Below are 115343 nucleotides of genomic sequence, written 5' to 3'. Positions count from 1 at the left end.
TGTCCCATACTTCCTCATAGTCTGTTGTATGAGTCAAGCTAAGAATATATGCCCCAGCATTACAAAAAAAGGTATCCCGAAACACAGTCGTGTTCGGAATACCCTTGAATAAATGTAATTCATTGGCGTAACAGCTCTTTTTTATACGTATTACACTTGCTGTCCGCGAAGATGGCGCGCTAACGCGTCACCTGCTTTCCAAATATCTCCCGCTCCCATCGTCAGCACAAGATCACCCGGCTGTAATCGATCCTTCAACTCCTCGATCACGGCTTCTTTGGTCGGCAAATAGATTGCATTAGCATTGCTGTTTTGGACGATTAAATCCACGAGCTTGGAAGAATGCACGCCTTCAATCTGTTTTTCTCCCGCTGGTGAATAAATATCGGTAATGATGACTTCACTAGCCTCGCTAAACGCACGGCTAAACGCATCGAGCAGGAAAAAGGTGCGGCTATAGCGTTGCGGCTGGAATACAGCAATAATACGCTTGCCAGTCGCTCTCGCTGCGCTAATCGTAGCCTCAATCTCTGTTGGGTGATGCGCATAGTCATCAATAATCAGTATGTCATTGCTTTCACCTAGTACTTGAAAACGACGCTTCGCTCCGTGAAATTCTACAATAGTAGCAGCGATTTGATCGAATGGAATCCCTGCTTCCAAACAGGAAATCACAGTAGCCATCGCATTATACATGTTATGTTTACCTGGTACAGATAGTTCGATCGTTCCGAGTGCTGTTCCCTTACGGCTCATAGTGAAGCTTAATCGACGGTCACCTAATTGGATATCTGTCGCCATATAATCCGCTTCATGCTCCACTCCATAAGTAATGACCCGAGTCTGGAGCTGAGGAAGCATTTCCCGGATGTTCTGATCATCTGCACATACAATAGCCGCCCCATCCGGTCGAATTTGACTCAAAAACTGTACATAGGCACTTTTCAGACGATTAAAGTCGCCATCGTAATTTTCCAAATGATCCGCTTCAATATTGGTTACAATGCCTTGCCAAGGATGATATTGCAGGAAAGAACCATCACTCTCATCCGCCTCAGCAACGACAAACTCGCTTTTACCTGCTTTGGCATTCGTCCCCAAATTCGTGATTTCGCCGCCAATAATATACGTTGGATCAACGTTACATCTTTCCATAACCAGAGCGATCATGGAAGAGGTTGTCGTTTTACCGTGCGCACCCGCAACAGCTATTCCCTTCCGTTCGTTAAGCAAGCGAGCCAGCATTTGCGAACGATGCAGAGTTGGAATATTCAATTCCTCCGCTGCCACCCGCTCCACATTGTCACGTGACAATGCTGTTGAATAGACGACGATATCCGCGCCTGCAATATGCTCAGGTGTGTGTCCAATATATATTTTTGCGCCTTTTGCCGCCAGTTTTTCTGTCAGCTCCTGTGATGCCACATCTGAGCCAGTCACAGTATAACCCATCTCCAGCATGACCCGAGCAATCGCGCTCATCCCGTAGCCGCCGATACCGATAAAATGAACATGTTCCGAAGTAATCAACAAATTTCACCAACCTTTTTCCGAATCGGTTTGATACATAAGGGTAGCCCGTACATCCGCAATAAGGTACAGCGTGCCGGACACCACCCCCAGATCTTCCGCTTCCGTATGTGACTGAAGCAGGCCTAGAGCCTTTTTCCAGTCACCTTCTACAATTATTTTTAAATCCGTTTTGGCATAAGACGGCCGCAGCTTCTCCACGAGATGAGCCAATTCAGCGGCATTCATTTTGCGGCGAAAATCGGGCTCGGTCAGGATAAGCGTATCCACTAGTGGCAGTATATGCTGCAAGTATGCTTCATGATGCTTGTTTGACAGCATTCCCATCATTAAAACCAATTTTTTGTACGAATACACTTGAGGAAGACTCTTGGCCAGCGTCTGTGCTCCTTCTGGATTATGAGCTCCATCAAGGACAATCCTCGGCGAGGTACTGACTTGTTCGAGACGCCCTGCCCAGGCAGTTTGCCTAAAACCCTCCAGCAATTCTGCATCATCCAACACAAAAGCCATATACTGACGTAGGACCTCAAGTGCCATCATAGCTCCTGCCGCATTAGAACATTGGTGCTCGCCTAACAACGTGATGTCAATTTCCATATGTCGGAAGGGCCCCGCGAATGAAAAGGTTTGAGCTGTTTCATCCCCTTTTAGCCGTTCATACGTAAACTGTTCTCCTGCCAGGTACAAGGTAGCTCCTTGCTTTGTCGCCGTTTCACGTATGACCTGAATAGCCTCGGGTTGGGAAACACAACTGACGACAGGTACACCCGGTTTGATGATACCGGCCTTTTCCCTTGCAATCTGTTCGAGCGTATCTCCCAAGATATCCGTATGGTCATAGCCGACATTCGTAATAACCGAGACGATTGGATTCACGATATTAGTTACATCCATCCTTCCCCCGAGACCTGTCTCCCATACCACAACATCTGGGAAAGATACCGTAGCATAGTATAAAATAGCCAATGCTGTCGATACCTCAAACATCGTAGGTGATCCCAATTCACTATCTGCGATTTCTTTCACCAACGGATACAAGCGATTGGCAAGCAAAACCAGCGTTTCATCGGGAATATCGATCCCATTGAATTGAAAGCGGTTCGTAAATCGGGTGATGTACGGAGACGTAAAAGTCCCGACATCGTACCCACATTTCAGTAGCACAGAGGTCAGAAAGGCACAAGTCGAGCCTTTACCGTTGGTTCCCGCAATATGCACAAATTTCAGATGTCGTTGCGGATCACCCAATTTACTCATTAGTTGTTCAATTCGTTCCAGTCCAGGTCTGATACCAAACGGAATCAAGCCGTTAATCCATTCCACTGCCTCATCATAGCTTTGTAAAGGAGCCGTATCTCCGCCCCTGATCGTATCTGACATCCTCTTCACCTTCAGGTCATTTTATTGTGAGTGAAATTATCCCTTGAGTTCTTCAATACGTGCGATAACTTTAGCGCGCTTATCTGAGTAATCGGCTTGCTTGGCCTTCTCTTCCTCGATGACTTTAGCTGGTGCCTTCGCCACAAAGCCTTGGTTAGATAACTTTTTCTCCACGCGCTCCACTTCACTGTTCAAATGCTGAAGTTCTTTTTCCAGTCTGCTAATTTCCTGGGCAATATCAAGCAGTCCGGCCAGCGGCAGGTACAGCTCTGCGCCGCTAACTATAGATGTCATCGCTTTATCTGGAACGGTGAACTCTAATCCCGCGTCGAATTCAGACGTATTACAGAATCTACGCACATATTCCCCATTGCGGTTAATGATATCGAGAACGGCTTGATCGCCGGGTTTTATGAGCAACTCAATTTTTTTACTCATCGGCACATTGACTTCAGCACGGATATTGCGCACAGCGCGAATTACGTCGATCAGCAAATTCATTTCTGCAACTGCATCCTTATCCTCAAAAGAAGGATCATAAACAGGCCAAGCGGCCAGTGTAATCGTCTCTCCCTCATGCGGAAGATGCTGCCATATTTCCTCAGAGATAAACGGCATGAACGGATGAATCATGCGCAGTGTCCGATCCAATACATATGCAAGTACGGACTGCGTTTTCTTTTTCGCCTCTGCATTTTCGCCATATAGGGAAAGCTTCGCAAACTCGATGTACCAGTCGCACAAATCATCCCAAATAAAGTTATACAGAAGGCGGCCTGTCTCGCCAAATTCATAAGCATCTATTAGACGCGTGATGTCGCGTGAAGTTTCGTTTAGACGATGCAAAATCCAACGATCAGCAGTGCTTAAGTCACCAGTAATGTCTATATCTGCCGAAGTGACGCCTTCCAGGTTCATCAGCGCAAAGCGTGACGCGTTCCAGATTTTATTGGCAAAGTTACGGGCCTGCTCCACCCGCTCCCAGCGGAAACGAAGGTCTTGCCCAGGCGTGCTACTGGTGGAAATCATATAACGCATGGCATCGGTACCATATTGGTCAATCACGTCAAGCGGATCAACACCGTTGCCGAGGGATTTGGACATTTTTCTACCGTCCGCATCACGAACCAACCCGTGCATAAGTACGTCCTTGAACGGAATCTCTTCCGTAAACTCCAACGCGGTAAAAATCATACGCGATACCCAGAAATAAATAATGTCATAGCCTGTAACCAAGACATTAGTCGGATAGTATCGTTTGAGGTCCTCTGTCTGCTCAGGCCAGCCCAGTGTCGAAAACGGCCATAAAGCCGAGCTGAACCAAGTATCCAGCACATCCTCATCCTGTTTTAGCTTTCTGCCAGCATACTCAGGCAAAGTTGTAGGGTCCTCTGCCGATACAATAACTTCTCCGGTTTCTTCATCGTACCAAGCTGGAATACGGTGTCCCCACCATAATTGACGGGAAATACACCAGTCACGCACATTTTCAATCCAATGCAGATAAGTACGTTCAAAGCGATCCGGTACAAAGTTTACGCCGTTGCCAGCCTTCTGCACTTCAATCGCTTTAGCTGCCAGAGGCTTCATTTCCACAAACCATTGTGTGGACAGATAAGGTTCTACAACTACACCTGTACGTTCGCTGTGGCCTACTTGATGTACGTGCTCTTCAATACGAATCAGTACACCCTGCTCTTTCAGATCAGCGACGATTTGCTTACGGCAATCGCTACGATCAAGGCCCTGATATTTGCCTGCTTCGGCATTCATCGTTCCCGTTTCGTCCATCACCGTAATTTGTGGCAGCTGGTGACGTTGTCCCATTTCAAAGTCATTCGGGTCGTGAGCCGGTGTAATTTTAACCGCGCCGCTACCGAAATCTTTATCAACGTAGTCATCCGCAATGACCGGAATTTCCCGTCCGATGATTGGGAGCACAAGCGTTTTGCCGATCATTTGCTTGTAGCGTTCATCTTCCGGGTGTACAGCTACAGCTGTATCGCCCAGCATCGTTTCAGGACGTGTAGTGGCTACCGTAATAAATCCGCTACCGTCTTTCAGTGGATATTGCAGGTGATACAGATTTCCGTTCACCTCTTTGTATTCCACCTCAATGTCCGATAATGCAGTACGTGCAGCAGGGTCCCAGTTAATGATGCGTTTACCGCGATAAATCAGACCTTTCTTGTACAGTTTAACGAATACCTCACGTACCGCTTGGGACAGTCCCTCATCCAGCGTAAAACGCTCACGAGAATAATCGAGAGAAAAGCCCATCTTTTCCCATTGGTTATGGATATTATCTAGATAAAGATCCTTCCACTCCCACACTTTCTCCAAGAACTTCTCGCGGCCCAAATCATAACGTGTCAGGCCTTCTTCACGCAGCTTTTGCTCTACCTTTGTTTGGGTAGCAATACCCGCATGGTCTGCCCCTGGCAGCCACAAGGCATCATACCCCTGCATCCGCTTGGCGCGAATAATAATATCCTGCAAAGTAAAGTCAAGAGCATGTCCAATATGCAACATACCTGTAACATTCGGTGGTGGAATAACGATTGTAAAAGGCTCTGCCTCTGGATGTTGCCCAGCGCGGAAATAGCCCTTCTCCATCCACGTTTTGTACCATTTTTGTTCTGCTGATTTTGGATCGTACGTTGTTGGCATTTCCAAGGTTGTCTTGTTGTCTTCTTCTGACATATCAGGATACCTCCATGATTTTTCAATTGGCAAATAAAAAAAGCCTTTCATCCTCAAAGGACGAAAGGCTGTTCTCTCGCGGTACCACCTTTGTTTCACCCCTTGTGTATGTATCCACTGATCCATTACACATGGTGTGACACTTTATGCAGATAACGGTTGCGGACCGGCCTTATTCTACCGTGAGCCTCTTATCTTCCGTAGGAATTAAATGAGGAACCGTTCAAACAGGCGACTCCCGGGTGACTTCGGCCAGTAGCTTCCTGCGGAACCTCACAGCGCTGCAATTCCACTCTCTGAAGGGCTTGCTGCCTACTCTTCCCGATCTCAGTCTTTCAATAACTATACCACATCATACATTTCCCATTGACTATAGTCAACACCCGCCGTGCATTTTTCAGCAACCGGATCAAGGGATATACAATACCTGTCCTTCTTCCACATGATGCTCCGCCAATCTGTTATACAGTTGAAGCTCACGTGTGCTGAGCTGATAACGGTCAGCTATGGTTTCCAGTGTATCCTCGCGCTGTACAATGCATAACCGCACCTTACGAAAAGGTGTTTCATCTTGTGTATGAAAAAAAAGGTTCTTCCACTTGGCATTCTCTCGCTCTTCTTCGGCTTTATGATCCTGATCCTGCGGCTCCTGCTCCAACTGCTGCTGGTATTCGGCTTCCTTCACCGAACGGCTGGATTGGAGCAATGATGAGTAGACAACCGGGTCTGGCTCGTCTGCCCCTTCATCCTTTTTACTGTTGAGCGCTACACGCATCTCTGGCTTATCCTCAGTAAAGGTATCATGGGCCTCGTGGTTAACCTGTTCTGACGCTTCAGGCCTGAAGTCGAAGTTATCTACTTGACTCGCTTCCAACTGTGTCTCCAGATAGACCTCGGACTCCGTGGCATGATGCGGTTCAGACAGCAAAGGTTCATATACTATATTAGGAGATGCGGAAGATACTTTAGGCTCATTTCCCCCTGCCCATGCTTCCTCTTGCTGAAATCCCCACACTTCCGGAGACCCATGCTCATGCTTGACCTCGGGAGAGCTGTCTTCAACTGCTTTGCCCGTCCAAGGCTCATAGAATCGGTTAGGATCTACTGCCGACTCATAAGCTTGCTGTTCCGACAATGACTTCTGTTCCTCATGGTCCTTAGACGGCTGTTCCCAAGAAACGGACTCCTGTTGTGCTGGCACTCTGTAGGAAGTTTCAGGATCTGTAACGTAATCGGAGGACGAGTCATTGGTAGAATAGGCCTCTGCATGATGCTCTCCATCGGCGGAAAGGGATTGAACCGGATGCTCAGGTGCATGCACTACGGTAAATTCCTCATCCAGCCAAACCGCCGTCTCCTCCGCGTGCGAGCTTTCCACGCCATGCAAAGAAAGAACGCCTGTAATATTTAGACTACGTAAAGAAAGCAGGTCCACATCAAAATTTTCAATCTCGACAGAGATATCTTCCAATCTCCCTACGCGGTTTAGCGGAATGGTAATTTCCACAGGGATCAAATGATGAAGCTCGCTCGTGATCTGTTCAGGTGTGCGGTACACGCCCTCCAGCAGCAAATGCCCTCGCAAAGCGGCATGGTCGCCGTGGGTTACAACCTGAATGCGTGGCAGAAGCTCAATTTCCTCCAACTCAGCAATCCCGGCAGCTTCCTCCGTCAAATGAATGCGTTCATAAATATCAAAACGCAAGCCTTGCGGCTGATCATTCTGTTGTTTATTCAAGGATGGCATCCTCCTTTGGGCAGTCTCCGCACATCCTCTGACTTCTGGTCAGGCGCACGGAAACTCCATATTGCAAACCGTTTCTAGGTTCAAGTATATGCGCCAAAATAGAAGGCATGCCATCTTTTATAGCTGTTTGTGTAGCTTTTGAAAATCATCCGGCCAAGCATCCTCCACGGTAATCGTTTCGCCACTCAGCGGATGACAGAAGGTAAGACTCTCTCCGTGCAGCGCCTGCCTGCCAAAATCAGTAGCCCGCCCCCCGTATAATACATCCCCGAGCAACGGGTAGCCAGCATGACTAAGATGTACGCGAATCTGGTGCGTCCGGCCTGTCTCCAGCGTCAGATATACGAGACTCACTGCACTTGGACCGCTTCCCCATACTTCCCCGAGTTCAATATGGGTAACCGCCTTTTGCCCAGTTGGAGATACACGACGGCGCTGCTTATGATGCCTGTCCTTGCCAATCGGCCAATCCAACGTTCGCAGCGATGGGGGTACTTTCCCTCGTACCAAAGCTACATACCTGCGGCCTATATCCTTAGCTCGCATTTGCTCGTCCAGCTTGAGCAACGCAAATTCATTTTTGGCATATAGCACTGGGCCCGTCGTATCCACATCCAGACGATGTACATGCCGTACCGCCGCATGAATGCCATTCATCTCATAGTAGGATGCGACAGCATGATCCAACGTCAGCGGACCATCCTGCACAGCGCCGTCCGGATGTACTGCCATACCTGCCGGTTTATGCACTACCAGGCAAAAATCATCTTCATACAGTACCTTCAAATCATACCAACGAGGGGTGATTCCAAGGTTTATTACAGGAAAAAGGGCCAGCCGCAGCCGGTCCCCTGTAAGTTCAATCTCTTTTGCATGACGCAGTCTGCGCCACAGCTTTTCCGGTAATTCCAAACGATTCAGCAACCACTGATCTACAGCATCAGCATTGTTTTTTTCCCCGTCTGTGATTTCCCGTCCTGGCGTGACTTCCAGCCACGGTCCTCTTCTTTTCCAGCCACCTTGCCAGCTCATAGACGTTTGAGCGCGCGATAGTTCGCCTCAATGGTGGCATCAATATCCTCTACCGTATGCACGCCCGACACAAACATACCCTCAAATTGAGATGGTGCCACACTGACTCCCTCATTCACCATTTCAGTAAAGTAACGGCGGAAGTGGTCCTGATTACTCGTTTTAGCTGTGTCAAAATTGACAACCTTTTCTTCTGTAAAAAATGGACAAACCATGGAACCCACGCGATTGATCGTGACAGGGATACCCAGCTCGCTCGCATTACGTTCGAATCCGGCTTGAAGTCTTGCTGCCCGCTCTTCCAGGCGATCGTATACTTCTGGCGTCAGCAATTTAAGTGTCGAATAACCTGCTGCCATAGCCAGCGGATTTCCGCTAAGCGTACCCGCTTGATAAATTGGCCCCGATGGAGCAATCTGCTCCAGAATATCCCGACGTCCGCCGTAAGCACCTACAGGGAGTCCACCACCAATCACTTTACCCAGACAGGTAAGATCCGGCGTCACACCAAAGCGACCTTGAGCCGAATGAAGTCCAACCCGGAATCCAGTCATCACTTCATCAAAAATCAGCAGACTTCCGTACTGCTGGGTTACCTCACGCAAACCTTCCAAAAATCCAGGCTGTGGCGGTACAACTCCCATATTGCCTGCTACAGGCTCGACAATAATTGCGGCAATCTCTTCGCCAAATTTCTCAAAAGCTAGCTTCACCGAAGCCAAATCATTATAAGGGACGGTGATGGTATGGGTAGCTACGACTTCAGGTACACCCGGACTATCGGGCAAGCCTAATGTCGCAACACCAGAGCCTGCTTTAATCAGCAAACTGTCCGCATGACCGTGATATGATCCCTCAAATTTAAGGATTTTACTACGGCTCGTAAATCCACGTGCGAGTCGAATCGCACTCATAGTCGCCTCAGTTCCGGAGTTAACCATACGTACAATGTCCATAGAAGGAACACGCTCACATACGAGCTTGGCCATTTCGGTTTCTGCCAACGTTGGTGCGCCGAAGCTGGTTCCTTTTACAACAGCAGCCTGTAAAGCTTTAACCACTTCGGGATGTGCATGGCCCATAATAAGCGGTCCCCATGAACATACATAGTCTAAATAGGATTGACCATCAATATCATATACACGCGATCCTTCGCCATGGTCGATATATACAGGTGTAATCCCAACAGATTTAAAAGCCCGTACCGGGCTGTTAACGCCGCCCGGAATGTATTGTTTTGCCTCATCAAAGGCTACTTTGGAGTTCGTATCCTTGCGCACTTTCCGTTGTTCGTCGATCAATCTGACCACTCCTATCTTCTGAAAATAGACTTATTGCTTCAACCATCTTGCCGCATCCTTGGCCGAATAGGTAATAATCATATCTGCACCCGCACGCTTCATGCTTGTCAGAATCTCCAGCACCATTGCTTTTTCATCAATCCAGCCTTGAAGAGCGGCTGCCTTGACCATGGCATATTCACCACTAACGTTGTAAGCCACCATAGGCAGATCAAATTGATCCTTAATCGTGCGCATCACGTCCAGGTAAGAAAGAGAAGGCTTCACCATCAGCATATCCGCACCCTCTAGCACATCAGACTCCGCTTCTCGCAATGCTTCACGTGCATTGGCAGGGTCCATCTGATAGGATTTGCGGTCACCAAACTGCGGCGCAGAATCTGCGGCTTCCCGGAAAGGACCATAAAAAGCAGACGCATATTTGACGGAATACGACATAATCGGAATATGTGAAAAGCCTTCCAGATCCAGCCCCTGCCGAATCGCTTGTACAAAACCGTCCATCATATTAGATGGCGCGATAATATCCGCACCAGCTCTGGCCTGAGAAACTGCTGTACGTACCAGCACCTCCAGAGATTCATCATTCAATACTTCACCGCATACCTCACCATCATGCTCATGCATGTGTACCATACCGCAGTGTCCATGGTCCGTAAACTCACACAAACAAGTGTCAGCCACAACCAGCAGTTCGGGATAACGAGACTTGATCAAACGAGTAGCTTCCTGAACAATACCATCGTCCACAAAAGCCGAAGTCCCTACACTGTCTTTTGTTTCCGGTATGCCAAACAGGAGCACGGCGGGAATGCCAAGCTCACTAATCTCTTTCAGTTCTTCCTCCAGCCGATCTAGAGAAAAACGGTATACACCTGGCATAGAGCTAATTTCCTGTTTCACCCCAGTGCCAAATGTTACGTAGATCGGTTGGATAAAATCAGCGGAATTCAATACCGTCTCACGCACCATACTGCGAATTGCAGCCGACTGACGCAAACGACGATGTCTAGTAAAAGGAACACTCATGAATACAAACCTCCATTTTTTATACATTCATTAGCAAAAACAAAAAATTATAATGTCATAAGAGTACTTGATCGTTTCCAGTCACATAACGATTGGATCAGACTTTCAATGGTTGCCTTCTCTGACATAAAACTCACAGTCAAACCGGCTTGGGTAGCTGTCTCACCGGTCAAAGGACCTATTACAGCAATCGTAACTCCCTCCAGCAGCGACAATGGATCATGGATCCCCATTTGCCTGAGCGCTTCCAGAAAAAAGGTGACGGTTGAGGAACTCGTAAACGTAATCGCATGAATGGCACGTTCCTCAAGCAGCTTGAGGAGCTCGTCATCCTGTGTGTTGGCTGCCAGCACAGTTTGATACAAATCAGCCTCGGTCACATGAAGCCCCATCTCCCTCAGCTTTTCTGGCAGCCACGGCCGTGCTAGATCACCTCTAGGTAGAAATACGTTCTGCCCTGCCTGCAAATCCTGCTCAAACCCTTCGAGCAAGCCTTCTGCCTGAAAAGGGCCTTCGATCTGTTCTGCCACAATTCCGTGTGTCCGAAGCGCAGCTGCTGTAGCTGGTCCGACTGCGGCAATACGAGCTTTGAACAGCATGCGTACGTCCTTGCCCTGTTCCTTTAAGTGCGTGAAAAAGTATTCAACTCCATTAACGCTAGTGAAAAACACCCAATCATATTCAGGTAGTCGCGCAAATGCCTCTTTAATTTCCTGTTTGGTTGACTCGTCCGAAGGGGCGACAGTCTGAATAACTGGAAATTCATAAGGCTCGCCGCCAAGCTCCTCAATCCGGTGAACCAGACTGCTGGCCTGCGCACGCGCGCGAGTAACCAAAATCCGCTTGCCAAACAAAGGCATGTCCTCAGCCCATTTTAACTGTTCACGTTGATTGACCACTTCTCCGACAACGATGACGGCGGGAGGTTGAAAATTCGCAGCCTTCACCTTAGCTTCAATATCCGCCAGCGTACCCACCAGCGTATCCTGCTCGGCGCGGGTCCCCCAACGGATCAAGGCAACAGGAGTATTTGACGGCTTGCCGTGTTTTATCAGCTGTTCACTGATATAGCCGATCTTGGCTACACCCATCATAAAGATCAGTGTGCCCGTTGCGTTCGTCACTTTATCCCAATGAATACTTTTGTCGAGTTTATCGGGACTTTCATGACCTGTAATGATAGACAGCGATGAGGCCATATCCCGGTGTGTGACTGGAATGCCCGCATAGGCGGGCACACTGATTGCTGATGTGATGCCGGGTATAATTTCATAAGAAATACCATGTTTACGCAGTAGCCCGGCTTCCTCGCCGACTCGTCCAAATATAGTGGGGTCTCCCCCTTTAAGACGAACAACTGTTTTTCCTTCCAAGGCCAAATCCACCAGCAGCTGATTAATTTCCTCTTGCTTCATGGTGTGACGATCTGGCAACTTGCCGACATAGATTTTTTGGGCACCTGGCTTCATCAATCCCAAGAGGCGCGGGCTTGCCAGTCTGTCGTATACAATGACATCGCCCAATTGAATGCATTCCCAACCCTTGACCGTAATTAATCTTGCGTCTCCGGGTCCTGCACCTACCAAATATACTTTTCCTGCCATGCTATCATCCCCTCACCTGCGCAAGAATCTGTTCCGCTCCTTTGGCTATCAAACTGGCCGCCACCGCTTCTCCCAGCTTTTGCGGATCATTTCCCTGGAGCGTTTCCTTCAAAATAACCTCGCCATCTGGCGAGCCTACCATGCCCGTGAGGCTGATTTCTTGACCAGCCCAGACCGCATGAGCCCCGATCGGCACTTGGCATCCCCCATTTAACACGCCCAGAAAGGTTCGTTCTGCCGCAACGGTAGCCGAGGTATCCCGGTCGTTGTAAAGGTGCAGCAAGGCCAGTAGCTCTTCATCGCTCGCACGACATTCAATACCTAGCGCTCCCTGCCCGACTGCCGGCAAACAGTCTTCTTCCGGTATATAGGACGTAATTCGCTCTTTCCAGCCCATCCGATGCAAGCCTGCTGCCGCCAAAATGATAGCGTCAAAACCTTCCGTCTCCAGCTTTTTCAGACGGGAATCAATATTACCACGCACAGGCTCCAATTGTAGATCAGGTCGCATGGACTTGATTTGACTGGCTCTGCGCAGACTGCTCGTGCCCACCTTTGCCCCTTGAGGCAAATCCTCCAGGCTCTTGGCGCCCAATGTGATCAGGCAATCACGCGGGTCCTCACGGCGCGGCACAGCGCCGTTAACAAGCCCTTCCGGCAATTCGGAAGGCATATCCTTCATACTATGTACTGCCATATCAATCTCACCAGCCAGCATGGCCTGTTCAATTTCTTTGACAAAAAGCCCTTTGCCACCCACTTTGGACAAGGTTACATCCAATATTCGATCACCCTTGGTCAGGATTTTCTTCACGACAAATTGCAAATCCATTCCATGCTTTGCGCACAGCGCGTTCAAATCTTCAATGACATGCCCGGTCTGAGTTAACGCCAGCGCACTCTGTCTGCTGCCTACCACAATTGTTCGCATGTTATTCCTCCTGATTTTGCGCAATCCATAGGTCTATTTCTTTTTCGGTCCAAGCCATAAATTCATGACGCCGTATTTGATCCAAAATTCCGCTACTCGCCAAGCGCCTCAGTAGTTTGGTCCTTTGCTGTGGGGAACTTATCTTACGTTTGATGATCTGTCGCATATCGTGCATGAAATCCAGATATGGCTCGTATTCGCTACCAAACAACGTATTCAAAGCTGATGTAATATCAGTGGTCACAGCAGGGCCAGCCCCTTCTGTGGAAATACTAATCGTCAGTCTTCCTCGTCGAATGATACCCGGCGTTATAAAGTCTCCCTCTTCCGATCGATCCGCCACATTTACCAGTATACCCCTTTGTCTGGCCTCATGCGCAACCTCATAATTCACTTCTCTCTGGTTCGTCGCCGCATATACAAGAAAGGCTCCCTGGAGGTCACCCTCGCGATATACGCGATTTACCCAGTGGAGCTGCTTGTGATCCGCCAGAACCTGTAAATCCGGCGTTATATTCGGGCTAATGACGGTAATGAATGCCCCACTTTCCATCATCCCCTTTACCTTTCGTTCCGCAATCCTACCGCCACCTACAACACAACAGATCTTATTCTTACAATTCAACGAAATCGGGACAAAATGCTGCAAAAGGCTTTCACTCTCCCGTCCACTGATGAAATACAGACCAGGAATTCAGCAAAAAATTAAGAATCAATAGCGTGTAGCCCACCAATGCCCACTTTGCCATGACAAGCCCTGAACGCTGATTCAATCTTTTGCTCACTAAAAATATAATATACACGCACAAGGCAATCGCTGTCATCAGCACCTTGGTATCTAGCAAGAGACGCCAGCGTTCCTCGGCAATAATTGAAATAACGGCAACTACAATTGAGACCCCCAACAAAGGAGTACCAATCAACAGCGCCATATGCGTATACCGGTCCATCATTTCTAGACTCGGCAGGCGTCTGATCGTGTCATTCCATTTCTTTACTTTCAATTTACGATGCAAAAACAGATATAACCCCGAAAATACAGCTGCTACCGTCATTGCTACAAAACCAAGATTAGCCAGCGCAATATGAATCAGGAGCAGACCATGAACTGTATGCCAATTTCCAAGTGGGTTGTCGAGAGGCTCCATCCATATATTGTTGAGCACTAGCACTGCAAAACTAATAATATTAAGCAACAATACCGCAAATTCGGATCGCTGATAACGTGTCAGAATCAAAGAAATCAGTACCAAAATAACTGAGAACAGAAATAGAAAATCGTAGGTCACAAAAATAGGAAGATGCCCTTCATTCCAGGTTCTTATCCCCATATAAGCAAGCTGGAGCACCAGAACGACAACAAGAAGCCCTGTACCTGTCCGTTTAGCATTCGCATTGCGACGAATCCCATCCGAGAATACAAACAGAAGGCTCAGGGCAAAAACATAAATCATTGAATCATATATAAGCATGCCTGAAGCCACTTCTGTTCACCCACCTTTACAGGCTGGCCGGCGCAAACGACGCTGGCAAAGCCTGAGCCTGAACGGTTTTTTCATGAACACCGGCTTCCGGTTTCATTAACGCAGACGCATCGCTTTTATCTACTTTCTGAGCGGCGTCATCCAAACGATCCTCTAGAGCAAAAATATGGCTAAACATGTCTAGGGCCTCATTTCCCTGCTTTTGAACAGCCAGTTCCTTTACCCGATTGATCGGATCATGCATCATCTGATTCAGCATACTTTTCGTCAAGCGGCTAATCACTTTGCGTTGCCGTTCATCCAGCTCGGGAAGCTTATTGAACAAGCTTTCCAACGTATCCTGATGTACAGACTCCGCTTTTTCTTGTAATGCACGAATCACCGGACGCACTCCCATCGTTTTCAACCATTGATAAAACTCGCTAAGCTCATCTTCGATCATATGCTCGATTTTTGTAGCTTCGGTACGGCGCATTTCCAAATTGCTCTCCACGATCCCTTCCAGATCATCAATATCGTACAGGAAAACATTCTGTAATTCACCAATAGCCGGGTCGAGATCACGTGGAACCGCAATATCAATCATAAACAAAGGACGGGACTGTCGACGTTTCATACTTGCTTCAACCCGAGTCCGATCCAGAATATAACCCTGGGCACCTGTCGAGCTAATGACAATATCCACATCCGCCAACCGATTCATACCTTCCTCCATCGTAACCGGCGTTCCATGGAACTTGGAGGCAAGGTCTTCCGCACGGGACAAGGTTCGGTTTGCTACAATAACCTCGGCTGCTCCACCGCTGTACAAATGCTTAACGGTAAGCTCGCTCATTTTACCAGCACCGAGAATCAGTACCTTTTTATCGGTAAACATCCCGAAAATCCGTTTGCCCAGCTCAACTGCTGCATAGCTGACAGATACGGCACTTTCTCCAATAGACGTCTCCGAATGGGCACGCTTGCCCAATGTGACGGCCTGCTTAAACAACATATTAAACCACGTTGCCGTAATTTTCTGGGATTGAGCCTGAAGAAAAGCGTTCTTTACCTGTCCCAAAATTTGTGTTTCTCCGATTACCATAGAATCAAGGCCACAAGTCACACGGAACAAATGCCGAATCGCCTGCTCGTCCTCATATATATATAAATGTTGTGTAAATTGATCACGCGGAATACCAAACCATTGCTCCATAAAACTGCGTATAAAATAACCGCACATGTGAAGGCGGTCCACCACAACATATATTTCAGTCCGATTGCAGGTTGCGACAACTACGCCCTCCAACACACTTTTGGTAAGTTTGAGTTGTTCCAGCGCTTTTGGCAAATCTTCTTCTGCAAATGTAAAACGCTCTCTGACTTCCACAGGCGCCGTACGATAATTCAACCCAACAACGACGATGTGCATTGCAAATTCACCTGCCTAAACTGTAATAAGAATAACCACTGTTATCATAAACTATGTTAATTATATCACAGAAGTCCGAATCTCCTCCGGCTGTTTTATGAATTGTTTATGAAAATTGGATGACGTTCATGAACATCTAGCATGTTCTGTAAGATTTGATTTAGTGTAGACCACTTTTAAAACAAATAACCATGGAAATGTTCCATGGTTATAATATAGGACGCACAAATGGCTCCATAAAAGAACGATTTACACCAACTCAGCCAACTTGCACTCCGGTGATTCCACCTGAAGTTCTCCCAAGCCGCGAATCAGCTTCTTCGCATATGTTTTTTTCGGTTTTAGAACGGATACCAGGTAATCAATAGCCAGCTGCGGATCGACAGTCTCACCGCAAGTATAACAATCAATAGCGGCAAATCCTCTCTCAGGATACGTATGAATAGAGAGATGACTCTCCGACAACAGTACAAGCACGGTAGCTCCCTGTGGTTCGAATTGCTTGGATTGAACAGACATCACCGTTGCTCCGCAAGCTTCAGCTGCTTCAACTAATTGAGCCTCCAAAAACTGCGCATCATTCAGTAATTCAAACTCAACACCCCAAGTATCTACGGCAACGTGTCTTCCGAAAGTTGAGTACTCCAATTCCATCTTTCGGTTCCCCCTTCCTAGGAATAAAATGTTTGAAAAAATTTCATCCGCTAGGACCTACGTCATTCACTTCCCGAGGGAATAACCTCTCGCAACATTCAATGTCCTGAGTGAATCCTGGTTCCTATATTCATTTTCAACGAGATTAAAAATAACATCTATGTGCAGCAAATGCAATCATTTTTTTGGAATAAAAAAGCCCCTTTCGGTAAAGAAAGGGACTACACTGCATAACGATTCATTCCATGTATTCATGCCTTATTAAGCTTCCAGTGCAAATAATTTCGAGCAACTCATTCGAAGCTTGTGGTCAATCTGTTCCAACTCCGAGAAAGTACGCGCCAAATTCCGCTGGTCAAGCAACGAATTAATGAGATGATATACGTCTGATATTTCATTTTCGACGTTCTGATGCTGAAAAAGCTGTTGCAGTTCCTGAACCGTATTTTTATATTCAAATACCAGCCTGGAGCCTACGGCATTCTTCTCCATAATTTTACGAACCGTACCTTCATTATAAAAATACACCATAGTGAATCCTTGATACATTCGGTAAACGATGCCTTCGCCCTTAAAACGAACAAAAAGTTTGCGTATAAACAGGGTTAGTTGCGGATGAATTAAGCGGCAAGTCAATTCACACACAAACGCTCCCTCTTGGGCTTCAAAAAACAAATGAACTTCCTCACCCGCACTATGCTCCAGAACGATTTCCTGTCTTCCGTTATCTAGAACTTTAATATAGTAATGCACCTGGGGATCATCCACTGCCCGCAAAAATTCGTCCATTTGAGTTTCCGACAAGGTCAAAGTGGTTTTAACATACTCTGTGGCTAACCGCTGAGCCATACCAATCTCCTCAATTCTTTCCTGAACCTATAAGTTTAAGCTTTATGCTTTATTATACATCAGACCTACAACGCTTTTCTTGCACATCAAATCATAAATTTCCGCCATACATCGGAAATAAACGGAAAATGATAGGGTTGAGACTGCATTATACCCCATATCCTCACTCTTCTACTTAAATTCCACGAGTTCCTTTAGTTATTATATATTATTCCCACCATTTTAGTGAGTTTAATATTTTGTGAAGCCCGAATCATGAAAAAAGGACGCCCTCAAGGACGTCCCTAACCTTACAATTCCGTCTGCTCTTCGTCGTCATTCTCTATATAGCTGGAGATGACAGACCACAGCTCTTCCTTGCCCATACCTTCTTCGGATGAAAAGGGGATAAACAATCCCCCGGGAAGTATTCCGAGTTCCTGCTTGATTACCTTATAATGCTTTTCTCGCCGCGTTTTAGGGATTTTATCTGCCTTAGTGCCTACAACGCAGACTGGAAGCCCGTGATGGCGCAGCCAATCGTGCATCATGATATCGTCCTTGGACGGCGGATGACGCAAATCCACCATTTGAAGCACCAGCTTAAGTGGCTCACGCTCCAGCAAATAAGACTCAATCATCTGCCCCCAAGCCTTGCGAGACGTTTTGGATACCTTGGCATAACCATAACCGGGAAAATCGACAAAATAGAGGTCATCATTAATCCGGTAATAATTGAGTTGCTGGGTTTTACCTGGCGTAGAACTGGTACGCGCCAAATTTTTACGGTTAATCAACCGATTAATCAGTGAAGACTTTCCTACATTGGAGCGCCCCGCCAGAGCAATCTCTGGCAAAGCGTCCACAGGAAACTGATCGGGGCCAACCGCACTTATTATAAATTCTGCTTTTGTTACTTTCATTGTGTTCTTAATTCCTCTCTAATGTACCCTTGCCTGCTCAACCAAAGCATGCTTTAGCACCTGATCCATATGGGCAACGGGGACAAATTCAACATCCTGCCGGATACTGTCGGGAATATCCTTCAAATCCCGTTCATTATCTTTGGGAAGCAGAATTTTTTTGTAGCCTGCCCGATGGGCAGCCAGCGACTTCTCTTTCAAACCACCAATCGGCAATACTCGGCCGCGCAAAGTAATTTCGCCTGTCATAGCTACATCCTTGGATACATGACGGTTGGTCAAAGCTGAAATTAATGCGGTAGCAATAGTAATTCCCGCAGATGGGCCATCCTTCGGAATCGCACCCTCAGGAATATGAATGTGGATATCATTTTTCTCATAAAAGTCCAGTTCAATGCCCAGATCAACTGCTTTGGAACGAGTGTAGCTGAATGCCGCCTGGGCAGATTCCTTCATAACGTCTCCCAGTTTACCCGTAAGAATCAGTTTACCACTACCGGGTACGACCGTCACTTCAATCATCAGTGTTTCACCACCGACCTCTGTCCATGCCAAGCCTGTAACCGTACCGATCTGATCCTCCAGTTCTGCAACACCGTAACGGAATTTAGCGATACCCAAATAATCCTTCAGATTATCCGGTGTGATTTGAATCGGCCCTTCGCCACCAGATACAACGGACTTCGCCGCCTTGCGGCACAGAGAAGCCATTTGCTGTTCCAGATTCCGCACACCGGATTCACGGGTATATTCACGAATGACACGCAGGAGCGTATCCTCCCCGATGACCAACTGTTCCTCGTTCAAGCCATGCTCTCTCTTCTGCTTGGGCAATAGGTACCGATTGGCGATTTCCAGCTTTTCCAGTTCGGTGTAGCCTGGAATATAGAGTGTCTCCATACGGTCCATTAGCGGACGCGGGATGTTGTGTGCAGCATTGGCTGTCGTTACAAACATTACATTGGACAGATCAAACGGCAGCTCGACAAAATGGTCGCTGAACGTATTGTTTTGTTCAGGATCAAGCACTTCGAGCAATGCCGCCGATGGATCCCCCCGAAAATCGGAAGCCATTTTATCAATCTCATCCAGCAAAAATACCGGATTAGACGTTCCTGCGGTCTTCATCCCTTGAATGATCCGCCCCGGCATCGCGCCAACATAAGTCCGGCGGTGACCACGGATTTCCGCTTCATCCCGCACACCTCCGAGAGAAATGCGGACAAATTCCCGACCCATGGATTTGGCAATCGAACGGGCCAACGAGGTCTTGCCGACCCCTGGCGGGCCTACGAGACACAGAATCGGTCCCTTAATGGTCTTCACCAGCTTGCGCACAGCCAAATACTCCAATACACGTTCCTTCGGTTTATCGAGTCCGTAGTGGTCGTTATTGAGTACCTCTTCAGCTTTGACGATATCCAGATCATCATCGGTAAACTTGTTCCACGGCAAGCTTAACAACCAATCAACATAATTACGGATGACGCCACCCTCGGCAGAGCTTGCCGGCATTTTTTCCAGACGATCGATTTCCTTTTCGACCTTCTCCTTCACCGGAACAGGTAACTCCAGTTCACTTAGCTGGTTGCGCAGTTCTTCAACTTCTCCTGCGCGGCCTTCCTTCTCGCCAAGTTCCTTTTGAATCGCCTTCATTTGTTCACGCAGATAATACTCCTTCTGCGTCTTCTCCATTTGCTTCTTCACACGCTGGTTGATTTTACGTTCCAGCTCCAGTACTTCACGCTCATTGTTCAAAATATCCAGAAGCTTCTCCAGACGCTGAGTAACGTCGACCGTCTCCAGTATATCCTGCTTTTCCTTAATTTTAAGCGTCAGATGACTTGTAATCACGTCTGCAAGCCGCCCCGGCTCTTCAATATCGGATACCGCAGCGAGAGTCTCCGGTGTTACCTTTTTGGACAAGTTGATATAATGCTCGAACTGAGTTAATACAGTGCGCATAAGCGCATCCGTCTCAGGCTGTACGTTTTCTGCCTCGTGCAGCTCCTTCGCCATTACCTCGTAATATTCTTCATTGTCCGTATATTGAATAATCTCGGCGCGTTCCAGCCCTTCCACCAATACTCGAATAGTTCCATTAGGAAGCTTGAGCATCTGGCGTACCTTGGCTACCGTGCCGACTCGAAAGATGTCCTCTTGTGTGGGTTCTTCAATATTTACTTCTGATTGAGAACACAGGAGAATCAAATTGTCTTCAACCATCGCTTTTTCCAAAGCCTTGACCGATTTTTCCCGGCCCACATCGAGATGCAGAACCATGCTCGGGTAGACCAGAAGTCCTCTTAAAGGCAGCAAAGGAAAACGACGACCTTTTGTCTTGGTGGGTCCCATCGCTTTCGCACCTCCAGTGATTCTCAGGTTCCGGATTTTACAATCCTCACGTTGTTATCTTTCATATTTTATCAAATGTTTTATGAAAAAACCAATGAAAGGGTGGTTCATCAGCAAGATCCTGTATCTGATATCGTCCCGTTATGCGTTCCATCAGCCTGTAACAAGGAAGATTGGGATGGGCGAAAAGTCTCAATTGGCGCATGCACAGGCAAATCTGACGTCATTTCTTCCCCAAACACATGTCGGAACACCTCGGTAACCGACTGTACGGGGATGACTTTTAAACCCTCAATGCTGTCAAAAAGAGCTTGCCAGTTGTCCTGCGGAATGATCACCTTTTTGGCTCCAGCCTGAAAAGCGGCTTCAACCTTGGCTAATACACCACCAATCGGTTTGACACGACCATGGATGCTAACTTCGCCAGTCATAGCAATTTCATGATCCACCGGAATTCCCCGCATCGCGGAAGCAATGGCTGTTGCCATCGCAATTCCTGCGGACGGGCCATCTACTGGCGTACCCCCAGGGAAATTGATATGCAAATCGTAATTCGATGGAGACAATCCGAGCGTACGCAAAACGGTTAGAACATTTTCCACAGAACCTTTAGCCATGCTCTTACGGCGCAGCGTGCGGGACCCACCTCCAATTTCTTCCTCATCCACGACCCCCGTAATATTATAAATTCCCTTTCCCTCAGGAACCGGAACTGCTGTAACTTCAATTTCCAGCAGCATCCCCATGTTCGGGCCATATACAGCTAATCCGTTAACGAATCCGATTTGCGGCAAGCCCGGTATTTTTCGGTCAGGACGTGGTTGAATTTGACTGCTGCCCGCTACCCATTCCACGTCGGAAGCATTGAGACGCTCCCTTTTCTCGGTAAGTGCCAAACCAGCAGCCAGCTGGATCATATTGACCGCTTCCCGACCGTTCGTTGCGTAACGCTGTACAACTTCTACCGCCTCAGGGCAAGGGCCAAAGCCTAGCTTGTGGACAGCATCCTCTGCAATACGAGCAATCTCTTGTGGCTGCAAGGCACGGAAATAAATCTCCATGCACCGGGAGCGAATCGCAGGTGGCAGTTCATGCGGCGAACGGGTCGTCGCACCTACCAAACGAAAATCGGCTGGCAAACCGTTTTGGAAAATATCGTGGATATAAGCAGGAGTGTTCGAATCTTCCGAGTTGTAATACGCACTCTCCAAAAATACCTTGCGATCCTCCAGTACTTTCAACAGTTTATTCATCTGCGTTGGATGCAGCTCACCAATCTCATCAATGAACAGCATTCCCCCATGCGCCTTCGTCACAGCTCCGGGCTTAGGCTGCGGGATTCCCGCCACCCCCATCGCTCCTGCCCCTTGATAGATTGGATCATGCACTGAACCTATCAGCGGGTCCGCAATACCGCGCTCGTCAAAGCGGGCCGTCGTAGCATCAATCTCCGTGAATTTGGCATCTCCCTTGAACGGGGAGGACAGATTCTTCTTAGCCTCTTCCAGCACCACGCGTGCAGCAGCCGTCTTCCCTACACCCGGCGGGCCATAAATAATGACATGCTGCGGATTCGCACTACATAACGCTGCCTTGAGTGCGCGCAGTCCGTCCTTCTGACCCACGATATCCTGTAATGTGGCAGGACGTGTGCGTTCAGCCAATGGCTTAGTAAGTGAAATAGAACGCAATTTGCGCAGCTTATCCAATTCCTTGCGGGATTCCCGATCCACCGCACTACGGTTCGTTTTCTGGCTCCGCAGGAGGTTCCAGAAATACAGACCAATAACAATCCCGAAAAACATTTGCACCAATAACAAAATCATAGTCAAGTCCATCGTATTTCCTCCGTTTCTCATCTCAGCAATTTGAAAAATGCCGCTCTATGAAAAACAGTATTTCCTTTTCCGCGATAGCTAAACGGCGGTCTTTCAAAAGATCAGAGAGAAATACAAAAACGCCGTGGAGAACAGTTCTGTAGCAGAGCTGCTCTCCACGGCGTTTAAATGATGACAATAGATTATGACTATGCCTCTTTATATAACTGCTTTGCCTACACCTTCTCGGCGGTATGACGTTCTTCACGTCCAGGGATTTTCCCTGTTTCCTCATATGCCTTGACGATGATATCAATTTCTTTTTTCAATTCGTCCACCATATCAGCCTCTGGTACTTTGCGAATCATTTTTCCATAACGGAACAAAAGGCCTTCACCGCGTGCCCCAGCAATTCCGATATCAGCTTCCTTCGCTTCACCCGGGCCATTTACTGCACAACCCAGTACTGATACTTTAATCGGTACCTTGAGTTTTGCAATGTAGTCCTCCACCTCGTTGGCAATAGAGAACAGATCTATATCCAGACGTCCACAAGTCGGACAAGAAATCAGTGTAGCTGCGTTTGTGATCAATCCAAATGTCTTGAGCAACTCACGTGCTACCTTCACTTCTTCCACCGGATCGGCACTGAGCGAAATACGCATTGTAGAGCCGATGCCTGAGGCCAGCAAAGCGCCCATACCTGCCGCGCTTTTAACCGTACCAGTAAAGAGCGTACCCGCTTCGGTAATACCCAGATGGAGCGGGTACTTAATAATTTCAGCGGCCTTCGTATAAGCTGCAATCGCCATAGGAACATCAGACGCCTTCAGTGACACGATAATGTCATGGAAATCAAGTTCTTCCAGTATCCCGATATGATACAGTGCACTTTCTACCATCGCTTCTGGCGTAGGGTAGCCATACTTATCCAGTAAATGCTGTTCCAGTGACCCGGCGTTCACACCAATCCGAATCGGAATCCCTTTTTCCTTACATGCCTTCACGACAGCTTCCACTTTTTCACGTCGTCCAATGTTACCTGGATTAATGCGAACCTTATCAATTCCATTTTCAATTGCCAGTAGAGCCAGCTTGTGATTAAAGTGAATATCTGCAACCAACGGAATATGAATCCGTTTTTTTATTTCCTTAATGGCTGCGGCAGCTTCCTCATTGTTGACGGTAACCCGCACTAGTTGACATCCAGCTTCTTCCAAGCGAAGAATCTCGGCTACAGTTGCTTCTACATCTGCTGTTTTGGTTGTACACATACTTTGGATGATGACTTCATTGCTGCCGCCAATCGTCAGATTCCCGACTTTAACGGGACGTGTGTCTTGTCTTAAGAACATGTACTTTTCTCTCCCATTAACACCAAACCTCCACCCCTTAAAACCTCATACAGGTTTAGTGAAGTGGAGATCCGGCTTCTCATGTTTTAGAGATCGCGAAGTATCAATCCTTAGGCGCTCTCTTCTTGTTTTTTATCCTTATCTGTACCACCGAGTTCCGGTGCGATTTTGTCTTTTACAACCTGCTCATTGATGACGCAAGTAGTCACATCCTCACGGGAAGGAACCTCATACATTACGTCCAGCATAATACCTTCGATGATCGCGCGAAGACCACGGGCACCCGTGTTACGCTTGATCGCTTCTCGAGCAATGGCTTCCAGAGCATCTTGCTTAAACTCCAGTTGCACATTATCCAGTTCAAGCAGCTTCTGGTATTGCTTGGTTAACGCATTTTTCGGTTCGGACAGAATACGAACCAATGTGTTCTCATCAAGCGGCTCCAGCGTAGAAATTACTGGCAAGCGTCCTACAAATTCCGGAATCAGGCCGAATTTCAAAAGATCCTCAGGCAATACCATTGAAGTATATTCGCCTGGTTTCAGATCTTTTTGTTCGCTAGTAGCGTTGAAGCCGATAACCTTTTTACCGATACGGCGTTTGATCATTTGCTCCAGACCATCAAAGGCACCACCGCAAATGAACAGGATATTCGTGGTGTCAATTTGAATGAACTCTTGATGTGGATGCTTGCGACCGCCTTGCGGAGGTACAGAAGCAACTGTGCCTTCCAAAATCTTAAGCAACGCCTGCTGCACACCTTCACCCGATACGTCACGCGTAATGGACGGGTTTTCGGATTTGCGGGCTACTTTATCAATTTCGTCAATGTAGATAATGCCGCGTTCGGCTTTTTCCACATCATAATCGGCAGCTTGAATCAGTTTCAACAAAATATTTTCAACGTCTTCACCCACATAACCTGCTTCCGTAAGGGAAGTGGCATCTGCGATAGCAAAAGGAACGTTCAAAATTTTAGCCATGGTTTGCGCAAGCAACGTTTTACCCGAACCTGTAGGTCCAAGCATCAAAATGTTACTTTTTTGCAGTTCTACATCATCAATTTTGTTTTGAGTATTAATACGTTTGTAGTGATTATATACCGCTACAGACAACGATTTTTTCGCTTGATCCTGACCAATGACATATTGGTCCAGAATGTCACGGATTTGCATTGGTTTCGGAATGTCTTTCAGATCTACTTCTTCTTCATGACCCAATTCCTCTTCTACAATCTCCGTGCACAACTCAATGCATTCGTCACATATATATACGCCCGGTCCAGCAACAAGCTTGCGAACCTGATCCTGAGATTTACCGCAGAAAGAACATTTCAATTGTCCTTTTTCATCATTAAATTTAAACATAGAGCCACCCCTTTACAGATTAATCGGTTTAGACAGCACCTGGTCAATGATACCGTATGCTTTTGCCTCTTCCGCTTCCATGAAGAAATCCCGGTCAGTATCACGTTCGATTTTTTCGAGGGGCTGACCCGTACGCTCTACATAGATTTGATTCAGCTTAGCACGTGTTTTGATAATCCAGTCCGCATGAATCAGCATATCGGAGGCTTGCCCTTGAATGCCACCGAGCGGCTGATGGATCATGACTTCACTGTTGGTAAGCGCGTATCTCTTGCCTGGCGCACCCGCTGTGAGAAGCAACGAACCCATACTTGCAGCCATGCCTACACAGATCGTCGATACGTCCGGCTTAATGAATTGCATTGTATCATATATACCCATGCCCGCAGTTACAGAACCGCCTGGCGAGTTAATGTACAAATTAATATCCTTCTCTGGATCTTCCGCAGAAAGGAACAATAACTGTGCAATGACGAGATTGGCGACATCGTCATCAATCGGGCCACTTAGGAAAATAATACGATCCTTAAGCAACCGCGAGTAAATATCGTAAGATCGTTCTCCTCGATTCGTTTGTTCCACAACCATAGGGACGAGACTCATCACGACCAACCTCTTTTCTTTATTAAAATGAACACCTGTATTCATCCGCTTCCTTATGTCCCATTAAAACGGAAGCAGCAAGCATGAAACGTGAACACCTTACAAAATATTTTAACATGTTCAGAGTCTCGTGTCATATTTGCATGCGCTCATATATGCAGTGCAGGCTGTTTAAAGTACACTCTGCCGAGACCTTCTCATATTTAACCATGTTTCGTATGTATGTGCAAATATACGGTAGTGACTTATGTAAAACAAAAAACACGACTCACAGCACTTTCCATAAACGACTAAAATTTGGGTTACCAAAGGTAAAAATAAGGCACGTAACTTTCACTACGTGCCTTATCCCTATCTAATTGCTACGTTGCAGCTTGTTACAGCATACTCCGTATATTTTATCGTCTGAATTATTCAGCAGCTTCAACTGGCGCTTCTACTTCTTTGCTGTTTTCCACCAACAAAGCAATCGTTTTGCGCAGTGAAATTTCTTCTTTCAGGTTAGCGAACGAGCCGTTACCTTCCAGAATGCTGCGGATTTCCTCAACTGAACGTTTGTAAGCTTCAGCCATGTTTTTCAGTTCTTCATCAATTTCCGCTTCGGAAACTTCGATGTTTTCTGCTTTAGCCACTTGCTCCAGCACGAGGTTGTTACGTACGCGCTTCTCAGCATCAGCTTTCATTTGCTCTTCCAGGTCTTCCTTGCTTTGACCAGAGAATCCGAGGAACATTTCAAGGTTCATACCTTGGCTACGCAAACGGTTGTCGAAATCGCGAACCATGTTTTGCACTTCGCTCTTCACCATTGCTTCAGGAATGTCGATTGTTGCATTCTCAGCAACTTTCTCCACTACAGCACCCTCGCGGGCTGCTTTAGCTTCGTTTTCCTTACGATCCAACAATTGCTTTTTCAAGTCTTCCTTGAATTCAGCCAGTGTGTCAAATTCGCTTACATCTTTAGCGAATTCATCGTCCAGTTCAGGAAGAACTTTGCGTTTCAGTTCGTGAACTTTCACTTTGAATACCGCTTGTTTGCCAGCGAGGTCAGCAGAATGGTAGTTCTCAGGGAACGTTACTTCAACGTCCTTGGAATCGCCAGTGTGCAAACCAACCACTTGCTCTTCAAAGCCAGGGATAAATGTGTTAGAGCCCAGTTCCAAAGAATACTTCTCAGCTTGTCCGCCTTCGAATGGTACACCATCCACGGAACCATCGAAGTCAATAATAGCTGTATCACCGGATTGAGCAGCATCTTCATCAACGACAACCAATTCAGCATGACGTTGTTGCAGGCGCTCCAGTTCTTGAGCCAGTTCTTCGTCGCTTACTTCGAGTTTGCTTACAGGCACTTCTACGCCTTTGTAATCGCCCAAAGTCACTTCAGGTTTAACAGTAACCTTTGCTTTGAATTTGAAAGATTCGCCTTTAGCAAATTGGTCAATTTCAACGTCAGGGCTGTCAACCGGGAAGATGTCTGTTTGCTCTACAGCTTGGCTGTAAGCTTCTGGCAACAGGATGTCAATTGCATCCTGGTACAGACTTTCAATACCATAGCGTTTTTCAAAGATAGGACGTGGTACTTTACCTTTACGGAATCCTGGTACACTTACTTGTTTTGCCACTTTATTAAAAGCTTTGTCGAGTGCAGCGGCTACACGATCCGCGTCAACCTCAACTTCAAGAACCCCAAGGTTCTTCTCTATTTTCTCCCAAGTTGCTTTCATTTTATGCTTTCCCCTCCAACAAAATCTTCACTTAGTTTTCATTACAATCAACGTACACAAAATAACCACTATAGTATATCTAACATTACTGTCTTTTTCAAGAGCAGCCCTTTGAATGCTTCACAGGTAAACGTTTCCGGTCATTAAGGAGTGTTCATTCCCGCCACTACGAATAGTCGCATCGACCGATACGCCTGCTCAAAACGGAAGCGCAGCGCATCTGTAATGCCATATATAGCACGGGTTTCTTCCTCATTATTATTTCCGTTCAAACTTTCCGAAACTGTCTGATGGAGTGCTGCAGCCCAAATATCCGGCATTCCGTCCTCTTCCACCAACATTGATCTATAATCTTTTGTACCGTATACTGCCATCACAAACTGTGACCACAACTCCTGTGCAAAATAGAATAGTGTAGGCTCGTGCACCTCAGTTTGATCGGCCACCCGTTCCAAAATACGCATAATAGACTCTGGAAAATCACCTGGCTGTAACGGAACCGTTTCAATGTCGATTTCCGCTTGTTCATCACCCCGTCTGATTTCTATCGTCCCTTCCATTCCGCGTCGTCGCATTGTCTGTAGAACACGGAATTGAAGTAAGGGATGGATTTCCCGTTCCGTAATCCAGCGAAGCAAGGCATCGTCGATTTCTGGCAGTTCCAGATAGGACAACTGCTCCAACGCTAAAATCGTCTGTTCGGATAAGGGTTCATCCATAGCCATCCGCAACAGCTTGTTGCCGTAGCCTGCATCCTGCTCCTGCTTAAAGCGTGCATGACGGCGAGCTAACTCTACTTCACTGACCTCTTCTTCCACAGCGTCCGTTACCGCCCCGCTGTCAGCGTACTGTGGAAATGCAGCCTCCAGCCATTGTAATAGAGCGTTCCATTCATCGTATTGCTTCTGCTCCTGTCCCTGACACTGCATTAAAAAACGCAGCATCGCCATCGCCTCTCCGTAACGTTCGTTTTCAAGCATCACAGTAAGTTGAATTTGATAATAGTCCAGTGTCTTCGGAAACAATACAATATTATTTTCTTTTGTCGTCACCTTGGAGTCCTTTATTCAAGGCACCCCCTCTCCTTCGCAAGCTCAAGTATTTGTAGATTATATGAGAAACAGTAGCCGAAGTCCAACCACTCGTCTTACACATATTCACCTGTATTCTAACATACCCTTTTATAAGGCAAAAAAAACTACGCCTACTCAGAATTTATGCTGTATAAAGCCTAAACAAGCGATATATGCAAAATAAGACTTGAATTTCTTTTATCCATATGATATATTAATATTCGCTTGAATTTTATGTCCCAGTAGCTCAGCTGGATAGAGCAACGGCCTTCTAAGCCGTCGGTCGGGGGTTCGAATCCCTCCTGGGACGTCATAACAAGAAGCCTCCATAATGGAGGCTTTTTTTGTTGTCATGAGATAAACCACGGGGGAACGTCGGGTCAACGGTATCGTTAGCCTATACTTCGCAGCCGACCATAGGGAGAGTATCTCTCTTGATAAATCACACCAAAAAAAGCTTCCATAAGGGAGCTTTTTTTCATTATAAATAATGTAGAAAGATTAGTCTGCCCATCACTACTTTAGGCGCTGGTTTCAAGTCTCTACTCTTTCAAAAAAGGGCAGAAATTGCTATCATCTATCATGTTGCACCATTTCAGGACCATTTTAATGAAAAACCTATGAAGTCCAGATAGAAGACATTTATAAGCTTATGTCAACAAAGGATATACAAATCACATCGCTTACCGCGTGAATTAGCAAGGAGATTAATCAAATGAAATTAATATCTTGGAATGTAAACGGCTTAAGGGCCTGTGTGACCAAAGGGTTTTATACTTATCTAAAAGAAACAAATGCCGATATTTTTTGCGTACAGGAAACGAAGCTTCAAGAAGGTCAAATCCTCATGGAGAACATGGAGGAATACACACAATACTGGAATTACGCTGAGAAAAAAGGATATTCCGGCACGGCTATTTTCACCAAAATCAAGCCGCTCTCTGTGCATTATGGACTTGAGGAAAACGAAGAACCAGAGGGCCGAACCATTACTCTGGAATTCGAAAAATTTTATCTCGTCAATGTGTACACACCGAATACCAAACGGGACTTATCCCGACTACCCTACAGACTGGAATGGGAAGACCGTTTTCGCAGCTACCTGCAACAACTGGATGCTTTGAAGCCTGTCATCGTTTGTGGAGACTTGAACGTAGCTCATCAGGAGATCGACCTCAAAAATGCCAAAGCTAACTACGGAAATGCCGGATTCACGCCTGAGGAACGGGAACGCATGTCACAGCTGCTAGACGCCGGATTTATAGATACTTTCAGATCCTTTTATCCTGACCGGACGGATGTTTATTCCTGGTGGTCCTACATGCCGAAGGTGAGAGAACGGAATATCGGCTGGCGGATTGATTACTTCCTCGTCTCGGAGAGACTTCGTCCGCTTTTGATGGATGCGAGCATTGATTGTCATATTACAGGCAGTGACCACTGCCCTGTGATATTGGATTTACAAGATATTTCAGCATAGTCCCCCCTGCCCTGACACAAGGATTTATGAAATCTTAAAAAGCCGTTATGCTCTGTTATGGCAGCATGACGGCTTTAATTAATGGAGCTATGTCCCCAAATATACCTCGATACGAGAAATCAACCGATCTCTCACATCTTGCGCTTCTTTTTGATCTAATACAGCCTGGCATATCGTCTTCTTTTCGCCACTGACGTAATGCAGTACATATTGGGTCACTCTGCATTCCGGTGCATAAGTATCCTTACGATCCGTATTAAAATAAGTCACCTGGCAGCTTCCGAGAAAACAGAAAGATAGCTCACCTGTAGCTGTGAACAGCCAGCCTGGCAGCTTAGGCTCCAGTCCCAAGGATAGTCCCCTATGATCATACCCAAACGGCTGCCCGCCCGTCATCATCCATAACCACATATGAATAAATTCTGCCGTAGATCCGCTCAGCCTCGCAATATATCCCGTTCCATGCAAACTTGCATCAGGATTAGCAATACTAGCAATAAAGGAGCTGTTCTCCAGCGTGCTTCTCCCGTAGACCTCTGGGTCCATAAAAGGCGGAAACGCTTTTTTAATGTCTGAAAAAAACTCAGTGTATAGACCCGCCCTTAAACACTCAAGTAAATATTTATATTCCATATGCATAAATATAGATTCATTTTCCAGCCAACCCGGCGTAAAAGCTCTGGAACGACCGAGTTCAAATGGCTGCCCCGCCAGACTTTCATTCACCTTATACATACCCAGCTTCCTGTCGTAAAGCCCGCTCTGCCTGATTTGCCGATATAGCTCCTGCCCATTTACAATGTCGCCAACCACTTTCATAGCCCGGGTCGGTCCCTCTAGAAAATATGGTGTATCCCTACGTTCGAAGGAATGTATGTTTACGAGCTTGCCCCCGCAGTCATCCTCCTGTACCTCGAATTCTCTGGCTTCATAATAAAAGAAGGTTGGGTATATCCCCTCACCGATAAGCAGAGCCTTATCCATCCCCTGTTGGAGTTTACGTTCAGCTTGGCGCAAAAACACCAGTACATTTTCAAACGCTAGTGGTGTTTCTGTTCCTTCAAATCCAAAACGAATCGATTCGCGGTACGCTTCTCTAGCATCCGAAATTCGTGACCAGAAGCTGTAATCCTTGCTTTCATCCCTGCAATCAGCCTCATCCGAATCATGGTAGTATTCCTCCATTGCGAGCCTCAGCTGTTGGATCAACTTAGCAACTTCTCGCGGCAACCGTAGCACAGAATCGCCCGAAAGCTTCACCTGTGCATGTATTAAAAATCTTACAAGTCGCTGTAATTCACACAGTTCACTGAATCCAGAAGCAAACAGCCCCGGAAGTCCGTTCATGGAATCATTCCATCCCGGCTTGCCCGCCTCCATCTCAATTCCCAAGCCCTCTGGGTCCAGCGTGGACAGCTTGATGGCTGCTAATGACAGCAGCTTTTCATATAAATTTGACTTATAAATCTCTCCGCTTCCATGTTCGGTTCGAACCCAATGAGCATCGCGATCCCGGGCGTGCAGTTGAGCTTCTTTCTCCTTGCTCTCTACGACCGCCCCGTACTGACGGATACGTCCGTCCTTCATCTGCACGTATTTGTTTCGACGTGGCTGTACCCATGCCGGACTGTCGTAATACATGTACTTTCGGGTCGCGAGCAAGAGTTCCTCTTGTTTGTCTGGATAGATACTTAGATAACTTTCGATTAAATCCATGTTATATGTCCAATGGTCGATCCAGAAACCTTCACCAAAATCAGCCTCATAGCATTGTTCGGAATGCTTGAGAGCTTCGGTTACAAACGTCTCAACCGTTTGCTTTAGCGCGATGTTGTCATGAATGATATGTTGAATTAGCTCACCCGGGGTGAACGACGATTGAAAAAAAGCACGCAAAGACGAATGATCTGCCACCTCCACCTGTCCCAGCAAAGGTTCCAGCTCTCGTATTTGAAAGCTACACCCCTTTACAACAAGCGGATTATAGCCGTCCGGCTGAATCAGGCTCATAAACAAACGGATATTGAAATCTCCTATGCCGGGGTTAAACCACACATCATTTCTCCGGTTCTGGTTTGCATCGCGAAAATTACCATTTCCTTGAGAATAATATCCCGCCTGGAGCTTAAAGAAATTATAGTCCCGTTCCAGATCCCCATGCTTGCGTGAAAATACATGATATACAAATGGTTGCTCCGTGCCGTTGTCCAGCAGCAATGGATAACCACCACGTAACAGGTTATCCAGATAGTTCTGACGGCAGTATTCGTCAAATAACGGAATGGATGTCCGCGTTGCCATTTCATCCGTCAACTCTTCGATCAACGCTTTGGCTTCCTCCGCCTTCCGCTCGATATAAGGCATGGTTGCGATTTCCGTAATCCGTTCATTGATAGAGTGAATATCATTCACATGCCCGATGATCGTACAGTGATTGACGGCAGTACCTGCCGCCAGTCGTGCTGTGTAGCCGCTAAACCCACAAGGCACTTTATTCGTCGTCACAGGCTGCTGTGAAACCAAGTCTTCGACGCGTGTTTGGATAAAGCGATCCGGGAAGGTCAGTGCCGTATTTTCACCAAATATTACGGACGGATCGACAATTGGACTCAATAGCCTGGTCTTGCCCTCCTCTCCACAAAGCTGTACATAAAATGTCCCGCTTCAATTTGATGAATCTCACTTGTATCCGCTGTACTTCCACGTACCTTATAGTAAGGAATGCTATTGTTAAGATTATACACATCCATCCAGCTTTTCAGTGTATGTCCAAGCTCCTTGTATGCCGCATTATCAATACCGAAGGGCAGCACGGCAGGCATGCCGTCCAGCACCTCCAGTTCAAGCTCTTGAGCGGAATGATTGACAATCTCCACCTTGCGCACCAAAGCAGCGTAACTTTCATGAGGAAGTGTGAAATATTGCACACGCACCTCAAGCCCTGTGTCTGGATTAGAGCTGTGTATTTCCAGCATATGGCGGGATATCAGCATTTTTTGCTGTTCACGCTCCACAGGATGCACAGCCGAAAATGGCTCCACATAGCTCCACTCCCCCTGCATCTTCACCTTTAAAAACGTTCGAAAGCCATGTATCGGCACGAGACTATAGCTGCGGTTGGCCGGAAAAAACTCCATGATTGCTCCATTCTTATCCTCCACACCAAAGCTTGCAATTCCTTGTCCACGATTAACATAATACGCCCACAGAGGAATTCCCTGAACACCAGCAATACCGGGTAGAAAACTGGAAAAGGGCTTGGCCTGCGCATAATTCTCAATCACAAAACGTCCTTGATCGTCAAAATAATACTGCTGCATCGTGCACCCCATTTCTATTTAAAACCCGTTATTCGCCATCACTTGCTTGAACCACAGCGCACTTTGTTTGGGTGTCCGTTCCTGCGTGTCGTAATTGATGTGTATAATACCAAAACGTTTGCTGTATCCCCAGGCCCATTCAAAGTTATCGAGGAATGACCAGACAAAATAGCCCTTAAGCTGACCTCCCTCCCCAATAAAGCGATGGCATGCCTTTAAATGTTCCTCAATGTAATACTGACGTCCAGTGTCCTCAATCTTTCCATTCACCAGTTCGTCCTTCATCGCTGCTCCGTTTTCCGTAATCAGGATGGGTAATCCCTTGGAAAAATCCTTCTCAATGCGCGTTAGCAGCTTATAAAAGGATTCAGGGTGAATCTCCCATCCCATATCCGTTACCGGTTCCTCTATGGAAACCTGCTCGACCTGAAGCAACGAAGCGTCTGTAGTCGCTCGAATGATGCTGCGGGCGTAGTAGTTGATGCCCAAAAAATCCCCTGGCTGCTGAATCAGCTCCATATCACCAGGCTGTACAAAATCCAATCCGTTCAAGTGCACCCCGTACCATTCCACCATATCCTCAGGGTATTTCCCGTTAAACAATGGCTCGGCAAACCAACGATTAATAAAACCATCCCGCCGGATAGCAGCGGCTACATCTTCAGGGTGTTCAGAGGCTGCATCGACATGCTCCATGTTCAGCGTAATACCGATGTTGCCCGCCAGGCCCTTTTCCTTGTGTAAATTCATGGCTATCCCGTGACACATCAGAATATGATGAGCGGCAGTAAAGGCTTCCCTCCAGTTCTCGTGGCCGGGGGCATGCTCGCCTGTGCCATAGCCCAAAATAGAGGCGCAGTAGGGCTCATTTATCGTATTCCACCAGCTTATACGCTGTCCAAATCGATCCATGATTACAGAGGCATACGTTTTAAAATGTTGGATAATCTCTCGCTGCGTCCAACCGCCCTCGTCCTCAATCCACTGCGGTAGATCCCAATGATACAGCGTCAGCATTGGAATTAGCCCGGCCGACTCAATCTCATCCAGCAGACGCTCATAGAAAAGTAGCCCCTGTTCGTTAACCACGCCGGGTGCGGGAATAATGCGCGGCCAGGCCACGGAAAAACGGTAATGTAAAAAGCCAAGTTGCTTCATTAATTGCACGTCTTCCTTAAAGCGGTGAAAATGGTCACAAGCCACATCTCCGCAGTCCCCTCCTATCACCTTCCCGGGTGCTCGACAGAAAGTATCCCAAATAGAAGGCGTTCTCCCTTCCTCATCCACGCCACCTTCAATTTGATAAGAAGAGGTCGAAGTTCCCCACATAAACGTGGTGGGGAATGTATAGGTATTCTCACTCATACTCGGTATCATCCTTTCAGGAATCAAGACTTCACAGCTCCGGCCATTGCACCGCCGACAATAAAGCGCTGGAGGAAAATATACAAAATAACGAGCGGTAGTGTAACAATCAGAATGCCGCAAGCGAGCAGCGGCCAGTTGTTCATGTATTGTCCGTAGAAGGAGAACAATCCCTTGGTCACTGGCTGATAAGCAGGATCAGACAAATAAATAGTAGGACCTATAATGTCATTCCACGCCCCAATAGCTGTCAAAATAATGCCTGTCGCCAACACCGGCTTCATCAGCGGGACAAGAATTGTAAACAAATATCGTGAATATCCGCACCCGTCCATTGCAGCCGCTTCATCCAGCTCTCGGGAGACAGACTTGATATACCCCACAAACATCAGGAAAGCGATGCCAGTACCTGTTGTTTTCAGCAAAATGAAACCAAGCTGGGAATTGTAAAGTCCCAGACTATTAATGAGAGCAAATTGCGGAATCAGCGGATTCGGGAGATACATGGATATCAGGAAAAACACATAAAAGTAGGTGCTGAACTTAACGTATCCCCGCGCCAGCGGAAAAGCCGCAAACACGGATATAATCAGCGTTAATAACGTAGATACACCTGTATACAAAATGCTGTTCCACATGTATTGAGAGAAGTTTCCTTTTTCCCAAGCATCCATAAAATTCTCCAAGCGTATACTCTTGGCTAGAGCTACAGGGTCCATCAGATACTCACTTTGAGTCTTCATCGATACATTAAAAAGGTAGAAAAGCGGGAACACATACAACGAAAGCATGAGCAGTACGATAATGTAGCTCAGAATTTTGGCTCCTTTGGTACTGCTCATTACATTTCCACCTCTCTTCTACGTAAGTAATACAGGGCAATCATAGATACCGTAAACACGAACACGAACTGGATCATAGCAACTGCGGAAGCAAGTCCGTAATCTGACGTCCCAGTACCAAAGGCAGTTGCATATACATCAAACGCAAGTGTCGTCGTGTTGAATTTACCACCTGTCAGCACATAAATAATGTCAAAGGTCTGCAATGCGCCGATAATGGACAGCAGCATATTGACGGTAAAGGACGGCGCAATCATCGGAAAAGTAATATTTTTGAACGCTTTCCATCCAGAGGCACCGTCCATATACCCAGCTTCATATAAGTCACTGGGGATGGATTGGAGTCCGGCTAAGAAAATAGTCATCGAGTAACCCATGTACATCCAAATTTGTACAAAAATAATCAATTCAAATGCAATATCGTAATCCCCGAAGAAGTTGGAGCTGGTTCCAAAAAAGTTCATCAAGGCTTGCGCAGGACCCCCAAGCGGATTGGCAAGCAGCTGCCAGATCAGGCCGGATACCGTTACCCCGAGCACAACAGGCAGGAAAAATACAGAGCGATATAACATATCCCCTTTGAGCTTCTTATTAATAAGGACGGCCATGAACAGCCCCACTGCATTTTGAATCACAACCACTGCTACGGCAAAATATAAGGAACGGCCAATGGAAGCAATGCGATCTCCAGAATCGGAGGAGGTGAAAAAGGTCGTGTAATTCTCAAATCCGATAAAATTCCACGTCTGTCCCGGAACCCCGGTAGCATCTGTAAAGGAAAAAAGCACGGTTACCATAGAGGGTCCAAAACCAAGAAGCAAATAGAGCAGCACCGGAATACTCAGCAAAAGATAGGGCATTATCCGGGCCGCACCCTTTCCGAAGGGATACATGGGTCTCACACCTTTTTACATTATTATGGGAGCTTTGCAGTTGCCCATTTGTTTTCCTGTAAAATCTATAGATTTATTTAGGGGCTGCCGCATCCCAGTCTGCCTGAGATTTCTGGGCAAGCTCCAAAGGCGTCTTTAACGGACCAGCAGGCGCCAAAAATTCCGCATGAACGCTGGCTTCCTTAATGTACTGTCCAACATTCTTACGATTGATAAACAGCTGATCCCAAGAGAGCTTGAAGTTTTCCAGTGAAGGCTGGATTTCATTAACAAAGTCGCTGCTTATCTTCACATCAGACTGTGTTGGCAAAAATCCAGCAGCGTTCACAAAATCCGTGTAGTTCTGCTTCTCGGAGAGCATTTCAAGCCATTTGATCGCATAATCCTTATTCGGTGATTTTTCCAGGACCATCCATGTCATATCGTATTTTCCTGCTAGATTTTTATTTTTGGCAGGATCATTACTACCTGGAATTGGGAAATATCCAAATTTCATCTCTGGATTGGCTGTCTGAATCGTAGTTGCATCCCACGTACCATCCGCAATCATGGCCACACGACCTGAAGCAAACAAGCTTGGCAAGGTTCCATAGTCAATCCCCATAAATCCACTAATGGCGTTGTTCATCAAAATTTGTGATTTTTCCAAAACCTCGAGCTGGACGGGGTCTGTCAGCTTCGTCTTACCTGTCCACAGCCCTTTGATATATTCCAGCTGATCATCATGGATAGAGGCTTGAAGCCCTTGGACAGCAAGGTTAATAGGCCATACATCCTTACCGCCAAAACCAAGCGGTTCTACGCCATTATCCTTGAGCACCTTCATCACATTCACTAGGTCGTCCCATGTCGTCGGCACAGCAAGATTATATTTTTCAAAAATATCTTTGTTGTAAAACAGACCTGTCAGGGCCACCTTTCCCATGTTTACACCGTATACTTTGTCGTTGTAGGTCATGGCATTTTTGACATCTGTAGGATTATAGTTTTTGATAAAAGCTTGATCCGACAGATCTGCAATGAGTCCCCCCTCAATCCACTGCTTCCACATCGGATCAGCTGCTCCCTTAGACCATTCCTGCGGTGCGCCTACGAAGCTGAATTTCAAAGGAATAATGTCTGCATCACCGGTTGAACCAGCATTCATACGCGTTTGCATCAGTTGATCATACGTTGAATCAGCAGGAACCGTCGTATACTCCACCTGAACATCGGGATACTTCTCTTCAAACTTTTTATTAAATTCCTTTATATAGTTATTAATATTTTCTTGCTGCCAATGAATAATCTTTAACGTGACCTTTTTATTCCCGTTCTGTCCAGCTTCACCACCTTTGCCGCAAGCAGCCAATACCACTATTAAAGCGGTTACAATAAGTAAAGAAAAACACTTTTTCAGCATTGCAAAATTCCCCCCTGTAATCTTAGAATAAATGCATTCACTTTACGAAAGCGGTTTAGTTAATTACAGCTACTATTATGTATCGGATAGCCTGTATTTGTAAATAGAGATTTGTAAATTATCAAAAAAAACACAAATTATCGTTATTACTCTTTAAAATATTAGGCAACATCCTTTATTAGCACGGTTGACTCACTTCTATGAGGTAGCATAGAATACGAGTAATCATTAAGTTTGAAAAACAAAGTCAATTTAACTAAATCAGTTTAGTTGCGGAGGATTCCATGAATATAAAAACAATAGCTAGCATGGCAGGCGTTTCAGTAGCAACGGTTTCGAAAATCATTAACAATTACACAGACATCAGTGAGGAAACCCGGCAGCGGGTACTTAAAATCATGGAGGAAACAGGCTATAGACCCTCCTCCTCGGCTAAAACGCTTGCTACCAAAAAATCTAATCTGGTAGGCGTTATATTTGCTGGCAAGCTGAATGTTGATTTTAGTCATCCTTTTTTTGTAGATATCATTAATGTCTTCAAAAAACAGATTGGCTTGCTCGGTTACGATCTGCTGTTTTTTTCAAATGAGAAATTTCTGGATAATGGAGAGGACTATTTGGCACGCTCAAAATATTTTTCTGTGGACGGATGCATTATTATTGCTGGAGATGAAGTGGAGAAGAGTGTTTTTGATCTCGATGCCAGCCCTATCCCCTGTATCGGTGTCGATATTGAACTAACCGGAGCCAGTTCTTGCTACATTATGTCCGACAATCAGAAGATTTCAATGAAGGTTGTTGAGCACTTTTACATGAATGGATACCGCGACATGGGTTTTATAGGCATTGAACGCCCCTCCTTGGTTATTAAAGAGAGAGAGGAAGCCTTTATCGCCTCACTAAAACGGTTTAGTCTTGACGTTAGACCTGAATGGGTCGTGTATGGTAAGGACTACGCGGCAGAAGATGGATACCAGGTCGCGAAGGCGTGGATACAGCAAGGAAATTTACCAAAAGCTATTTTTGCGGCGACCGACCTGCTTGCTTTTGGTGCCATACGTGCTTTCAAGGAAAGCGGCTTGAGGGTACCCGAGGATATTGCTGTAGTGGGATGTGATGATATAGAAGCCTGTCGTTATACCGAACCTCCACTGACGACTGTAAAACAAGACAAGCAAAAAATAGGCCGTCTAGCCGCTATGGTGCTGTTTGACCTGATGAATAAACAAATGGATACAAAATGTATTAAAGTAGAGCCGGAACTAGTCATTCGTAGCTCCTGCGGAGCCCGGCAACATTGGAACCATACGAAGGTCAAGAGTTAGCATATGCCTTAAAAAAGATGACTCCTGATAAATTCAGAAGTCATCTTTTTGCAGTTTAATATTCAGAGACCCATCGCTTAATCTATTACTTATAGGCCATCGTCGCATTCACAGCCTTTTTCCAGCCTTTATACAAGCTTTCACGTGTTGCTTCATCCATATTCGGGGCAAAAGAGGTTTCCACCCTCACCCGCTTGCGAAGTTCATCCGTACTCTTCCAATATCCAATAGCCAAACCTGCCAGACATGCAGCCCCCAGTGCCGTCGTCTCATGGATAACTGGCCGCTCCACTGTTGCATCCAAAATATCGCTCTGGAATTGCATCAGAAAATTGTTCAATACAGCTCCTCCATCCACCCGCAGCAATTTCACTGCAATACCTGAATCAATCTCCATGGCTGTAAGCACATCCTTGGTCTGATAAGCGAGTGACTCCAATGTGGCGCGGATAAAATGCTCCTTCGTGGTCCCGCGTGTCAAACCGAACATCGCTCCGCGCACCTCGCTATCCCAGTAGGGGCTGCCCAGTCCGACAAAAGCGGGTACAAGATACACTCCTTCCGTAGACGAAACACGGGCGGCATAAGGTTCACTGTCCTTCGCTTCACGGAACATGCGTAGCCCGTCTCGCAGCCACTGGATCGCCGACCCCGCTACAAACACACTTCCCTCGAGTGCGTATTGCACTTTGCCTTCCTCCAGTCCCCAAGCGATGGTCGTAATCAGGCCGTGCTTGGATTCCACTGGTTGATCCCCCGTATTCATCAGCATGAAGCAGCCTGTGCCGTAAGTGTTTTTGATCATCCCTTTTTCGTAACATGCCTGACCAAACAAGGCTGCCTGCTGGTCACCTGCTGCACCGGCGATGGGTACATTCTGACCAAAGAAATGATAATCCACGGTGTGCGCATATACCTCGGAAGAAGGTCTTACCTCAGGTAGCATGATTTTCGGAACACCCAGAATGTCCAGCAGCTCTTCGTCCCACTTTAGCTCATAAATGTTGTACATCAGCGTCCTGGCTGCATTGGAGTAGTCCGTTACATGTGCCGTTCCGCCGGATAGTTTCCAGATCAGCCACGAGTCAATCGTACCGAATAACAGGTCACCTCGTTCTGCCTTTTCCCGTGCACCCTCCACATGGTCCAGTATCCACTTTACTTTAGTGCCTGAAAAATACGGGTCGATCAACAGGCCTGTTTTGCTGTGAAAAAGCTCCTCGTGCCCTTGCCGCTTCAATTCTTCACAGATGTCCGAGGTTTGGCGTGATTGCCATACGAGTACGTTATACACGGGCACTCCTGTATTTTTGTCCCATACAGCCACCGATTCTCGCTGATTGGTAATGCCGATGGCAGCCACTTGATTTGCTTTTACACCGGATTCGGAAAGACAGGAGGCAATGACCCCGAGAATAGAGCTCCAGATTTCATTCGCATTCTGCTCTACCCAGCCGGGATGAGGAAAATACTGCGGAAATTCTCGCTGAGCCGAGTACACTACATCTCCTTCGCTATTGAACAAAATTGCTCTTGAGCTTGTCGTTCCCTGATCTAGTGACAAAATATATTTTCCCATTGTTCATCTCTCCCCGTGTAAATCCATCGTTTTTACGCTGTAAGTTTGTGATCCATTTTATGATTTTTATAAGTTCGACTCATACGGAAGGTAATCAAGAGTACAACCACGATAACCCCTAATAAAATCCAGAAAGCCGGAGTCACACTCCCCTTAAAAACGGCCTGATAAAATGGCCCTGCGAAAGATCCCCCCAATAGCGGTCCTATAATGGGCACCCATGCATATTTCCAGTTGGACGCCCCCTTACCGGGAATCGGTAGTAAATAATGCATCAGACGCGGCCCAAAATCCCTCGCTGGATTGATGGCATAGCCCGTTGTGCCTCCAAGGGATAAACCGATACTGACAACTAAAAAACCAACAATCAGCGGTTTCAGGCCGTCTGTAAATGAATTGGTGCCAAACGACAGTAAAGCAAGAACAAAGATGAAAGTACCTATCATTTCACTAAGCACGTTGCCAAACGGATGATCAATAGCTGGTCCTGTCGCGAATACACTGAGTTTGGCTGCTGTGTCCTCCGTCTCTTTCCAGTGGGGCCAATAATGCAAAACGACGATGATCGCACCCGCCATGGCCCCGAGAAGCTGAGCCACAATATAGCCGGGAACATCTTGCCATGGAAAACTACCCTGAAATGCCAACGCGAGTGTAACTGCCGGATTCAAATGCGCTCCGCTGATTTGACCCACTGCATACACCGCAATAGCTACCGCAAGCCCCCAGCCCATTCCGACCACAATCCAGCCGGAAGCGTGGGCAAATGACTTTTTCAGGGACACCCCTGCGCACACTCCGCCACCTAGGGCAATAAGAATCATTGTCCCTATGAATTCGGCTGCGTATGGCGACATACAACCTACCTCCTCAATAGATCATCCGATTTTGATCGCTTTCATCGCACAAAAAAAGAAAAGCCATCACAAATCAACCCTGTGCTGTACCATGGGATGTCTGCGTGGCTCTCTTGTCTCCGTCACGATTATTAACTTAAATTTGATACTATATAAGCATGTAAGCGATGTCAACTGCGGATTTACGTCTTTTCATAGCTTAAAATAATCGTTGACCATGTTAGATTCTCCGATCTATGATGTAAAAAAATGGTTTAATATAAGGATTTCAGAATGAATACGACACTCCCAAACTCGATGAAGAAGGGAAGAATGTTATGCTGAAATTTCTGCAAAAAATCGGCAAGTCGTTAATGCTTCCAGTAGCCACTCTACCCGCTGCAGGGATTTTGCAAGGATTAGCCCTGATTAATTATGAAACGGATATACCGCTTGGTCCTGGAGTTGGCGGATTTCTGAATCATTATGTCACACCTTTTCTGAACGAGGGGGCGGGGGCTATCTTCGGTAACCTTGCGCTCATTTTCTCCATTGGTGTTGCCATTGGTCTGGCAGGCGACGCAGTAGCCGCATTATCGGCAGTCATTGCCTATATGGTGCTGACCCGTATTTTGGCGGCAGTGCCGGGTATATTTGCATATATTCCAGACGACGTCAAGCTGGATATGGGCGTATTGGGTGGTATTTTTATCGGTGGATGGTCTGCTTTTCTGTTTAAAAAATATCATAATATTCAGCTCCCGGATTGGCTTGGCTTCTTCTCAGGCAAACGTTTTGTCCCCATGATTACCGCCTTCACGACCATGATTCTGGCCATTCTGCTCGGAATGATCTGGAGTCCGGTACAAGATGGGATTGCAGCCTTCGGCAATTGGATTGTCGGGTTTGGCGGAATCGGATCAATGGTATTCATGATTGCCAATCGGCTGCTGATCCCGCTCGGTTTGCATCATGTACTAAACTCAATCGCGTGGTTTCAGATTGGTAACTATACGAATGCAGCTGGCGAAGTTGTTCATGGTGACCTGACCCGTTTCTTTGCAGGCGATAAATCAGCTGGTCTATTCATGTCCGGTTTCTTCCCTATTATGATGTTCGCTCTCCCGGCAGCCGCTCTCGCATTCATCCATACGGCTAAACCGGAAAAACGTAAAGCCGTCGCTTCCATTTTCATCGGTTCTGCGCTGGCATCGTTCCTGACCGGAATTACCGAGCCCCTCGAATTTTCGTTTATGTTCATTGCACCATTACTTTACGGCGTTCATGCTCTGCTGACAGGCCTGAGTGGCCTAGTCGTATACCTACTGGATGTCAAACTCGGCTTTTCTTTTTCAGCAGGACTCATTGACTATCTGGTCAATATGAAACTCTCCACCCACCCATTGCGAATGATCCCGGTCGGGCTTGTCTTCGCCCTCATTTATTACTTTCTGTTCCGATTTATCATTCTCAAATTCAACCTAAAAACTCCTGGGCGTGAAGACGATGTAGAAGACAGTCTCCTGTCTGAGGCTAACGAATCTGTACCCAATGGAAAGGCAAGCACCACATCCAACACTCAGTCCAGTCAGGCAGGCAGAATACTAACCTATCTCGGCGGTTCAGACAATATCCAAAGCATTGATGCCTGCATCACGCGGCTGCGTCTTGTCGTCAAAGACGACAAAGCGGTTAACGATCAAGCTCTCAAGCAGCTCGGAGCGTCGGGAATCATCAGGCTTGGTAATGGTACCCTGCAGGTTATTTTCGGGACTCGGTCCGAAATTCTGAAAGATGAAATACAGCGCTTGATGTCATAGGCTGAATCCCTAACTTAAACACGTGCGTTCTTCATATAACAGACGCGCGTGCTTTTTTTTAGTAATAAACGTTTCAAATTTTTTGTTTTTGGTTAAGGCAATGCACATAAATGGGTAACAGCTTCATATGATGGAGCTAAACCATTTACAACTTGTTTAGCAGGCAGATTATCTCAGACAGCAAGGAGGGAAATGATGTGAAGACAGTACAATGGCTGGTACTATGTCTTGCTTTTCTCACGATGTTCAGTGCTTGTAGTGAACCCTCGTCCTCTGAAAGTCAATCATCTGAAACTAATTTGTCAAACGAAAAAAAGATAACGCTTACATTGTGGTACTGGAACCGTTCAATTGACGATGAACTACTCGCCCAGGCGGAAAAACAATTTCCCAACATTGAATTAAAAACTCAAAAAATAGGCGGTGACTTCAAAGCCAAACTGAAGACAACGCTCGCAGCTCGTTCCGGTGAACCAGACATCGTAGCTCTGAACGATTGGATGGTGGAACTGTTCCCCAGTGCGGATCGTTTTTATGACTTAAGGGAACTCGGAGCAGACCGCTTGAAGGATCAATATTTGGAATGGAAATGGAATCAAGGGATCACTCCTGATGGTAAAATGATTGCATTTCCCATGGATACTGGGCCTACCGCTCTCTTCTATCGAAGTGATCTGTTTGCACAAGCAGGCTTGCCTAGTGATCCTGAAAAGGTTAGTGCCTCCATCCGCACATGGGATGATTACATGGCAGCCGGAGAACAACTTCAGCAGAAATTCGGAAGCCGTTCGTTTTTGGCTGATAATATTGTAAACGTTTACAATCAGGTACTCGCTCAGCACACAAACCTTTACTTCAAGCCGGATGGCAGCTACATCGGCAATCAATCTCCTGACATCCGTCTGGGCTGGAAAACCGCTGTCGATTTCCACAAGAAGCATCTGCTCGCCAATGCGGATGGCTGGACTCCCGAATGGAACGCTTCGGTCAATAACGGCAAAATTGCCTCTTTTGTAGGGGCTATCTGGATGAAGCAAGTTCTCACAGAGGCCGCGCCGGATACAGCGGGCAAATGGAGAGTCGCCCGTGCTCCTGGAGGAGACGGCAACTTGGGTGGTTCTTTCATTTCTATCCTCAAGTCCAGCAAACATCCCAAAGAAGCCTTTGAAGTCCTGACCTGGCTGCAAAACCCGGAACACCAGCTGGAAGCCTACCACAAAATCGGACTGTTCCCGTCCACTCCCGGCGTCTATAACGATCCTATCATGGGGACACCCGAGCCTTTCTTTGGTGGTCAGGCCACCGGACTCATCTTTGCCACCTCCGCACGTCATGTGAAAAGCAGCTATTTCGGCGAGCGCTATCCTGTCATCCACGGCATTGTGACCCGTCGCCTTGCTAATGTCGCCAAGCAGGATGCTAATCCTGATGCATTATGTACGGAAACCATGGATCGAATCGAACGAGAATTACAGCGGTAAAAAACAAAATTCAAAAAAGGCGTGTGGACATTATGCTGAGAGAAATCTGGAAGCACCGTGCCGTTTATGCTGCGATCTCGCCGTTTTATCTGCTGTTTGGCATCTTTGGACTGTTTCCGATTGGCTTTTCATTATATCTAGCGTTTCACAAATGGGACGGGATCGGGGACATGACCTACAACGGCTGGGGCAACTTTCGCTACCTTGTGACAGACAATGAATTTTGGCAGGCTGTAGGCAACACCTTTGTGATCTGGGTGTATGCAACGATTCCGATGCTATTCTTCGCACTGATTATTGCCTTTCTGCTTTATGCCCCTTTTGTGAAAATGCGCACCTTATGGCGAGTTGGATTCTTCCTACCCAATGTGACGTCTATTGTGGCTGTTGCCATCATATTTGGTGCCTTATTTGCCAACAATTTTGGATTTCTCAACTACCTTCTGCAACTCTTGGGACTACCCATGGTTCAATGGTTGAATGTGCCATGGGGTATCCAAATTGCCATTTCTTCTATGGTCGTATGGAGATGGATGGGCTATAACGCAATCATCTATTTGGCCGGACTCCAGAGTATTCCGCATGTGCTGTATGAGGCCGCCAAAATAGACGGGGCAACCGGAGCGCAAGCTTTTTTCCGCATCACTATCCCCATGCTGCGCCCAGTCATTCTGTTTACAGTCATTACGTCCACCATCGGCGGTATGCAGCTCTTCACCGAGCCACAGGTCCTGGTCGGTAATGACGGCGGTTCCGGGGCAAGTGGCATGACCATCGTTTTATACCTGTACCGCGAGTCGTTCATTAACAACTATTTTGGATATGGTGCAGCCGTCGGATGGGGCATGTTCCTCATCATTGCTCTATTCTCCATCATAAACTGGAAACTCGTTCAAGGTAAAAAATAACGATGGGAAGGAGCTTCACAACATGATGCAGACACGCGCAAAATCCTTTGTTTTATATGCCGGATTGTTGGTGGGAATCATCCTGTCGATGTTTCCATTTTACTGGCTGATCGTCATGGCAACTCGTACCACTTCAGACATCTACCGTTTTCCACCGCAATTGTGGTTTGGCAGCCACTTCTTGGATAACATAACGAGAGTATTACAGCAGATTAATTTTGCCGGAGCCTTTTTTAATACCCTTTTTGTAGCCAGTTCTGTTACCCTATTGGTTCTGTTTTTCGATTCACTGGCAGGTTTTGCATTCGCCAAGTTTGATTTTCCGGGCAAAAAAGTGCTATTTATCGTTCTGCTAGCTACGATGATGGTCCCTTCACAACTTTCGCTTGTCCCCTCCTTTGTCATGATGGCCTCCTTTGGATGGGTAGGTACGTTCAAAGCGCTTATCATCCCGGGGATGGTAAATGCCTTCGGCATTTTCTGGATTCGTCAATATGCGGAAGAATCCATCCCAAAGGAGCTGCTGGATGCGGGCCGGATGGACGGATGCAGCTTTTTTCGACTGTACTTGAATGTAGCACTGCCTATTCTACGTCCTGCGTTCGCTTTTCTCGGCGCCTTTACCTTTATAGGAGCCTGGAATGATTATTTATGGCCGCTAATTGTCTTAACGGATGAGCGTAAATTCACGCTCCAGATTGCACTGTCACAATTGAACGGGATTTACAATACGGATTATGCGATGGTCATTGCGGGCACCCTGCTGGCTGTACTGCCACTTATTATTTTGTTTCTTTTCATTAGTCGCCAGTTTATTTCCGATCTTGCCGCTGGAGCGGTCAAAGATTAGATTTACTTGAATTCCCTTATTCATTTCATGTATAATGGTTAATCGTCATTTCAAATAGCTTACATGATGAAGTTAGGTATCCAACAGGCAATTAGGTTAAGCGATTTACGATTTGAACATGAACTATGAACTGAGGGGAACTTTCCAGATGAACAAATTCACATATTATAACCCCACCAAATTAATATTTGGAGACAATCAAATTGAAGAACTGCAGCAGGAGCTGCTGAATTACGGCAAAAATATTTTACTGATATACGGAGGCGGAAGTGTCAAGCGAAATGGTCTGTATGACCAGGTATTAAACGCGTTAGAGCCGCTACATCTTAACATTCATGAATTGTCCGGCGTAGAGCCGAATCCGCGCTTGTCCACCGTTAAGAAGGGCATCGACATTTGCCGAAATGAAAACATCGACTTCTTACTTGCAGTAGGCGGCGGAAGCGTTATTGATTGCACCAAAGCCATCGCAGCAGGGGCTAAATATGACGGCGATGTGTGGGATATTATCAACAAAAAGCACATGCCGACCGAGGCTCTACCATTCGGCACCATCCTCACACTCGCCGCCACCGGTTCAGAAATGAATCCGGATTCTGTCATCACCAACTGGGAAACGAACGAAAAATACGTATGGGGCAGCGCGGTGACGCATCCGAAATTTTCGATTCTGGACCCCAAAAACACCTTCTCTGTGCCACGTGATCAGACGGTATATGGCATGGTGGATATGATGAGCCATGTGTTTGAACAGTATTTTCACAATGTTAAAAATACACCGTTGCAAGATCGTATGTGCTTTTCCGTGCTGCAAACCGTGATCGAAACTGCACCTAAACTGCTGGAGGATTTGCACAACTACGAGCATCGTGAAACGATTTTATATGCTGGAACGATCGCCCTTAACGGAACACTGCAAATGGGCTACTTCGGGGACTGGGCTTCGCATACGATTGAACATGCATTATCCGCTGTATATGATATTCCTCATGCTGGCGGTCTGGCGATTCTGTTTCCCAACTGGATGAGACATACAGTGGATCAGGATGCTGCACGCATGAAGCGGCTGATGCTCAGCATGTTTGACTTAGACACCGTAGGTAAAACAGATAGAGAAATCGCCTTGGAAGGTATTGACCGTCTTAGTGCATTCTGGACAAGTCTCGGTGCCCCTTCCACCCTGGCCGATTACAATATTAATGATGAGCAATTGGAAAAAGTCGCAAACATTGCAGCCCGTGAAATGGAATACGGAGGCTTTGGTAATTATAAAAAGCTGAATCAAGAAGATATTTTAGCTATTTTGCGTGCATCGTTATAACATTTAAAAGGGAGTGTCCTCAAGCCTGTGATGGCTGAGGGCACTCCCTTTTGGAATTTATGAATTAACCGTTTGTCCCTTTTCTTCTACTTGAATAGCTGCCCCTACACTGGCACCTGCAAGAATGCCCTTTTTCTTACTAGAATTCAGAGAATCCATATAGGTTCGGGTTTCTGCAACTACAATTCCTGATAAGCCGAGCAGTGCAATCAGGTTCGGGAAAGCCATCATTGCGTTAAAGATATCTGCCAGCAACCAAATCGCATCCAGTTTAATGAACGCGCCCCCGGCAACCAGTACGATGAACAGATAACGGTATGGTTTAATCCACTTGACCCCAAGCAAATATTCAACACAGCGTTCCCCGTAATAGTTCCAGCCGAGCATGGTGGTGAACGCGAACATAATCAGAATAATTGTGAGCAGTTCTGCCCCCAGCGGGAATGCGCTGGAAAATGCTTGCTGAGTCATCAGGCCCGCATCGGTAGGCCCGCTCCACACACCGCTAACCAGTAGCGTCAACCCAGTCATCACACAAATAACCATCGTATCAATAAACACGCCTGTCATGGAAATTAGCCCTTGCTCCGCAGGCCATTTGGTTTTGGCAGCTGCGGCTGCAATCGGTGCGCTCCCCAATCCGGCCTCATTGGCAAAAATACCTCTGGCTACCCCACTACGCATGGCCAGCATAATCGTAGCTCCGGCAAATCCGCCCGTTGCAGATGTAGTTGAAAATGCCGAATGGAGCACCAGCGCAATTGCGGCAGGAAGTTGGTCAGCAAACCGAATCAGTACGATGAGACAGATCAGTACGTACAAACCTGTTTTAAAAGGAACGACCTTCGTCGATACCTTGGCAATGCTTTTGAGTCCTCCAATAGTAACCAGTCCTGTAAGGATAGCAATAATCAGTGCCGTTACAATGGGCGGAACGCCAAAACTGTTTTCAGTGGAAGATACAATCGCTTTGACCTGCGGAAACGTTCCAATCCCGAACAACGCTACCAGCATGCCCGAAAAAGCAAACAGCATCGCCAGTGGTTTAAAACGGCGTCCAAGACCTTTCTCAATATAATACATCGGGCCGCCGGAAAATTGTCCATTCCGATCTTTCACCCGGTATTTTACCGCAAGTACACCTTCCGCATATTTCGTCGCCATCCCAAAAAAGGCTGCAACGACCATCCAGAACAAGGCACCCGGCCCGCCCAGCTTAATGGCTGTCGCTACGCCGACAATACTTCCTGTGCCAACTGTAGCCGCCAACGCTGTACTCAAAGCCGCAAAACTACTTACATCCCCGCTGCCTTCATTCGGGGCCTTACCGATCAGCTTGATCGCCAGGGGCAGGCGGAATACCTGCAGCATCTTCAAACGTATGGTCAGCCACAACCCCGTTCCCATGACAAGAATGATGAGAGGCGCCCCCCATATCCAACTGCTAATCGCTTCTAACACATGTACCAAATTCATTTCAACCCGCTCCTCCAGCATATTAGAAAACAAAAAAGAGTCAAATCCGCTGATTCGACTCCTGGAGAGGTTAAAGGCACGAAAAAATACAACCATCTTGTGCAGGTTTCTGCCACTAATAGCTCATAAAAAAGCCTAGGGCATTCCCTGTCACAGGTTATTCGCGTCTCTGTCCTTTTGCCTGAGAGTTTAAGCAGATGTTCTCTGCGGTGCACCTTCGGCGCCCAATTAAGGGTCTCTCCAGAGTTCTGTCCGTTTACGGTCCCCGCTTGTTGCTGTAATCAGCCTAAGCACCTGAGAGTTTTGCCCCTTCGGTCGGAACTTTCGTTCCATCTCCCGCAAACATCAACCAGACATATGAAATTTTTATTCATTATACAGAAAACTTTCAGCTTATTACAAGTGAAAAGTTTGTGAAGCCCTCTGAAATATTATTATTGTGTCTATCAAAAAAGCGGGTACAGCAGATTGCATCCTTAGAATGTCCTCTGCTATACCCGCCCGAGACGATATGGAATTACAATTCTTCACCATTGGTTGCTATCACATTTTTATACCAGTTAAATGAGTCCTTTTTGGAGCGTTTGAGCGTTCCGTTACCGTCATCATCCAGATCAACGTAAATAAATCCGTAGCGCTTGGACATTTCGGAAGTAGACATGCTCACAAGGTCGATAGGGCCCCAGCTGGTGTAGCCAAGCAGATCAACACCGTCGGCAATCGCTTCCTTCATTTGAACAATATGCTGACGCAAGTAATCAATACGATATGTGTCATGCACAGAACCGTCTTCTTCTACCTTATCATACGCACCCAAGCCATTTTCCACGATGAACAGCGGCTTTTGGTAGCGGTCATATAACGTGTTCAGCGTAACACGCAGACCGATCGGATCAATTTGCCATCCCCAGTCAGAGGACTGTAAATATGGATTTTTCACGCCGCCAATCAGGTTTCCTGCTGCTTTCTCACCTTCTGGACCTGCAGATACGGTCAAGGTCATATAGTAGCTAAATGAGATAAAATCAACCGTGTTATTTTTCAATATTTCAGCATCGCCTGGTTCTGTGTGTATTACAACATTATTTTCTTCAAAATAACGATTCATGTAATTGGAATATTCCCCACGGGCATGCACATCCGTAAAGAAAAGGTTCATCTGATTTTCATGCTGGGCTTTCAGTATATCCTCTGGGTTACACGTATGTGGATAGCTTTCAATACGTGCCAGCATACAGCCGATCTGAGCGCCCGGGATGATCTCATGTCCCCGTTTGGTCGCCAGTGCACTAGCTACAAATTGATGATGCAATGCTTGATATATCGCTTGTTGTTTGTTTTCTACACGGTCAATAACCACACCGCCACCGGTGAACGGACTCATGGTCATTACATTGATTTCATTAAAGGTCAGCCAGTATTTTACTTTATCCTTATAGCGTGTAAACACCGTTTCGGCATAATTTACGTAATGCTGTATGACTTCGCGTCCCAGCCAGCCATTATACTTCTGCGTCAGACCTAGCGGTGTTTCATAATGTGACAATGTTACCAGCGGCTCAATATTATACTTGCGCAGCTCATCAAATACATTGTCGTAGAATTGCAATCCTGCTTCATTCGGCTCGGCATCATAGCCATTCGGGAAAATCCGCGACCAGTGGATGGACATACGAAATACTTTAAAGCCCATTTCAGCGAATAATGCAATATCTTCTTTGTAATGGTGGTAAAAGTCTACACCTTCACGCTTTGGAAAACGTGCATTGACTTTGCCTGCCAAAATGTCTTCGAGTCGTTCGGACGAAATCTCTATAGCGTGATCGTTCTTGCGCTCTGCTTTGGGTACATAGGCAACCATGTCTGCGCTGGACAATCCTTTTCCATCTACGTCAAAAGCGCCTTCCAATTGGTTGGCTGCGGTTGCCCCGCCCCACAAGAAGTTTTTCGGAAACCCTTTTAGCGTCTTCGTCATAGTATAAAAACCTCTTTCCGTATTTAAGATTTTTACTTTGGTCAAGTCATCCCATCAAGTACTGCAAATATGAATCAATACCTAACGATAACCGTTCTCCTTTGAAATGCATTGACAGATACTTTAAAATAAACGTAATGCCTTCATAAGCATCCTAATCGTTGTAACGCGTTTCATGTCAAGAATTTATTTTTTTCTTATGTGAGGAGAAGCACCATGTCGAATCTTGATCAAATTGCAAAACTGGCGGGCTTTTCCAAAGCTACGGTATCCAGAGTATTAAATCAGTCCCCCCATGTTAGTCACGAAACAAGAGCTAAAATTTTGAAAATCATGCAGGAATTAGATTATGTTCCTAATCGAAATGCCATTTCTCTATCCAAGGGTCAGACGCTTCAGATCGGTATCATTACTTCAACTATTAATGAAATTGTTCTCGCTTTTCTGGACAGCTTTGTGGAAGTAGCGGGCCAATATGAATTTCAAACCATTATTTATACTTCGGGAGAAGACAAAAAGAAAGAGCTTCAAGCCTTTGAGGACTTAAAAAGAAAAAGAGTCGATGCGCTGGTCATCATTTCCTGCGTGAATGACACTGATTTTTTGAGCACCTATTGCAAATATGGCCCGATCGTGTCGTGGCAACGAATGGAGCATACCGATATTCGCTCCGTCGCTATGGATCAGTATGAAGGATATATGTTAGCGCTCAAACATTTGATACAAAAAGGCTATACTCGTATAGCCAATGCTTTTGGCCGTCCGAGCAGCATCAATACCCATAGTAGACAACGAGCCTACGAACAGATCATGAGTGAGCACAATCTGCCAGTGTTGCAACACTGGAATCACTCTTCTATTTATAATATCCGTGATGGCGAACAGGTCGTACGGAATTTGTTACAGCATCGGGACGAATTCCCAGAGGCTATTTTATGTGCTAATGATTATGTAGCAGTGGGCATTCTCTGCGAAGCACGCAGACAAAAACTGAACGTACCGGAAGATCTGGCAATTGTTGGATTCGATAACACGGAGCTGGCGCATACACTGGGGATTACAACGATTCAAAATCCTATCATGGCTCAAGCACAAAATGCCTTTTTCATGCTTTCCCCTCAGCTGATTGGACGCCAAATGAAGCTTCATTCGCTAGAGTACAGCCTCATTGAACGTACGACTACATAAGGTAACGATTTACTTGCAAATTAGGCAAAAGGGCCTTGATATGAAATATTTTTTGTCGAAAGAGAATAAAATATGTTGAAATCGCTTTTTTTTGTGCTACAATAGCACTATATCGAAGGATTGTGACCGGTGATGCGGGCAATGCCTGAGTTCAATTGAGTGCTATTGCTAACAATAGTATTGAATTGTGCTTAGGCATTTTTTATTGGTAAAGGATGGGAGGGGGAACTTCAATGATTATTGAGAAGGTGCTCAATAACAACGTCCTATTGACTAAAAACGATAAAGGTAAAGAGGTCATCGTGATGGGAAGAGGTATTTCCTTCAAAAAGGTGGCTGGCGATCAAGTCGATGATGATAAAATAGATAAGATTTTCATGTTAAATGAAAACGAGTTCACGGCTAAATTAACTGAGCTGCTGAACGATATTCCAGTGTCTCATCTGGAGGTCGTGAATGAAATCGTAACCCATGCAACGGAAGTGCTGGATACGGAGTTAAGCGATAATATTTATTTAACGTTGACCGACCATATTCATTTTGCCATACAACGGCAAGAAAAAGGACTGGCACTCCAAAACGCGATGCTGTATGAAATTAAACGCTTTTACAAAAAAGAATTTGCAGTTGGACTGGATGCTCTCCAAAAAATTGAAAATACGCTCGGAGTAAAATTGGGCGAAGATGAAGCGGGATTTATTGCATTGCATATGGTGAATGCACGAATCGACGGTAACGAAATGAAAGCTACGCTGAAAATGACTGAGATCGTCCAACATATCTTGAACATTATTACGTACCATTACGGGATTGTGCTGGATGAGTCTTCTTTTAGCTATTCAAGATTTTTGACACATTTGCAATATTTTGCGATGCGAGTGATTCGCAAAGAAGTCATTCACAGTGGCGAAGAATTTTTGTACAACCAGGTGAAGCAGACGTATACCGAAGCTTTTGCTTGTGCTCAAAAGATCAATGAGTATCTGGAAAAAACATACGATCAATATTTAAGCAAGGATGAATACGTATATCTAACTATCCATATTCATCGGGTAACTGAGCGTAATAACATATAAGACTAACAACTTCATACTTTCATCGTTCATGGATTGTGACTGGTAAGGCAGGCAAAACCTAAACTGATGGTGAAATCGACGTTCCTCTATAGGAGAGTGCGTAGTTTTCACCACGAGTTTAGGTTTTTCTTGTTTACGAGTTTAAAAAGATGCACGCCGGCGCATCTTAGCAACAGATGTAAACAGTAAACCCTATCAGTAGCAAGAATAACCCATAAGGAGTTCTGAATATGAGTGATAAAGAACTATCTAAAAAAATAGTGACCCTCGTTGGTGGCGAAGAGAATGTCAATTCGGTATTCCATTGCGCTACACGCTTGAGATTTAAATTAAATGATCGTACAAAAGCAGACAAAGCCGCACTGGAAGCAACCCCTGGTGTCATTACAGTAGTGGAAAACAGCGGCCAGTTTCAAGTGGTCATCGGCAACAATGTAGGTCAAGTGTTTGAGCATATGATGGCAGAAACAAATTTACAGGATGCAGATAATCCAAATGCGAAAAAGGAAGATTCTTCCGAAAAAACGAATTTTCTTGGCAAAGCGGTCGATATCATTTCCAGCATTTTTTCTCCCATTCTCGGTGCTCTTGCCGGGGCGGGTTTGCTTAAAGGACTACTGGCGTTAATTTTATCTTTTCAATGGATTAATGATAAAAGCGGTACGTACCTGATCCTAAGTGCAGCTTCCGACAGTGTTTTCTATTTTCTACCTGTGTTTTTGGCTATTACATCGTCCCGTAAATTTAAGACAAACACCTTTGTATCGGTGGCAATCGCCGGAGCTCTGGTCTATCCAGCAGTTATAGCGGCGGTAAGCAATCCAGAAAGATTGGCGTTTCTAGGTATTCCGATCATTCTGATTAATTACAGTTCCAGTGTCATTCCAATTATTCTTGCGGTCTGGGTTCAGTCCTATGTGGAGCGCTGGTTCAATTCCTTTATCCATCAATCGGTTAAAAACATTATCGTGCCGATGCTTTCGCTCTTGGTCGTTATTCCGTTAACATTTCTGGCCTTTGGTCCAGTAGGTAACCTGATCAGTCAGGGCTTGGCAAACGGTTTTACATGGGTATACAACTTAAGTCCATTGATCGCTGGGGCTGTTGCCGGAGCATTTTGGCAAGTATTTGTTATTTTCGGCGTACACTGGGGCTTCGTTCCGGTCATGCTGTCGAATATTGCAACATTGGGCTATGACACGATGCTTCCGATGCTTACAGCAGCCGTACTTTCTCAGGCTGGTGCAACATTGGGGGTATTCCTGAAATCCCGGAACACTCAGATGAAGGCTTTGGCAGGTTCCTCTACACTGGCGGCTATTTTCGGGATTACAGAACCAACAATTTATGGCATAACTTTAAAATTGAAAAAACCGTTCATTTATGCTTGTATTTCCGGGGCAATCGGCGGGGCGATTATCGCTTCTGGCGGAGCGCACGCACAATCCTTTGCATTACCGGGTCTACTGGCGTTGCCGACTTATTTCGGACCTGGATTCTTGTGGGTAGTCATCGGTTTGCTCGTTGCCTTTGTACTCGCAGTTGTGTTGGTTATGATTTTGGGCTTTGAAGATCCAAAAGAAGAAACTGCAAAAACAGAAGCTGCACCCGTAAAGAAAGAAGTGGCAATCGAAAAGGAAATTCTCGTAAGCCCACTGCAAGGTAAAGTATTGCCTTTGGAACAATCTTCTGATGTTGCTTTTGCTTCAGGTGCTATGGGGAAAGGAATCCTCATTGATCCTACAGAGGGTGTGCTGACATCTCCTGTCAATGGAACGATTACGACAGTATTCCCGACCGGACATGCAATCGGTATTACTTCCAATGACGGAGCAGAAATTCTGATTCACGTGGGTGTGAATACAGTGAAGCTGAAAGGGCAATTCTTTGACAAGCGCGTCAAGGAAGGCGATGTGGTTAAGCAAGGACAATTGTTGCTTGAATTTGATATCGAGCAAATTAAGGCGGCAGGCTATACTACAGCTACACCAATTATCGTAACAAATTCCGCTCAATACCTGGATGTGTTGAACACAATGGAAACTGAAGTGAAGCGTGAGGATTACTTGTTGACTGTTGTGGTCTAACGTTTTAACTATCAGACTAAAGAAGCTTTCCCAACAATGGAAAGCTTCTTTTTTTATACATAATGAGACAAGTGTTACAGCTAGAAATGGAAATATCATTTACTGTAAGTGTAAGATTGTAAAAAAAGGAGGATTTCTGTGAAAAAAGGATATATCGCCGGGTTAAGTGTCATTGTATTACTTATCATTGGTATCGCTATTTCAGCTGTAGCTAAATTTCAAGACCTAGAGCAGGTTGTTCAACAAAAAGACAAAGAAATCCAAGCGAGCAAAAGCAATTACCCAGAGATATATGACTACTTGAATGCGGTTACATTTGATGGTTTTAAGAGTTTGATTCAACAGGATCAAAGTGTGTTTGTCTATGTCGGCAGACCCAGTTGTGGCGACTGCAACCGGTTTGAGCCTAACTTTAACAAGATGATTGAGCAGTATAATCTAGGCTCTAAAATTACTTTTTTGAACGTTCACAAAATCCATAAGGACAAGTCCCAATGGAATAAATTCAAAGAGGATTACAACATAAAATACACCCCCACCATTGCAGAATTCAGAAACGGCAAATTGGTTGATAAAATAGAATGGACACCTAAAAGAGACCTCAGTACGGACGCCGTAAAAGAGTGGCTGACTTCCAAGAAAATTATTTTATAAGTCTCTTTTCTATTCATCTTATTACAAACACAAAGAACTGTTTATGCAAAAAAAGGTATTCATGTCTATAATGCATGAATACCTTTTCTTAGGAATGCACAGGTCATCTAAGCTCTAATAAAAAATAGTTCCTCCTACTCTTCACTGCCTTCTGATAAACCTCGTTCGTATCTATCAGTCCCTATAATGGTAGACACTTATAGAGTATGGTCGTCAATCGAATCAGGAAATTCATATCGGATAATATCTGTTTCGGATACGATATGTCCGATTTGTGACTCAATGAATTCTAAATCTCCCTCTACTGCCCCTATAAAATGCTTTGTACCGGGTTCTACGACAATAACCTCACCTGGGCTGACTATCTGTGTCACACCATTGATAGAGACACTTCCGGTTCCAGAAACTATGGTCCATACTTCTTTACGGTACTGGTGCTCATGATAGCTGATAAATCTTCCGTTCGATATGACCACGCGTTTGGTCACTGTCTGCAATCCACTTGCCGCCTGCTGATGGGACAATACAGTTTGCTTTCCCCAGAAGCGCTCCTCAAAACGCGGGCCGATTTCAATTTCCGCCACCATATCCTTAATTCCTGTTGACGACTGTCGATCCGTAACCAGCACGCCATCTGGACCAGCAACGACAATAATGTCCGGGACATTCCAGATGCTAACCGGAATCTCCAGTTCATTGATGATATGCGAGTCATGTGAAGCTTCTGAAATATATCCTGGGCCACTTAGCTTCGAACTTACTTCCCGCACCAACGAATCCCATGTGCCCAAGTCTCTCCACTCTCCATGGTATGGAAGCACGGAGAGCTTATGAGTATGCTCTACTACTGCAATATCGAAGCTAGTTTTAGGCAAGTCTGCATAATTTGTCGAAAGAGAATTGTAGTCGGCTGGTAAACCCATTTGTTCCAGAATATCCAACAAAAAGCCCAGTCTAAAAGCAAACACCCCGCAATTCCATAAGGCCCCTTCACGGATCAATGCTTCTGAACGGATCAGATCCGGCTTTTCTACAAATGAACTAACTCTATAATATGGCTGGTCAAGTGAAGAAGAGGCTGAAGGCACAATATATCCGTATTTATCAGAAGGCTCCGTTGGAGCAGCCCCCATTAATGCGATATGGCTTCCTGATTGCTCTAATATTGAAGGAAGCCTGCGCAGATGCTCGAAAAATTCATCTCCCGCATACCCGTCCACAGGCATGACCCCTACGATCTCGTCGCGTGATGCGCCTGCAACGTCATGCAAGTAGGCCGTAGCCAGGGAAATGGCCGGGAAGGTATCCCGCTGAGTCGGCTCCTCAATGACTACAGCATCTCCGCCAATTTGCCCCCGGATCAGCTCGGCCTGAGTTCCACTCGTCGAAAAATAGGCCTCATCTGCCAAATTCGCCTCATCTAATTGCCTCCATATTCGTTGCAGCATACTTTCGGGCCGTTCGTCGTGACGTAGTATGGAAAGAAACTGCTTGGGACGGTTCACATTGGATAAGGGCCATAGACGTTTACCCGAACCTCCAGATAATAAAATCATTCGCAAAGATGCAACCTTCTTCCTGTAAATTAATATTTTTCTTACATTATAGGACTGTTCAATTTTCGCATTTCTGCCGAATACATAAGTATGTATTATCGTGGAAAATACATGATTATGCACTGCTATTGTATCTTTGTCTGTACAGGAGATGTCAGTCATGCCCATAAAAATACTCGTCATTGAAGATCAAAAAAGTTTGGCAGATATGATTGCTCTTCATCTTCAGGAGGAAGGCTATCATACCGAGCTTATTTATGACTCTAAACTTGCAATTCCTACACTTATGCGTTTTAAGCCGGATATTATTGTGACCGCTCTGATGTTTTCCGGTAAAGTCGAATGTGCGCTGATCAGCCAAATCCGCCAATTTACCACAGTCCCTGTGCTGGTCATCTCTAATAACACCGTGCTGAATATAAGAATAAAGGCTCTGGATGACGGAGCAGATGACTTCTTATGCAAGCCGTTCAGTCTAATAGAGTTAAATGCCCGTATCAAAGCCCTGCTGCGCCGCTGCGGCCGCAACATGCTCACTGAATCGCAAACGGTAACTCAAAAGATTAAAAAGGTAAGGATTTGGGTGAATGATTACCGTCATTGTCTGTTAGTCGATGACCAAGAAATAGAAGTTACTCAAATCGAATTTTCTATTATAAAAGAGATGTCCTGTTATCCAGGTAAAGTCTTTACCCGCAGTGAGCTGATGGATCGGATCAAAGGCGGAGATGGCGCTTATCTGGATCGCACTATCGACGTACATATTTCCAGCCTCCGCAAAAAAATAGAACGTGACCCTAAAAATCCTCAGCACATCCGTACTGTATGGGGCAGAGGCTACAAATATGAGATGTAGCCGTATCATGGCTACCCATTTCTCCACTGAGCAGCTTGCTTTTTATGGAAGATTTCGCTTCTTCCATCGCCGATAAGGAAGAAAACAAGCTGCTCCACCCAGTATCCCTATGAGGAACAGCACCCAGCCGAAACGGTAGGCGGAAGCCAAAATAACGACGACCTTCCCGTTTCCGTTACCATGGGTAATGAATCCGGTAGTCACTCCATTGACGGACAGACGGGCTCGCTGATTTTCGCTACCCAGCCTGAACTCCCACAGTGGATTGGGTGATTCGGTCTCCCGGATCAGCACCTGTTGATGCGTTGGATTATATAGCGTAAAACTGCGTTCCATGGAATTTTCACGAGTAGCCTGAATGCTTTCCGAAGTGTGGGGAGCCATAAAAAAGGTATCCATATCCGTTCCCTCAAACAACGTAAATTGATCCACAGTAATCATCGCTTGATAAGGGATGATGGAATATTGCTTCATTTGAAATAAGCCTGACTGCTTCTTGTGCGCGTGCGCCAAAATTTGAAACTGCATCAAGGCAGTTCCTGCCGGAGCCTTCACAATTTGATCGTAATGATTCCATTGTTCCTTATCTCTCTCCTCCACCTCATCAATATAGGAGGTTTGGAGAACCTGGGACGCTTTATTCAAAAAAATGACCTTCATATGCCGACTTCCAATTTGTTCTGATCGCGCATCCAACTGCACGGCATACTCTTGCAGCGGCTCTGCCTTCATTTTCTTGGACGCATAAATATTCCAGTCACAGGAATAGCTAGGTGCGTAACGGATAGACAGTCCTGTGTCCTTGATTGACAGATTCGTCTGCCCAGGTCGAATATCCGCCACACATCCGACATCCGTCGTGCTCAATGATTCCTTCGTATCCTCCCCAGGCATCACCGTCACTTCCTGCCCGCCCATTCGATGAATATCTCCAAAACGGCTCAATGACGGCACCTGACTATCCAGGACAAGGGTTAAGCGATACTTCCCCTTGGTTAGGAACAGATTTTTAAATTCGACTCGGCCATAGTCATTCAGCAGACCGGGAATCTGTATGATTTTCTTGGCAAAACCATCCTGATTGGGCACCGTTTCAATAACCTGCTTTTCGGATAAAGAGGTAGCAGGTAATCGCTTATACGGCTCCCCCGTATGAATCGTTCTGGTCAACACCTCTCCCGTCTCTTCATTCGTCCACTTCATCGTTAATGACCCCTGGTACCCGGCGGGGAGATTAGCCAAAATAGCTGTGGCATAGGTTCCCGTTTTGGCGACTTCCACATCCCTGCTTAACGTCCCCTTCTGATAGCTGATTCCCCGCCCCATACTAAGTCTTGGTAAAGCACGCTCCGTCTGCACATTCCCTTCGGCGTTAAAATCGTTCTCTGCCTCCAAGGTGAAAAAGAGCTTGCCCCGCTTCAATGCCTGCTCCACGGGAAAAGATAGCTGATCTAGTTGGTCTGTAGGCACAATCGCAAATTGATTGACCGCATTAAAGCCTTGCAGGTTATTAACCGTGACCGGGGTATCTCCTTTGGGAAAGGCATGCACTCCCAGATCGACCCATTGGAATTGGTTCAAGCCATCATCCTGAGTTTTGATATTAACCACTTTGTCCGGCAGCGTGACTTGCAATTTCCCGCCTGCCTTATTCATAAACACTCTAGCATATACATGCGAGGTTTGAGGTTGATCCAGTTTTTTGTGCATCGTAAACGTGTTAGGCTTGCTGTATTGCCCCAAATCACGCAGCTGGATATCATGAATCCACCAGTAATTTTTTTGCTGTGGCCGCTGTAAGGTTAACAAATCCATTCGCATCCAATAGCTGCCTGGCGGCGAAACGTATTCCCCGTAAAATTTCACACTGTCAAAATTATATCCCTCCGAGGGCGCCACAACATAGCTAACCCCCAGCTCACGCATTTGCTTATCGTAAAATCTCATTTTTACATGCATTTTGTTCGTCCCGCGGCCGGAAACAGTAATTTGGAACTGATACGGATTATTCTCCTTGGCTTCCAGCAAACCCGATCTAGCGACCTGCCATATATTACTCGGGTCTCCCTTCATAATTTCGCCGTGCAGAGTGGGTACATCATTCAATTCCTCACGGGGATTAGCCTGCACACTGAACAACTGCGGATTATCCGGCTTGAAGAAGGTTTCGGTTCGCAACATGGAATCAAAGTCCACGACCGTCTTCCCTTCGATGCTGCTCATCTGATACGGGGCCACATCCAGCTTCTTACTGGCAAAGGTAACCGCAATTCCTGCATCCATTTCCATATCGAACGGAAAGTTCCGTATATTTTGGGAGGATAAATACCATAACCAATCGTTGGTCGAGGCAAAGGTTTTGGACCATTTTAAAAAGGCATTACCATCCTCAATGATATCAAAAGGCCGTAAGTAATCCTCTGCTGGAAGCTGTGACAACAGCAAGTCATTAAAGGACGCCGCTTCCACATAATCCCCTTTGTTAATCGTCTGGATGGTTTTTAGCTCAGGCCTTAACGCACTGAACAGCACTCCAAAGCGGTTAAAATCAAAACCAGGCAGATGACTGTAGCTCTCCAGTCGGCTAAAACCGTAAGGTGTTACAATTTTACTCGCAAGGATGTTCATATAGGGCGGTGTCTGATCGAGATTGAATATGGAAAATAGCCCGTTTTGGTACGTACGTTTCAACCCGGTCTGACCTTCCAGCTGAGACAGGTGAAAATCCTGCCGCTTCTCCTGGCCCACATATTCGTCATGGTAGACCAACTGGTTGACCCCAAAGGTAGAGAACAACCAGCCTAATCGGGAGCTTAATCCGTTGTCCATAACATACTGTAGAAAATTCATATAGTATGTAATGCCGGGATCATTGCCCTCATGGTGAAAGATCGTATTTTTAGGAGAAGAGTATACCTGAAAATCTCCGGTTGCCTTCTCGTTTGCGGTCTTCCCTTTATTCCATTTGGGCGTGGCTACTCCGTTATAGCTCTGAATCATATTGTCAGCAATCGGAAAGTATAATGCCTTGCTATCGAAACGATCCGGGTCAGTCAGCTTTTCAGCCATTTGACTATAAGCCTCCGGCACTTGTACCGGCTTGTAGTACCCCTCAATGAACTGAGTACGCAAGGGAGCAAAATATACCCCGAGGCACAAGACAACGATAACTACTGCTAGCTTTTTATATACACGCTGCAACGGGGATGATCCGAACCATTCCATAAATTGAATGACACCAAAGGTCAGCAACACCCCGAAATTAAGGGCAATCAGTCCAATAAATTTGTTAGGATCACGGAAAACCGAACCAATCACAGGGGTTTTCGTAACCAAAATGACAAACCACTTGGCAATTGATGGGAACGTCGTCCCGGTAGCTGCAACCAGAAACAGCAGCGTAAGTAGCGAGAAGATCAGAATGATCGGATTTTTATGTGAACGTGTCACCATCGCATACCCGATCAATAGCAACAAAAATCCCCCTCCTACATAAAACATGCTAGGCAGTGAGGAAAAGGAAAACATAGGCCACCAATAGCTCAGTAAATAACCTACGTTATATAAACTGCTGTTGCGGCTGAACAGAGACAACGTATCCACGACGTTGATATTATGCTGAGACGCTTGAGCGTCCATCAACATGCTACCGACATATAGAGACAACCAATAAAAACTGAGCAGACCAAAAAAGACGCCAAAAATCATCCCTTTACGCAAAAAATTGCCGTATAACGGCTGCAAATAGCTGCGACCAGCCTTTCGGTGGGTCCAGGTTAGTTTGATCAGTAGCAACAAGGTGAACAATCCCAAATAAATCATGCCAAAGAAAAAATAATGAATGGCCGCAGCACTAACGGTGAATACCGCAGCCAACAGGAACAGGTCGATCCAGTTCCGTTGATACAGCTTGTGGGGATGATAGTTTTTTATTTGTTGAATTTGAAACTTGGGGTCCACCGCACTAAAGAAGAATCGCAGCATTAACGGAAACAAACTATATCCACAGAGCAAATAAATATGCTGAATGCGGAAAATAACCCACGGATTCAGCGCATAAAACAACGAGCCGACCATGATGGCAAAAATACGGGTCTTCGTAAAGCTTGGTGAATAATACACGCTAACCAGACGCTTGGCAAAGGCATACATCGAAAATGCCGAAACAAATAACAAGCCTGTAATAAACGACTTGAGCAAGACCGGGCCGCTTTCGTCAAATAAGAGTGACAGTCCATAGAAGGGCAAGATGTACAGGATACGTGGAGCATTGAACAAGGTCGAGGTAGACCATCGCTCGTTCCATACTCCGGTTATTTCCTCCAGATACCGATGAGAGGTGGCTCCAAAAGCAATGTCGCTAAACACAATTTGCCCTGGTCCATAGATGGGTGCAAGATATGCAACAATCGCAATCAGCATCAACATCATTGCCGCCATATCGTAGCGGTAGCGAAATATCCATTTTTTCATGCTTGTCCCCCTCTCTTGAACTTCTCGTATATCTGTCGTTATCTTCGGCCTATCTTCTCAAACGAACGATTGCCTGCAAGCCCTGATCGGTATTACGCAGCTTTAAACGACCGCCTATGGTCTTCAGGTATGCATCCATATGATACAGGCTGAACGCATGCTCCTGCGAGTTTTGGGAATAGTCTGGCTGGAAATAGCTCCAACGCATTTTATCATCAATCCCGCCGCCCGTGTCTTCAATGTTAATAATAATTTCTCCTTCTTCCAGCCGTGAACTAACCTTAAGCACTTGAGATTGCCGCTTGGACCGCAGACCTGTTCGGCTCTTTTCCTGATTCTCAGGCTGCTCTCCACCTTGGCCCATGGCCTGCACTGCATTTTCCAGCAGCCCCTGAATCGTTTTGTACAGCATGGGTGCTTGTGCTGCAATTGATGGAACAGGCTCTTGCCGCAAGATCACTTGAATGTTCTTCATATTCAATGAACGGTTCGCCCATTTCAGCGACTCAGACAATACTTCATTCATATCTGTAAAGCTAATTCCACTATTATCATGCATCTTCTCTTCCAGCTCATCGCGCAAGCTACGAACTCCCGTCAGTAACTCTCCCAGTGAGGATTCCTGTCTGAGACGACCCTGGATGAAATTTTCATTCAACTCGCGAAAATACTCCAGTTCCTCATGAGAGGCTCCTTTTCCCTGACTCGAAGCCGCTTCAAAGCGGTTTGCTAGATCATGATAAAATCCCAGCAGTTTCAAATCGTCGCCGCCCGTGAGACGGCTAGTCTGCTCCTGCAGCTCTTGTAGCTGCTGCTCAATCGTCTGCATTAACGGCAAATAATAGGTGTCCTGCTGCTGTCGCATATCTTCATCTCGCCGTTGGTCACGCACCTGATTGTTCACGATGGCATCCTTTACAATCCGTTTGCGAAACTGTACGAGCATGGCCCACAGAATGAACAATATCAAAACCATGACCATCCATAACTGTTTGCGAAAGGAGTTGATTCGCTGAGCTGTATCCTCACTGACATCCTTAACCGATATGTAAAGGGCCTCTTCCCCAATGCGGCTGAATCCTATTCCGTGTTTCTCTCCGCCATCTTCGATGATACCTGTATTGCCTTCCAGCAACCTACGGGTTACGCCCGTGATGTCCGTTCGGTTAATATCCGAAGTACTTCGGGAAGCTACGACCTTAAATTGACCGTTATAAAATAAAGTCTCATGCTGGTTAATCGGTTCACTTTTAATAATCCCGCTGAGCATATCAGCGTCAACCGTGCGCACCATAAAACCGCCTATCTGCGCCCCTTGAATCCTGCATGCTATATACTGGGCAGGCTGATGATCCTCTGTCACAAAAGAGCTTACTGCACAACCATTTTGCAGCCATTTAATCTGCTGGACTACACTTTTCATCTCACGATTGTCTCGTCCGACCATCACATGATACTGCTCATCCAGCACATAAAAGGCCCCGCTTTCACGCTTAAAACCCTCAGGATAGTGGCGTGTTCCCTGATTCAGCATATCTCTGCCCAGACTGGACGACAGCTCCTTCAGTTCAGCCTGCCATGCGGCATAACGCTCGGTTATGCTGCTAGAAAGTTCCTGTACCTCATACTGGAGCTGTTCGTTCTGAATCTCCGCCAAGTGAGCACTGAATTGTCGCACGACAAACCATTGAAGCACAGCGGCCAAAAACACTGTCACACCCAGAACGATCAGGTACAGGATCAGCTTTTGCCAACCTGGTTTCAACAAAGCCCATTGTTTCATGCTTCCCTGTCCCCTCCATTTTGTTCAAGACGGCTCAAAATAGCCTGCATCAGGCATTCCAGCTCGTAGCTGACCAGCGGTAGCCGTGCGCACAGCAACCGGGGAGTGCGACGCTGGAGGGCAGCAAACCTTGCAGCGGTTTCCGTTGCCCCGTCCGTCAGTAGGATCAACTCGCATGTTTTTGCGATATATAAGCGATCCAGCTCTTCCTCGCCGTATTCTCGCAGATCAACAACGTAAATATCATGACGATCGTCCATATGCTGAAGTGCGCTGGAGACAGCCAGGGTCACTCCTGTATGCCGTGCAGCATGATACTGATGAAGGAGACGCATACCTTTTTCCCAGAGGGCATGTTCAGCCGAATCAAATCGTTCACAAAAAAGACGCAACGCCCGTTCTGTATTGACATCTTTCAAAAATGCCAAAACGCTGATATTATACATGTAGTTCCTCATTTCTTACTTCCTGATTGGAGTTGCGCAGTTCTTATGACACCCCAAAACATTCTATTTGTTGACGACAGCCCTATGGTTCTGTCCCTGCTTGAACGGACCTTGACGCAAGAAGCATTCACCTTACATACCGCTCACACGCCCAAACAAGCCTTACAAGTGCTGGAACAGCACCCGATTGATGTGGTCGTTTCCGATCTGCTCATGCCTGGTCTGGATGGGATTACCTTCCTTCGCATGATTAAGAAGGATTATCCACATATCGTACGAATTATTTTGTCTGGTCACCTGCATACGCAGTCCATTTTATCGGCGATTAACCAAGTCGGTGTGTTCCGTTTTTTGACGAAACCGCTGGAGCTGGATGATGATACGCTAAAAAAAATACTGTATGAGGCGCTTGATCAGGCCAAACTCAACCGAAACAGCCTACATGCAGACCAGAACGTAGCTTCCAACCTGTCAGTTTTTATAGACAGCATTTTGAATGCACCGTACCGACCCTATGTGCTGCTGAATGAACAAGATATCGTAACCGCTGTACACATTGCACTCGCTGAGCTGTATCCTGTCGGCTGCTCACTACGTCATCCTGACGGGGAAGGTATTCAGTTAACCACGCATTCATTATATATACCGTATGAGGAGTCGGAATCTTCCGATCCCGACCTGTACACGCTGGATACGCTGACCCTTGGCCATTCATCGTTACGCCTTATCCGCCTTAGCGAGATCGCCTGAGTGACGGGTGCCGCCCTTTAACACGGCGGCTACCCCAATCACAGTCAGGCATACATACATCCACAACATCCCCATCGTCAGCAAGGGGTGACGGATATAGTTTTTCAAATTCCCCCATGTATACAGCACCGGACGAAAGAAGTACCAACGTTCCAGCGCCTTTCGCAATCCGCCCTCTTCAGATGACATCGTACGATCCATCACCGAAAAGTAGTAGGCTTTTTTACGTAATACATCGTGCAGATACACCTGTTTTTCATCATGGTATACCCGTGTAAATACCGCCCGGCGAATAACTCCGCCAGACTCTATATAACGCAAGGTTGGCTGTATTTCTTCAAAAGCAATCTGCTCCGCATTAAAACCGCCCGTCGATTCATAAGCGCTCATTCGCCAGAAGCGTGCCGCTTCAATGGAGCGTTTTCCCAAGGTCTCACCCGCATTGTTAATCACATTTCGCTCAAAAACTTTCACTTTGGAAAAAAAATTGTCCGCTTCCGAATACGCCTCCTCCGGAATGACCAAGGCGCCAATATCCTGATGATCGTCAAAAAAGTCGATGCTCTGCTGAATCAGATGTTCGGCTAAAATCATATCGGAATCCAATACAAATATGTATTCGGCCCCCAAGTGTTTTGCTTCCTCAACCGCCCTGACCCTAGCGACTCCCCGCTCCCCATGGGGAAGCTCCAGTACCGTTACGGGTACTGAACTCCCTGCCGACAGCATACGAATCGTCTCGACGGTCCGGTCATTGGAGCCATCATCAGCAATTACAATATGCAGATCCTTGTAATTTTGCCCCATACAGCTTCGCAAACAAGGCTCTATCGTCCGCTCATTGTTGTACGTGGAGAAGAGAATGACCACTTTGTCCACTCTGTTCCGCCTCCTCTACCCAATCTTCCATCAACTGCTCAAACGCAGCAGCCGTATGATCAAAATGGAATCTTAACGCATATTGATACGCCCGCTCACGGATGGCCATGTAATCTTCGCCGCCCTTCGCTGCTCTTTCCATTTGTTCAGATAATCCCCGGATGTCGCCGTGAAAGCATAGATACCCGCTTTTTCCGAAATCCGTTGCATCCACCAGCCCCGGTGAATTGCTGACAATGCTGGGCGTTCCAACGGCTGCCGCTTCGGTAATCGTCAACCCCCAGCCTTCACGCAAGGAAGGAAACACCAGCGCGTGGGCACGACTCATCAGCTCCAGCTTATGCTCTGCTGAAACAAATCCGTAAAAGGTAATATCGGCTTGCGATTGCCCCTGTTCATCCGGTTCTCCGTATGTTAATCCATATCGTTTCATAATCGGCAACAATTGTTCTGCCACATAGGTTTTATCGGTTTTTCCGGCAATCCATAACATAGCCTGAGGGAACTTTTCCTTGAGCTGCCCAAAGGCCTCAACAACCAGATCAATGCCTTTATATTTGACGAAGCGCCCAGCATACATGAAGGTCGGATTAGGCTCCTTCGTTAAAAATTGTTCGCGCGGCCAATGATCAAACTCAATGCCTTCCGGTAAAAGATGGACACGATCCGGGTGAAAGCCCAGCTTAAGTAGATCGTATCGAGTAGACGGAGATACCGTAAGCGTCCGATCCTTACGAGCCAGCTTAAGCATCAAGGGCTCCATATGAAACCCAATAACATTTAGCGGGAATTTGGCGTTCTCAAACCATATCTCCCTTGTTAGCTGATGTATGAAAAAGATCCGCTTGGATGCCTCCACCCAAAATCGGGTAAAGAATTGATGCGTATTTGCCTGGTTAATCACATAATCGATCTTCCTTCGATGACGACGGTAATAGCGCATCGCATAATAAATAACACTGTATATGTTCCCTTTTCGAATATACGTAATACCGTCAATAACTTCATGCTCAGACATCCCCTCAAATTGAGGTGAAAAATGAATGAATTGGAAGCGGCCTTGCTGTGAGCGTTTAAGCATTTCGTGGGTGAAAATTTCTGCTCCCCCGCTTTTAGGTGAACGAATGTCACGCCAGGAAAGCAATAGAACTACGGTTTTACCGTCCTGTTCATGTATGGTATTCATGGGGTAAATCCCCCTTTATCTTTATTTTGAACAAATGCACATAGGCGTCTATCACAAAGTAGAGAGCCATAGCTCCGTAAACAATGAACTCAGATAGCAAAAAATCTACCGGGTCTGTGTGGGCTATATGAAAGGCTACTAATAAGGCCGCGGCTCCTGCCATCAGACTAAACATAAATTTGCGTCTGCCCACCAATACGTGCACATGCACAAAAAACAGTACGATGGAAAATAGCCAGTACACCCATCCTCCCCATGGAATATAAGTCTCGGCCGATTGGTAAGAGGCTCCGAATAATATGGGAATAGAGGATGGGAACACAAAGGTCGTGCCCACATATACACAGGTCGCGGCTACAGCCATTAATCCGGCATAGACGGCAATCAACTTGCCCAAAGCTTGGCGGTCATGCCCCTGCGCACCGATCTTTGGAATAAAGGCAGCAATGAGGCTATACGAAACGTAATAGACCAACTGGCTGTACTTTAGCGCAATGGCATAGCTGCTGGCCTGCTCGGGAAAGTAATGCTGTACATACAACATGTCGATGGAGATACAAAACAAAATAAATAAATTCGTCATAAGGCTATCGGTGAAATCCTGACCCAATGATTTCCATAGCCCAGAAGGGATATGTTCTCCACTGTATGTGAAAAGGGACAAGCCGCGAGCCGAAACGATCCAGCCGTGGAGCAGCGACAGCAACATTCCTCCACAGCTCGCTAACAGTAGGGCTTCCAGCTTTAACCCCAGTGCAGCCAGAACAAAAAACAGGCTCAGCTTCCCTAATACCTCAATGTAATAGTTCACATTGAGCGCCAACATGCGTTCCCTGCCCTGTAAATCTCCGCGGCACGAACTCACAAGAATATGCAGTCCGATCAAGCCATACAGCATGAACAGCGGGCCGGATTCGACGCCTAATAGCGAACGCAGTAACGGATGAAAGATGAGTAAAATGATCATGGCAAGCACGGTTAGCACCAGAGGTGCTTTGAGTAATAGAGAACCGAGCGGTAAGCTTCGTAGCGCAAGCTTTTGGTCTCCCTTAGAGACCAGTTTGGCAGTTAATAGCTGGATGGATAAACCCAAAACGGATAAAAGCGCAAAAAGCGCCAGCAGCGCATTCGCCTGGCCATAAGCTTGTCCGGTAAGATACCAGCTCGCTGCAATGTGAAAGAAAAAATTAAATCCGTTAAGCAGCACATTAAAGAGAGGAAACATCAACGATCGTACTCGGTTGTTCACGTTGTTATCTCACCCGCCGATCCAGTCGCCAAATATCAATGATGGAGCGCAAAAAACGAATAGAATCCTTCCAGACATGGATGTGCGAGCCATCCCGGTCAATACATTTGACGGGTAATTGCAGCACACGAAGCTGGAGTCGCTTGGCAATAAACATCATTTCCAAATCCAACGCCAGTCCGAGCTGTTCCTTTAAATGCGGAAACATTCGCTTCACTGCAACCGAACTCATCACTTTAAGCCCAGTCTGGGAATCCACCACACCTGTGGGTAAAAAAGGACGGGAAATGACTCGCTTACCAAAGCTGACGACAGATCGCAATAAAGATCGATTCTCAGCGGTCATATCCTTGGTTCCGATCACGACATCATAATAGCCCTGCTGAACAACATTAATCATTCTGGCAATATCCTCAATAAAAAAGGAGTCATCTGCGTCAACAAATACGTAGTAATCCGCACCAATGGTCCGCATCCCTTCCAGATACGTCCCTGCCTTACGTGTATTGCGTCCCAATTCCCTTGTTTGAAGCAGCGGGCTAAGATTCTGATTAATCCGGTTTACGGACAAGTCCGTGGCTACCTCCAGCGCTTTAATCAAGGCATTCGTACCATCGTAGCTGCCATCATCAATGAGATAAATCGAACCTTCAATAATATGGCTGCGGATAAAGACCTGCAATCGTTCAGCAAAGGTTTTGACATGAACAAAACGTTGCTCTTCGTTATATACAGACAAGATAAATGCAATATGTTGGCTTTTGGTCGAATACTCGGGATAGAGCAAGCTTTGTATTTCCGAAAGCATTTCTTCGTTGTCATTGGCTTGCCAAAATAGCAGCCGCAAACGACCTACTCCGATGATTTGCACCATATGCTGATCACTGAACGGAAATGTTACATCCGTCACTAGTAACAATGGCATTTGCGGAAATTGGCAACGGATCTGATTGGCTTTCCGCACTGCCTGCCCCGGCTCCCTATAATCAATCAGGCAACAACATGCGTTCTCGTAGACTGAAGCTGCCTCCGTGTCCTCGCACTGTATAAATTGGTAAAAACAAATCACATTGGGATAATCAATAGCCCTGTCGTTATCGCTAAAAATGGCTATAGGTCCCTGCACACAAACCTCTCCTTTTCCTCCGAATAGTTCTATTTTGTTGAAAAAGAATTAAGAATGTTTGCTTATAGGGATTAAATTAATGTCCAAATGCTTCATATTTTCTTAACAAAATAGCTGACACTCCATGATATATATGGAGATAAGAGAAGAAAAACTAATTTTCATATTTGATAAAAACAGAGCACTTAGACCTGATTCATTAGAACCAAAGTCATCAGGAATGGTTAGCGAATCTAAATCGAAAGTTAGTTCATTTATATCATTAGAAAGAAACAAATATGGTTATTTTGTCATAGATAAATGCAAGAATAAAACATATTTGCACGTCCATACTATGGACAACATGTCATCTTTCGTTATGAATAGTTATGAAAATGAAGAGAAGGAAGGTCTTTCTATGGAAGCATTTTATGTCAATCGCGATGGGTCATTTCTACTCCATTACGGGGAAAGGATGTGTTGGCAAATCCCCTTTTGAACAAAGGTGTCGCTTTTACAGAAGAAGAACGCAAGGAGCTGGGTTTGGAAGGAATCCTTCCTCCAACCGTCCTTTCATTGGAGAAACAGAGCGTACGGGCATATCAGCAGTTTCTGGCACAACCCACCATGCTGCGAAAAAATGCTTCTCTCAACGACCTTCACAACCGAAATGTCGTACTCTACTACCGGCTGCTAACCGATCATTTGAGTGAAATGCTGCCCGTAGTCTACACGCCGACCGTAGGAACCGCGATTCAAGAATATAGTCACGAGTACAACCGCCCTGGAGGCATATATTTGTCGATAGATAACCCGAACGGTATTGGACAAGCATTCCATAATTCTGGTTTGAGTGGCCATGATGTGGATCTGATCGTCGTGACAGATTCCGAAAGTATTTTAGGGATTGGTGACTGGGGCGTCGGGGGGATTAACATTGCTATCGGCAAGCTTGCAGTGTATACGGCTGCGGCAGGCATTCATCCCGGGCGGGTGCTGCCAATTGTACTAGATGTAGGTACAAATAATGAAAAGCTGCTGAATGATCCACTGTACATCGGAAACCGCCATAAACGGGTTCGCGGAGAAGCCTATAACCAGTTTATTGATACTTTTATCAGCAAAACGTTAGCGCAATTCCCAAAGGCGCTTTTACATTGGGAAGACGTGGGCAGCGTAAATGCACGCCATATTATAGGAAAATACGGTCAAAGCATACTCACCTTCAACGATGATATACAAGGTACAGGAGCGGTGACCTTGGCTGCGATTCTTTCGGCGGTGGGTGTCACCAAGACTCCGCTGCGTGAACAAAAAACACTTGTTTTCGGCCCAGGGGCAGCAGGAATCGGTAATGCTGATCAAATTCGGGGTGCTATGATCGAGGACGGCCTTTCCGCAGAAGATTCCTTCAAGTCCTTTTGGGCCTTTGATTATCGCGGGCTGTTAATGGAAGATATGGAAGACGTATTGGAATATCAGAAACCGTATGTGCGCAAAAAGGATGAAGTCAGCTCATGGACCCGGTCGTGTGACGGCAAAATACCACTGCTAGAGGTCATCCGTCAGGTGAAGCCTACGATATTGATTGGAACTTCCGGTGTAGCAGGTGCCTTTTCTGAAGAGATCATCAAGGAGATGGCGAAACATGTAGAACGCCCGATCATTATGCCCATGTCCAATCCTACAAACCTTGCAGAAGCAGTACCCGAGGATTTGATCCGGTGGACCGATGGCAAAGCACTGATTGCAACCGGAAGTCCTTTTGAGCCCGTCACCTATAACGGTACGAAATTTGAGATTGGACAGGCGAACAATGCCTTTGTTTTTCCGGGACTGGGTCTGGGTGCGATTGTGGTTAAAGCCAAAAGGATTACCCCTGCGATGTTTACAGCGGCAGCAGTTGCTGTTGCCAATGGTGTAGATTCGAATACGCCTGGCGGTGCGCTACTCCCTCATATCCGAAAATTACGCGAAGTTTCGTACGCTGTTGCGATTGCGGTTGCAAAAGCCGCGATACAGGATCAGGTAGCTCAGGCGCACATTTCAGATGTGGAACAAGCTATACGAGATGCAATGTGGAAACCGGAATATGCCAAGGTCAAAGCTGTGGAAAGTGTAATTCATCACCCTCACTAAGCTCAAAACACCTAACTAGAGGAAATTTCATATTTTGCACACTATGTTTGACATAGCGTATGAACGTATGTACAGTAATAGTCAAAAGAATAGAAGTCCACTAGGGGAGCCGCTATGGCTGAGACAAGAACGTATCTTGGACCCTTTGAACCTGATCTAGTTCGTACTAGCGTAGGAAAGTGGAGCCTTCGTATATAAGGTTTCAAGCGTTTTTTGCGTATTGGGCCTATTGTTGAAGCCGCTCCCATTTTTCCGGGGCGGCTTTTTAGCGTTGTTCCGGAATTATATTCTTACAGGACTTCTTGCTCTTCAATTTGATGGAGGTGGGGAAATTGAGTTTTACACAAGAACTCCGTCGGCAGGCGGACGGCATTTTTCAAGCGATTTTTGAGCACCCCTTTGTGAGAGGTATTGCTGAAGGAAGTTTGACAAGGGGACAGCTGATTCACTATGTAAAACAGGACTTTGAATATTTGAACGCCTACATGCGGATATACGGCATCGCAATCTCCAAATGCACCAATCGGGAGGATATGGCTGTATTAAATGAACAAATCTCTTTTATTCTCCACAGCGAGGTTCATCCGCATCAAAATTTCTGTGCTGTTGCAGGGGTGACCTATGAAGAGTTGCAGGGATATCCGCTCGCTCCGTCGGCTCATCACTATATCCGTCACATGCTGACGGTTGCCCATGAGGGTAGCCTGGGCGAGATCTTGGCTGTGCTGCTGCCATGTATGTGGACGTATGCCGAGATTGGTCGCAGGCTGCTGGATGAAGTAAAGCCGGATGAGTCTCATCCGTTCTATGAATGGATGGGCTTCTATGGAGACCAGCTTGATGATACAACACTCAAGTTCCGAGAACGTGTAGATGCTTGGGCGGAAGGCGCAACGGCTGCTGAGCGAGAGCGGATGATTGAGCATTTTATACTGAGCTGCCAGCTGGAATATAAGTTCTGGGATATGGCTTATAGGCAGGAAGAATGGCCGGTCCAGATGCAGGCAGCGGTCTTGGAATAGTCAGCCTGGCGATTCGATGCGTGAAGTACGGTTAATGCCCTGTTGGACCACTAACTATAGAGAGGATAAACATTATGAGTACATGGGAAAAAAGTTATTCGGATCTCCTGACGAAGGTACAAAACAGCAAACCCCTCGTTCACAATATGACCAATGTGGTAGTCACCAACTTTACGGCCAACGGCCTGTATGCATTGGGCGCCTCCCCGGTGATGGCCTATGCACCCGAGGAAGTAGCAGACATGGCAAAAATAGCGGGAGCCGTCGTATTAAACATCGGTACACTGAACCGCGAACTGGTGGATGCCATGATCATTGCTGGACAATCGGCGAATGCACACGGTGTTCCGGTGCTGCTAGATCCGGTCGGTGCGGGAGCAACGAGCTTTAGAACTGAATCGGCACTGCGAATCCTGAGTGAAGTCAAAATCTCATTGGTGCGAGGCAATGCAGCCGAAGTCGCACATCTTGTTGGAGAAGCGCGTGAGATTAAAGGCGTAGATGCCGGTGACAGTGCTGACAGCGGAAATGTCGATCTGGCAATTCGGGCTGCTCGAACGCTCAATACAATGGTTGTCATTACTGGAAAAGAGGACGTCATCACCGATGGGGCCGAAGCACGAATGATAAGCGGTGGAGACGCGCTGCTCACGAAGGTAACCGGAGCAGGCTGCCTGCTGACCTCTGTGTTAGGTGCCTTTGCAGCTGTTGAACCCAACCTGCTGCTCGCAGGTACAGCAGGTTTGGCATTTTACGGTGCAGCAGCTTCTCGAGCCGCAGCACGTACCGCAGAGCTGGGGCCCGGCAGCTTCCAGATTGCCTTTCTCGACGAGCTGGCCAAACTGCATACAGGTTCACTAGAGGGGCATGTCTCGATCCATGAAGCCGGAACAACAGCAGCAGGTGGTGCGCGATGACAGACGTTCGTGTACCCAGAGCGCTGACGATTGCTGGTTCGGACAGTGGCGGCGGGGCTGGAATTCAAGCTGATCTCAAAACCTTTCAAGAACTTGGCGTGTACGGCATGTCGGCTATTACAGCCGTTACCGTACAGAATACCTTAGGAGTCCACTGCGTATATCCGCTACCAGAGGAAGCAACAGCAGAACAGATCGAAGCCGTAGGATTAGACCTTGGAGTGGATGCCCTGAAGACTGGTATGCTGTTTAATGCCGGCATCATCCGTCTTGTGAGCGAGCAGATCCGAAAGTTCGGCTGGAAAAAGGTCGTCGTCGATCCCGTGATGATTGCCAAGGGAGGCGCTGAACTGCTGCAACTGGAAGCGGTGCAGGCTTTGAAGGACGACCTGCTCCCCTTGGCACTGGTCGTTACACCGAATATCCCGGAGGCGGAAGCCCTGACAGGGATAAGTATCCATACGATGGAGGATCGCCGCGAGGCTGCGAGACATATTAGCAGTATGGGACCAAAATTCGTTGTGATCAAGGGTGGCCACGCTGACGAGAGCGAGAGCAGCGGACAAATTGTTGACCTGCTTTTTGACGGAACCGCCTTTATAGAGCTGAGCGGCAAGCGAGTACGGACTGTCCATACACACGGAACAGGGTGCACTTTCTCTGCAGCGATTACCGCGGAATTAGGGAAAGGGATGTCTGTACCGGAGGCTATCTCGAATGGTAAAGCCTTCATCCAGGCGGCGATTGAGGATACGTTGTCTCTGGGACAGGGACACGGCCCAACCAATCATTGGGCCTACCGACGTCGTCAGGAGATGCTTCTATGAGCGGCAGAATATTGTCAGAGGTGGTGCGCCGCCATCTACAGATATACCTGGTGCTTGGAAGCGTGAATTGCCTCGCGGAACCAGGCTGGGTCGTGCAGGAGGCTCTGGCTGGCGGGGCAACCATGGTCCAGTTCCGAGAAAAGGGTCTCGGCGCGTTAACGGGCGTTCCTATGTTCGAACTCGCGCGCCAGCTACAGGAACTGTGCCGTCACGCTGGTGTCCCCTTCATCATCAATGACAATGTGGAGTTGGCTCTTGAACTGGACGCCGACGGTGTTCACATCGGTCAGGACGATGAATCCGCCGATTCCGTCCGCGAGCGAATCGGAAATCGAATTTTAGGCGTCTCCGCCCATACCATTGAGGAAGCACGTCGAGCCATCCTGCAAGGTGCTGATTATCTCGGCGTCGGGCCCATCTATCCCACTATCTCGAAAGATGATGCCCATGCCGTACAGGGACCGGCAATTTTATATGAGATGCGTAAAGCGGGAATTGATGTGCCGATTGTTGGAATCGGAGGTATTACAGTGGACCGTGTTGAGGAAGTCGCACGTGCAGGTGCAGATGGTGTAGCGGTGATTTCAGCCGTGACACAGACAGAGCAGGTTAGAGGTGCGGTCAAGGAATTAAAGAAAAATATGGTCTCATTTCTCAATGATCCGATCTACATGTTTGATATTGATTCAACAGATCATCCAGCTTTTTAGATTGTTCTATTACTTTGGGATGTGTTAAAAATCCATACTTTTTCTGGACCTGGTACAGTTTCTTCCTAGCCCTTTCGACACAAAGTAAAGTCACACTTTGATTCATCAGCATGATCCCTCCTATATGTCATATTTTATAACAAAAAGACGTTTTTTGGATTTTCAAATGATGCGCCTAACAAAAAAAGAACATCACAAAAGTTTGCATAAACAGCAAAGCCCCAAAATCCACGTAAAAGAGCCTCCGTCCCCCCTAATAAAGCGGGACCGAGGCTCTTTTTCATAAAAAGATTCAATGAATATTAGAACATACAACCTAACCGTTTTAAGCACCTCCAATTTGTACTTGAGGCGTTATTCTTTGATTTTGGTTATGCGACTGAACAGGCATTGATAAAATAAACAAGAAGCTAGCTGCGATGACCAGCAGAATCATTTTTTTCAACATTGTCTAACCACACCTTTTCTAATAGTTTGAAATACTCTTCCCTTGTTTCGGGAAGCGCATGTGCTTGGAAATGTGCAAAAAGTCCCGTACAGTTTATAAAATAAGTCTCATTATTTAGTATGTGGGCTTTTACCAATGCATATATTAAGTGTTTAAAGCCATCATTGAACATTCCCCGTCTTAAATAGTAATAAGCCAGTTCATAACCAAACCATGCAAAATAATCCGGCATCACTTGTTGGGTGTACATATCAGTAGATTGTGATAGCAGAGCAAAAGAATTAATCTCCACTTCAAAACGTGAAAGGACATCATTGATATCTATTGCATATCGGTTAGCAGCTATCATAACGTTCAGCAACTTGGATAGCTTTTCATTCTCGGTAGTGATTGATGTGGATGCAATATATTCAACATAATGAGGAAGCACATTCGTATCTCCAGATAGGAGTTTATTTACATAAGTATTACCTTCTGCCCAATGCTTGAACAAGTTGACCCAGTGTTGAGTTTTCTGGTCTGTCTCGATCACCCAATCTAAATCTGCGTAGGCATTTGTAAATTGTAATGCTTGCTGATAATCGCCTCGGGCTTCACAGACACTCGCACACAGTAAATCAGCATAGGTAATGTACACAAACATCGGGCGACTCAGCCTCTTTTCAGACTCCTCCCACTCTCGCTTTTTCTGTTGATGTTTCAAAGAATACTGGATCTCCGCTTTGGCTCTCATTTTTCGAGCAGTTGCATCGAGCTTGTCCCATTCACGCAGAGAACGATACACATTCGCCAAATCTTTTAACGCATCGAGTTGATCTATTTCATTCAGACGTTCGACAAAGGGTTCAAATCGTGTAGCGGCCTTGAGATTTCGGATCTGATTGTTACCCACCTGAATGGTAAACAGACGATACTGACAGATAGCCAAACGTTCAGAATGCTGGTACTTCTCGCCTTCCGCAATCCCTTCGTAGAGCAGCAATGCAGCATTGTGCTGGCCTTGTGCGAATAATTTTTCTGCTGCATCAAATAACTTTGGGGAATATAGAAGGTTGTCCATAATATGTCCCACTACAAGCTGGATAGCATCCAACTTGTCCAGTTCCGCACAGCGAAACAACAACGGCTCAATTCGCCTCCAATCCGGGGAACGCTCAATGATGTAGTTATCTATGTATAGTTCGTAAAAAAAACCTTCTGGTAGTCCCATAGCCCAAGTGATGCGATCTAGCTGATGTATAGCAACAGGACGATGCTTGGCAATCCAATTATTAAGTGTTCTTTGATGAACACCTGAATGTTCGGCAAATTGTGCCAGCGTCAAATTGTTTTCCCCTAAATAATCCTCTAACTTCGCCAAAATCGTAGGTGTATGTCCCAAGTCATAACCACCCTTCATACAAAAAATCCAAATTTTATACTTTCACCTCAAATTATTCACCAAGTTTTAACATGTGTCAACATTTTTCTTCCATTATTCCTACTATATAAACTTGAATATGGTAATTAATAACCACTAACAAGAAGTCTCTTTTGGAATCAGGTGGTCGCTCGCTCTACTAATTTGAATTCCAGATGATGTATCGTTTCATCCAGCCCTTCGAGGGCATCTCGAATCATAATGAACGCATTCTCAGCTTGCTTGTCTATCGGGTAATGAATCGTAGTTAAATCAAGCAAATGCGAGATTTCGGTGTTATCAAAGCCTACGACTGCAAAATCACTCGGTACAGAAACACCTAGCCTACGCGCTTCAGTCAAAAGACCTGCTGCCAAATAATCGGTAGAACAGGCAAAGGCGTCCGGCCTATCTGTTTGTGCTCGTTCTGCCCACCAATGAGCTATTTGTTCACCAGCTTCTATTGAATTTAAATCATAAAAATGCGGGAAGGCCTCAGCATCCAAATCATATTTTTCGCAAAATTCATGATAAGCTCGAATGCGTTCTTTCGTATTCAACCCCCGCATGCTGCCATACACATTCACAATTTTCCGGTATCCTCGGGCGTACAAATGTTCCAACGCCAGCGTATAGCCCTGATACTGATCCATAAATACAGACGGGATTGCCTCAATGTTTACACGCTGCCAGGTCACAATCGGACCATATTTTGTATAATGCTCAATCACACTCCACTCATTAACGCGAATCATACAGACCAAGGCGTCCAGTTGCTTTCTCCGCAACATTTCCAGCGCTTCAAGTTCTCGGCCTTTCTCCCCATTCGTAATAAACAGCGCTATATTAAAGCCATGCTCCTGAGCATACATTGTAAATCCACGAACAAATAAGCCCAATGAATCATTAAAAGAAAGTGAAATAATCCCTATGAGCTTGGTCATGCCTTTTTTTAAAGATACCGCATTTAAATTAGGAACATAATCCAGTCGATCTATGACCTCTTGCACACGCTGCCTTGTGGGTTCACTCACGTACGGATGGTTGTTAATGACACGGGACACCGTAGCCGAGGATACCCCCGCCAGCTTTGCAATTTCATGAATATTCGCCATTTTTTTCACCTCGTTCTTTCTATTTTAGCATGTTCGTGTTTAGCATGTTCGTGTTTAGCATGTTCGTAGTGTCCGCCCTATAATTGTCACCTTCCCAAAATAAGTTTTTTAAAAGCGCTTGACCTGTAATGCATTACAGGGATTACAGTGAACTTGTGCTTAAGAAAGCGGTTTACAAAACATACTTAGGAGGCACTAACTATGAAAAAAGGCATAAAGATTGCAACCATTGGCGGAGGCTCCAGCTATACACCAGAATTAGTAGAAGGCTTCATCAAACGTTATGCAGAGCTTCCCATTCGGGAATTATGGCTGGTAGATATTGAGGCAGGACGTGAAAAACTGGAGATTGTAGGCGCCATGGCCAAACGGATGGTGAAGGCCGCAGGCATTGATTGTGAGGTACATTTGACACTGGATCGCCGGGAAGCGTTGAAGGACGCCGATTTTGTAACGACCCAATTTCGGGTAGGCTTGCTGGAAGCCCGGATTAAGGATGAAAGTATTCCGTTAAAACATGGCATGATTGGTCAGGAGACCAATGGAGCCGGAGGAATGTTCAAAGCGTTTCGCACCATCCCTGTTATCCTCAGTATCGTCGAAGATATGAAAGAACTGTGTCCGAATGCATGGTTAATTAATTTTACCAACCCTGCGGGTATGGTTACCGAAGCCGTCCTTCGTTATGGTCAGTGGGATAAAGTCATCGGATTATGTAATGTTCCAATCGGCGCGATCAAGAGTGCATCGGCTGTACTGGACAAACCGGAAGAAGAGCTGTTCTTTAAATTTGCAGGTATTAACCACCTTCATTGGCACAAAGTTTATGACAAAACAGGGGCCGAATTAACAGAGCAAGTCATTGAAGGACTGTACGCTCCGGGCGCAAAACCGGAGAAGGTCGTTGAAAATATTAAAAACATGCGCTTCCTGTATGATCAAGTTCGTCAATTGAAAATGCTGCCTTGTCCTTACCATCGGTATTACTATATGACGGACAATATGCTCAAGGAAGAATTAGAGGAAGCCAAAAACGAAGGAACTCGGGGCCAAGTAGTCAAACGTCTGGAAGAAAGTCTGTTTGAATTGTATAAAGATCCGAATCTGGATTACAAACCAGAGGAACTATCCAAACGCGGTGGTGCGCATTACAGCGATGCAGCCTGTGAGATCATTAATTCCATTTATAACAACAAAGGCACATTGATGGTGGTTAGTACACGTAACAATGGTGCGATTGATGATGTTCCTTATGATAGCGCCATCGAAGTGACCAGTGTCATTCGCGCCCATGGTGCCGAACCTGTCAACTTTGGCAAATTCCCACCTGCACAGCGGGGCTTGCTGCAAGTGATGAAGGCAATGGAAGAGCTGACGATTGAAGCGGCGGTCACCGGTGACTATGCAACAGCACTGCAAGCCTTCACCCTGAATCCGCTCGTACCAAGTGGTGACATTGCTCAAACCGTACTGGATGAATTACTAGAAGCACACAAGGAGCATCTACCTCAATTCTTTGCTCATAAGGAGAAGGCGACGGTATAAAGCTAGCAGCAATCATCCTGCTGGAACACAAAAAAGCTTCCTACATGTAGGAAGCTTTTTGCTATACGTCCCAGGAGTACTTGCTGGGACGTTGGTGTTATTGGGTTTGTACTTGGCTTGACAATCCGTCATTAAGCTTATTGATAAATTTGTTAGACTTTTTTAAAGTATGATCTCCGTTGAAAAAGCAATAACCGCTTTCCCCGTAATTTGAACTAATACGGGTTTTCCCTGTTCCTTTTTCACATGAACATGCATTGTTCCCTCTCTTTTGATTGCCTCACCTTGTAAAATATCAAAATCAAAAGACTGCTCATTCTCATTTTGCAAAATGTTATAGTGTACCAAATAGGCTCCAAGCGGTCCGTTTGCATTTCCTGTCACCGGGTCTTCAGCTATTCCAATTGCAGGAGCAAACATTCTTCCGTGAACCAATATATCCTCTTGTGGATTTAATGTAAAAACATAATATCCATTACATCCAATATGCTTGCTGATTTCTGTAAGCTTCTGCAAATCAGGTTTTAAACTATGTAGTATTTCATTGGAGTAAATCGGAACCATTACCTTAGAATGACCTGTTGAAGATATTGCAACTGGATATTCCATGCAAATATCTTTACAAGAAATACCTAACGCATTTGCAATCCGACTTCTTATTTCATCATTTAAAGGCTCTGATACAGAAGGTTCTCCCTGTGTCATTACAATAGAATAGTCATCTTCATACTTTATAACATCAACAGGCAATATACCTGCTTTTGTTTTTTGAATAATTCTTCCAGTTTCAGCTTTTCTCTCAATTGCATAAATATAATGCGCTGCTACTGTTGCATGACCACAAATTGGAACCTCTGTTGTTGGAGTAAAAAATCTTACTTCAACATCATAATTTGAAGAATCTGTTTCAAAAATAAATGCGGTTTCCGAATTATTTAATTCTCTTGCAATTCTCTGCATCTGCTCATCTGTAAGTCCATTTGCATTTGGAACAACCCCAGCAGGGTTACCATAAAATCTATTTTTTGTAAATGAGTCTACTTGATATATTCTATATTTTTTCATAATTTCGCCTCTATAAATACTAGTTTGTCTGTCTGTTAAATCTGATATTAACATACTTTTTAGGCAGTTTCACTTAAATTAAAAGATATAATATGGCACTTTAATGAAAACGAACTGATCCTTATTATAGAATCGCGCTCTTTTATGGAAGATTGTTATTAAACTAAAGCCGCAGTTAGCTGAAATGGTCTTCTCAATCCTTATCTAAAAATGGAATAAATCTTTTATGATTATAGATACTTTTAGATTCTGCCACGCCTGTTGAATAACCAAAATAAGTAACTCAATTCATGAAACAAGAGGTGCACTGAAGAACGCGCCGAATCTGAATCAGCCATTCAACAGGTAGTTTTGAAGAAGAAATAGACGAGAAAATCGCGCAAAGGAAAGAACGGCATGTTGGGGCCATGAAGTCTGAGCAGCAACAAATAGCCAATTGAGCAGGACATAGACGATTAGAGCACAGAATAATTGCCCATAGACCGCATTTTCAGTCGTACCAAACAGCGTTGGAATATTCAAATGTTGCTTGATCCAACGAAAGAAGACTTCAATCTGCCATCGAGCCTTATAGATCTGTTTCGACCCCCTGAAGGGGTTGCCCATTTTCTGCTCGTAAAGCGACATGAAGTTTAATAGCTGCACGCTCTCCGTGATAAGGAGCCCAATGGATCGATAGCTACCCCATTGTTCCAACGCAGCCATGCACCAGTATTGGAGTAAATGGTACACCGTAAACTTGCGGGCTTTGTCTTCATAACCTATTAACTTCACAACCCTTTGAACTTCTTCAGGAGTCAGCATGGATTGAAGGATAGATGTAATCGTGATAGAATTTTTCATGAGATCGTCTTCTTTCGAATTCGTTTGGATGGTACCAACGATTCTGCAGAAAAGACGATCTTTTTTCTGCCATTTTGTGGTTATTCAACAGGCGTGCTATTAGGGGTATTAGTTTATATAGCGTGTAAAAATCGTGTGTATAATTTGTGTAAACAGGTGTATTAATCACACCTTTTTCTAACGTTTTCTATCGTAACCCCAATAAAAGAAAAAAAACGCCCCAAACCCTTATATATCAAGGATTTGAAGCATTTTTAATTTCGTTCAAACTTTACATATCTGAACGCTTCGACGTCCCAGGAGGGATTCGAACCCCCGACCGACGGCTTAGAAGGCCGTTGCTCTATCCAGCTGAGCTACTGGGACAAGATGGTGATCAATAAAACCTTATGTATTCAGCGCATTGATTATTATATCACATTTCGGGCAACTGTCAAAAGCATTTTTTCATGATATAGGGAAGTGGGCTGCAAAAGGAATCATTTGGACGCTAACGGGGTATTATGTACAAAGAATCATGCCATTAAAGGAGGGGTAAAGCCGTGAGAGGTCTTTTGTCGTCACTTTGTTATTTCAGCATTTTCTTCGCACCTTTTCTAGTGCCTGTCATTGTGTGGATTGCAGTACGGGACGAATATGTTCAGGGACATGCAAAAAAGGCTATTTTATCGCATATTTTCCCCATTATTGCGGCAATTCCGCTAGTGTATTTTATTATTACGGCGAATCATGCAGGTTCAGTGATCGGGTTTGTGCTGCTATTCGTAGTGGTCTATCTCGGGGTTTTTGTTTATAACATCTACAAAGGGATTATGACGCTGCGTGAAGCGGCTTAGTTCAAAAAGAAGCCTCCTACATACCGCAAATTTGGCGGGATACGGAGGCTTCTTTAGGGTCATTTTTAATGAGTTGCTGTTGCTATTTGGTTCAATGGCTGCTTATTTATTCCCAAAGCGTTTAGGACTTCTCCGTACTTCATGTCTTACGTTTTTCTCCAGCACTTCTTCCGCGAACTCATTGTTATGAATATAACTGCTGCCTTTGTTTTTCTTATAATTCGCTTTGCCGTCTATGATTTCCCCCTCCTTTCACGCTGATCCGGCGATGGCGCCGGGGCCCAAATCAACAAAAGCCGAGGCATAGCACACCATATCCTCATGCCCCGAACTCCTTGGCGAACTCTGTGCTGAGCTGCCCATAGGAGAGCAATTCTTTTTTAAACTTCTCTCGCTCCTCACCAGCAGTAATGTGTGTAGAGTCGGTAAAAGCCTTGTCTGTCACTTCCTCAAATGCCGAATGCAGATTATTGTCGTACCAATCCAGCTCCAGATCGGCGTCATTGCGGATGATCCGTACCATGTCATAGTCATGCTGACCATCCGTCTGATCCTTGGCCGTAATATAGACCAGCAGTTCCGGGTCATCTGCAGCACCGGGCCGCACCTCAACCTCAGCGCAGCGCACTCCGTCAAGTTCAGTGAACCGGCGTATTTTGGCATCCTTGATGTAGTACATGGTCTCCCTCCTTCCTTGCGAGTACACGGGTTGCCCCATCTGTAGTTTTCGGAACGGACAGACATTTTATGCTTCTTTTCGGCATATATACTGATGAACTGGGGATTTAGTTTTTGTTTCATTCCAACACTGGATGAACACGACAAAGAGAGGATGAACAGACATGTGCGGAATTACAGGTTTCATACAGTGGAACGGAGACTTAATGCATCAATCTGAGCTGCTGCTGAATATGACACAAACGCTCTCCGATCGCGGACCGGATGCTGCGGGTACCTGGATATCCAACCCGTGTGCCTTCGGACACCGAAGATTGAGTGTTATGGACCCGGAAAATGGTGCTCAGCCCATGATCCGGCAGCTGGAGGATATCACTTATACGATTGTATATAACGGGGAAATATATAACGCGCCTGAGCTGAAAAAAGAGCTGCAACAGCGCGGGCATTTTTTCCGTACACAATGCGACACGGAGGTGCTGCTCGAATCCTATATCGAATGGGGCCCTGAATGTGTGGATCGGTTAAACGGCATTTTTGCATTTGCGGTCTGGGATAGCGAGCGGGAGCAGGTATTTCTGGCACGGGATCGGCTGGGAGTAAAGCCGTTATTTTATAGCCAAACCGAAGAAGTATTCGTATTTGGCTCAGAACCCAAAGCACTGCTTCAGCATCCAGCAGTAGAAGCAGCAGTGGACGCCGAGGGATTGGCCGAAATTTTTATCATTGGGCCTGCACGTACCCCCGGACACGGCGTCTATTCGTCCATGAAGGAGCTACGTCCCGGGCATACGCTAACCTACACCCGCGACGGTGTGCGCATTCAAGCCTACTGGAAGTTGGAAAGCATTGCGCATGAGGATAACACCGAAGAAACGGCGCTCAAGGTACGAGAACTGTTGCTGGATACGGTGGAGCGGCAGCTCATTTCGGATGTTCCAGTGTGCACCTTATTGTCTGGCGGGCTGGATTCAAGCGCTCTATCCGCATTAGCTGTCGATTATTACAACCGTACCGGGCAAGGACAAGTTCATACGTATTCGGTCGATTATGTGGATAACGACAAGCATTTTAAAGCCCATGCGTTTCAACCCGGAGCCGATGCCCCCTGGATTCAGCGGATGGTGGATGAATTAGGGACAAATCATCACTGGATTGAATTCGATACGCCAGAAGTCGTAGCAGCTCTGAACAACTCCACGCTAACGCGGGATTTACCCGGCATGGCGGACGTGGATTCGTCGCTGTATCTCTTTTGCCGGGAGATTAAAAAAGGAGCTACGGTCGCTATTTCCGGCGAGGCTGCGGATGAAGTTTTTGGCGGATATCCATGGTTCCACCGGGAAGATATGCTGAATTCGGGTACATTCCCGTGGGCAGTTGCACCCGATATGAGAGCTAGTCTGTTGTCTCCCGAGGTACGCGACTGGATCAAGCCGCTGGAGTATTTGAACGATCGCTACTCAGAAGCGGTAGGAGAAGTGCCGAAGCTACCGGGGGAAACAGGAAAAGCTGCACAAATGCGCGTCATGTCCTATTTGAACATCACCCGCTTTATGCCTACTCTACTGGATCGCAAGGATCGGATGAGTATGGGAGCTGGACTCGAAGTGCGGGTGCCATATTGCGATCATCGACTGGTACAATATGTATGGAACATTCCGTGGAGTATCAAGATGACAGGCGGACGTGAAAAAGGTATTTTGCGCAAGGCGCTGAAGGGCGTATTGCCGGATGATGTGCTGTATCGCAAAAAAAGCCCATATCCCAAAACGCATAACCCTTCCTATCTTGAGGCTGTGAAAAAGCAGGCGCTGCAGCTGCTGGATGATTCATCTTCCCCACTGCTCAAGCTGATCGATGCGCAAAAGGTACGCGATATTGCCGCCTCACCGGAGGCATACACCAATCTGCCTTGGTTTGGGCAGCTGATGTCGGGTCCCCAGTTGTTCGCCTACTTGGCTCAAGTGGATAACTGGTTGCGCACTTACAAGGTTGCTATTCGATAAGCTACGCTGAATGCTGAAGCAATAGAGCTTCTAAGCGGCAGCGGCAATTTTTCGCTGTGTACTATATGGGGAACAGAAAGTACCAAAAAGGCTATCCGCAGCTTATGACTGACGGATAGCCTTTTTTTCATTATGTGAATGGGGGATGATTTCGCCCCTGTTACCAATGCTATGCCTGTGGATTACCCAACTTTGTTGCCAAATCACGCAGAGCTATCCCTCGGTGACTGATAGCCTGCTTTTGTTCCAACGTCAGCTCGGCCATTGTCTTTTCAAACTCTGGCAAATAAAACAGCGGATCATACCCAAACCCGCCGCTGCCGGCGGTTTCAGTAGTAATCCAGCCCTCCACAGAGCCTGTCGATTCCAACGTCTCGCCAGTCTGCGGATTATATAGAATCAAGGTACAGACGAATTGAGCCGGGCTTAGCAAAGGCTGTCCCGTATCATCACCCAGCTGCTTCGATTCCAGAACGTCGAGCAGCTTAATATTGTTTTCGTGATCGCTGGCACCTTCTCCAGCATAACGGGCAGAGTATACCCCCGGTGCACCGTCCAGCAAGTCCACGCAGAGGCCGGAATCATCGGCCAGCACGGGCAATCCGAGCACATCTCCAACCGCTTTAGCTTTTTTCAGTGCATTTTCGGCAAAGGTTTTGCCATCTTCAACGACATCAGGAATGTCGGGATAATCGTACATGCTTCTGACTTCCTTGCCAAACGGCGCAAAGGCATGCGCAAATTCCCGCACCTTTCCTTTATTTTTCGTAGCGACAATGACGACCGGGCCATCCAGCCGCATTAGGCGCCAGCTCCTGTACGTCCAGCACCGATCTTATCAGCAATCGGTCCAAGTACTTCTTTTTGGCGCTCAATCATTTGCAGAATCCCTTGTTCGCCCAAGCTAAGCAGTTGATCCAATTCGTTACGGTCAAATGGGCTTTCTTCACCTGTACCTTGCAGCTCAACATATTTTCCGCTGCCAGTCATGACAAGATTCATGTCCACTTTGGCCTTGGAATCCTCTTCATAGTTCAGATCCAGCAACGCTTTTTCACCAACAACCCCTACGCTGACGGAAGCCAGGAAATCGGTAATTGGAAAAACAGGCAGCTTGTGCTGGGTGGCAATTTTATTGACCGCAATCGCCAACGCTACGAAAGAACCGGTAATTGAGGTTGTGCGTGTTCCGCCGTCCGCCTGAATGACGTCACAATCCAACGTAATCGTCCGTTCACCAAGCGCCTGCAAATTGACCACCGAACGCAACGCTCTTCCAATCAGACGCTGAATTTCCATGGTACGGCCTGTCAGCTTGCCACGCGCAGCTTCACGCTGATTACGGCTATGAGTCGCACGCGGAAGCATGGAATACTCTGCGGTCACCCAGCCCTTTCCTTGTCCCTTCATAAAGGGGGGTACGCGTTCTTCTACAGTAGCCGTGCAAATGACTTTCGTCTCGCCAACCTCTATAAAAACAGAGCCCTCCGCGTACTTATTTACTCCTGCTGTCAATTTCATCGGGCGCAGCTCATCACCGTTTCGTCCGTTAGATCTACTCATGCTTTTTCCTCCTACGTCGTATGCAACCTGTTCTTATATGTTTATTTTACCAAAGTGTGCAGGCAAAAGCACCCCAAGGACGATTCCCGCCCTTAAAGAGGGATTTCGTTAATATGTTGCGGCTTGGCTACAGGCTCTCCATAATTTTGATTATTTTGTCCAATTACGTTTTTTTCACCATTCAGTTCAATCCGAATTTTTGTTTTGACCGCATCATCCGAATTGTCTGCCGCTGTCAGCACAACCGATTCCAAAAATTCAGCAGGCACAGCTTCTCCTTTAGCAAACATATCATCTGAGAGAGATACCGTAATTACGTTGTCTTTGGAGCGTTCTACCGATTTCAGCGCCGTCTCCCCTGTCATCACTTCTTGTAACCCATCTTTGGTCTCCGGCCCTTGAATCAATTGATGCAACGCTGACTGGACACGATCTTTTTCAGGGCTAACCAACCGTGTTACAGGTACATAGTATTGAACTCCAGCAGGAGAAGATGAAGAGAAATACACAGTGACTGGACTGGAATCCAGGGGTGTCACGCCATGACCAATCTCCAGATTAATACCTACTGCACGCGTCAACGGATGATCCAGTGGTGTGCCGCCAACAGGCATTTCGTTCAGCTTTTTGCCCTCCACCCAGATCTGTACGCTCTCAATATCGGGACGGTCGGTCAGGGTCCAGGTCAAGCTCTCCATTAATTTGCGCTCGTCCTGTGGCTTATAGTTGGCGAAAGATTTGTTGAATTCGACAACAGCCAGCTTGTTGTTCTTGTCCACTGTCACACTTTTCACTTCCGTACCCTGGGGGATTACCCCTTTAAATCCCTCTGGTAATAATCCGGCATATGGCCCGCCCTCAACCAATGTTTCCAGCGCTGACTTGGCATCTGCCTGCACATCGCCTGTAGCAATCGGTAAAGATACCGGGGCCAGCAAACCGTTATGATCTTGCAAAAAAACAGCCCTCAGTTGCCCTGTACTGGCAGGTGCCTTTCCGGTTACAGCCTTAATCATGGACTGCTCTGTCGTGGACGGCGGGGGGTCAATGGATGCCGATTCGTCGCCGAAAAGGCTGCAGCCTGACAACAACAGGGGTAGGGATAGCAGTCCAGCTACAGTGGTCATACGCCATGGGTGTTTTATATTCATAAGTGAAGTTCCTCCCTAACAATTTTGTACAGATTGTACTAATATGTATACGAGCCTCGCGTAAAAAATAACTACTTTTTCAGCAGACTGGACACACTGGTCATAATTGCAGTAGAAATCAGGATCTATACGAGGAGGGAATTTCAACTTTATGGACAAGAAAAAAGCACCATACAGCCTGAATAGTAAAAAGGTAGCCGATGCCACCCGCGAGTTGCTGCACAAGCGTGGTGTACACCTGACTGAAATCGCAGAACTGGTCATGCTTTTACAAAAGAAATATTACCCGACCCTAACGATGGAAGAATGTATTGAGAATGTGGACAAGGTGCTGATGAAGCGCGAGGTTCAAAATGCAGTGCTCACGGGCATCCAACTGGACATCCTTGCCGAACAGGGCGCTCTTCTTCCCCCATTGCAGGACATGATTGAGAATGATGAGGGATTATACGGAGTGGATGAGATTCTGGCCTTCTCCATCGTAAATGTGTACGGCAGCATTGGATTTACCAATTACGGTTATGTCGATAAGCTCAAACCGGGTGTGCTGGAACGCCTGAACGATAAAAGCCTCGGGCCGATCCATACGTTCCTGGACGACATCGTGGGCGCTATCGCAGCTTCGGCCAGCAGCCGTATCGCCCATCGCAAACAGGCAGAGCGCGAGCAGGAGCTTGGGGAAGAAAGCGCACCGAATACAACACGTTAAATAACAAACAACGCTTGGAATACAACAGATATATACAGGGTTAGAGGAGAACTAGACATGGCAAACGTAACTGAAGGATATACATTCCGTACGATGCAGGCTGACGATTATGATCAGGCTATTGAGCTTTGGAATGGCTTAGACGGATTAGGATTAAGCGAGGCCGATTCACGGGAGCGGATTGCACGCTTTTTACAACGGAACGAAGGACTTAGCTTTGTCTGTGAGTACAACGGAAACATTATAGGCACGATTTTAGCGGGTCACGATTCTCGCAGGGGGTTTTTGTATCATCTGGGTGTAGCCACAGCACATCGTGGTCAAGGGATCGCGCCCAGACTGGTGGATAAGGCGTTATCTGCTTTGCTGAGAGAAGGCATTGATAAATGTCATCTGTTTGTAATGGAGCATAACGCAGGGGGTCAACGCTTCTGGTCAGCTAACGGCTGGGAGAAACGGGATGGAATTTTACTATATTCCCGAGGGCTTGAATAGGGTCTAAGTGCTTGATCTATACAAATAGGAACGCCGGGTCTGATTCAAGTCGAGTTAGAAACGATCAGACCCGGTGCATAAAACTCACAACATATTGATTAGCAATCCTGACATTTCAAGCCCAGATTACCTTCATTCATAAATTACAATCCATTTTTTGGACGCAGTGCACGTTCTACAATTCCCAGCGTGGATTGACGAGAGAATAACCGGGACACCTGAGCTACCCAATAGTTCTGGCGACCGGAAATGATGTGACTACGCCCCTTTTCAAATGCTCTCAACGCGTTCTTCACAACGGTTTGGGGAGTTTCCCTAATTCCAACTGACGCTTCACTTGCGCCAACAATATCAAAAAAAGGCGTTTCTGTTGAGCCTGGACAAAGGGCCAGAACTTTAAGCCCCCGTTTCCGATTTTCGGCCCATAGCGCTTCAGTAAAAGAAAGCACAAATGCTTTGGTTGCTCCATACACCGCCATATAAGGATCGGGCTGAAATGCAGCTGTAGAAGAAACATTGATTAATCCACCATCCCGCTTACGCAATAAATCAGGCATAAATGCATGTGTGATGTCGACTAAAGCAGCCACATTGAGCATCACTTCCTCATGCTGTCGTTCTCCTGAAACCTGCTCAAAGTATCCATAGGTGGCAAAACCCGCGTTATTAATCAAGAGATCTACCTTTAGCTGTTGCTTTTGAACCTCCTGATGCAATGTTTGGGGTGCTCCTGGTGTGGAAAGATCCAGCGCAATCACCGTTGCTTTTACGTTATATTTATCTGAGAGTTCTTTAGCCAGCGTCTCTAATTTGGTTTCATTGCGTGCTACCAAAATGAGATTACATTTCTTAGCTGCGAGCGAATAGGCAAAGGCCTCGCCAATCCCGGATGAAGCCCCTGTGATCAGAGCTGTTTTATTTGCGTACATAAACATGATGATAACCTCCATAGTATCGTTGTTTTATTTTAGAAACATTGTTACCACTACTCTATAATGAACTGAAGTCATCTACTATGACGACCTCAGTACACTTCATATTTACGATGGGGATGAGGATGTTTTAAATGCTACGAGCGTATTCTTCAGTGTAAATGTATACACTCCTTGAGCCATATCTACATCTGAAAAATGACCTGCAAACTGAAGATGTATGACTCCATGTAAAGCAGACCACAGCATTCGGACAACCAACAGCGGATCTTCCTCTTTCAGTGCCCCTATCTCCATAGCATGTGTGACGGTGTGCAGAATTCGTGACAATGCCGTTGTGGTACCCTCCAAGCTCTGTTCATCCGGCTTGAAATCAGATAATGCACCGCCAAACATCATTTTGTAATAAGCTGAATGAAGCTGCGCAAATTCCCAGTACGCCCAGCATAGAGCTTCAAGATCAGCGAGTACGCTTTCGGTAACAGGTACTTGCTGGAAGGATTCAGCCAATAGCCGACATCCATCCAGGTACATCTCATTGGCAAGACCGTCCTTACTGCCAAAAATACTGTAAATGATCTTGGTGGAACAGCTTAATTTCTGCGCAACTCGCCGCACGGTCACGGCCTCTGGCCCTTCTTCCGCAAGAAGGATGCATGCCGCATCGATGACATTTTTACGTAGCAATTGCTGCTGCTGTAGCTTCACTTCCGAATAGGTTTTATAGGGATGCGATGGCTCGGACATGATTCAATACACTTCCTTTTGCTTATTAAGAACTGTCGCTTGATGCTACTATAATAAATTAAAGATCTACACAAGATTTCAGGAAACAGTGTTTCCGTTAAGAATCATAGTATTCTAAGCCTGAGTATTTGTCAAATTAAAAAAAGAACGCAATGAGTAGGTACACTTACCGCGCTCTGGTTGAATACTTAAAAATGAAGCTATGTTTGGCGTTCCATGATTAGTAGGCAATGCCTACCCGTGTACGGACAAATTCGTAACTCTTGCATTGACGATAGGTAAAATCAGCCGTATCCGCGGTGTTAATTTGTGAGCCACCTTCAGGCAAAAAATCTTTTTCCACGCGATAAATCCCTGTCCGCGCTCCATCCGGCAGATAGGTTGGACATACGATTGTCCAGTCTAGTGCCGATTCACGCAGCAATTCGTACACTCGCCGATGTTCCTCGGCCGCACGAGTGCTGCGTCGTCGGGTATCGTAGGACTCGTAACGATACAGGTCCGGTTCGGTCCGGCTTTGCAAAATTCCTGCCGTTCCTACCGTAATGAGCCGAGAAATGGACTGCTCCTGCATGAACCGGATCAACAGAGCTATATTAACGGATAAGGTAGTCGTTCCATCCGTATTCAGCGCACTGATCACAGTCGTCGCCCCACCCTTCAGCGCCTGTGCTACGTCCTCTGCATTAGTGGCATCGCCTTGTACGATTTGCAGCTGATTCCCGTATCCGGGTTCGTAATCCTCCAGCTTGTCCGGTGAACGAACAAGGATCGTAACGGCATGGCCGTCCGCTAATGCATAATCTAATATGTACCGTCCTACGCGTCCGGTAGCTCCCAGCAGCAGCAAATTCATAAAATCCTCTTTTCCGGCATGCATGCCGCTTGTCATGTTGCTTCGTTATGTCACTTGTTGGTTAACTTTCCGCGACTATTGACGGCAAAGGGGATAGAAGCGCGTGATTGAGTCCGTCTCGCTCATAGAGGCCCGTTCACGGCGCACCAGCTCCACCAGATGAGCCAGCGTCTCGGACATGGCAAACCTTAACTGGTGAATACCCAGCTTGCCACCGAACATGGCAATGCACAGCTCATAGGCTGTGCTGCCCTCCGGTTGGATCAGCTGCTGGAATTTCTCCAGCCGTTCTTCATGATGCGCCAGCAACGCTTGCGTCCGCTCCCGAAAATAACCAAACGGATTGCGGTGCCCCGGATATGCCCACGCTACCTCCAGCTCGCCTAGACGCTGCAAGCCGTCTACATAAGACTTCAACGGCTGGGCATCACTGCCTGGCAGCAGACTGATATTAGGAGAAATCTGCGGCAAAACTGCGTCACCGCAGAGGATAACGCCGCTATTCGGGTCATATAAGGACACATGTCCGGGCGCATGTCCTCCTGTCTCGACGGGTAGCCAACTGCGTCCACCCCATTCCAGACGAGCGTCCATTCCGGTAGGAATAACGGTAATCTCAGGCTGTGGATTCACTTGCAAATAAGCCTGTCGCATATGTAATTCCAAGGCCGACACTTGCTCCAAAGGAAAGCCATGCTGGACAAAAAAGCTGGGAAGCCTGTTCTCCATTACGACCGTCGATTCTGGAGCGTCCCACATCATCATCGCTTCCTTATGGCTTCGAGCTGACATATGTACACGAGCCTGACTTTGCTGCTGCATCCAGCCCGCCAATCCGTAATGATCGGGGTGATGATGAGTCACCACAATGTCAGAGATATCCCCAAAGGACATCCCCAGCTGTTGAAAGACATGCGCCCATTCTGCCTCAGTGTCCATATTGCGCGGCCCCGGGTCTACAATCGTAAAACCGTGCTGTCCCTTGAGCACATAGCTATTCACCCAGCGCAGCGGAAAGGACATGGATATTTTGACCTGAAAGCCTCCGTCTATTCGCTCACATGGTGTAAGCTCTGGCAATTTCATGGCTTCCATCCGCCTTTCTGTTTCAAGCCCGCACGCCGACAAAAATCATTCGAGGCGAAGCATCTTCAATATATTGATCTTCATTATAGCTTCCGTGTACCTGCTCTACAGATAGTCCGGCTTGTTCTAGCAATCCACGAAACTTTTCATATGGATATAGCTTCACTCGTTCATGATACACGCGCGCAGGTTCTCCCTCAGTAGGAGTCGTGCCCAGAGCAGAGGCTACCTCAGTGCCCGCAACGGATGCAGCTGACCGAATCGCAATTTGTTTTTTCACAAAGCCATCTTCAATGACCCGATGCTCCTCAATCCAATTCCCTTCATCCTCCCGTGACGAATGCGGTACCAAATGAGCGGCTACATAAGCAGGGTTCAAATAATCTATGATAAAGCGTCCTCCCGGCTTCAACAGCCGATATATTTCCTTTAGTACTTTAAGCTGCTCCTCATCCTTTTCAAAATAACCAAAGGAGGTGAACAAATTCATCACCGCGTCATAGCTTTCATCCAGCGGCACCTCTCTCATATCCCCTTGATGCCAACTTACCCGCCCTTCGGAATCAGCTGCACGAGCCTCTCTCAGCAGCACATTGGAAAGGTCTACACCTGTCACCTTATAACCTGCATCTGCGAGCGCAAGCGAATGACGGCCCATCCCACAGCATAAATCCAATACGCTGGAGCCTTGCGGTAATTTGAGCCAGGAGATCATTTTTTGCACTTCCTGATAGGCTCCCTGAAAGTCGCGATGCTTGTATACCAATAAATAATCTTCCCCAAAGCTTTGCTCGTACCATTCTGCCATATCGTTTCTCCTCCATGAACTCATTTCGCTCTATTACATACTATATTAGCTTTTTCAAACTGGAAACTCAAAAGATTACGAATAAGGGTTTTACAAAAAATTCTGAACAACAAACATGTTACAATAATCGTTATTTGAATCCATTTCATAATACCTTCAGTAGCTTTAATAAAGAGTACATATAGATCAAAATGGTTTAATCATTTATGAAATGGATTCATTTGAGCTTAAATATTCATAGGAACTTCATACCAACTTCATGTGATTCACCTCATTTTATCATTAAAATGATTCATGGGAGCGCCTTTGGAAGTATTCATAAGAGAAAGGAGCGGGGAAGTTATGATTCAAATTGGACTTACGGGTTGGGGCGATCATGATGACTTGTATCCAACCGGCACCAAAGCTAACCAAAAACTAAGCGTCTATGGAAGCCATTTTCCGGTAGTAGAGATGGATAGTTCTTTCTATGCGGTGCAGCCCACAGATCGTATGGCACGCTGGGCGGCGGAAACCCCTGACTCTTTTTCATTTCTCGTCAAAGCCTATCAAGGCATGACTGGACATACCCGCGGCAAGCAGCCTTACTTCAAAACAATAGATGCCATGTACGAAGCACTGCATGCATCTATACAGCCTCTTCGCGAAGCGGGCAAGCTCAAAGCCGTGCTGTTTCAGTACCCGCCCGTATCTATATAAAAATATATGCTCATAAATCTATTTTTTATATAATCCCTTGATTTTCATGGAGGAAATGAATAATTTCTAATTGTACATAAACCTATATGTGTACATAAATGACTGGTCAGACATATAAAATGTACATAATTAAAGACAGTTCGTCTAATAGAACAAAAAAATTAAGCTTATTATATGAATATGGTAAATCTCTTTTGATAATTAATGGTAAGTTTCATAATACTTTGTTGACAAAAAAAGCTAAAGAGGGACTATCTCCCAATGGAAATAGTCCCTTTGCCATATTGATTTAATTATTTGGAAGAATAAAATCCCTTCAATACATCACGCATCTCTTGCTTGATATTGATATCTGGACGTTTTTCTTTGGCCAAGGCTTCCGCCTCTTCCACTGTGGTAGCCAAACCCAGCTCAAGTAACACTCCAGTTGCTACGGTTCCTGTACGATTCCGACCGCCGGCGCAATGGAAATACACGGTCTTTCCACTGTTCACCGCTTCTTTAACCGCCTGAATAGCAGCTTGCACAGAATCCTCCTGTCCAGTCTCATGTTCCACAATCGGATAATGATGACGCGTTACCTTTGCCGGAAATCCTTCTGCCTCAGTACCGTTATCTCGCAGATCAAAAACATCTGTGATCTCTTGCTCCCGAAGAACTTGAAGCAATGCACTCTCTCCGCCAATATATACTTTGTTCTCAACAAGCGCGTGATAATTCACCTTAATCATTCTCCCTCTATCCAGTTATAGCAGTAACTGCTATTCTCCGGTTTCTGCAAATTGTTTAATGCGTTCTCCTACCTGGTCACGAACCCGCTGAAAGACGCTCCATTTCTCTTCTAGCGATCCTTCAGCTTTGGCCGGATCATCAAATCCCCAATGCTCACGGCGAACTTGTGGAGGAGTGATAGGGCATTTATCAGCCGCATCCCCGCACAACGTCACAACCAGATCAGCGCTGTTCAGCAAGACAGGATCAATAATATCCGAAGTTTGACCAGAAATATCGATACCTACTTCACTCATCGCTTTCACAGCTTTAGGGTTAAGGCCGTGCGCTTCAATGCCTGCACTATATACGTTCCAATTGCTTCCTAGATATTTTTTAGCCCATCCTTCTGCCATTTGACTTCGACAAGAATTACCAGTACACAAAAAGTAAATTGTCTTTTTCTCCATGGGAAACGTCTCCTTTAATGTTTAATTATGAAATGACTAACCACAGATATAAGCCCAATAGCGTAATAAAAAGAGTAGGGATCGTTAAAACAATGCCTGTTTTAAAATAAGTTCCCCAAGATATTTTCACACCTTTAGAGCTAAGCACATGTAGCCATAGCAATGTGGCCAATGAACCAATCGGGGTTATTTTCGGACCCAAATCCGATCCAATTACATTAGCGTAAATCAGCGCTTCTTTGACCATTCCAGTCGTATGGGTGGCATTAATGGCAAGCGCATCAATCATGACCGTAGGCATGTTATTCATCAACGATGAGATAACCGCCGCGATAAAACCCATGCCCATGGTGCCTACAAACATACCTTGATCGGCAGCAGCTTGAATCACATGAGCCAGCAGATCCGTCAAACCGGCATTACGCAGACCATACACCACTACATACATGCCGATAGAGAAAAATACGATAGCCCATGGAGCACCCTTGATGACTTCTTTCAACGGTACCGCAGGACTTTTTCTCGCCAGCAGCAGGAAAAATATGGCTATGATACCGGCTACGACTGAGACAGGAATACTAAAAAATTCGCATGCAAAGTAGCCAACCAACAGCACCGCGAGAACAATCCAGGATATACGGAACATTTTTGGATCTTTAATTGCTTCTGTAGGTGCCATTAATTGTGCGTCATCAAACGTTTTTGGAATCCTTTTGCGGAAAAAGAGATACAGTACTACAATACTAGCCAATAAGGAAAATAAATTAGGTACAACCATACGACCCGCATATTCCATAAACGTGATGCCAAAAAAGTCGGCTGATACAATGTTCACCAGATTGCTGACCACAAGCGGAAGTGATGTCGTATCCGCAATAAAACCACTCGCTATGATGAACGGAAAAACCATTTTCTCATCCAATTTAAGTGCTCGAACCATCGCTAGAACAATGGGTGTCAGAATTAAGGCCGCACCGTCATTCGCAAAAAAAGCAGCGACAACAGCTCCAAGAATGGTCACGTACACGAACATCCGAGTTCCGCTTCCCTGTGCAGCTCGTGCCATGTGAAGCGCCGCCCATTCAAAAAATCCGATTTTATCAAGCACCAACGAAATCAAGATGATGGCCACAAAAGCTAGGGTTGCATTCCAGACAATCTGAGTCACTTCCCAAACATCATGCAAATCAACGACACCTACCAGTAGAGCAAGTACAGCTCCCCCGCAGGCGGACCAGCCAATAGACAAATTTTTAGGCTGCCAGATCACCAACACTAAAGTGGCTAGAAATATAATGCATGCCAACCAAACCAATGTTCAAAACCTCCATTACCCGTGATATCCATAGTCCTCATCTTCTCGTTTTGCTAATTCCTCCTCTTTGTAATCCATAATCTTATAATCATATACTTATATTGAAAACAACATTTATCCCCACAAGGAGATAAACTGAACAACCTTTAGGAAGAGCAGCCTGAGGAATCCGGTCCACAAGTTACTATGGGTCCCTCTTTATTCAGCCATTGTAAAATACGCTTTGAATCTGGCATGCACTCAAGAACAGCTTGAATATGTGGTTTGTCGTCTACATTTAAGGAATAGTATACCCACTGACTTCTTCTTTCTTCTTTAACCATCCCTTGCGACCTTAATTTTCTCAAATGTTGGCTAATGGCAGGCTGCGACATATCAAAGATATCTACAAATTCACAGACGCACCATTCTCTTTCTCTCAATAGAGAAAGCATTGCCAGCCGAGTTTTATCCCCCAATAGCTTTAAATGATCGGCTACATAACCAAGTTGCTCCAATGCATAGCCTCCTTTCATTTATATAACCGTATGCTTATATGCTAATTCAAATTCATTTTGAAATCAATAAAGAATATTACTTGCAATTTGCAAATTAATAATATATAACTAAGGCATGAGGTGAAACATACATGGAAAATACACGAGAGTTATTTCAAAACATGACCCGTCGTTTAGGCTTACTGAACAAAAACTGTTGTACGGTTGGTGGGCACGACATTTCTCCGGTTCAAAGCCATATTCTTTATGAAATTGATCGCCAGCATAAACCTTCCATGCAGCAAATTGCTGAAACCCTTGGAACCGATATCACCACGTTTAGTAGACAGGTTCAGAGCTTAACCAAGATGAATCTGGTTGAGAAAACGCCGGACCCTAGTGATCGTAGAGTCTATACCTTATCCCTCACCGTGGAAGGTAAATATGTAGCGACCACCATTGACACACAAATGAATGACTACTTAAACGAAGTTTTTTCATATTTGACCGACTTTGAACGAGAAACGGTGATTCGGTCCGTAAAACTCTTTAATGATGCTATGGCTCAATCCAGCAAATGCTGTTTTCCGGTGAAAGGATAATACTCACTTCTTATACTTGCAAATTACAATTATCGAATTCATATCGTTGGAGGTATTAAAAATGAATGAAAACATCTATGTTGCAGAATACCTGATGAAAGCTCATGAACTGGAAAAGCAGCACCGATCTCAATCCGTTTGGAAATGGTCAAATGCAAATTCTAAAAAAAGCCGGTTGTCTTTTGACTTTTTTCTTCCTAAGCCAGTGCAAACCTCCATCTGCTGCGCGCCTTGCTGCTAACTAAAACATAATAGCTGTTAAAATCCTGTTCCACCTATCCAATTTAAAGGAGTGTTTTGCGATGAATAAACCTACAAATGATGAAATTCGCCAAAATGTACGGAAGCATTACCAACAAATTGCCGTTAAGGAAGTCAATCCCCCCGCAGTAGGTAGCTGCTGTGGGGCCCCGTCTGATGTGGATGCCCTCTCATCACAAATGGGTTATTCCACAGATGAGTTAACAGCTGTTCCCCAAGGTGCAAATCTCGGGCTTGGCTGTGGCAACCCACAAGCTATTGCTGAATTAAAGATCGGTGAAATCGTCTTGGATTTGGGCAGCGGCGGTGGATTTGACTGCTTTTTGGCCTCACGACAAGTAGGAGAGAACGGTAAAGTCATCGGAGTCGATATGACCCCAGATATGGTCAGCCGGGCCCGCAGTAACGCAGCTAAGGGGAATTTCACAAACACTGATTTTCGTCTAGGAGAAATCGAACATCTCCCAGTAGCAGATGGCACAGTAGATGTGATTATCTCCAACTGTGTGATCAACCTTTCACCGGATAAACAGCAGGTCTTCAACGAAGCCTTTCGTGTTCTAAAATCGGGCGGCAGACTAGCAATTTCCGATATTGTTACCACCGCAGAGCTTCCTTCTGAAATAAAAAACGATCTGAACGAGTTGTATTCCGGTTGTATTTCCGGCGCCTCTTCATTGGAAGAAGTGAAATCCATGCTTCTGCAAAGTGGATTTACGAGTATTAACATCGAGCCTAAAGATGAGTCCAAGTCATTCATCAAAGATTGGGTACCTGGTGCAAACGTGGATAATTACATTGTTTCAGCGATCATAAAGGCCAAGAAAGCCTAATGTGCTTATGGGTGGGGGATCAGTATGCCAATATTGAACGTTCGAACAGCAACCTCAGAAGATCTGGATCGTATTCTAGACATTTACAATCAGGGGATTGAAGATCGGATAGCTACACTAGAGACGGAAGCCAAAGACTTCGACTATATGGTTGACTGGTTAAGGGAACATCAAGGTCGCTACACTGTTTTAGTCGCAGAATCAGGCGGAATTGTGGTTGGCTGGGCTTCTTTAAATCGTTATTCTCATCGTTGTGCTTATGATGGTGTAGCAGACCTATCGATTTACGTAGACCGAACCTTCCGCAGTAAAGGCGTTGGTAGTACCCTTCATTCGGAATTAGAGAAAGAGGCTAAGAAAAACAATTTTTATAAGATCGTCCTATTCACCTTTCCTTTTAATGAAAAAGGTCAGAGGCTTTATCGGAAGATTGGTTACCGTGAAGTCGGTGTTTTTGAAAAACAAGGGGTTATGGACGGCCAATATATAGACGTTATGATTATGGAAAAATTGATATAGTTCATGAAAGAGCAAGTCCCATCAAAAGGGCTTGCTCTCGTTATCTAACCAACATAAAGTATGTTCAATGTAAAAATTGTATTTTCTTTGGACACTCATTAATTTGAAGACAACAACATCATATCAATTAAATCAATCGCCAAAGATTTAGATCCACTAATACCTTTAACATATTTTAAAGGACCTTCTGAGGACCAGTTCATTGACGCAAGTTTTTTTACATGCTTGTGCATCAGATTATAATCTAATCTACCACGTTCATTTATACTCTTGGTCAAAATCTTGCCACCGGCAATAGAAAGGGCATCAAGACAAACAATATGAGTAATACGATAGTCCCCATAATCTATCCATTCTTTCGAGAAAATATCTTTGATGTAACGATAATAATTCAAAGCGATTTGATATTTTTCTTCGTTGTTCATTGCTACCAGTTTTTGTTCTTTAAATAGATACTGGAGTGTTCGATACAGATTTTGAAGAGTAATATGGCGACCACGTGTACGTTTACCAACAATGCTGCCGATGTTGTGAAAGGGGCTCTCAGGACGAGTGATTAGCTCTGTTGCAATCCAGCTATATTCATCAGAATTTCGACGTAAATATTTACTTAAAGAAGTCCCAATACCTTTAGCTTTAGTATTAATAGTATCAAATAATTGTATTTCCTCATCTTCATCAAGATAGTGGAAAGCTAGGAAAGGGATATTTAATTCAGCATTAGTTTCTTGAATATAACGTTCAATACCACCAAGACGATGTTGTCCATCCATCAGGGATGCTTTCCCTTTGCACACAAGTCTTCCATAATTTGTTCTTATATTATCGTAAGCTGAAAATTCCCAATTCCCAGCAGCATTTAACAAAACAGGTGTAAATAAAGCATCGTCACCTTTAGATAAATATATTGCAAAATCAGTACTTCTTTTAGAATCTATAGGCCGTTGATACCCTTTACCAGCAGGATGATCGTAATGCTTTACATAAGTAGCATTTAGTGCAGTTGAAGCAGCTAAGTAACTTTGATAGGCTACTTTACCGCGCATTTTATATTGAAGAACATTTTCAATAACAATTGGCTTAGGCAAGCTATTCATAGTTTATTCACCTTTTCTGTAAATTTTTTCGTAGTTGTTATTAGATAATATAGACCTTAAGTTATATATTTTCAAATAACAATATATAACATGAAAATCTGTAATACAGGAAGCAACTTACCTAATCTGTAAAGAGGGGTGGTTGCTATGGGAATTCGTATTACTGATTATGTAGGAGAGCGAATAAGAGCTATCCGGAAAAGTAAAAATTACACTCAGGAGCAACTCGGTGAAAAAGTTGGCTTGCCTCAGCCCTATATTGGGGGAATAGAGAGAGGTGAGAGGAATATTTCTTTAGAGACATTGGAACGAATTTTAGAAGCTCTTGAAACCTCTCCTGACCAGTTTTTTAGATTTTATAATGATAAGTACTTCTCTGAAGAAGAAAGGGATAGAGAAAGGATTCTAGAAAGCCTGAGTGAATTATTGTCAAAGAGATCTGTTTATGATATTCAAATGATTCAGCAATTGGCGCATAATGTTTTAGTCACAGTAGATTCTCATATAGAAAAAAATAACCTACACAAACAATAGCCTGGGTAGGTTATTTTTTTTGATATACTTAGCAAATATGTAATTTTCTTAGAATACCTCATTAAATAAACACAAATTTCTTACTCGGACAAGACGCCCCCCTATTAAAACAACTCTCTCTCAATGTACAATCTCCAAATTTGTTACAACCAAAAATAGCTCGAAGAATATTATACATTAATTTAAAGCTAGGCTCTCAAGGTCATTCTTGTACAAAGAAAAAGCAACCGATAGTATTAGGGAGCGCTAGGAAAGAACAGGAATTGTATTGTAAGAGCCTCTTCCCTGATTAATGCTTGCCGTACCTTAAAAAGATCACTGAAAATCGAAGGGATTATAAATGAGACTTCCTGCTGCAAGTCTTCACTTCAGATAACTTAAGACTTGAAATAAAATAATAATGTTTTTTTATCAGTATGAGGAATATAATGGATATCAGGTGATTATTCTCTAAAGATGAGGGCGTATTATATTTATGAAAAAAATACTTCGTAATTTAAAAAGAATCATTCCTTTTCAAAATCCCGTTGCACGAAAAAAAATATTGATTCAAGAACCTCTTTATCTCAAGGACTCTCCAGTCACAAGTAGAAAGGAAGATAAATTTCAGTATGGCCAAATGGCTGACATAATTTATGAATTACTAGAAGAAGGACAACTACCTCTACATATTGGCTTAATGGGCTCATGGGGAACGGGAAAAACGTCAGTTTTACGACTGCTCGAGACCAAGGTTAATGCCGGGAGAAAAAACAACCGTAAATACTTGTTGAAATTTATAAATGTGTGGAAATTTGCGGATGATGCGCCTTCTTTACATCGAAAAATTGTAAGAGAAGTCGAATCGGAACTGAAAGTTGAAAAAAACGAAGGTATAACACATGAAACCACTACACTAGAGATGAGAAAAACAACGGGAATATGGTCGCTATTGCAACGAGAACTTTGGACAAGACATGGATTTATTGTGATTCTCTATGTTACAGCACTTATAGCTATAACAATTTTGTATGAATGGTTATTTAATTTTAAAGATGCTTGGGCACTATCTTTTATGAGTTCAACTTCTTTGTTGATAATCATGATTCTAAGTACAATTATTAACAAAAATGGAATTGAACTAACATATCAGATGACACAAAAAGAATTAGCTCTTCAGCATGGAGATCAATTCGAACATCGTTTTGAAAGTGCTGTAAGTGAATATCTGAAAGCCAATAAAGGAAAAAAACTCATTTTGGTTTTTGACGACTTAGATAGGCTTCCCCCAATGCAACTGGTTGCAGCTTTAAATACAATTAAGACTTTTTTACGTTCAAACCAGTGTGCCTTTATAGTCCCATGTGATGAAGAAATTTTGTTAGAAGGAATATCTTCAGCCTTTACGGAAAAAAAGATGTCTAATTTCTCAGTAAGTGAATATTTAAATAAAACATTTGATCTACAGCTTCATCTGCCCCACGTAGAAAAAGTGAATATGAGAACATATGCAAAAACCTTGCTTACGGAACAAAAGGTAAAATGGACATTAGACGAAAATATTTCCATAGAAAGACTTCTAGGTATATTAATTCACTCAGGTGTGCGCACTCCAAGACAAGTGAAAAAAATTCTAAACGCATATGCTTTTGACTGGTACCTAGCTCTAAAACGAGACGCTGAAGCCGGAGTGGAATTTCTAAGCAAGCAGCCTAATCATATCGCAATTTTTACTGTTTTAAAAACTGATTTCCCTAACTATTTTCATCTCGTTAGCCAAAACCCATTTATAATTCAAAAACCTATAGAAGAACAAATTAAGACTATCAATGAGGAGAAGAATTCGCCCCCAGAGGATGAGGAACCTGAGGAACCTGATGAATCAATTCAATATCTTGAAGCATTTCTTTCCAGAGTCAACGGTCATATGCCAACAGATCCCCGTCCATTTATCTACTTTAACAATCAGTTACTTAATCCTTTAACAGGGCGACCTGAGCTCGAGAGCACAAAGGAATATATACTAAACGGGCAAAATGAAAAATTCTCCGAAGAGTTCTTTGTGCTTTCACCAGAGGATAGAGAAGTAGTTATATCTTCAACATTAGAAGATATTGATACTACAAGCAATATCTTTGCAAATAATGCTTTAAAAGTACTTATACAAAATAATGATGCGCTAAGCCACACAAAAGAAATGGACTTAAATCGTTGGGAAAAAATCATTGTTGAAAATATAGATGCTGTATCCGAATTTGAAATTTTTGAAGTATGTAGAGGGTTGGAGAACATAGGATGTAATAATTTTGTCTGGGAAGCATACGGAAAAGAAATTGATAATGAGGGGAACCATCAGGAGCTTTTTGAGTTATGGATTGAAAATCCAAAGTTTTTGGAGAATCTTGCGATTCCCGACATTGGTGAGAAAATTATTTCTACACTAAAAAATATAGAGAAGTCCCATACCGCTACCAATGAATTAGCCAAGATTAGCTCAAATAATTCTATTCTGAAAAATGAAAACTTTGATTGGATCGGTAATCTAATCAATTCGATGTCCTCCAACAATTTACCAGATGGGCTCTTATCTACTTGGCTCCCTATTTGGGCACAAAAAACTGGTGGCAATTTAACATCTGATCTCACTAACGGACTACTTGATGAATTTGATTTTAAGCAGGAGTCCTTTTTAGAGGGCATTGGGGATCTGTGGTGTGCATTGTACGAATCGTCCAATTCTAAACAAGCGGATATGAACACACTTTTAGATTTAATGAATAATAATAATTTTTCTGGCTTCACAGAGGATAACCTCAAGCAACTTGCTATGTTTTTTGAGGATCTCGATTATAAATCAATTTCGGATCGTGTTCACAAAATCTTTAGTACATGGTGGGAAGAGGATGAGGACAAAACATTTGATTTAATGAATTATTGGAGATCTGCTCCAGGAGTTGTTGGGTTTTCGTCCAAAATCTTTTCTTTTGAATTAGGAGAAGAGGTACTAAAATTAACAACGGAAATTTTAACGAATCGTGCAATATACATCAATAAGAGTAAACTTGATGAAAACATATCTGTTATTAAAGATGAACTTGACAGTGCTAAAAACAATAACAGAAAAACAATAGCAACAAAAATTATTGATAAGCTTATCACTAACTCTATGTGGGCTGAGCAAATGCAACCCCTAACTACTGAAATTTTTCCGTTAAATAACAAACTCATTTGGCTTTATTGGCCACAAGTTGTAGTGCAAGATCAAGCTGAACTCTTAGTATCTTTCATAAATATTAATAAGGCGCTAGCTGATTGGGTAGTAGATTCAATATTTGAATTGCTTAAAGTAAAACGGGGTCAGACACCAATGAATACTATTTATAGTAACCACCACACCACTTATATCAATATATTAATTAAGCAGTTAGCGAACAATGAGAATATCAACTGGGAAGACTTCTTGGAAAGAGCACTGGATGAACAGCTACTTGATAATCTTGATTCAGCTACAATTGATATTCTGATTATAACATTAGGTAAGAAATTGGAATTAGATAATAATGCTTACCATGAATTCCTTGTTTCAAATCATACTTTAGAAAGTGAATATCACCAGGATATTGCCATCGCAAGATGGGATTTCCTTGATGTCTCTAAAAGGAAAAGGTATCTGGAAAAATATGATTCATCTGAAGAATTAAAAGATGAATTTGGAGAAAAATTAGTTGAGAGCTTTAGATTGAAGCCGAATATTAAATATATCAGCGAGCTAAGTTCCTGGAAATTTAGTAATACTATTTCTCAAAAAATTGTTCAGACTATTATTCAATCTGTTGATGCATCGAAACTTAATACTTGGTTCCAAGAGTCACTTGTAAAAATAATAAAGGGAATAGATCGCTGGACTATGACTGCTTTATTTACAGCAGTACATTCTAGAAAAGATCTTAAGATCCCTAAAAAAGAAACGCTAGATGAACTGTTACTTCTTCAAGATGAAAGATCTCTCCTCTCACTGGATATTGTTAAAAAGGACAAAACAGTTGCAACAGCTCTTAGAAAATCTATTATGGCTTTAAAAGGAGCTTATCCGGAGCAAGTTGAAGAGGTTAAAAAATCATTTAGATGGAGAAAGGGTTAATGATCTCCCCTGATCCTTAAGGGGGTTCTTCATAGACAATCGGTATACAAGTTGCTTAAAACAGAATTGAAGCCCTTTAAGTGACCGCAATGAATTTAGGAACGCATTCTGAGCGATTCAAAGGTGCTTGAGGCGCTTGTCACTCAATTGACAGGCTTAAGGTTCACTCGGGTATGATGGGGGTGAGAAAGGCCGCTACGGATTTAGAAGAACAAATGCTTCCTACTATGTGGGAAGCATTTGTTCTTCTTTACTACTACATTTGACTATTCACCTTGTAGCCATATCTTAAAAAAACCTTGAATTAAAATAAATCAATCATGAGTTAGCCTATAATTTGTTTTCAACTGTTTGACTCATTATCCTCAAATAGATTAGGATATTTAGCTTTAATCTTTGTCATCGGATTTAAAACCTCTAAAATATCTTCATCTGGCACATTACTTTCTCTAAACATATCATCCATATTTCTTAGTGAAATGTGCTTAGAGACATGTTCTTTAAAATCGATAAGTGAATTTTTCAAGCCCATTTCTTTACGCTTATCTGCATACAAACTATTTACAACAGTAGTTTCATATAAGTTCTTATAAAAATGGGCTTGATCTTTATATTTTTTTAAATCTGATTGAAGAGTATCAATTTGGGTTTTATAAGTGTTTAACTTTTCCATTTGCTTGTTTGCTTTAGCCAGCTTTTCAAAAACTTCATAAAAGGTAATCTCTAATATGCGCATCTCCGATAACATGCGCTGAGGATCGTTTCTAAAAGCCTCATAGATTTTCTCAAAGTTCGGGAAATACACTGCGTCCTTATCACTTATTTCAAGTTCGCGCACTATCGGTGTATTTAGTTCTGTAATATAACTATTAATTCGTCTTTGAAAAGTATTTCGGCTAATTCCTGTTTTCTGCTCTAAAACACTAAACGTTAATTTCGCTCCACCTAGCTGGTATTTGACGTCTAACGCAATCTGCTTGAGCTGCTCATCGCCATATTGCTTCGGTTTTCCTCTAGCTTTTTTAGTGTTATTGTCCATCATCTACTCGCCTCGGTATGGATAAAGTTTTCTAACAATTGCATATCGATGTTAATTCTCTGATCCATATAATGTTGAAGATTCCTAGAGGCTTGTTTTAATTCATTTTGAACTTCTTCAGCATTTAATTCTGTTGATTTCCCAAAAATAATCTCCATCTTTTTTACTTGTTGATTCATTTTTTGAGCAATAGCCTTAGATTGATCTTCAAGCCATGTAATCCCATCATTGAATTGATTAACGGGAGGGAAGAAAATATAATTAGGACAATGCCTACAGTCTTCTATACAGTTATTAGGGAAATGCGGATCCTTACACTTACCAAACTCGACATCACGCATATGGATTAATTCTTCCTCGTCATATATTTTTCCAATATCATATACCTTCCTTCTGAGACCAAAAAATCCAGCAGAAAGTTGTTTCTCCACATTTACTTCTTTCATCCGTAAAGATGCTAATCGATATGTGTATGTTTCTACCAATCTCCCCATATGCGAATAATAATTCTCAGGCGATTCAATCCTTGTTTGTCCAGCCATCCTGGATATAGACAACATATTATATCCCTGCAGGAACATGTTTATAATTGCAAAATGCCTTGTGTCGCCACCTCTAATTTTTCTATGGCCATACACTCCATATCTCTGTTCTACAATTTCTTGGTAGAACCTATCAATCCGATCATTTAGTTGAGTTGTATTAAGAAATTTAACATCTGTGTATATTCTTTTCGAGTTACATGCCTTAACAAATTTATCGTACAACTCAATAGGAAAAAGATATAAACTATCAGAAATGTGTTGATTCAAATTTTCAATATATTGATTAACTATATTAACTGTCTCATAATTAATTTGAATCCACTGATACCATATCTCCTTTTCAAGTGTTTGGCTATGAGATTTAGATCTTGGGATTTCCATCCAGTAAGAACCATCGTTTCTATACTCTATGCAATTTTTCCTCATTCGAAGGAACTCATTAGGTCTCATAGGCACAATATTTGTAAGATACCACCATAACTCAACAATATAAAAATATTGCTTCTGTGGTGATGCTTCAGGTTCATTTTTGGTAAATTCATTGATAATATCATCAAATTCAAAAACTTGATTAAATGGCGGTAAGCTTCTATTTGAGTTCTTTGGATGCTCTAACATTGATAATTTTTGCAAACAAGAATCCGATTCAGGTAAAGGATAGAATTCAAAAAAGGAGCGCAATGCTAACGCTGTCGTGTAAGCAGTAGTTTTTGTTAAACTATGGAGATATACCTCGAAAGCTTCTATATTACGAAAAGCATTCGACTCAAGTATAATTTTCTTTAGAAGATTAATATTCTGGGCTATTGTCTTTTTTGATACACCGGACATCCGAATAATTAAGGTGTACGCCTTAAAAGCAAGATTTAACTCGCGATATACTTCAATATCAAATGCGAGCTTTTGAGGACTCGCTTCTATTTCATCTTTTATATACCAAAATATCGAATTAAACTCCTCAGCAATCAAATACCCTGATTTTCTCAATGATTGAAAAAGATCTACGTAATAGTCCAATTTACTGGGATCAAATTGTATTTTTTCAATGACTTCAATCCTCGTAGAGCCACTGTCGATGATACGTTTCACTTTCATCTTTTCGCACTTCATCCTTCCGTCAGTAGGAGTTTATTGCTTATTGTATACATCATTTCATTTAATTCGTTCCTAGAAATGAATGAATTTAACTTTTCATTTCCTAAGAACCTAGCTGCTTCAGAAAGTAAGAGTAAGATTGAGTTTATAATTTTACTTTCTCGTATGATTACTGCTTCCATGGTTGCACTATGCAGAATTGGAACTCTATTTTTCAATTCATCTATTGCTTCTAATAAAATAAACTCTTGTGGTATAAAAAAATTACAACCAAAACAGGTTTTGTGATGAGGAGTTTCACAATTAGGGTATGTCAAACATTGCCCTTCTTTATGCTTAGACGGCATTTTGCCCTTGAATATGTTACATAGTAGGTTTATTAATTTTTCTTCTGAAAGCCTTGATAATTGAATTATTGCAGAACTCTTGTTACTTTTTTTATTTATAAAATATTCTGACCAACCTTCAATTTGAAGAGGAGAAAATTCATTTTTTAAATTTATTATTTGAGCAGTACGTTCTTCTAATGACTGAAAATTTGGACTCATCACTAAATTGATCATGTAATTAAACAACCACCCAAAATGTCCCCTACAAAAAAGATTCATAGAAACTCTGTTAATCGCCCCGTCTTGATTCGATGATTCAACATATATAGCCGTTGTGTTGTTTTCTGAATGGGATCTAACCATTTTAGTTAACTCCAATGCAACATCTGTATCGCTACTATGACCTTCCACAGTATTATGAAAAAAATAAACCATAGTACTTCTGTTCATTACTAGACTACTAAAGTTTTTTAGATCATCATGGTTTCCGAAAAATTTTTTATGCACTGAAAGCCCTGAACTAAATATATATTCATTTTTCTTCCCCGAAATAAACGTACCCAACAACTCGTCTCTGTGTTTATATAACGATTTTGGTGGGAACCTGCTATGAAGTTCACAAATAACAATAGCCGTTGCAAAACCTAATAAAAGGGTAGGGTCTAAGTAAAACCTTAGGATATTGAGATTCTTATTGGCCAATTTATTATGGAAATGAAGATATACTTCATTTGCAATCGTTTGTGCTTGTGATGTACTTATTTTATTGTTCTCAAACCAGTTAAAATCGGATATACCTACGTTTTCGATTGAGATGCGTGGCATTTGAAAAATAATATCATTTGCTCTCCAAATATTTGTTAAATGCATAATGACAAAGAGCCACATATTTGCGTAACTACGTGTTTCTAGGCCTTTTTTGGTATGGATTTGAAGTTCTTGCACATAAGAATAATATCTCTGATATATTGCTGGATGATAAATTCTCTTCGTTTGGCTCCGATTGTAATTCAATTTCTTATTACGACTAGGCCTTTCGATTCTGAGCTGTTTATCAGGGGATGCAAGTGAATAGGTAAGAGAATAATTGTAGAATAAAACAAATTCCTTTTTTAGTCTTTTATTTGTATCTAAAGAAACTACAGCCTCAACTATTTTATGATCGAGGTCATAAATTTCCACGTTCTGTGGTAGATACTCTAATAAAAACTCATAAAGTTCAATCCCAAATATGACAATATGCTTTATAGTTGTGGCTCTTCCATGAGAATTAGATATTTTTGAAATGATCCATGTATCAAAAAGAGTATGCGAATGTATCGGTATACGTTTTGAAAGATTGTTGAGATAATTTCTTATCTCCAAAAGTGCATAATCATTGGTATATTTTTCAATAGGTTCAGTGATTTCGTTGCTCCATTTTTCTGCTTCCTTAATGGAGACAAAAAGTCTACCACCAATTTTCTTAGTGTCTTTAAAGAAGCCGTTTTGAATTCTTCTTGTAACTAGGTAGTCATGTATTTTCAATTGACGGGCTAATTCTCCTGCACGAATATAATTACTTACATCACCGCTTTCTTGTAACTCGAATACTAATTTCTTAGGCACGCGTAGGACACTTTTGTACATAATAACACCTAAAGAATCTCTTTCATCAGCAAGACTAAGAATTATATCTTTTGTATAAGGAGTGTTCTTCAGAAACTTCGCTGCCTCTTTAAAAGTGAAATAGTTTTCTTTTATATAGTTGGGATCAAGATGATAGTTCATTTTTCTAAAATAATCAGATATCACAAGTAGATCTTGTTCTGTAAATTCATTTTTTTCTCCAGTCTTTTGCTTCGTAATTCGTTTCTCTTTTCTAAATTTGCTGATTACATTAGTTAAATTAGCTTTCGTAAAATTGTGAAATTCTTTGTTCAATTCTTTGAATATACCGTCTATTGTTTGGTAAATAGCATCCCTATGTTCCAAATGAATTTCTCCTTTCTAATACCGATCAATTAGTTTAGGAATATAGACACCATGCATCTCTTGGAATTTATTCTCAATCTTAATTCTCATTCGTTCAGTGTTTGTCATATATGCGAGAGAAGAGAGCATATTACTGTCCCCGCGCATAAATGCCAAATCAAACGCATTTTCCACCTCATCCGCAAGTATGTTTGTAAATGTCCCTCGTCCAATATGTGTACTCCAACTCGAGTAATTTAAATGGTACGCTACAATTTTATCTTGGGGAGATCCATGAGCTTGCAGAAAGTTCACCAACGTTCTTTTCACCTTGGTAAAGTATTGTCTATAGCTCTCCGCAGTCATAGCACGTCCATCTCTATTCACAAATAGCGCACCCGAACCATCAGTATCTTTATACAACTTAATATGATCAAGAAAGAGGGTATTTCCCCAATCATGGATCTGTAGGACGACTTGATTTCTATTTTTTTTGGTGTAATTAGAGCCAGAAGTATTCTTTATATCTGATCTAAAATTGGCCGATTCTAATTTCACTAATAAATTTCCGTTTTTAAAATTCCTCATAGTAGATGCTCTTCTCGCATTCATCAATTCTCCGACACGTAAACCTCCAAATATTTGCATGTATATACCAAGTGCGATCGGCTTAGCACTTAATATTGCAATTTCTAAAAGCAGAGGGATGTACTTAATCGGAAGCATGTGTTCCGTATTTATTGGTTGTCTTTGTGGATAACTAACGTGACCAAATGGAGATTTATAATAAGCACCATATGGTCCTTCAACCTTTATGAACTTATCTTGCTGAATATTAAGCACTCCTTTTTTGGATAACCATAGAAAAAAATGAGTTAACGTCCGCTCATATAAAATAACTGTTTCTCTCTTTTTATTGTTCTGTGAAAGCCAATTCAGAAACAAAGTACCGTGCTCCAAGGAAAGATCACGATAATGAACGATTCGAAGGGTATTCATATTTGAAATAATGTAATTTAAAAAATAAACTAAGTTGTTCGCATGTTTTCTCTGAGTGTTGTAGCTTCTTCCCAACCAATTCTCTACAATAAACTCTGTTATGGGATGAATAATTTGCTTCTCCTGTACGACATTTTTCAACCCTATCATGCAGTGCTGCTTCTTTGTCGTTTCCTTATTACCTCTGTTAATCCAAACAGGAACGATAACGAACTTATAGCCGTAGTTATCAAAGGGGGTAACATTATCAACTATTCCCGTCAAGCAATAACCTCCTCCTTGAGATAATTATGTACAACACACATAATGTTAGAAAATGTTAGATACTGTCACAACTATATATTATAATATATGGAAATAATGTACAAAGGTCTATCTAGTGAACATTGCTATAAAGCTTAACATCACGTCTTCATTGACTTATTATGTACATATTATTTATGAGATCTTTTATACAGATTCCCACCCTGGTTCGACTGTACACGTGAGAATGTCGCTGTACTGCGAGACACGAAAAAAAGGATGGGAGAGGTCCCATCCGTACTTGAATTCAGACATCAAAGCTGGTTCACACCCGATTTTCGGAAACAAACGCTGGCATTCATGCGTGAAGAAGGCTGGATACACAGCGTATGCGACGAGCCGCAGGCGGGACCGGGGTCGGTTCCCATTGTGCCGTTGGCTACAGACGGCAATCTGACAGTTGTACGTCTCCACGGACGGAACATATCGGGCTGGAATCAAAGCTCCGCGCCTAATTGGCGGGAGGTTCGTTATCTGTATCGGTACAATGCACAAGAGTTGACCGAATGGAGAGACAGATTGCTGGAGCTGGAGCAGCAAAGCCGTGAGGTGTGTGTTATTTTCAATAACAATTCAGGTGGAGACGCCGCTGCTAACGCCAAGCAGCTCATGACCATGCTTGGCATGGACCCTAAACCTTTTCCCCCTCGCAAGCCACCCGAAGAGGATAACGGACCGGAACAGCTTGAACTATTTTGAGGAACGGGCTGAGGGTGGGGAGTTGGAAATAGCCTCCTTGAGCTTGCGTGCATTATCCAGTAAATGCGGGTCGTCGGGCAAATAGCGTAAAGCGGTTTGGTTATGCTCATACGAAGCGTCCAGCTGACCTATATGGGCATAGCAATGGCTAAGCCGCACATGAGGTAACCAGGAGTAGCATGGTAGTGGAACAGGTCGCATACCCGGAAGGTGATGCTGTTGCTCCAATGCCTTTTCATACCAGTATGCGGCGGTGGTCCATTCGTTTCGTGTGAAAAACCAGTCACCGATCATGCAGCACAAGTCTGATTGCGGTACACCGTATCGAAAGGAGCGTAACAGACTATCCAGCTGTTGCTCCGGCTTCCCGAGGTGAAGATAGCATTCCGCCGACCGCGCACAAGCGGTAATCCGATCCTCACGGTAGCCGCTTGGCTCCTCCAACAGATGGTTGAACGCCTCTGCCGCCTCGGCATATTCTTTACGGTCAAAACATTCATTGGCGTGCAAATACAGCAGACGCCCCTCCAGCTTGCCGCTTTCGCTGATCCACCGGGCGAGAATACGTTGGTTACGGAGCGTGTGGTCTTGAATTCGACGGTGAGTTACTGCCACATCCGAATGCACGATTTGCCCCTGAGGTATGACCAGATCCTCATGCAGACGCCCTTCCCAGCGGTATTGTCGCTCACGCTTCACAAGACGGATACGGCGTGAGGTGAACAACAGTTCACCCTGCTCCCCCTCTGCCAAATGAAGTGGCATTACCACTGCGTCGATATCCATAGACAAACGCCGCTTCAAGGCACGCAGGCGCTCACGGTCCGGCTCCAGCAGCACATCGTCCGCATCCAGCCACATGATGTAGGAACACTTCGCCTTGTCAAACGATTCATTACGGGCGGCTGCAAAATCATCCCTCCATTCAAACGTATATAGCCGATCCGTATAGCGGGCTGCTATCGTCTTCGTCTGATCCGTCGATCCCGTGTCCACAATGATGATTTCATCCATCAGGTCTGCGACCGAATCCAGACAGCGGGCCAGTGTCTGCTCCTCATTTTTTACGATCATACACAAGCTGATAGTCATTGGATGCTCAGTCATGACTTCACGTCATCCCCTTTACCTTTGGCTGATTCTGCCGTCGTTTTACCAGTAGACTCGCCATCAGTATATGCCCCTTTCCTTTCAGCCTGCGTCTTGTCTAACTGTTCGACACGTGAATACCTTTGCAACGGCAAAAGTTGTTCCTCCATATGCCGGATTCGCTGTACCGCCTTGTCGAGTGCGGCCTTTCGCTGATTCATTTTGCGAACGTGCTGCTGCTCCACCAGTCGAAATTGCTTCTCGTCCAGTTTCATCCACTCATTCAGATGCTCTACCCCTGGTTTGGCCTCACGCAGTTCTTTCGACTTCTTGCGGCCGGCAAAGCACAAATATTTGTGATGCACCTCCAGCGCTTGTTCATCAAAATAAGGATACAACACATGGGAGAGGCTCCCGGCATAGTAAGTCCGCTTGTGATCATGAAACGGATGGTATCCATAAGGTACAGACAAGACGAGCGTTCCCTTTTTATTCAACAAGCGATAAGCATGAGCCAGCAGGGTGTCGGGATGCGCAAAATGTTCCAAAATCTCTCCTAATATAATGGTGTCAAATCCACCGGGAGGACGCTCGAATTGTGAAATGTCCTTTAACTGAAAGTGGACTCTTCCCCGGACGGGTGCGGATTCCTGTCGAAGTTCTTTTTTTGCATAAGAAATGCTACCCTCTTCCAAATCAATGGCCGTTACCTTAAAACCTTCCCGCCCAAGCAAAATGGA

Annotated in this window: 93 protein-coding genes, 2 tRNA genes, 3 pseudogenes and 3 riboswitches (1 of these 101 cut by a window edge); of the genes and pseudogenes, 32 read left to right on the top strand and 66 right to left on the bottom strand. The window is 44.9% G+C overall.

From position 1 onward, the window contains the following. Nucleotides 1-150: 150 nt before the first annotated feature. The 22 genes from murC to G9G54_RS19095 all read right to left on the bottom strand — a co-directional run bounded on the left by murC (nucleotide 151) and on the right by G9G54_RS19095 (nucleotide 28833). The gene (gene murC / locus G9G54_RS19200) at nucleotides 151-1530 is read right to left on the bottom strand and encodes a UDP-N-acetylmuramate--L-alanine ligase (RefSeq protein WP_013311605.1); all 1380 of its coding nucleotides are present in this window, start codon (nucleotides 1528-1530) and stop codon (nucleotides 151-153) included. A 6-nt stretch (nucleotides 1531-1536) separates the two neighbouring features. Further along, the gene (locus G9G54_RS19195; RefSeq protein ID WP_165179229.1) at nucleotides 1537-2913 is read right to left on the bottom strand and encodes a bifunctional folylpolyglutamate synthase/dihydrofolate synthase; all 1377 of its coding nucleotides are present in this window, start codon (nucleotides 2911-2913) and stop codon (nucleotides 1537-1539) included. A 36-nt stretch (nucleotides 2914-2949) separates the two neighbouring features. After that, nucleotides 2950-5616 carry a valine--tRNA ligase gene (locus G9G54_RS19190; protein WP_165179228.1) on the bottom strand — a complete coding sequence of 889 codons (2667 nt, stop codon included), beginning with the start codon at nucleotides 5614-5616 and terminating at the stop codon, nucleotides 2950-2952. A 409-nt stretch (nucleotides 5617-6025) separates the two neighbouring features. Next, nucleotides 6026-7354 (bottom strand): LysM peptidoglycan-binding domain-containing protein, encoded by a 1329-nt coding sequence (locus G9G54_RS19185; protein ID WP_165179227.1) that lies wholly within the window; start codon nucleotides 7352-7354, stop codon nucleotides 6026-6028. Nucleotides 7355-7480: 126 nt separating this feature from the next. Beyond that, the gene (locus tag G9G54_RS19180) at nucleotides 7481-8395 is read right to left on the bottom strand and encodes an RluA family pseudouridine synthase (protein ID WP_165179226.1); all 915 of its coding nucleotides are present in this window, start codon (nucleotides 8393-8395) and stop codon (nucleotides 7481-7483) included. Continuing rightward, the gene (gene hemL, locus G9G54_RS19175) at nucleotides 8392-9696 is read right to left on the bottom strand and encodes a glutamate-1-semialdehyde 2,1-aminomutase (protein WP_025722720.1); all 1305 of its coding nucleotides are present in this window, start codon (nucleotides 9694-9696) and stop codon (nucleotides 8392-8394) included. Before hemL ends, G9G54_RS19180 begins: the two co-directional genes overlap by 4 nt. Nucleotides 9697-9726: 30 nt before the next feature. After that, on the bottom strand, nucleotides 9727-10725 hold the full coding sequence (gene hemB, locus G9G54_RS19170) for a porphobilinogen synthase (protein ID WP_165179225.1): 999 nt from the start codon (nucleotides 10723-10725) through the stop codon (nucleotides 9727-9729). 47 nt (nucleotides 10726-10772) lie between these two features. Beyond that, nucleotides 10773-12329 carry a uroporphyrinogen-III C-methyltransferase gene (gene cobA, locus G9G54_RS19165; RefSeq protein WP_103050161.1) on the bottom strand — a complete coding sequence of 519 codons (1557 nt, stop codon included), beginning with the start codon at nucleotides 12327-12329 and terminating at the stop codon, nucleotides 10773-10775. A 4-nt stretch (nucleotides 12330-12333) separates the two neighbouring features. Then, complete coding sequence (gene hemC / locus G9G54_RS19160; protein ID WP_165179224.1) at nucleotides 12334-13260, bottom strand: hydroxymethylbilane synthase; 927 nt, start codon at nucleotides 13258-13260, stop codon at nucleotides 12334-12336. A gap of 1 nt (nucleotide 13261) precedes the next feature. Further along, nucleotides 13262-13909: a precorrin-2 dehydrogenase/sirohydrochlorin ferrochelatase family protein gene (locus tag G9G54_RS19155; RefSeq protein WP_165179223.1), complete on the bottom strand. Its 648-nt coding sequence runs from the start codon at nucleotides 13907-13909 to the stop codon at nucleotides 13262-13264. A gap of 7 nt (nucleotides 13910-13916) precedes the next feature. Then, nucleotides 13917-14744 (bottom strand): cytochrome c biogenesis protein CcsA, encoded by an 828-nt coding sequence (gene ccsA, locus G9G54_RS19150; RefSeq protein WP_061828817.1) that lies wholly within the window; start codon nucleotides 14742-14744, stop codon nucleotides 13917-13919. A gap of 16 nt (nucleotides 14745-14760) precedes the next feature. Continuing rightward, nucleotides 14761-16155 carry a glutamyl-tRNA reductase gene (hemA, locus tag G9G54_RS19145; protein WP_069290219.1) on the bottom strand — a complete coding sequence of 465 codons (1395 nt, stop codon included), beginning with the start codon at nucleotides 16153-16155 and terminating at the stop codon, nucleotides 14761-14763. Between the two features lie 249 nt (nucleotides 16156-16404). Beyond that, the gene (gene speD / locus G9G54_RS19140) at nucleotides 16405-16803 is read right to left on the bottom strand and encodes an adenosylmethionine decarboxylase (RefSeq protein WP_025365654.1); all 399 of its coding nucleotides are present in this window, start codon (nucleotides 16801-16803) and stop codon (nucleotides 16405-16407) included. Between the two features lie 267 nt (nucleotides 16804-17070). Next, nucleotides 17071-17658, bottom strand: coding sequence for a non-ribosomal peptide synthetase module (locus tag G9G54_RS19135; protein ID WP_134904425.1), 588 nt, complete (start codon nucleotides 17656-17658; stop codon nucleotides 17071-17073). Nucleotides 17659-17948: 290 nt separating this feature from the next. Then, entirely contained in the window at nucleotides 17949-18560 is a 612-nt protein-coding gene (yihA, locus tag G9G54_RS19130; protein WP_061828820.1) for a ribosome biogenesis GTP-binding protein YihA/YsxC, read from the bottom strand. An 18-nt stretch (nucleotides 18561-18578) separates the two neighbouring features. Further along, nucleotides 18579-20915, bottom strand: a complete 2337-nt coding sequence (lon, locus tag G9G54_RS19125) for an endopeptidase La (RefSeq protein WP_061828821.1) — start codon at nucleotides 20913-20915, stop codon at nucleotides 18579-18581. 110 nt (nucleotides 20916-21025) lie between these two features. After that, nucleotides 21026-22753, bottom strand: a complete 1728-nt coding sequence (gene lonB, locus G9G54_RS19120) for an ATP-dependent protease LonB (RefSeq protein WP_103050155.1) — start codon at nucleotides 22751-22753, stop codon at nucleotides 21026-21028. A 215-nt stretch (nucleotides 22754-22968) separates the two neighbouring features. Continuing rightward, a complete protein-coding gene (ispG, locus tag G9G54_RS19115; protein WP_025718670.1) occupies nucleotides 22969-24087 on the bottom strand; it encodes a flavodoxin-dependent (E)-4-hydroxy-3-methylbut-2-enyl-diphosphate synthase in 1119 nt (372 codons plus the stop codon). A gap of 110 nt (nucleotides 24088-24197) precedes the next feature. Next, nucleotides 24198-25454 carry an ATP-dependent protease ATP-binding subunit ClpX gene (gene clpX, locus G9G54_RS19110; RefSeq protein WP_013311623.1) on the bottom strand — a complete coding sequence of 419 codons (1257 nt, stop codon included), beginning with the start codon at nucleotides 25452-25454 and terminating at the stop codon, nucleotides 24198-24200. Nucleotides 25455-25466: 12 nt separating this feature from the next. Then, the gene (clpP, locus tag G9G54_RS19105) at nucleotides 25467-26057 is read right to left on the bottom strand and encodes an ATP-dependent Clp endopeptidase proteolytic subunit ClpP (RefSeq protein ID WP_016324659.1); all 591 of its coding nucleotides are present in this window, start codon (nucleotides 26055-26057) and stop codon (nucleotides 25467-25469) included. 410 nt (nucleotides 26058-26467) lie between these two features. Then, nucleotides 26468-27781 (bottom strand): trigger factor, encoded by a 1314-nt coding sequence (gene tig / locus G9G54_RS19100; RefSeq protein ID WP_028541569.1) that lies wholly within the window; start codon nucleotides 27779-27781, stop codon nucleotides 26468-26470. 143 nt (nucleotides 27782-27924) lie between these two features. Beyond that, nucleotides 27925-28833, bottom strand: coding sequence for a hypothetical protein (locus G9G54_RS19095; RefSeq protein ID WP_185156316.1), 909 nt, complete (start codon nucleotides 28831-28833; stop codon nucleotides 27925-27927). Between the two features lie 257 nt (nucleotides 28834-29090). On the opposite strand from G9G54_RS19095, the gene G9G54_RS19090 reads away from it, so the two are divergent. Both G9G54_RS19090 and G9G54_RS19085 read left to right on the top strand, forming a co-directional pair. After that, nucleotides 29091-29164, top strand: a tRNA-Arg gene (locus tag G9G54_RS19090). A 405-nt stretch (nucleotides 29165-29569) separates the two neighbouring features. Continuing rightward, a complete protein-coding gene (locus G9G54_RS19085; RefSeq protein ID WP_165179222.1) occupies nucleotides 29570-30334 on the top strand; it encodes an exodeoxyribonuclease III in 765 nt (254 codons plus the stop codon). A gap of 87 nt (nucleotides 30335-30421) precedes the next feature. Here G9G54_RS19085 and G9G54_RS19080 read toward each other — a convergent pair whose 3' ends face one another. The 6 genes from G9G54_RS19080 to G9G54_RS19060 all read right to left on the bottom strand — a co-directional run bounded on the left by G9G54_RS19080 (nucleotide 30422) and on the right by G9G54_RS19060 (nucleotide 38156). Further along, complete coding sequence (locus tag G9G54_RS19080) at nucleotides 30422-32947, bottom strand: cellobiose phosphorylase (RefSeq protein ID WP_238808244.1); 2526 nt, start codon at nucleotides 32945-32947, stop codon at nucleotides 30422-30424. Then, nucleotides 32944-33666, bottom strand: a complete 723-nt coding sequence (locus G9G54_RS25810) for a hypothetical protein (RefSeq protein ID WP_238808242.1) — start codon at nucleotides 33664-33666, stop codon at nucleotides 32944-32946. The genes G9G54_RS19080 and G9G54_RS25810 overlap by 4 nt, the downstream gene beginning before the upstream one ends. 6 nt (nucleotides 33667-33672) lie before the next feature. Next, a complete protein-coding gene (locus tag G9G54_RS19075) occupies nucleotides 33673-35019 on the bottom strand; it encodes a GH1 family beta-glucosidase (protein ID WP_165179221.1) in 1347 nt (448 codons plus the stop codon). 23 nt (nucleotides 35020-35042) lie between these two features. Then, complete coding sequence (locus tag G9G54_RS19070) at nucleotides 35043-35861, bottom strand: carbohydrate ABC transporter permease (RefSeq protein ID WP_165179220.1); 819 nt, start codon at nucleotides 35859-35861, stop codon at nucleotides 35043-35045. Continuing rightward, nucleotides 35861-36754 carry a carbohydrate ABC transporter permease gene (locus tag G9G54_RS19065; protein WP_165179219.1) on the bottom strand — a complete coding sequence of 298 codons (894 nt, stop codon included), beginning with the start codon at nucleotides 36752-36754 and terminating at the stop codon, nucleotides 35861-35863. The genes G9G54_RS19070 and G9G54_RS19065 overlap by 1 nt, the downstream gene beginning before the upstream one ends. A gap of 73 nt (nucleotides 36755-36827) precedes the next feature. After that, complete coding sequence (locus tag G9G54_RS19060) at nucleotides 36828-38156, bottom strand: ABC transporter substrate-binding protein (protein WP_165179218.1); 1329 nt, start codon at nucleotides 38154-38156, stop codon at nucleotides 36828-36830. 284 nt (nucleotides 38157-38440) lie between these two features. Here G9G54_RS19060 and G9G54_RS19055 point away from each other — a divergent pair, with 284 nt between their 5' ends. Further along, nucleotides 38441-39481 carry a LacI family DNA-binding transcriptional regulator gene (locus tag G9G54_RS19055; RefSeq protein ID WP_165179217.1) on the top strand — a complete coding sequence of 347 codons (1041 nt, stop codon included), beginning with the start codon at nucleotides 38441-38443 and terminating at the stop codon, nucleotides 39479-39481. Between the two features lie 85 nt (nucleotides 39482-39566). Here G9G54_RS19055 and glpK read toward each other — a convergent pair whose 3' ends face one another. Then, entirely contained in the window at nucleotides 39567-41060 is a 1494-nt protein-coding gene (gene glpK / locus G9G54_RS19050; RefSeq protein WP_165179216.1) for a glycerol kinase GlpK, read from the bottom strand. A 32-nt stretch (nucleotides 41061-41092) separates the two neighbouring features. Next, a complete protein-coding gene (locus G9G54_RS19045) occupies nucleotides 41093-41917 on the bottom strand; it encodes an MIP/aquaporin family protein (protein WP_165179215.1) in 825 nt (274 codons plus the stop codon). Nucleotides 41918-42234: 317 nt separating this feature from the next. Here G9G54_RS19045 and G9G54_RS19040 point away from each other — a divergent pair, with 317 nt between their 5' ends. The 5 genes from G9G54_RS19040 to G9G54_RS19020 all read left to right on the top strand — a co-directional run bounded on the left by G9G54_RS19040 (nucleotide 42235) and on the right by G9G54_RS19020 (nucleotide 48276). After that, complete coding sequence (locus G9G54_RS19040) at nucleotides 42235-43716, top strand: PTS transporter subunit EIIC (protein ID WP_165179214.1); 1482 nt, start codon at nucleotides 42235-42237, stop codon at nucleotides 43714-43716. A gap of 197 nt (nucleotides 43717-43913) precedes the next feature. Next, entirely contained in the window at nucleotides 43914-45197 is a 1284-nt protein-coding gene (locus G9G54_RS19035) for an ABC transporter substrate-binding protein (RefSeq protein ID WP_165179213.1), read from the top strand. Between the two features lie 32 nt (nucleotides 45198-45229). Next, nucleotides 45230-46105, top strand: coding sequence for a carbohydrate ABC transporter permease (locus G9G54_RS19030; RefSeq protein ID WP_165179212.1), 876 nt, complete (start codon nucleotides 45230-45232; stop codon nucleotides 46103-46105). Between the two features lie 22 nt (nucleotides 46106-46127). Beyond that, nucleotides 46128-46955: a carbohydrate ABC transporter permease gene (locus tag G9G54_RS19025; protein ID WP_061828831.1), complete on the top strand. Its 828-nt coding sequence runs from the start codon at nucleotides 46128-46130 to the stop codon at nucleotides 46953-46955. A gap of 148 nt (nucleotides 46956-47103) precedes the next feature. Continuing rightward, entirely contained in the window at nucleotides 47104-48276 is a 1173-nt protein-coding gene (locus tag G9G54_RS19020; RefSeq protein WP_165179211.1) for an iron-containing alcohol dehydrogenase, read from the top strand. A 57-nt stretch (nucleotides 48277-48333) separates the two neighbouring features. On the opposite strand, the gene G9G54_RS19015 is transcribed toward G9G54_RS19020, so the two are convergent. Beyond that, nucleotides 48334-49752, bottom strand: coding sequence for an alanine/glycine:cation symporter family protein (locus G9G54_RS19015; protein WP_049827704.1), 1419 nt, complete (start codon nucleotides 49750-49752; stop codon nucleotides 48334-48336). 159 nt (nucleotides 49753-49911) lie between these two features. After that, a riboswitch (glycine riboswitch) is annotated at nucleotides 49912-50006 on the bottom strand. 18 nt (nucleotides 50007-50024) lie between these two features. Then, nucleotides 50025-50101, bottom strand: a riboswitch (glycine riboswitch). A gap of 168 nt (nucleotides 50102-50269) precedes the next feature. Continuing rightward, a complete protein-coding gene (locus G9G54_RS19010) occupies nucleotides 50270-51727 on the bottom strand; it encodes a glycoside hydrolase family 1 protein (protein ID WP_165179210.1) in 1458 nt (485 codons plus the stop codon). Nucleotides 51728-51943: 216 nt separating this feature from the next. On the opposite strand from G9G54_RS19010, the gene G9G54_RS19005 reads away from it, so the two are divergent. The 4 genes from G9G54_RS19005 to G9G54_RS18990 all read left to right on the top strand — a co-directional run bounded on the left by G9G54_RS19005 (nucleotide 51944) and on the right by G9G54_RS18990 (nucleotide 56732). After that, on the top strand, nucleotides 51944-52915 hold the full coding sequence (locus G9G54_RS19005) for a LacI family DNA-binding transcriptional regulator (RefSeq protein WP_165179209.1): 972 nt from the start codon (nucleotides 51944-51946) through the stop codon (nucleotides 52913-52915). Between the two features lie 233 nt (nucleotides 52916-53148). Continuing rightward, entirely contained in the window at nucleotides 53149-53991 is an 843-nt protein-coding gene (licT, locus tag G9G54_RS19000; RefSeq protein ID WP_165179208.1) for a BglG family transcription antiterminator LicT, read from the top strand. A gap of 230 nt (nucleotides 53992-54221) precedes the next feature. Next, nucleotides 54222-56078, top strand: a complete 1857-nt coding sequence (locus G9G54_RS18995; protein ID WP_165179207.1) for a beta-glucoside-specific PTS transporter subunit IIABC — start codon at nucleotides 54222-54224, stop codon at nucleotides 56076-56078. Between the two features lie 138 nt (nucleotides 56079-56216). Beyond that, the gene (locus G9G54_RS18990; RefSeq protein ID WP_165179206.1) at nucleotides 56217-56732 is read left to right on the top strand and encodes a thioredoxin family protein; all 516 of its coding nucleotides are present in this window, start codon (nucleotides 56217-56219) and stop codon (nucleotides 56730-56732) included. Between the two features lie 197 nt (nucleotides 56733-56929). Here the strand turns inward: G9G54_RS18990 and G9G54_RS18985 are convergent, their stop codons facing one another. Further along, a complete protein-coding gene (locus G9G54_RS18985; RefSeq protein WP_165179205.1) occupies nucleotides 56930-58288 on the bottom strand; it encodes a sugar phosphate nucleotidyltransferase in 1359 nt (452 codons plus the stop codon). 160 nt (nucleotides 58289-58448) lie between these two features. Between G9G54_RS18985 and G9G54_RS18980 the strand changes: the two genes are divergently transcribed. Further along, entirely contained in the window at nucleotides 58449-59144 is a 696-nt protein-coding gene (locus G9G54_RS18980; RefSeq protein ID WP_165179204.1) for a response regulator transcription factor, read from the top strand. Nucleotides 59145-59186: 42 nt separating this feature from the next. Here the strand turns inward: G9G54_RS18980 and G9G54_RS18975 are convergent, their stop codons facing one another. The 3 genes from G9G54_RS18975 to G9G54_RS18965 are packed head-to-tail and all read right to left on the bottom strand — an operon-like array spanning nucleotide 59187 to nucleotide 65846. Beyond that, a complete protein-coding gene (locus G9G54_RS18975; RefSeq protein WP_165179203.1) occupies nucleotides 59187-63617 on the bottom strand; it encodes a hypothetical protein in 4431 nt (1476 codons plus the stop codon). A gap of 49 nt (nucleotides 63618-63666) precedes the next feature. Further along, a complete protein-coding gene (locus G9G54_RS18970) occupies nucleotides 63667-65400 on the bottom strand; it encodes an ATP-binding protein (protein ID WP_165179202.1) in 1734 nt (577 codons plus the stop codon). Beyond that, nucleotides 65397-65846, bottom strand: coding sequence for a hypothetical protein (locus tag G9G54_RS18965; RefSeq protein WP_023990008.1), 450 nt, complete (start codon nucleotides 65844-65846; stop codon nucleotides 65397-65399). Before G9G54_RS18965 ends, G9G54_RS18970 begins: the two co-directional genes overlap by 4 nt. A gap of 45 nt (nucleotides 65847-65891) precedes the next feature. On the opposite strand from G9G54_RS18965, the gene G9G54_RS18960 reads away from it, so the two are divergent. Beyond that, nucleotides 65892-66596: a response regulator gene (locus G9G54_RS18960; protein WP_165179201.1), complete on the top strand. Its 705-nt coding sequence runs from the start codon at nucleotides 65892-65894 to the stop codon at nucleotides 66594-66596. Here the strand turns inward: G9G54_RS18960 and G9G54_RS18955 are convergent. The 4 genes from G9G54_RS18955 to G9G54_RS18940 are packed head-to-tail and all read right to left on the bottom strand — an operon-like array spanning nucleotide 66564 to nucleotide 71036. Beyond that, a complete protein-coding gene (locus G9G54_RS18955) occupies nucleotides 66564-67475 on the bottom strand; it encodes a glycosyltransferase family 2 protein (RefSeq protein ID WP_069290231.1) in 912 nt (303 codons plus the stop codon). The genes G9G54_RS18960 and G9G54_RS18955 overlap by 33 nt on opposite strands. Continuing rightward, nucleotides 67435-68661, bottom strand: coding sequence for a glycosyltransferase family 4 protein (locus G9G54_RS18950; protein WP_165179200.1), 1227 nt, complete (start codon nucleotides 68659-68661; stop codon nucleotides 67435-67437). Before G9G54_RS18950 ends, G9G54_RS18955 begins: the two co-directional genes overlap by 41 nt. Then, complete coding sequence (locus G9G54_RS18945; protein WP_165179199.1) at nucleotides 68645-69910, bottom strand: transporter; 1266 nt, start codon at nucleotides 69908-69910, stop codon at nucleotides 68645-68647. The genes G9G54_RS18950 and G9G54_RS18945 overlap by 17 nt, the downstream gene beginning before the upstream one ends. A gap of 4 nt (nucleotides 69911-69914) precedes the next feature. Further along, the gene (locus G9G54_RS18940) at nucleotides 69915-71036 is read right to left on the bottom strand and encodes a glycosyltransferase (protein WP_165179198.1); all 1122 of its coding nucleotides are present in this window, start codon (nucleotides 71034-71036) and stop codon (nucleotides 69915-69917) included. 474 nt (nucleotides 71037-71510) lie between these two features. Here G9G54_RS18940 and G9G54_RS18935 point away from each other — a divergent pair, with 474 nt between their 5' ends. The 5 genes from G9G54_RS18935 (at nucleotide 71511) to thiE (ending at nucleotide 76630) form a co-directional block, all read left to right on the top strand. Then, the gene (locus G9G54_RS18935; RefSeq protein WP_446723025.1) at nucleotides 71511-73154 is read left to right on the top strand and encodes an NAD-dependent malic enzyme; all 1644 of its coding nucleotides are present in this window, start codon (nucleotides 71511-71513) and stop codon (nucleotides 73152-73154) included. A 92-nt stretch (nucleotides 73155-73246) separates the two neighbouring features. Further along, nucleotides 73247-73349, top strand: a riboswitch (TPP riboswitch). A gap of 137 nt (nucleotides 73350-73486) precedes the next feature. Then, on the top strand, nucleotides 73487-74176 hold the full coding sequence (tenA, locus tag G9G54_RS18930; RefSeq protein ID WP_165179197.1) for a thiaminase II: 690 nt from the start codon (nucleotides 73487-73489) through the stop codon (nucleotides 74174-74176). Nucleotides 74177-74250: 74 nt separating this feature from the next. Further along, nucleotides 74251-75093 carry a hydroxyethylthiazole kinase gene (gene thiM, locus G9G54_RS18925; protein WP_165179196.1) on the top strand — a complete coding sequence of 281 codons (843 nt, stop codon included), beginning with the start codon at nucleotides 74251-74253 and terminating at the stop codon, nucleotides 75091-75093. Next, nucleotides 75090-75920, top strand: a complete 831-nt coding sequence (thiD, locus tag G9G54_RS18920) for a bifunctional hydroxymethylpyrimidine kinase/phosphomethylpyrimidine kinase (protein ID WP_165179195.1) — start codon at nucleotides 75090-75092, stop codon at nucleotides 75918-75920. Before thiM ends, thiD begins: the two co-directional genes overlap by 4 nt. After that, nucleotides 75917-76630 carry a thiamine phosphate synthase gene (gene thiE, locus G9G54_RS18915; protein WP_165179249.1) on the top strand — a complete coding sequence of 238 codons (714 nt, stop codon included), beginning with the start codon at nucleotides 75917-75919 and terminating at the stop codon, nucleotides 76628-76630. Before thiD ends, thiE begins: the two co-directional genes overlap by 4 nt. Here the strand turns inward: thiE and G9G54_RS18910 are convergent. The 3 genes from G9G54_RS18910 to G9G54_RS18900 all read right to left on the bottom strand — a co-directional run bounded on the left by G9G54_RS18910 (nucleotide 76575) and on the right by G9G54_RS18900 (nucleotide 79592). After that, complete coding sequence (locus G9G54_RS18910; RefSeq protein ID WP_080682975.1) at nucleotides 76575-76742, bottom strand: aspartyl-phosphate phosphatase Spo0E family protein; 168 nt, start codon at nucleotides 76740-76742, stop codon at nucleotides 76575-76577. The two genes, thiE and G9G54_RS18910, sit on opposite strands and share 56 nt — an antisense overlap. Nucleotides 76743-77040: 298 nt before the next feature. After that, nucleotides 77041-78459, bottom strand: coding sequence for a helix-turn-helix domain-containing protein (locus tag G9G54_RS18905; protein WP_165179194.1), 1419 nt, complete (start codon nucleotides 78457-78459; stop codon nucleotides 77041-77043). Nucleotides 78460-78617: 158 nt separating this feature from the next. Continuing rightward, on the bottom strand, nucleotides 78618-79592 hold the full coding sequence (locus G9G54_RS18900; protein WP_165179193.1) for a LacI family DNA-binding transcriptional regulator: 975 nt from the start codon (nucleotides 79590-79592) through the stop codon (nucleotides 78618-78620). Between the two features lie 201 nt (nucleotides 79593-79793). On the opposite strand from G9G54_RS18900, the gene G9G54_RS18895 reads away from it, so the two are divergent. Beyond that, a complete protein-coding gene (locus tag G9G54_RS18895) occupies nucleotides 79794-81137 on the top strand; it encodes a 6-phospho-beta-glucosidase (RefSeq protein WP_013311670.1) in 1344 nt (447 codons plus the stop codon). Nucleotides 81138-81299: 162 nt separating this feature from the next. Here the strand turns inward: G9G54_RS18895 and G9G54_RS18890 are convergent, their stop codons facing one another. From G9G54_RS18890 to G9G54_RS18880, 3 genes and pseudogenes are all read right to left on the bottom strand, one after another. Beyond that, nucleotides 81300-82202, bottom strand: coding sequence for a PhzF family isomerase (locus G9G54_RS18890; RefSeq protein ID WP_165179192.1), 903 nt, complete (start codon nucleotides 82200-82202; stop codon nucleotides 81300-81302). Between the two features lie 283 nt (nucleotides 82203-82485). Beyond that, nucleotides 82486-82778, bottom strand: a pseudogene (locus G9G54_RS26255) (transposase); the annotation flags it as partial. A 559-nt stretch (nucleotides 82779-83337) separates the two neighbouring features. Beyond that, nucleotides 83338-83411 (bottom strand) — tRNA-Arg (locus G9G54_RS18880). 176 nt (nucleotides 83412-83587) lie between these two features. Here G9G54_RS18880 and G9G54_RS18875 point away from each other — a divergent pair. Next, nucleotides 83588-83881 carry a DUF4870 domain-containing protein gene (locus G9G54_RS18875; protein WP_016324668.1) on the top strand — a complete coding sequence of 98 codons (294 nt, stop codon included), beginning with the start codon at nucleotides 83588-83590 and terminating at the stop codon, nucleotides 83879-83881. Nucleotides 83882-84200: 319 nt separating this feature from the next. On the opposite strand, the gene G9G54_RS18870 is transcribed toward G9G54_RS18875, so the two are convergent. Further along, entirely contained in the window at nucleotides 84201-84560 is a 360-nt protein-coding gene (locus G9G54_RS18870) for a hypothetical protein (RefSeq protein WP_013311672.1), read from the bottom strand. A gap of 163 nt (nucleotides 84561-84723) precedes the next feature. On the opposite strand from G9G54_RS18870, the gene asnB reads away from it, so the two are divergent. Further along, nucleotides 84724-86568: an asparagine synthase (glutamine-hydrolyzing) gene (asnB, locus tag G9G54_RS18865; RefSeq protein WP_165179190.1), complete on the top strand. Its 1845-nt coding sequence runs from the start codon at nucleotides 84724-84726 to the stop codon at nucleotides 86566-86568. A gap of 169 nt (nucleotides 86569-86737) precedes the next feature. Here asnB and G9G54_RS18860 read toward each other — a convergent pair whose 3' ends face one another. From G9G54_RS18860 to G9G54_RS18850, 3 genes are all read right to left on the bottom strand, one after another. Next, nucleotides 86738-87370, bottom strand: coding sequence for an XTP/dITP diphosphatase (locus G9G54_RS18860; RefSeq protein WP_013311674.1), 633 nt, complete (start codon nucleotides 87368-87370; stop codon nucleotides 86738-86740). Continuing rightward, nucleotides 87370-88131, bottom strand: coding sequence for a ribonuclease PH (rph, locus tag G9G54_RS18855; protein ID WP_013311675.1), 762 nt, complete (start codon nucleotides 88129-88131; stop codon nucleotides 87370-87372). The genes G9G54_RS18860 and rph overlap by 1 nt, the downstream gene beginning before the upstream one ends. 92 nt (nucleotides 88132-88223) lie before the next feature. Continuing rightward, the gene (locus tag G9G54_RS18850) at nucleotides 88224-89282 is read right to left on the bottom strand and encodes a GerMN domain-containing protein (RefSeq protein WP_165179189.1); all 1059 of its coding nucleotides are present in this window, start codon (nucleotides 89280-89282) and stop codon (nucleotides 88224-88226) included. Between the two features lie 151 nt (nucleotides 89283-89433). On the opposite strand from G9G54_RS18850, the gene G9G54_RS18845 reads away from it, so the two are divergent. Both G9G54_RS18845 and G9G54_RS18840 read left to right on the top strand, forming a co-directional pair. Beyond that, a complete protein-coding gene (locus G9G54_RS18845; protein WP_039272599.1) occupies nucleotides 89434-89991 on the top strand; it encodes a phosphatidylglycerophosphatase A family protein in 558 nt (185 codons plus the stop codon). Nucleotides 89992-90048: 57 nt separating this feature from the next. Next, entirely contained in the window at nucleotides 90049-90486 is a 438-nt protein-coding gene (locus tag G9G54_RS18840) for a GNAT family N-acetyltransferase (RefSeq protein ID WP_165179188.1), read from the top strand. Between the two features lie 143 nt (nucleotides 90487-90629). Here the strand turns inward: G9G54_RS18840 and G9G54_RS18835 are convergent, their stop codons facing one another. The 5 genes from G9G54_RS18835 to G9G54_RS18815 all read right to left on the bottom strand — a co-directional run bounded on the left by G9G54_RS18835 (nucleotide 90630) and on the right by G9G54_RS18815 (nucleotide 94915). Continuing rightward, complete coding sequence (locus tag G9G54_RS18835; protein ID WP_165179187.1) at nucleotides 90630-91421, bottom strand: SDR family NAD(P)-dependent oxidoreductase; 792 nt, start codon at nucleotides 91419-91421, stop codon at nucleotides 90630-90632. A 105-nt stretch (nucleotides 91422-91526) separates the two neighbouring features. Beyond that, nucleotides 91527-92165 carry a TetR/AcrR family transcriptional regulator gene (locus G9G54_RS18830; protein ID WP_061828860.1) on the bottom strand — a complete coding sequence of 213 codons (639 nt, stop codon included), beginning with the start codon at nucleotides 92163-92165 and terminating at the stop codon, nucleotides 91527-91529. A gap of 220 nt (nucleotides 92166-92385) precedes the next feature. After that, nucleotides 92386-93021 carry an NAD(P)-dependent oxidoreductase gene (locus G9G54_RS18825; RefSeq protein ID WP_165179186.1) on the bottom strand — a complete coding sequence of 212 codons (636 nt, stop codon included), beginning with the start codon at nucleotides 93019-93021 and terminating at the stop codon, nucleotides 92386-92388. Between the two features lie 75 nt (nucleotides 93022-93096). Then, complete coding sequence (locus G9G54_RS18820; RefSeq protein ID WP_165179185.1) at nucleotides 93097-94107, bottom strand: MBL fold metallo-hydrolase; 1011 nt, start codon at nucleotides 94105-94107, stop codon at nucleotides 93097-93099. A gap of 22 nt (nucleotides 94108-94129) precedes the next feature. Then, nucleotides 94130-94915, bottom strand: coding sequence for a class I SAM-dependent methyltransferase (locus G9G54_RS18815; protein WP_165179184.1), 786 nt, complete (start codon nucleotides 94913-94915; stop codon nucleotides 94130-94132). Nucleotides 94916-95257: 342 nt separating this feature from the next. Here G9G54_RS18815 and G9G54_RS18810 point away from each other — a divergent pair. Beyond that, nucleotides 95258-95602, top strand: a pseudogene (locus G9G54_RS18810) (DUF72 domain-containing protein); the annotation flags it as partial. A 305-nt stretch (nucleotides 95603-95907) separates the two neighbouring features. Here the strand turns inward: G9G54_RS18810 and G9G54_RS18805 are convergent. The 4 genes from G9G54_RS18805 to G9G54_RS18790 all read right to left on the bottom strand — a co-directional run bounded on the left by G9G54_RS18805 (nucleotide 95908) and on the right by G9G54_RS18790 (nucleotide 98607). Beyond that, nucleotides 95908-96345: a protein-tyrosine phosphatase family protein gene (locus tag G9G54_RS18805; protein WP_165179183.1), complete on the bottom strand. Its 438-nt coding sequence runs from the start codon at nucleotides 96343-96345 to the stop codon at nucleotides 95908-95910. Between the two features lie 30 nt (nucleotides 96346-96375). After that, nucleotides 96376-96795, bottom strand: a complete 420-nt coding sequence (arsC, locus tag G9G54_RS18800) for an arsenate reductase (thioredoxin) (protein WP_165179182.1) — start codon at nucleotides 96793-96795, stop codon at nucleotides 96376-96378. Nucleotides 96796-96820: 25 nt separating this feature from the next. Continuing rightward, nucleotides 96821-98110 (bottom strand): arsenical efflux pump membrane protein ArsB, encoded by a 1290-nt coding sequence (locus tag G9G54_RS18795; protein WP_040103020.1) that lies wholly within the window; start codon nucleotides 98108-98110, stop codon nucleotides 96821-96823. Between the two features lie 146 nt (nucleotides 98111-98256). Continuing rightward, entirely contained in the window at nucleotides 98257-98607 is a 351-nt protein-coding gene (locus tag G9G54_RS18790; RefSeq protein ID WP_040103019.1) for an ArsR/SmtB family transcription factor, read from the bottom strand. Nucleotides 98608-98738: 131 nt separating this feature from the next. Between G9G54_RS18790 and G9G54_RS18785 the strand changes: the two genes are divergently transcribed. The 4 genes from G9G54_RS18785 to G9G54_RS18770 all read left to right on the top strand — a co-directional run bounded on the left by G9G54_RS18785 (nucleotide 98739) and on the right by G9G54_RS18770 (nucleotide 100801). Next, nucleotides 98739-99188: a MarR family winged helix-turn-helix transcriptional regulator gene (locus G9G54_RS18785; protein ID WP_040103018.1), complete on the top strand. Its 450-nt coding sequence runs from the start codon at nucleotides 98739-98741 to the stop codon at nucleotides 99186-99188. 61 nt (nucleotides 99189-99249) lie between these two features. Continuing rightward, a complete protein-coding gene (locus G9G54_RS18780) occupies nucleotides 99250-99429 on the top strand; it encodes a hypothetical protein (protein WP_040103017.1) in 180 nt (59 codons plus the stop codon). Between the two features lie 61 nt (nucleotides 99430-99490). Continuing rightward, nucleotides 99491-100282: an arsenite methyltransferase gene (locus G9G54_RS18775; RefSeq protein ID WP_165179181.1), complete on the top strand. Its 792-nt coding sequence runs from the start codon at nucleotides 99491-99493 to the stop codon at nucleotides 100280-100282. A 24-nt stretch (nucleotides 100283-100306) separates the two neighbouring features. Next, a complete protein-coding gene (locus G9G54_RS18770; RefSeq protein WP_040103015.1) occupies nucleotides 100307-100801 on the top strand; it encodes an arsinothricin resistance N-acetyltransferase ArsN1 family A in 495 nt (164 codons plus the stop codon). 98 nt (nucleotides 100802-100899) lie between these two features. Here the strand turns inward: G9G54_RS18770 and G9G54_RS18765 are convergent, their stop codons facing one another. After that, a complete protein-coding gene (locus tag G9G54_RS18765; protein WP_040103014.1) occupies nucleotides 100900-101898 on the bottom strand; it encodes a DGQHR domain-containing protein in 999 nt (332 codons plus the stop codon). 147 nt (nucleotides 101899-102045) lie between these two features. Here G9G54_RS18765 and G9G54_RS18760 point away from each other — a divergent pair, with 147 nt between their 5' ends. Together G9G54_RS18760 and G9G54_RS18755 are read left to right on the top strand one after the other, a co-directional pair. Beyond that, nucleotides 102046-102432 carry a helix-turn-helix domain-containing protein gene (locus G9G54_RS18760; protein ID WP_040103013.1) on the top strand — a complete coding sequence of 129 codons (387 nt, stop codon included), beginning with the start codon at nucleotides 102046-102048 and terminating at the stop codon, nucleotides 102430-102432. Nucleotides 102433-102907: 475 nt separating this feature from the next. Next, complete coding sequence (locus G9G54_RS18755) at nucleotides 102908-106552, top strand: P-loop NTPase fold protein (RefSeq protein ID WP_040103012.1); 3645 nt, start codon at nucleotides 102908-102910, stop codon at nucleotides 106550-106552. 343 nt (nucleotides 106553-106895) lie between these two features. Here the strand turns inward: G9G54_RS18755 and G9G54_RS18750 are convergent, their stop codons facing one another. Genes G9G54_RS18750 through G9G54_RS18735 form a run of 4 tightly spaced genes read right to left on the bottom strand, consistent with a single transcriptional unit; the run spans nucleotide 106896 to nucleotide 112776 of the window. Beyond that, complete coding sequence (locus tag G9G54_RS18750) at nucleotides 106896-107591, bottom strand: hypothetical protein (RefSeq protein WP_238808240.1); 696 nt, start codon at nucleotides 107589-107591, stop codon at nucleotides 106896-106898. Beyond that, nucleotides 107591-109231: a hypothetical protein gene (locus G9G54_RS18745; protein WP_165179180.1), complete on the bottom strand. Its 1641-nt coding sequence runs from the start codon at nucleotides 109229-109231 to the stop codon at nucleotides 107591-107593. The genes G9G54_RS18750 and G9G54_RS18745 overlap by 1 nt, the downstream gene beginning before the upstream one ends. 11 nt (nucleotides 109232-109242) lie before the next feature. After that, the gene (locus tag G9G54_RS18740) at nucleotides 109243-111534 is read right to left on the bottom strand and encodes a hypothetical protein (RefSeq protein WP_165179179.1); all 2292 of its coding nucleotides are present in this window, start codon (nucleotides 111532-111534) and stop codon (nucleotides 109243-109245) included. A 15-nt stretch (nucleotides 111535-111549) separates the two neighbouring features. Next, nucleotides 111550-112776 (bottom strand): hypothetical protein, encoded by a 1227-nt coding sequence (locus G9G54_RS18735; RefSeq protein ID WP_238808238.1) that lies wholly within the window; start codon nucleotides 112774-112776, stop codon nucleotides 111550-111552. Between the two features lie 183 nt (nucleotides 112777-112959). Here G9G54_RS18735 and G9G54_RS18730 point away from each other — a divergent pair. After that, nucleotides 112960-113514, top strand: a pseudogene (locus G9G54_RS18730) (DUF72 domain-containing protein); the annotation flags it as partial. On the opposite strand, the gene G9G54_RS18725 reads toward G9G54_RS18730, so the two are convergent. Then, complete coding sequence (locus G9G54_RS18725) at nucleotides 113506-114621, bottom strand: tetratricopeptide repeat-containing glycosyltransferase family 2 protein (protein ID WP_165179178.1); 1116 nt, start codon at nucleotides 114619-114621, stop codon at nucleotides 113506-113508. The pseudogene G9G54_RS18730 and the gene G9G54_RS18725 overlap by 9 nt on opposite strands. Next, on the bottom strand, nucleotides 114618-115343 hold the 3' portion of the coding sequence (locus tag G9G54_RS18720; RefSeq protein ID WP_165179177.1) for a class I SAM-dependent methyltransferase. It continues 150 nt past the right edge of the window; the window shows 726 of its 876 coding nt (coding positions 151-876); its start codon lies beyond the right edge, outside the window; it ends in the stop codon at nucleotides 114618-114620. Before G9G54_RS18720 ends, G9G54_RS18725 begins: the two co-directional genes overlap by 4 nt.

The sequence above is a fragment of the Paenibacillus sp. EKM212P genome (assembly GCF_011066115.1).
Lineage (GTDB): Bacteria > Bacillota > Bacilli > Paenibacillales > Paenibacillaceae > Paenibacillus > Paenibacillus polymyxa_B.
Note: the sequence above shows the minus strand (reverse complement) of the source record. Positions and strands in the feature narration are given on the sequence as shown.

Coding starts and splice junctions, on each gene's coding strand:
- G9G54_RS19195 (WP_165179229.1), bottom strand. CDS start 2,913: ATGTCAGATACGATCAGGGGCGGAGATACGGCTCCTTTACAAAGCTAT.
- G9G54_RS19190 (WP_165179228.1), bottom strand. CDS start 5,616: ATGTCAGAAGAAGACAACAAGACAACCTTGGAAATGCCAACAACGTAC.
- G9G54_RS19180 (WP_165179226.1), bottom strand. CDS start 8,395: ATGAGCTGGCAAGGTGGCTGGAAAAGAAGAGGACCGTGGCTGGAAGTC.
- hemB (WP_165179225.1), bottom strand. CDS start 10,725: ATGAGTGTTCCTTTTACTAGACATCGTCGTTTGCGTCAGTCGGCTGCA.
- cobA (WP_103050161.1), bottom strand. CDS start 12,329: ATGGCAGGAAAAGTATATTTGGTAGGTGCAGGACCCGGAGACGCAAGA.
- hemC (WP_165179224.1), bottom strand. CDS start 13,260: ATGCGAACAATTGTGGTAGGCAGCAGACAGAGTGCGCTGGCGTTAACT.
- hemA (WP_069290219.1), bottom strand. CDS start 16,155: ATGCACATCGTCGTTGTTGGGTTGAATTATCGTACGGCGCCTGTGGAA.
- G9G54_RS19135 (WP_134904425.1), bottom strand. CDS start 17,658: ATGGCTCAGCGGTTAGCCACAGAGTATGTTAAAACCACTTTGACCTTG.
- yihA (WP_061828820.1), bottom strand. CDS start 18,560: ATGAAAGTAACAAAAGCAGAATTTATAATAAGTGCGGTTGGCCCCGAT.
- lon (WP_061828821.1), bottom strand. CDS start 20,915: ATGGGACCCACCAAGACAAAAGGTCGTCGTTTTCCTTTGCTGCCTTTA.
- lonB (WP_103050155.1), bottom strand. CDS start 22,753: ATGGACTTGACTATGATTTTGTTATTGGTGCAAATGTTTTTCGGGATT.
- ispG (WP_025718670.1), bottom strand. CDS start 24,087: ATGTTCTTAAGACAAGACACACGTCCCGTTAAAGTCGGGAATCTGACG.
- clpX (WP_013311623.1), bottom strand. CDS start 25,454: ATGTTTAAATTTAATGATGAAAAAGGACAATTGAAATGTTCTTTCTGC.
- clpP (WP_016324659.1), bottom strand. CDS start 26,057: ATGAGTCTCGTCCCTATGGTTGTGGAACAAACGAATCGAGGAGAACGA.
- tig (WP_028541569.1), bottom strand. CDS start 27,781: ATGAAAGCAACTTGGGAGAAAATAGAGAAGAACCTTGGGGTTCTTGAA.
- G9G54_RS19085 (WP_165179222.1), top strand. CDS start 29,570: ATGAAATTAATATCTTGGAATGTAAACGGCTTAAGGGCCTGTGTGACC.
- G9G54_RS25810 (WP_238808242.1), bottom strand. CDS start 33,666: ATGGGGTGCACGATGCAGCAGTATTATTTTGACGATCAAGGACGTTTT.
- G9G54_RS19075 (WP_165179221.1), bottom strand. CDS start 35,019: ATGAGTGAGAATACCTATACATTCCCCACCACGTTTATGTGGGGAACT.
- G9G54_RS19070 (WP_165179220.1), bottom strand. CDS start 35,861: ATGAGCAGTACCAAAGGAGCCAAAATTCTGAGCTACATTATCGTACTG.
- G9G54_RS19065 (WP_165179219.1), bottom strand. CDS start 36,754: ATGTATCCCTTCGGAAAGGGTGCGGCCCGGATAATGCCCTATCTTTTG.
- G9G54_RS19060 (WP_165179218.1), bottom strand. CDS start 38,156: ATGCTGAAAAAGTGTTTTTCTTTACTTATTGTAACCGCTTTAATAGTG.
- G9G54_RS19055 (WP_165179217.1), top strand. CDS start 38,441: ATGAATATAAAAACAATAGCTAGCATGGCAGGCGTTTCAGTAGCAACG.
- glpK (WP_165179216.1), bottom strand. CDS start 41,060: ATGGGAAAATATATTTTGTCACTAGATCAGGGAACGACAAGCTCAAGA.
- G9G54_RS19045 (WP_165179215.1), bottom strand. CDS start 41,917: ATGTCGCCATACGCAGCCGAATTCATAGGGACAATGATTCTTATTGCC.
- G9G54_RS19040 (WP_165179214.1), top strand. CDS start 42,235: ATGCTGAAATTTCTGCAAAAAATCGGCAAGTCGTTAATGCTTCCAGTA.
- G9G54_RS19030 (WP_165179212.1), top strand. CDS start 45,230: ATGCTGAGAGAAATCTGGAAGCACCGTGCCGTTTATGCTGCGATCTCG.
- G9G54_RS19025 (WP_061828831.1), top strand. CDS start 46,128: ATGATGCAGACACGCGCAAAATCCTTTGTTTTATATGCCGGATTGTTG.
- G9G54_RS19020 (WP_165179211.1), top strand. CDS start 47,104: ATGAACAAATTCACATATTATAACCCCACCAAATTAATATTTGGAGAC.
- G9G54_RS19015 (WP_049827704.1), bottom strand. CDS start 49,752: ATGAATTTGGTACATGTGTTAGAAGCGATTAGCAGTTGGATATGGGGG.
- G9G54_RS19010 (WP_165179210.1), bottom strand. CDS start 51,727: ATGACGAAGACGCTAAAAGGGTTTCCGAAAAACTTCTTGTGGGGCGGG.
- G9G54_RS19005 (WP_165179209.1), top strand. CDS start 51,944: ATGTCGAATCTTGATCAAATTGCAAAACTGGCGGGCTTTTCCAAAGCT.
- licT (WP_165179208.1), top strand. CDS start 53,149: ATGATTATTGAGAAGGTGCTCAATAACAACGTCCTATTGACTAAAAAC.
- G9G54_RS18995 (WP_165179207.1), top strand. CDS start 54,222: ATGAGTGATAAAGAACTATCTAAAAAAATAGTGACCCTCGTTGGTGGC.
- G9G54_RS18985 (WP_165179205.1), bottom strand. CDS start 58,288: ATGATTTTATTATCTGGAGGTTCGGGTAAACGTCTATGGCCCTTATCC.
- G9G54_RS18980 (WP_165179204.1), top strand. CDS start 58,449: ATGCCCATAAAAATACTCGTCATTGAAGATCAAAAAAGTTTGGCAGAT.
- G9G54_RS18975 (WP_165179203.1), bottom strand. CDS start 63,617: ATGAAAAAATGGATATTTCGCTACCGCTACGATATGGCGGCAATGATG.
- G9G54_RS18970 (WP_165179202.1), bottom strand. CDS start 65,400: ATGAAACAATGGGCTTTGTTGAAACCAGGTTGGCAAAAGCTGATCCTG.
- G9G54_RS18965 (WP_023990008.1), bottom strand. CDS start 65,846: ATGTATAATATCAGCGTTTTGGCATTTTTGAAAGATGTCAATACAGAA.
- G9G54_RS18960 (WP_165179201.1), top strand. CDS start 65,892: ATGACACCCCAAAACATTCTATTTGTTGACGACAGCCCTATGGTTCTG.
- G9G54_RS18950 (WP_165179200.1), bottom strand. CDS start 68,661: ATGAATACCATACATGAACAGGACGGTAAAACCGTAGTTCTATTGCTT.
- thiM (WP_165179196.1), top strand. CDS start 74,251: ATGAGTACATGGGAAAAAAGTTATTCGGATCTCCTGACGAAGGTACAA.
- thiD (WP_165179195.1), top strand. CDS start 75,090: ATGACAGACGTTCGTGTACCCAGAGCGCTGACGATTGCTGGTTCGGAC.
- thiE (WP_165179249.1), top strand. CDS start 75,917: ATGAGCGGCAGAATATTGTCAGAGGTGGTGCGCCGCCATCTACAGATA.
- G9G54_RS18910 (WP_080682975.1), bottom strand. CDS start 76,742: ATGCTGATGAATCAAAGTGTGACTTTACTTTGTGTCGAAAGGGCTAGG.
- G9G54_RS18900 (WP_165179193.1), bottom strand. CDS start 79,592: ATGGCGAATATTCATGAAATTGCAAAGCTGGCGGGGGTATCCTCGGCT.
- G9G54_RS18895 (WP_013311670.1), top strand. CDS start 79,794: ATGAAAAAAGGCATAAAGATTGCAACCATTGGCGGAGGCTCCAGCTAT.
- G9G54_RS18890 (WP_165179192.1), bottom strand. CDS start 82,202: ATGAAAAAATATAGAATATATCAAGTAGACTCATTTACAAAAAATAGA.
- G9G54_RS18870 (WP_013311672.1), bottom strand. CDS start 84,560: ATGTACTACATCAAGGATGCCAAAATACGCCGGTTCACTGAACTTGAC.
- asnB (WP_165179190.1), top strand. CDS start 84,724: ATGTGCGGAATTACAGGTTTCATACAGTGGAACGGAGACTTAATGCAT.
- G9G54_RS18860 (WP_013311674.1), bottom strand. CDS start 87,370: ATGCGGCTGGATGGCCCGGTCGTCATTGTCGCTACGAAAAATAAAGGA.
- rph (WP_013311675.1), bottom strand. CDS start 88,131: ATGAGTAGATCTAACGGACGAAACGGTGATGAGCTGCGCCCGATGAAA.
- G9G54_RS18850 (WP_165179189.1), bottom strand. CDS start 89,282: ATGAATATAAAACACCCATGGCGTATGACCACTGTAGCTGGACTGCTA.
- G9G54_RS18845 (WP_039272599.1), top strand. CDS start 89,434: ATGGACAAGAAAAAAGCACCATACAGCCTGAATAGTAAAAAGGTAGCC.
- G9G54_RS18840 (WP_165179188.1), top strand. CDS start 90,049: ATGGCAAACGTAACTGAAGGATATACATTCCGTACGATGCAGGCTGAC.
- G9G54_RS18835 (WP_165179187.1), bottom strand. CDS start 91,421: ATGTTTATGTACGCAAATAAAACAGCTCTGATCACAGGGGCTTCATCC.
- G9G54_RS18830 (WP_061828860.1), bottom strand. CDS start 92,165: ATGTCCGAGCCATCGCATCCCTATAAAACCTATTCGGAAGTGAAGCTA.
- G9G54_RS18825 (WP_165179186.1), bottom strand. CDS start 93,021: ATGAATTTGCTGCTGCTGGGAGCTACCGGACGCGTAGGACGGTACATA.
- G9G54_RS18820 (WP_165179185.1), bottom strand. CDS start 94,107: ATGAAATTGCCAGAGCTTACACCATGTGAGCGAATAGACGGAGGCTTT.
- G9G54_RS18815 (WP_165179184.1), bottom strand. CDS start 94,915: ATGGCAGAATGGTACGAGCAAAGCTTTGGGGAAGATTATTTATTGGTA.
- G9G54_RS18805 (WP_165179183.1), bottom strand. CDS start 96,345: ATGATTAAGGTGAATTATCACGCGCTTGTTGAGAACAAAGTATATATT.
- arsC (WP_165179182.1), bottom strand. CDS start 96,795: ATGGAGAAAAAGACAATTTACTTTTTGTGTACTGGTAATTCTTGTCGA.
- G9G54_RS18785 (WP_040103018.1), top strand. CDS start 98,739: ATGGAAAATACACGAGAGTTATTTCAAAACATGACCCGTCGTTTAGGC.
- G9G54_RS18780 (WP_040103017.1), top strand. CDS start 99,250: ATGAATGAAAACATCTATGTTGCAGAATACCTGATGAAAGCTCATGAA.
- G9G54_RS18775 (WP_165179181.1), top strand. CDS start 99,491: ATGAATAAACCTACAAATGATGAAATTCGCCAAAATGTACGGAAGCAT.
- G9G54_RS18770 (WP_040103015.1), top strand. CDS start 100,307: ATGCCAATATTGAACGTTCGAACAGCAACCTCAGAAGATCTGGATCGT.
- G9G54_RS18765 (WP_040103014.1), bottom strand. CDS start 101,898: ATGAATAGCTTGCCTAAGCCAATTGTTATTGAAAATGTTCTTCAATAT.
- G9G54_RS18760 (WP_040103013.1), top strand. CDS start 102,046: ATGGGAATTCGTATTACTGATTATGTAGGAGAGCGAATAAGAGCTATC.
- G9G54_RS18755 (WP_040103012.1), top strand. CDS start 102,908: ATGAAAAAAATACTTCGTAATTTAAAAAGAATCATTCCTTTTCAAAAT.
- G9G54_RS18750 (WP_238808240.1), bottom strand. CDS start 107,591: ATGGACAATAACACTAAAAAAGCTAGAGGAAAACCGAAGCAATATGGC.
- G9G54_RS18745 (WP_165179180.1), bottom strand. CDS start 109,231: ATGAAAGTGAAACGTATCATCGACAGTGGCTCTACGAGGATTGAAGTC.
- G9G54_RS18725 (WP_165179178.1), bottom strand. CDS start 114,621: ATGACTGAGCATCCAATGACTATCAGCTTGTGTATGATCGTAAAAAAT.